The organism is Ruegeria sp. C6 (assembly GCF_056537625.1).
The window spans coordinates 113,374-225,768 of the sequence record NZ_JBQFRW010000003.1 but is presented as its reverse complement, the minus strand read 5'-3'; the positions used below and the strand labels follow the sequence as shown (position 1 = coordinate 225,768).

At 58.3% G+C, this 112,395-nt stretch carries 110 protein-coding genes and 3 tRNA genes (2 of these 113 cut by a window edge); 76 read left to right on the top strand and 37 right to left on the bottom strand.

The window, feature by feature from the left end:
- From ACR0MJ_RS12630 to ACR0MJ_RS12620, 3 genes are all read left to right on the top strand, one after another.
- A protein-coding gene (locus ACR0MJ_RS12630) for a helix-turn-helix domain-containing protein (RefSeq protein ID WP_170343628.1) crosses the window boundary here: on the top strand, positions 1-193 show its 3' portion. The gene continues 179 nt to the left of window position 1, outside the view; only the last 193 of its 372 coding nucleotides appear in the window; the start codon falls outside the window, past its left edge; its stop codon occupies positions 191-193.
- A gap of 44 nt (positions 194-237) precedes the next feature.
- Positions 238-1,029 carry a histidinol-phosphatase gene (gene hisN / locus ACR0MJ_RS12625; RefSeq protein ID WP_170392196.1) on the top strand — a complete coding sequence of 264 codons (792 nt, stop codon included), beginning with the start codon at positions 238-240 and terminating at the stop codon, positions 1,027-1,029.
- A gap of 114 nt (positions 1,030-1,143) precedes the next feature.
- Positions 1,144-2,478, top strand: a complete 1,335-nt coding sequence (locus ACR0MJ_RS12620; RefSeq protein WP_480761214.1) for an 8-oxoguanine deaminase — start codon at positions 1,144-1,146, stop codon at positions 2,476-2,478.
- Between the two features lie 62 nt (positions 2,479-2,540).
- Here the strand turns inward: ACR0MJ_RS12620 and guaD are convergent, their stop codons facing one another.
- Positions 2,541-3,833, bottom strand: coding sequence for a guanine deaminase (gene guaD / locus ACR0MJ_RS12615; protein WP_480761213.1), 1,293 nt, complete (start codon positions 3,831-3,833; stop codon positions 2,541-2,543).
- Between the two features lie 138 nt (positions 3,834-3,971).
- Between guaD and mgtE the strand changes: the two genes are divergently transcribed.
- The 5 genes from mgtE (at position 3,972) to ACR0MJ_RS12590 (ending at position 9,567) form a co-directional block, all read left to right on the top strand.
- Positions 3,972-5,366: a magnesium transporter gene (gene mgtE, locus ACR0MJ_RS12610; protein ID WP_170401569.1), complete on the top strand. Its 1,395-nt coding sequence runs from the start codon at positions 3,972-3,974 to the stop codon at positions 5,364-5,366.
- Complete coding sequence (locus ACR0MJ_RS12605; RefSeq protein ID WP_480761211.1) at positions 5,363-5,929, top strand: 5-formyltetrahydrofolate cyclo-ligase; 567 nt, start codon at positions 5,363-5,365, stop codon at positions 5,927-5,929. Before mgtE ends, ACR0MJ_RS12605 begins: the two co-directional genes overlap by 4 nt.
- Before the next feature lie 112 nt (positions 5,930-6,041).
- Positions 6,042-6,854: a TIGR00282 family metallophosphoesterase gene (locus ACR0MJ_RS12600; protein WP_480761209.1), complete on the top strand. Its 813-nt coding sequence runs from the start codon at positions 6,042-6,044 to the stop codon at positions 6,852-6,854.
- Between the two features lie 91 nt (positions 6,855-6,945).
- Positions 6,946-8,724, top strand: a complete 1,779-nt coding sequence (locus ACR0MJ_RS12595) for an SLC13 family permease (protein WP_480761208.1) — start codon at positions 6,946-6,948, stop codon at positions 8,722-8,724.
- 96 nt (positions 8,725-8,820) lie between these two features.
- Positions 8,821-9,567, top strand: coding sequence for a YbaY family lipoprotein (locus tag ACR0MJ_RS12590; RefSeq protein ID WP_480761207.1), 747 nt, complete (start codon positions 8,821-8,823; stop codon positions 9,565-9,567).
- On the opposite strand, the gene ACR0MJ_RS12585 is transcribed toward ACR0MJ_RS12590, so the two are convergent.
- The 4 genes from ACR0MJ_RS12585 to ACR0MJ_RS12570 all read right to left on the bottom strand — a co-directional run bounded on the left by ACR0MJ_RS12585 (position 9,568) and on the right by ACR0MJ_RS12570 (position 14,694).
- Entirely contained in the window at positions 9,568-11,229 is a 1,662-nt protein-coding gene (locus ACR0MJ_RS12585) for an FAD-binding dehydrogenase (RefSeq protein WP_480761205.1), read from the bottom strand.
- Positions 11,230-11,240: 11 nt separating this feature from the next.
- Positions 11,241-12,098 carry a bile acid:sodium symporter family protein gene (locus tag ACR0MJ_RS12580; protein WP_170512356.1) on the bottom strand — a complete coding sequence of 286 codons (858 nt, stop codon included), beginning with the start codon at positions 12,096-12,098 and terminating at the stop codon, positions 11,241-11,243.
- 72 nt (positions 12,099-12,170) lie between these two features.
- Positions 12,171-12,905, bottom strand: coding sequence for a glutamine amidotransferase (locus ACR0MJ_RS12575; RefSeq protein ID WP_170594678.1), 735 nt, complete (start codon positions 12,903-12,905; stop codon positions 12,171-12,173).
- A gap of 16 nt (positions 12,906-12,921) precedes the next feature.
- Positions 12,922-14,694: an SLC13 family permease gene (locus ACR0MJ_RS12570; RefSeq protein ID WP_170401548.1), complete on the bottom strand. Its 1,773-nt coding sequence runs from the start codon at positions 14,692-14,694 to the stop codon at positions 12,922-12,924.
- A gap of 110 nt (positions 14,695-14,804) precedes the next feature.
- Between ACR0MJ_RS12570 and ACR0MJ_RS12565 the strand changes: the two genes are divergently transcribed.
- Both ACR0MJ_RS12565 and ACR0MJ_RS12560 read left to right on the top strand, forming a co-directional pair.
- Positions 14,805-15,545: a YebC/PmpR family DNA-binding transcriptional regulator gene (locus tag ACR0MJ_RS12565; protein ID WP_170392173.1), complete on the top strand. Its 741-nt coding sequence runs from the start codon at positions 14,805-14,807 to the stop codon at positions 15,543-15,545.
- A gap of 172 nt (positions 15,546-15,717) precedes the next feature.
- Positions 15,718-16,992, top strand: coding sequence for an MFS transporter (locus tag ACR0MJ_RS12560; RefSeq protein ID WP_170420736.1), 1,275 nt, complete (start codon positions 15,718-15,720; stop codon positions 16,990-16,992).
- Here the strand turns inward: ACR0MJ_RS12560 and ACR0MJ_RS12555 are convergent.
- The gene (locus ACR0MJ_RS12555) at positions 16,989-17,882 is read right to left on the bottom strand and encodes a LysR family transcriptional regulator ArgP (protein WP_170392170.1); all 894 of its coding nucleotides are present in this window, start codon (positions 17,880-17,882) and stop codon (positions 16,989-16,991) included. The two genes, ACR0MJ_RS12560 and ACR0MJ_RS12555, sit on opposite strands and share 4 nt — an antisense overlap.
- Before the next feature lie 84 nt (positions 17,883-17,966).
- Between ACR0MJ_RS12555 and ACR0MJ_RS12550 the strand changes: the two genes are divergently transcribed.
- The 6 genes from ACR0MJ_RS12550 to ACR0MJ_RS12525 all read left to right on the top strand — a co-directional run bounded on the left by ACR0MJ_RS12550 (position 17,967) and on the right by ACR0MJ_RS12525 (position 23,793).
- The gene (locus ACR0MJ_RS12550) at positions 17,967-18,566 is read left to right on the top strand and encodes a LysE/ArgO family amino acid transporter (RefSeq protein WP_170512381.1); all 600 of its coding nucleotides are present in this window, start codon (positions 17,967-17,969) and stop codon (positions 18,564-18,566) included.
- Positions 18,567-18,606: 40 nt separating this feature from the next.
- Complete coding sequence (locus tag ACR0MJ_RS12545) at positions 18,607-19,539, top strand: DMT family transporter (protein WP_480761203.1); 933 nt, start codon at positions 18,607-18,609, stop codon at positions 19,537-19,539.
- A 57-nt stretch (positions 19,540-19,596) separates the two neighbouring features.
- Positions 19,597-20,169: a choline-binding transcriptional repressor BetI gene (gene betI, locus ACR0MJ_RS12540; RefSeq protein WP_170392164.1), complete on the top strand. Its 573-nt coding sequence runs from the start codon at positions 19,597-19,599 to the stop codon at positions 20,167-20,169.
- Positions 20,166-21,674 carry a choline-sulfatase gene (gene betC, locus ACR0MJ_RS12535; RefSeq protein WP_170594688.1) on the top strand — a complete coding sequence of 503 codons (1,509 nt, stop codon included), beginning with the start codon at positions 20,166-20,168 and terminating at the stop codon, positions 21,672-21,674. Before betI ends, betC begins: the two co-directional genes overlap by 4 nt.
- A gap of 87 nt (positions 21,675-21,761) precedes the next feature.
- The gene (betA, locus tag ACR0MJ_RS12530) at positions 21,762-23,420 is read left to right on the top strand and encodes a choline dehydrogenase (RefSeq protein ID WP_480761201.1); all 1,659 of its coding nucleotides are present in this window, start codon (positions 21,762-21,764) and stop codon (positions 23,418-23,420) included.
- Between the two features lie 133 nt (positions 23,421-23,553).
- On the top strand, positions 23,554-23,793 hold the full coding sequence (locus tag ACR0MJ_RS12525; protein ID WP_170392158.1) for an HP1242/YdcH family protein: 240 nt from the start codon (positions 23,554-23,556) through the stop codon (positions 23,791-23,793).
- A gap of 56 nt (positions 23,794-23,849) precedes the next feature.
- Here the strand turns inward: ACR0MJ_RS12525 and ACR0MJ_RS12520 are convergent, their stop codons facing one another.
- Positions 23,850-25,250, bottom strand: a complete 1,401-nt coding sequence (locus ACR0MJ_RS12520) for a helix-turn-helix domain-containing protein (RefSeq protein WP_480761199.1) — start codon at positions 25,248-25,250, stop codon at positions 23,850-23,852.
- A gap of 64 nt (positions 25,251-25,314) precedes the next feature.
- Positions 25,315-26,520, bottom strand: coding sequence for a multidrug effflux MFS transporter (locus ACR0MJ_RS12515; protein ID WP_170420747.1), 1,206 nt, complete (start codon positions 26,518-26,520; stop codon positions 25,315-25,317).
- A gap of 181 nt (positions 26,521-26,701) precedes the next feature.
- Between ACR0MJ_RS12515 and ACR0MJ_RS12510 the strand changes: the two genes are divergently transcribed.
- From ACR0MJ_RS12510 to ACR0MJ_RS12500, 3 genes are all read left to right on the top strand, one after another.
- Positions 26,702-28,234 carry an acyl-CoA carboxylase subunit beta gene (locus tag ACR0MJ_RS12510; RefSeq protein ID WP_170512335.1) on the top strand — a complete coding sequence of 511 codons (1,533 nt, stop codon included), beginning with the start codon at positions 26,702-26,704 and terminating at the stop codon, positions 28,232-28,234.
- Between the two features lie 28 nt (positions 28,235-28,262).
- On the top strand, positions 28,263-28,742 hold the full coding sequence (locus tag ACR0MJ_RS12505) for a DUF6497 family protein (RefSeq protein ID WP_480454171.1): 480 nt from the start codon (positions 28,263-28,265) through the stop codon (positions 28,740-28,742).
- 136 nt (positions 28,743-28,878) lie between these two features.
- Positions 28,879-29,232 carry a hypothetical protein gene (locus ACR0MJ_RS12500; RefSeq protein WP_170512369.1) on the top strand — a complete coding sequence of 118 codons (354 nt, stop codon included), beginning with the start codon at positions 28,879-28,881 and terminating at the stop codon, positions 29,230-29,232.
- 86 nt (positions 29,233-29,318) lie between these two features.
- On the opposite strand, the gene ACR0MJ_RS12495 is transcribed toward ACR0MJ_RS12500, so the two are convergent.
- Positions 29,319-30,470 carry a DcaP family trimeric outer membrane transporter gene (locus ACR0MJ_RS12495; RefSeq protein ID WP_170647965.1) on the bottom strand — a complete coding sequence of 384 codons (1,152 nt, stop codon included), beginning with the start codon at positions 30,468-30,470 and terminating at the stop codon, positions 29,319-29,321.
- A gap of 650 nt (positions 30,471-31,120) precedes the next feature.
- Here ACR0MJ_RS12495 and ACR0MJ_RS12490 point away from each other — a divergent pair.
- Positions 31,121-31,324 carry a hypothetical protein gene (locus ACR0MJ_RS12490; RefSeq protein ID WP_170392147.1) on the top strand — a complete coding sequence of 68 codons (204 nt, stop codon included), beginning with the start codon at positions 31,121-31,123 and terminating at the stop codon, positions 31,322-31,324.
- A gap of 117 nt (positions 31,325-31,441) precedes the next feature.
- Positions 31,442-33,487 carry an ATP-binding protein gene (locus ACR0MJ_RS12485; protein WP_480761195.1) on the top strand — a complete coding sequence of 682 codons (2,046 nt, stop codon included), beginning with the start codon at positions 31,442-31,444 and terminating at the stop codon, positions 33,485-33,487.
- Between the two features lie 76 nt (positions 33,488-33,563).
- On the opposite strand, the gene ACR0MJ_RS12480 is transcribed toward ACR0MJ_RS12485, so the two are convergent.
- Positions 33,564-34,010 (bottom strand): DUF4174 domain-containing protein, encoded by a 447-nt coding sequence (locus ACR0MJ_RS12480; RefSeq protein ID WP_170392143.1) that lies wholly within the window; start codon positions 34,008-34,010, stop codon positions 33,564-33,566.
- A 170-nt stretch (positions 34,011-34,180) separates the two neighbouring features.
- Here ACR0MJ_RS12480 and ACR0MJ_RS12475 point away from each other — a divergent pair, with 170 nt between their 5' ends.
- The 7 genes from ACR0MJ_RS12475 to ACR0MJ_RS12445 all read left to right on the top strand — a co-directional run bounded on the left by ACR0MJ_RS12475 (position 34,181) and on the right by ACR0MJ_RS12445 (position 40,447).
- Complete coding sequence (locus tag ACR0MJ_RS12475; protein WP_480761194.1) at positions 34,181-34,996, top strand: hypothetical protein; 816 nt, start codon at positions 34,181-34,183, stop codon at positions 34,994-34,996.
- Positions 34,993-37,119, top strand: a complete 2,127-nt coding sequence (scpA, locus tag ACR0MJ_RS12470; RefSeq protein WP_170661943.1) for a methylmalonyl-CoA mutase — start codon at positions 34,993-34,995, stop codon at positions 37,117-37,119. The genes ACR0MJ_RS12475 and scpA overlap by 4 nt, the downstream gene beginning before the upstream one ends.
- A 109-nt stretch (positions 37,120-37,228) precedes the next feature.
- Positions 37,229-37,831 carry a VOC family protein gene (locus ACR0MJ_RS12465; protein WP_170732941.1) on the top strand — a complete coding sequence of 201 codons (603 nt, stop codon included), beginning with the start codon at positions 37,229-37,231 and terminating at the stop codon, positions 37,829-37,831.
- Complete coding sequence (locus tag ACR0MJ_RS12460) at positions 37,828-38,352, top strand: GNAT family N-acetyltransferase (RefSeq protein ID WP_170512323.1); 525 nt, start codon at positions 37,828-37,830, stop codon at positions 38,350-38,352. The genes ACR0MJ_RS12465 and ACR0MJ_RS12460 overlap by 4 nt, the downstream gene beginning before the upstream one ends.
- A gap of 9 nt (positions 38,353-38,361) precedes the next feature.
- Positions 38,362-39,042: a molecular chaperone DjiA gene (locus ACR0MJ_RS12455; RefSeq protein ID WP_170392133.1), complete on the top strand. Its 681-nt coding sequence runs from the start codon at positions 38,362-38,364 to the stop codon at positions 39,040-39,042.
- A 3-nt stretch (positions 39,043-39,045) separates the two neighbouring features.
- Positions 39,046-40,038 carry an endonuclease/exonuclease/phosphatase family protein gene (locus tag ACR0MJ_RS12450; protein WP_170563874.1) on the top strand — a complete coding sequence of 331 codons (993 nt, stop codon included), beginning with the start codon at positions 39,046-39,048 and terminating at the stop codon, positions 40,036-40,038.
- Positions 40,039-40,087: 49 nt separating this feature from the next.
- Positions 40,088-40,447, top strand: coding sequence for a hypothetical protein (locus ACR0MJ_RS12445; protein WP_480436234.1), 360 nt, complete (start codon positions 40,088-40,090; stop codon positions 40,445-40,447).
- Here ACR0MJ_RS12445 and ACR0MJ_RS12440 read toward each other — a convergent pair whose 3' ends face one another.
- The 5 genes from ACR0MJ_RS12440 to ACR0MJ_RS12420 form a co-directional block, all read right to left on the bottom strand.
- The gene (locus tag ACR0MJ_RS12440) at positions 40,448-41,992 is read right to left on the bottom strand and encodes a Ppx/GppA family phosphatase (RefSeq protein ID WP_170401504.1); all 1,545 of its coding nucleotides are present in this window, start codon (positions 41,990-41,992) and stop codon (positions 40,448-40,450) included.
- 50 nt (positions 41,993-42,042) lie between these two features.
- On the bottom strand, positions 42,043-42,732 hold the full coding sequence (locus ACR0MJ_RS12435; protein ID WP_170392125.1) for an HdaA/DnaA family protein: 690 nt from the start codon (positions 42,730-42,732) through the stop codon (positions 42,043-42,045).
- On the bottom strand, positions 42,733-43,806 hold the full coding sequence (locus tag ACR0MJ_RS12430) for an AI-2E family transporter (RefSeq protein ID WP_170392915.1): 1,074 nt from the start codon (positions 43,804-43,806) through the stop codon (positions 42,733-42,735).
- 90 nt (positions 43,807-43,896) lie between these two features.
- Positions 43,897-44,871: an isopenicillin N synthase family dioxygenase gene (locus ACR0MJ_RS12425; RefSeq protein WP_480761190.1), complete on the bottom strand. Its 975-nt coding sequence runs from the start codon at positions 44,869-44,871 to the stop codon at positions 43,897-43,899.
- On the bottom strand, positions 44,871-46,268 hold the full coding sequence (locus ACR0MJ_RS12420) for an FAD-dependent oxidoreductase (protein WP_480761189.1): 1,398 nt from the start codon (positions 46,266-46,268) through the stop codon (positions 44,871-44,873). Before ACR0MJ_RS12420 ends, ACR0MJ_RS12425 begins: the two co-directional genes overlap by 1 nt.
- Before the next feature lie 132 nt (positions 46,269-46,400).
- On the opposite strand from ACR0MJ_RS12420, the gene proS reads away from it, so the two are divergent.
- Positions 46,401-47,741 (top strand): proline--tRNA ligase, encoded by a 1,341-nt coding sequence (gene proS / locus ACR0MJ_RS12415; RefSeq protein ID WP_170465087.1) that lies wholly within the window; start codon positions 46,401-46,403, stop codon positions 47,739-47,741.
- Positions 47,742-47,771: 30 nt separating this feature from the next.
- Here proS and ACR0MJ_RS12410 read toward each other — a convergent pair whose 3' ends face one another.
- Entirely contained in the window at positions 47,772-48,128 is a 357-nt protein-coding gene (locus tag ACR0MJ_RS12410) for a hypothetical protein (protein WP_170401488.1), read from the bottom strand.
- A gap of 392 nt (positions 48,129-48,520) precedes the next feature.
- Between ACR0MJ_RS12410 and ACR0MJ_RS12405 the strand changes: the two genes are divergently transcribed.
- Both ACR0MJ_RS12405 and ACR0MJ_RS12400 read left to right on the top strand, forming a co-directional pair.
- Positions 48,521-49,807 (top strand): lipoprotein-releasing ABC transporter permease subunit, encoded by a 1,287-nt coding sequence (locus ACR0MJ_RS12405; protein WP_480761188.1) that lies wholly within the window; start codon positions 48,521-48,523, stop codon positions 49,805-49,807.
- The gene (locus ACR0MJ_RS12400; RefSeq protein ID WP_480761187.1) at positions 49,800-50,486 is read left to right on the top strand and encodes an ABC transporter ATP-binding protein; all 687 of its coding nucleotides are present in this window, start codon (positions 49,800-49,802) and stop codon (positions 50,484-50,486) included. The genes ACR0MJ_RS12405 and ACR0MJ_RS12400 overlap by 8 nt, the downstream gene beginning before the upstream one ends.
- Here the strand turns inward: ACR0MJ_RS12400 and ACR0MJ_RS12395 are convergent.
- The gene (locus ACR0MJ_RS12395) at positions 50,470-50,907 is read right to left on the bottom strand and encodes a DMT family transporter (RefSeq protein ID WP_170647984.1); all 438 of its coding nucleotides are present in this window, start codon (positions 50,905-50,907) and stop codon (positions 50,470-50,472) included. The genes ACR0MJ_RS12400 and ACR0MJ_RS12395 overlap by 17 nt on opposite strands.
- 97 nt (positions 50,908-51,004) lie before the next feature.
- Here ACR0MJ_RS12395 and ACR0MJ_RS12390 point away from each other — a divergent pair, with 97 nt between their 5' ends.
- Positions 51,005-51,412, top strand: a complete 408-nt coding sequence (locus tag ACR0MJ_RS12390) for a c-type cytochrome (protein ID WP_480761186.1) — start codon at positions 51,005-51,007, stop codon at positions 51,410-51,412.
- 5 nt (positions 51,413-51,417) lie between these two features.
- On the opposite strand, the gene ACR0MJ_RS12385 is transcribed toward ACR0MJ_RS12390, so the two are convergent.
- Both ACR0MJ_RS12385 and ACR0MJ_RS12380 read right to left on the bottom strand, forming a co-directional pair.
- Positions 51,418-52,104, bottom strand: coding sequence for a hypothetical protein (locus ACR0MJ_RS12385; RefSeq protein ID WP_480761184.1), 687 nt, complete (start codon positions 52,102-52,104; stop codon positions 51,418-51,420).
- A gap of 41 nt (positions 52,105-52,145) precedes the next feature.
- Positions 52,146-52,808, bottom strand: coding sequence for a DNA-3-methyladenine glycosylase I (locus tag ACR0MJ_RS12380; protein ID WP_170732935.1), 663 nt, complete (start codon positions 52,806-52,808; stop codon positions 52,146-52,148).
- A 334-nt stretch (positions 52,809-53,142) separates the two neighbouring features.
- On the opposite strand from ACR0MJ_RS12380, the gene ACR0MJ_RS12375 reads away from it, so the two are divergent.
- The 6 genes from ACR0MJ_RS12375 to ACR0MJ_RS12350 all read left to right on the top strand — a co-directional run bounded on the left by ACR0MJ_RS12375 (position 53,143) and on the right by ACR0MJ_RS12350 (position 60,223).
- Entirely contained in the window at positions 53,143-54,093 is a 951-nt protein-coding gene (locus tag ACR0MJ_RS12375; protein WP_480761183.1) for an ABC transporter substrate-binding protein, read from the top strand.
- Between the two features lie 10 nt (positions 54,094-54,103).
- Positions 54,104-55,153, top strand: coding sequence for a betaine/proline/choline family ABC transporter ATP-binding protein (locus tag ACR0MJ_RS12370; RefSeq protein WP_170512340.1), 1,050 nt, complete (start codon positions 54,104-54,106; stop codon positions 55,151-55,153).
- A complete protein-coding gene (locus tag ACR0MJ_RS12365) occupies positions 55,150-57,213 on the top strand; it encodes an ABC transporter permease (RefSeq protein ID WP_480761182.1) in 2,064 nt (687 codons plus the stop codon). The genes ACR0MJ_RS12370 and ACR0MJ_RS12365 overlap by 4 nt, the downstream gene beginning before the upstream one ends.
- 105 nt (positions 57,214-57,318) lie before the next feature.
- Positions 57,319-57,984 carry an NnrU family protein gene (locus tag ACR0MJ_RS12360; RefSeq protein ID WP_480761181.1) on the top strand — a complete coding sequence of 222 codons (666 nt, stop codon included), beginning with the start codon at positions 57,319-57,321 and terminating at the stop codon, positions 57,982-57,984.
- Positions 57,985-58,055: 71 nt separating this feature from the next.
- On the top strand, positions 58,056-58,592 hold the full coding sequence (locus ACR0MJ_RS12355) for a DUF2478 domain-containing protein (protein ID WP_480706739.1): 537 nt from the start codon (positions 58,056-58,058) through the stop codon (positions 58,590-58,592).
- Between the two features lie 158 nt (positions 58,593-58,750).
- A complete protein-coding gene (locus ACR0MJ_RS12350) occupies positions 58,751-60,223 on the top strand; it encodes an ArnT family glycosyltransferase (RefSeq protein WP_480761179.1) in 1,473 nt (490 codons plus the stop codon).
- An 86-nt stretch (positions 60,224-60,309) separates the two neighbouring features.
- Here ACR0MJ_RS12350 and ACR0MJ_RS12345 read toward each other — a convergent pair.
- Positions 60,310-60,393: transfer RNA gene (locus tag ACR0MJ_RS12345), tRNA-Tyr, on the bottom strand.
- Between the two features lie 116 nt (positions 60,394-60,509).
- Between ACR0MJ_RS12345 and rlmB the strand changes: the two genes are divergently transcribed.
- The 5 genes from rlmB to ACR0MJ_RS12320 all read left to right on the top strand — a co-directional run bounded on the left by rlmB (position 60,510) and on the right by ACR0MJ_RS12320 (position 63,417).
- Positions 60,510-61,283: a 23S rRNA (guanosine(2251)-2'-O)-methyltransferase RlmB gene (gene rlmB, locus ACR0MJ_RS12340; RefSeq protein ID WP_170732930.1), complete on the top strand. Its 774-nt coding sequence runs from the start codon at positions 60,510-60,512 to the stop codon at positions 61,281-61,283.
- 12 nt (positions 61,284-61,295) lie between these two features.
- On the top strand, positions 61,296-61,571 hold the full coding sequence (locus ACR0MJ_RS12335) for a hypothetical protein (RefSeq protein WP_255612144.1): 276 nt from the start codon (positions 61,296-61,298) through the stop codon (positions 61,569-61,571).
- A 175-nt stretch (positions 61,572-61,746) separates the two neighbouring features.
- Positions 61,747-62,118 carry a YHS domain-containing (seleno)protein gene (locus ACR0MJ_RS12330; protein ID WP_255611718.1) on the top strand — a complete coding sequence of 124 codons (372 nt, stop codon included), beginning with the start codon at positions 61,747-61,749 and terminating at the stop codon, positions 62,116-62,118.
- 291 nt (positions 62,119-62,409) lie between these two features.
- A complete protein-coding gene (locus ACR0MJ_RS12325) occupies positions 62,410-62,880 on the top strand; it encodes a CoA-binding protein (protein WP_170401448.1) in 471 nt (156 codons plus the stop codon).
- A gap of 120 nt (positions 62,881-63,000) precedes the next feature.
- Positions 63,001-63,417 (top strand): VOC family protein, encoded by a 417-nt coding sequence (locus ACR0MJ_RS12320; RefSeq protein ID WP_480761176.1) that lies wholly within the window; start codon positions 63,001-63,003, stop codon positions 63,415-63,417.
- A gap of 53 nt (positions 63,418-63,470) precedes the next feature.
- Here the strand turns inward: ACR0MJ_RS12320 and ACR0MJ_RS12315 are convergent, their stop codons facing one another.
- The 3 genes from ACR0MJ_RS12315 to hisF all read right to left on the bottom strand — a co-directional run bounded on the left by ACR0MJ_RS12315 (position 63,471) and on the right by hisF (position 65,164).
- Positions 63,471-64,019, bottom strand: coding sequence for a hypothetical protein (locus ACR0MJ_RS12315; RefSeq protein ID WP_170401442.1), 549 nt, complete (start codon positions 64,017-64,019; stop codon positions 63,471-63,473).
- A gap of 69 nt (positions 64,020-64,088) precedes the next feature.
- On the bottom strand, positions 64,089-64,406 hold the full coding sequence (locus ACR0MJ_RS12310) for a phosphoribosyl-ATP diphosphatase (protein ID WP_170732926.1): 318 nt from the start codon (positions 64,404-64,406) through the stop codon (positions 64,089-64,091).
- A complete protein-coding gene (hisF, locus tag ACR0MJ_RS12305) occupies positions 64,403-65,164 on the bottom strand; it encodes an imidazole glycerol phosphate synthase subunit HisF (RefSeq protein ID WP_480761172.1) in 762 nt (253 codons plus the stop codon). Before hisF ends, ACR0MJ_RS12310 begins: the two co-directional genes overlap by 4 nt.
- Before the next feature lie 120 nt (positions 65,165-65,284).
- Between hisF and ACR0MJ_RS12300 the strand changes: the two genes are divergently transcribed.
- Positions 65,285-65,731 carry a DUF302 domain-containing protein gene (locus tag ACR0MJ_RS12300; protein WP_480439179.1) on the top strand — a complete coding sequence of 149 codons (447 nt, stop codon included), beginning with the start codon at positions 65,285-65,287 and terminating at the stop codon, positions 65,729-65,731.
- Between the two features lies 1 nt (position 65,732).
- On the opposite strand, the gene hisA is transcribed toward ACR0MJ_RS12300, so the two are convergent.
- A complete protein-coding gene (gene hisA, locus ACR0MJ_RS12295) occupies positions 65,733-66,452 on the bottom strand; it encodes a 1-(5-phosphoribosyl)-5-[(5-phosphoribosylamino)methylideneamino]imidazole-4-carboxamide isomerase (RefSeq protein ID WP_170401433.1) in 720 nt (239 codons plus the stop codon).
- 134 nt (positions 66,453-66,586) lie between these two features.
- Here hisA and ACR0MJ_RS12290 point away from each other — a divergent pair, with 134 nt between their 5' ends.
- Entirely contained in the window at positions 66,587-66,988 is a 402-nt protein-coding gene (locus ACR0MJ_RS12290) for a DUF2147 domain-containing protein (RefSeq protein ID WP_170392077.1), read from the top strand.
- Positions 66,989-66,991: 3 nt separating this feature from the next.
- On the opposite strand, the gene hisH is transcribed toward ACR0MJ_RS12290, so the two are convergent.
- Together hisH and hisB are read right to left on the bottom strand one after the other, a co-directional pair.
- A complete protein-coding gene (gene hisH / locus ACR0MJ_RS12285; RefSeq protein WP_480761169.1) occupies positions 66,992-67,630 on the bottom strand; it encodes an imidazole glycerol phosphate synthase subunit HisH in 639 nt (212 codons plus the stop codon).
- On the bottom strand, positions 67,631-68,218 hold the full coding sequence (hisB, locus tag ACR0MJ_RS12280) for an imidazoleglycerol-phosphate dehydratase HisB (RefSeq protein ID WP_170401424.1): 588 nt from the start codon (positions 68,216-68,218) through the stop codon (positions 67,631-67,633).
- Positions 68,219-68,372: 154 nt separating this feature from the next.
- Between hisB and ACR0MJ_RS12275 the strand changes: the two genes are divergently transcribed.
- On the top strand, positions 68,373-68,612 hold the full coding sequence (locus ACR0MJ_RS12275; RefSeq protein WP_170325761.1) for an Lrp/AsnC family transcriptional regulator: 240 nt from the start codon (positions 68,373-68,375) through the stop codon (positions 68,610-68,612).
- Here ACR0MJ_RS12275 and ACR0MJ_RS12270 read toward each other — a convergent pair.
- The 3 genes from ACR0MJ_RS12270 to ACR0MJ_RS12260 form a co-directional block, all read right to left on the bottom strand.
- Complete coding sequence (locus ACR0MJ_RS12270) at positions 68,609-69,475, bottom strand: GNAT family N-acetyltransferase (RefSeq protein ID WP_480761166.1); 867 nt, start codon at positions 69,473-69,475, stop codon at positions 68,609-68,611. The genes ACR0MJ_RS12275 and ACR0MJ_RS12270 overlap by 4 nt on opposite strands.
- Before the next feature lie 85 nt (positions 69,476-69,560).
- Positions 69,561-69,635: transfer RNA gene (locus tag ACR0MJ_RS12265), tRNA-Gly, on the bottom strand.
- 33 nt (positions 69,636-69,668) lie between these two features.
- Positions 69,669-69,743 (bottom strand) — tRNA-Gly (locus tag ACR0MJ_RS12260).
- 149 nt (positions 69,744-69,892) lie between these two features.
- Between ACR0MJ_RS12260 and ACR0MJ_RS12255 the strand changes: the two genes are divergently transcribed.
- Complete coding sequence (locus ACR0MJ_RS12255) at positions 69,893-70,045, top strand: hypothetical protein (RefSeq protein ID WP_170609401.1); 153 nt, start codon at positions 69,893-69,895, stop codon at positions 70,043-70,045.
- A 9-nt stretch (positions 70,046-70,054) separates the two neighbouring features.
- Here ACR0MJ_RS12255 and ACR0MJ_RS12250 read toward each other — a convergent pair whose 3' ends face one another.
- Positions 70,055-70,438, bottom strand: a complete 384-nt coding sequence (locus ACR0MJ_RS12250) for an MAPEG family protein (protein ID WP_170625277.1) — start codon at positions 70,436-70,438, stop codon at positions 70,055-70,057.
- Between the two features lie 71 nt (positions 70,439-70,509).
- The gene (locus tag ACR0MJ_RS12245) at positions 70,510-73,947 is read right to left on the bottom strand and encodes a pyruvate carboxylase (protein WP_170609399.1); all 3,438 of its coding nucleotides are present in this window, start codon (positions 73,945-73,947) and stop codon (positions 70,510-70,512) included.
- A 293-nt stretch (positions 73,948-74,240) separates the two neighbouring features.
- Here ACR0MJ_RS12245 and ACR0MJ_RS12240 point away from each other — a divergent pair, with 293 nt between their 5' ends.
- A complete protein-coding gene (locus ACR0MJ_RS12240; RefSeq protein WP_480761161.1) occupies positions 74,241-76,739 on the top strand; it encodes an ATP-dependent helicase in 2,499 nt (832 codons plus the stop codon).
- Between the two features lie 3 nt (positions 76,740-76,742).
- Here ACR0MJ_RS12240 and ACR0MJ_RS12235 read toward each other — a convergent pair whose 3' ends face one another.
- Positions 76,743-77,033 (bottom strand): DUF1330 domain-containing protein, encoded by a 291-nt coding sequence (locus ACR0MJ_RS12235; RefSeq protein WP_170512277.1) that lies wholly within the window; start codon positions 77,031-77,033, stop codon positions 76,743-76,745.
- Between the two features lie 374 nt (positions 77,034-77,407).
- A complete protein-coding gene (locus ACR0MJ_RS12230) occupies positions 77,408-77,632 on the bottom strand; it encodes a DUF1127 domain-containing protein (protein ID WP_170392061.1) in 225 nt (74 codons plus the stop codon).
- Positions 77,633-78,532: 900 nt separating this feature from the next.
- On the opposite strand from ACR0MJ_RS12230, the gene mraZ reads away from it, so the two are divergent.
- The 10 genes from mraZ (at position 78,533) to ACR0MJ_RS12180 (ending at position 88,605) form a co-directional block, all read left to right on the top strand.
- On the top strand, positions 78,533-79,036 hold the full coding sequence (gene mraZ, locus ACR0MJ_RS12225; RefSeq protein WP_170401403.1) for a division/cell wall cluster transcriptional repressor MraZ: 504 nt from the start codon (positions 78,533-78,535) through the stop codon (positions 79,034-79,036).
- Positions 79,037-79,040: 4 nt separating this feature from the next.
- Positions 79,041-80,033, top strand: a complete 993-nt coding sequence (rsmH, locus tag ACR0MJ_RS12220; RefSeq protein ID WP_480761348.1) for a 16S rRNA (cytosine(1402)-N(4))-methyltransferase RsmH — start codon at positions 79,041-79,043, stop codon at positions 80,031-80,033.
- Positions 80,030-80,398, top strand: coding sequence for a cell division protein FtsL (ftsL, locus tag ACR0MJ_RS12215; RefSeq protein ID WP_480761158.1), 369 nt, complete (start codon positions 80,030-80,032; stop codon positions 80,396-80,398). The genes rsmH and ftsL overlap by 4 nt, the downstream gene beginning before the upstream one ends.
- On the top strand, positions 80,395-82,182 hold the full coding sequence (locus ACR0MJ_RS12210) for a peptidoglycan D,D-transpeptidase FtsI family protein (protein ID WP_170392055.1): 1,788 nt from the start codon (positions 80,395-80,397) through the stop codon (positions 82,180-82,182). Before ftsL ends, ACR0MJ_RS12210 begins: the two co-directional genes overlap by 4 nt.
- Positions 82,183-82,204: 22 nt before the next feature.
- Complete coding sequence (locus ACR0MJ_RS12205) at positions 82,205-83,686, top strand: UDP-N-acetylmuramoyl-L-alanyl-D-glutamate--2,6-diaminopimelate ligase (RefSeq protein ID WP_480761156.1); 1,482 nt, start codon at positions 82,205-82,207, stop codon at positions 83,684-83,686.
- Positions 83,683-85,101 (top strand): UDP-N-acetylmuramoyl-tripeptide--D-alanyl-D-alanine ligase, encoded by a 1,419-nt coding sequence (locus tag ACR0MJ_RS12200; protein WP_480761154.1) that lies wholly within the window; start codon positions 83,683-83,685, stop codon positions 85,099-85,101. The genes ACR0MJ_RS12205 and ACR0MJ_RS12200 overlap by 4 nt, the downstream gene beginning before the upstream one ends.
- Positions 85,101-86,183, top strand: a complete 1,083-nt coding sequence (mraY, locus tag ACR0MJ_RS12195; protein WP_170392049.1) for a phospho-N-acetylmuramoyl-pentapeptide-transferase — start codon at positions 85,101-85,103, stop codon at positions 86,181-86,183. Before ACR0MJ_RS12200 ends, mraY begins: the two co-directional genes overlap by 1 nt.
- Entirely contained in the window at positions 86,180-86,710 is a 531-nt protein-coding gene (locus tag ACR0MJ_RS12190) for an AAA family ATPase (protein WP_480761152.1), read from the top strand. The genes mraY and ACR0MJ_RS12190 overlap by 4 nt, the downstream gene beginning before the upstream one ends.
- Positions 86,711-86,723: 13 nt before the next feature.
- A complete protein-coding gene (murD, locus tag ACR0MJ_RS12185; RefSeq protein ID WP_480706981.1) occupies positions 86,724-88,118 on the top strand; it encodes a UDP-N-acetylmuramoyl-L-alanine--D-glutamate ligase in 1,395 nt (464 codons plus the stop codon).
- A gap of 112 nt (positions 88,119-88,230) precedes the next feature.
- On the top strand, positions 88,231-88,605 hold the full coding sequence (locus ACR0MJ_RS12180) for a glycine zipper family protein (RefSeq protein WP_255611713.1): 375 nt from the start codon (positions 88,231-88,233) through the stop codon (positions 88,603-88,605).
- Here the strand turns inward: ACR0MJ_RS12180 and ACR0MJ_RS12175 are convergent.
- Positions 88,602-89,780, bottom strand: a complete 1,179-nt coding sequence (locus ACR0MJ_RS12175) for a BaiN/RdsA family NAD(P)/FAD-dependent oxidoreductase (RefSeq protein WP_480761149.1) — start codon at positions 89,778-89,780, stop codon at positions 88,602-88,604. The two genes, ACR0MJ_RS12180 and ACR0MJ_RS12175, sit on opposite strands and share 4 nt — an antisense overlap.
- A gap of 194 nt (positions 89,781-89,974) precedes the next feature.
- Here ACR0MJ_RS12175 and ACR0MJ_RS12170 point away from each other — a divergent pair, with 194 nt between their 5' ends.
- The 17 genes from ACR0MJ_RS12170 to ACR0MJ_RS12090 all read left to right on the top strand — a co-directional run bounded on the left by ACR0MJ_RS12170 (position 89,975) and on the right by ACR0MJ_RS12090 (position 107,268).
- A complete protein-coding gene (locus tag ACR0MJ_RS12170; protein WP_480761148.1) occupies positions 89,975-90,310 on the top strand; it encodes a cupin domain-containing protein in 336 nt (111 codons plus the stop codon).
- 232 nt (positions 90,311-90,542) lie between these two features.
- Positions 90,543-91,706 carry a putative lipid II flippase FtsW gene (gene ftsW / locus ACR0MJ_RS12165; RefSeq protein WP_480761147.1) on the top strand — a complete coding sequence of 388 codons (1,164 nt, stop codon included), beginning with the start codon at positions 90,543-90,545 and terminating at the stop codon, positions 91,704-91,706.
- Positions 91,706-92,803 (top strand): UDP-N-acetylglucosamine--N-acetylmuramyl-(pentapeptide) pyrophosphoryl-undecaprenol N-acetylglucosamine transferase, encoded by a 1,098-nt coding sequence (locus ACR0MJ_RS12160; protein ID WP_480761145.1) that lies wholly within the window; start codon positions 91,706-91,708, stop codon positions 92,801-92,803. Before ftsW ends, ACR0MJ_RS12160 begins: the two co-directional genes overlap by 1 nt.
- Positions 92,800-94,206 (top strand): UDP-N-acetylmuramate--L-alanine ligase, encoded by a 1,407-nt coding sequence (gene murC / locus ACR0MJ_RS12155; RefSeq protein ID WP_170512296.1) that lies wholly within the window; start codon positions 92,800-92,802, stop codon positions 94,204-94,206. The genes ACR0MJ_RS12160 and murC overlap by 4 nt, the downstream gene beginning before the upstream one ends.
- 4 nt (positions 94,207-94,210) lie before the next feature.
- Positions 94,211-94,459, top strand: a complete 249-nt coding sequence (locus tag ACR0MJ_RS12150) for a DUF2484 family protein (protein WP_170420832.1) — start codon at positions 94,211-94,213, stop codon at positions 94,457-94,459.
- Positions 94,456-94,722 carry a DUF2484 family protein gene (locus tag ACR0MJ_RS12145; RefSeq protein WP_170392032.1) on the top strand — a complete coding sequence of 89 codons (267 nt, stop codon included), beginning with the start codon at positions 94,456-94,458 and terminating at the stop codon, positions 94,720-94,722. The genes ACR0MJ_RS12150 and ACR0MJ_RS12145 overlap by 4 nt, the downstream gene beginning before the upstream one ends.
- Positions 94,723-94,745: 23 nt before the next feature.
- A complete protein-coding gene (locus tag ACR0MJ_RS12140) occupies positions 94,746-95,039 on the top strand; it encodes a hypothetical protein (RefSeq protein WP_170392030.1) in 294 nt (97 codons plus the stop codon).
- Positions 95,036-95,962 (top strand): UDP-N-acetylmuramate dehydrogenase, encoded by a 927-nt coding sequence (gene murB / locus ACR0MJ_RS12135; RefSeq protein ID WP_170420834.1) that lies wholly within the window; start codon positions 95,036-95,038, stop codon positions 95,960-95,962. The genes ACR0MJ_RS12140 and murB overlap by 4 nt, the downstream gene beginning before the upstream one ends.
- Positions 95,963-96,070: 108 nt before the next feature.
- A complete protein-coding gene (locus tag ACR0MJ_RS12130) occupies positions 96,071-96,988 on the top strand; it encodes a D-alanine--D-alanine ligase (protein ID WP_170392026.1) in 918 nt (305 codons plus the stop codon).
- A complete protein-coding gene (locus tag ACR0MJ_RS12125; RefSeq protein ID WP_170392025.1) occupies positions 96,976-97,980 on the top strand; it encodes a cell division protein FtsQ/DivIB in 1,005 nt (334 codons plus the stop codon). Before ACR0MJ_RS12130 ends, ACR0MJ_RS12125 begins: the two co-directional genes overlap by 13 nt.
- A gap of 8 nt (positions 97,981-97,988) precedes the next feature.
- Positions 97,989-99,323, top strand: coding sequence for a cell division protein FtsA (gene ftsA / locus ACR0MJ_RS12120; RefSeq protein WP_170392023.1), 1,335 nt, complete (start codon positions 97,989-97,991; stop codon positions 99,321-99,323).
- Positions 99,310-99,729 (top strand): hypothetical protein, encoded by a 420-nt coding sequence (locus tag ACR0MJ_RS12115; protein WP_480761144.1) that lies wholly within the window; start codon positions 99,310-99,312, stop codon positions 99,727-99,729. The genes ftsA and ACR0MJ_RS12115 overlap by 14 nt, the downstream gene beginning before the upstream one ends.
- A gap of 348 nt (positions 99,730-100,077) precedes the next feature.
- Positions 100,078-101,679 (top strand): cell division protein FtsZ, encoded by a 1,602-nt coding sequence (ftsZ, locus tag ACR0MJ_RS12110; protein ID WP_480761142.1) that lies wholly within the window; start codon positions 100,078-100,080, stop codon positions 101,677-101,679.
- Positions 101,680-101,893: 214 nt separating this feature from the next.
- Entirely contained in the window at positions 101,894-102,814 is a 921-nt protein-coding gene (gene lpxC / locus ACR0MJ_RS12105) for a UDP-3-O-acyl-N-acetylglucosamine deacetylase (protein ID WP_170401357.1), read from the top strand.
- Positions 102,815-102,940: 126 nt separating this feature from the next.
- Positions 102,941-103,804, top strand: a complete 864-nt coding sequence (locus ACR0MJ_RS12100) for an outer membrane protein assembly factor BamD (protein WP_480761140.1) — start codon at positions 102,941-102,943, stop codon at positions 103,802-103,804.
- Between the two features lie 36 nt (positions 103,805-103,840).
- Positions 103,841-105,490, top strand: a complete 1,650-nt coding sequence (gene recN, locus ACR0MJ_RS12095; protein ID WP_480761139.1) for a DNA repair protein RecN — start codon at positions 103,841-103,843, stop codon at positions 105,488-105,490.
- A 92-nt stretch (positions 105,491-105,582) separates the two neighbouring features.
- Positions 105,583-107,268, top strand: coding sequence for a chloride channel protein (locus ACR0MJ_RS12090; RefSeq protein ID WP_170392011.1), 1,686 nt, complete (start codon positions 105,583-105,585; stop codon positions 107,266-107,268).
- Here the strand turns inward: ACR0MJ_RS12090 and ACR0MJ_RS12085 are convergent, their stop codons facing one another.
- On the bottom strand, positions 107,269-108,639 hold the full coding sequence (locus ACR0MJ_RS12085; protein ID WP_480761138.1) for a DUF3179 domain-containing protein: 1,371 nt from the start codon (positions 108,637-108,639) through the stop codon (positions 107,269-107,271).
- Positions 108,640-108,829: 190 nt separating this feature from the next.
- Here ACR0MJ_RS12085 and speB point away from each other — a divergent pair, with 190 nt between their 5' ends.
- A complete protein-coding gene (gene speB, locus ACR0MJ_RS12080; RefSeq protein WP_170609383.1) occupies positions 108,830-109,801 on the top strand; it encodes an agmatinase in 972 nt (323 codons plus the stop codon).
- A gap of 30 nt (positions 109,802-109,831) precedes the next feature.
- On the opposite strand, the gene ACR0MJ_RS12075 is transcribed toward speB, so the two are convergent.
- The gene (locus ACR0MJ_RS12075) at positions 109,832-111,052 is read right to left on the bottom strand and encodes an aminopeptidase P family protein (protein WP_480761134.1); all 1,221 of its coding nucleotides are present in this window, start codon (positions 111,050-111,052) and stop codon (positions 109,832-109,834) included.
- 160 nt (positions 111,053-111,212) lie between these two features.
- Positions 111,213-112,395: the 3' portion of an ABC transporter permease gene (locus ACR0MJ_RS12070; protein WP_170392003.1), read on the bottom strand. 29 nt of this gene lie beyond the right edge of the window; only the last 1,183 of its 1,212 coding nucleotides appear in the window; its start codon lies beyond the right edge, outside the window; its stop codon occupies positions 111,213-111,215.

Sequence of the window (112,395 nt, the reverse complement as noted above, 5' to 3'; positions counted from 1 at the left end):
GGATGTTCCCGTCAGCTTTTTCTTCGAGGGTCTTGAAGAGGCTCAGAAGTCGGATGCAGACAAGAAATCGGTTCCTGCGGATTTGATGGGTGACAAAGAAGCGCTTGATCTTGTTCGCTCGTATTATGCGATCCCGGAAAACCAGCGTCGCCGCCTGTTTGAACTGGCACGCGTGCTGAGCGACGTCGCCTGATACAAGCGCTTGACTTCGCGGGGTGTGGGGCGCACGGGTAAGCAATGCAAAACACCCTACGAAGCGATCTAGAGATTGCCGAAGAAATGGCCGACGCTGCGCGGGCGGCCATTCTTCCGTTTTTCCGCCAATCTAACCTGAAGACAGACAACAAACTCGATGCCGGTTTTGATCCGGTGACAGCCGCTGATCGCGAAGCAGAAAAAGCAATGCGTAGGGTGCTGGCTGATCACCGGCCTGAGGACGGTATCCTGGGGGAAGAGTTCGGTCATTCCGAGGGAACTACCGGACGAGTTTGGGTGCTGGACCCAATTGATGGCACGCGCGGTTTCATAAGTGGTACGCCCACATGGGGTGTTCTGATCGCCCTAAGCGATGAGACTGGACCGAAGCTTGGTGTGATCGATCAGCCCTATATCGGCGAACGTTTTATCGGAGATAAAGAGCACGCCTTTGTCAAAGGCCCTTTGGGACGCACCGAACTGGGGACGCGTGACACTCGATCTCTGGACCAGGCGATCATCTTCACCACCTTCCCGGAGGTTGGCAGCGCGGTCGAGGCCGCCGCCTTCAAGGCGGTTTCTCAGAAAACGAAGCTGACACGCTATGGGATGGACTGTTATGCCTACGCGTTGCTCGCTGCAGGTCAAACCGATCTAGTGGTCGAGGCCGGATTGAATTCCTACGATATCCAGGCCCCAATCGCGGTGATCGAGGCCGCGGGTGGTATTGTGACGGATTGGCAGGGTAATCCGGCTCATAATGGTGGGCGTGCGCTCGCTGCAGCCAATACTGAGATTCATGCGGCAGCGCTAGAAATTCTGAAGCAATACTAAACGGGTTGCCGACCCTTCTTTGCGACTTTAAACTGATCACGGCTGGTTCTTATGCCCGTTTTCCACCAGCCCATCACTCCATGCATGAGACGGGCAGTATGCGGGAGTGCGAAAATGACAGAATTTCTGATCCGTAACGCCGATATGATCCTGACGATGGATGATGATCGGCAAGAGCTTGCAGGCGCTGATCTGCTGGTTCGGGATGGTAAGATTGCCCAGATTGGCCAGCGCCTTACGAGCGATGGCGAAATACATGATGCCACTGGGTGTGTTGTGACCCCCGGTCTGGTGAACACCCATCACCATCTCTACCAATCGCTAACCCGCGCGGTTCCCGGCGGGCAGGACGCATTGCTGTTTGGTTGGTTGCGAACGCTCTATCCCATCTGGTCCCGCTTTGGTCCTGACGAGATGTTTATATCTGCCCAGATCGGATTGGCCGAGATGGCACTGTCCGGCTGCTCGCTTAGCTCTGACCACCTTTACCTATATCCCAATGGCGCGCGGCTTGAACACACGATCCATGCAGCGTCAGAGCTGGGGCTGCGTTTTCATCCCACGCGTGGGGCTATGAGCATTGGCGAAAGTGATGGTGGACTGCCTCCTGATGCTCTGGTCGAATCCGAGCGGGCTATTCTGGAGGATATGATCCGCGTAGTAGATGCCTATCACGACCCATCTGAGGGTTCGATGTGTCGCGTTGGTTTGGCGCCATGTTCGCCGTTCTCGGTTAGCCGAGACTTGATGCGTGATGCCGCGCTGTTGGCGCGCGACAAAGGTGTGATGCTGCACACCCATCTGGCGGAGAACGATGAGGATATAGCCTATTCTCAAGATCAGTTCGGATGTAGACCCGGCCAATACGCCGAAGAATTAGGCTGGACCGGTTCGGATGTCTGGCACGCTCATTGTGTCAAGCTGGATGGCGCCGAGATTGACCTGTTCGCACGTAGCCGAACCGGCGTTGCGCACTGTCCATGTTCCAATTGTCGTCTTGGTTCAGGTATCGCGCCAGTCCGAAAAATGCGTGATCAAGGCGTGCCAGTCGGGTTGGGTGTGGATGGATCAGCCAGCAACGACAGCGGCAATCTGATGGCCGAGGCGCGCCAGTCCATGCTGCTGCAACGAGTCGCAAACGGCGCTGACGCCATGTCGGCCCGTGAGGCGCTTGAGATCGCCACCCGAGGCGGGGCGGATGTGTTGAATCGGCCCGATTGCGGCCGGCTTATGCCCGGTAAACGAGCTGATATTGCCATTTGGGACGCGCAAGGAATTGAAAGTGCAGGCAGTTGGGACCCCGCTGCGCTCCTTCTGGCCGGACCAACGCGTGTCAAACACCTCTTTGTCGAGGGACGCCAGATTGTTCGTAACAGTCAGATCGCTACGATCGACCTGCCAAGGGTCATAGAAACCCAGAATCGTCTGGCACGCGCGCTGGCAGAATAGCGGATCCGCTCTTCATCTGGCTAAAAATACCTCCGCCGGAGGCATGGGCCATAGGCCCATTCCTATCGACCAGAAACAGCTCGTCCGGCGATCCAGGTATCGGTTACGGCACGGTCATCACCCATCATAATGGTCGGGAACACCGCTTCCCAAAGATCATCAGCATGAGCTTCGCGCTGGGCGATAGCAGGCGTCGATGCGAGGTTCAGCACCGCCAGATCGGCCTCCATGCCCACGGCGATGTTGCCAATACGGTCATCCATCCGCAGGGTACGAGCCGATCCCACCGTTCCAAGCCAAAGCAATTGCGAGGGGTGCAAGGGATGGCCTCGCAATTGACCAATCTCATAGGCCGCAGCCATTGTGCGCAGCATTGAAAAACTTGAGCCGCCTCCGGTGTCGGTGGCCAAGCCCACGCGGTGCCCTGAGTGGATCAGACCATTCATGTCAAACAGGCCAGAGCCGATAAACGTGTTTGATGTGGGGCAGTGGATCAGAGCTGCATCTACCTCGCGCAGACGATCGCGCTCCCGCTCTTCCAGATGGATCACGTGCCCGTAAAGGCCATTTCCACCCAGCAGCCCAAACTGCTCATAGGTGTCCAGATAGTCGCGCGCGTCGGGGAACAGGGATCGGACCCATTCGATCTCATCGGTCTGTTCGCTCAGATGGGTTTGCATCAGGCAGTCGGGATGCTCGGCCCAAAGCGCGCCCATCGCCTCCAGCTGTTCTGGCGTCGATGTCGGCGAAAATCGTGGAGTGATGGCGTAAGATATGCGATCAACCCCATGCCACTTTTCAAGCAGAGCTTTGGACTGGTCGTATCCGGTTTGTGCAGTATCTCGCAGCCCCTCAGGCGCATTGCGATCCATGCAGGTTTTACCCGCGACGACCCGCTGCCCACGCGCCTGCGCGGCGGTAAAGAAGGCATCAACACTCTCTGGATGAATGGTGCAAAAGCTGCACATGGTTGTGGTGCCATGGGCTGCGGTTAGGTCTAGATATCTGTTTGCAATTTCAGCGGCATAGGCGGGGTCGTCAAACTTCATCTCTTCAGGGAACGTGTAGCTGTTCAGCCAATCGATCAGCCGCTTTCCCCAGCTCGCGATCATCGCCGTCTGCGGATAGTGGACATGAGAATCCACAAATCCCGCCATGATCAGCTGATCGCCATAATCCTTAATGTTGGCTTCGGGATGCGCGTCAGACAGGTCGGACGACTGGCCCAGTGCCGCGATGCGGCCATCTTCGATCAGGACGGCTTGGTGAATTTTGGTCGCATCGGTGGGCTCACCTTCGAACGGTGATCCGTTGAAGCTAAGCACACGTCCCTTCAGAAGCGTCTTTTGCGCCATTTGTTCTGTTCTCCGCCTGTTTTGGACCGCCAACCAGCATAGGGGCGCGAAAGATGCGGGTAAATTGGACCATTGTCATTGTTTTCCGGTAGCTGCTTCTTCTATCTAGGGGCAATCGACAAGATAGAGGGGCAGCGCATGACGACAGGCAACGACGAAGCCAGACCCGATCAGCCCCGTGACGAAGACGCCTATGCGCTGGACCCGCGAACCGTTGCAGCCATCCTGTATGCGGTTGATGTCGAAGATCGCGCCAAGCTGATTGAGCTGATGGAGCCGCTGCACGCGGCCGATATCGCTGACCTTCTGGAACAGATCAATCCTTACGACCGTGCGCGCCTGATCCGGCTGTATGACAAAGAGTTCGACGGCGATATCCTGTCGGAGCTCGACGAGTCAGTTCGGGAAGAAGTAATCAATGTCCTGAAACCGGACGTTCTGGCCGAAGCCGTTCGGGATATGGAAAGTGATGACGTTGTTGACCTTCTGGAAGATCTTGAAGAGCCGCAGCAAGAAACCATCCTGGGCGCGCTTGAAGACTCCGAACGCGTCGCGGCAGAGCAAGCCCTATCTTATCCAGAAAACTCTGCTGGCCGCCTTATGCAGCGCGAGGTGGTCATGGCGCCCGATCACTGGACCGTGGGGCAGGCCATCGATTTCATGCGTGCCACCGACGATTTGCCGGAACAGTTCTATCACGTCATACTTGTTGACCCGCGATTGAAACCGGTTGCTCAGGTCACGCTGGGCAAGTTGATGGCAACCCGGCGCGAGGTGCCGCTGCAGGACATTGCCGAAGATGAATTCCACACCATCCCCGTCGAACAGGATGAAGAGGACGTGGCCTATGCGTTCAATCAGTATCACCTGATTTCGGCTCCAGTCGTGGATGGCGACGGTCGTTTGGTCGGTGTCATCACCATCGACGATGCGATGGTGGTCCTGGACGAAGAATACGAAGAGGATATGCTGCGTCTTGCGGGCGTCTCGGATGAAAGCTCTCTGTCCGATAGTGTAGCGGCAACCAGTAGGCGCCGCTTGCCTTGGCTTGGTGTCAATCTGGTTACCGCGATTTGCGGATCGCTGGTGATTTCTCAGTTTGAGGCCGCGATTGATCAACTGGTGGCGCTCGCGATCCTGATGCCGATCGTCGCCTCGATGGGGGGCAATGCCGGGACCCAATCACTTACCGTTGCAGTGCGGGCGTTGGCAACACGCGACTTGACCGGCTCGAACGTAGGGCGCGTGATCCGGCGAGAACTACTGGTGGGAATGCTCAACGGGCTGTGTTTCGCTATCGTGTTGGGAACCGTCGGGATGATGTGGTTCGACTCCCCGCTGCTGGGTGTCGTGATCGGATCTGCGCTGGTCGTGAACATGATCATCGCGGGCTTTGCTGGTACGGTAGTACCGGTCGTGCTGGACCGTCTGGGTGTTGACCCGGCGCTGGCGTCAGGAACCTTTGTGACCACGACAACGGATGTCATGGGGTTCTTCATCTTTCTGGGGCTTGCCAGCGTGGTGCTACTGTGAACGAGACAACCGATCTGACCGAAATCAAGGCCACAGCGCGCAAGGCGGCATTCGTGCGACGCAAGGTAGCGTTTGATATGCGCATCCCTGGCGCGGCCGGGCGCTTGTCCGAGGTTCTGGCGGGTCATCGCGGTGTTCCCATGTCTGGCTATATGCCGATCCGCACCGAAATCGACCCGCTGCCTGCAATGGCCGAGGCTTCTGCATATGGCCCAGTGGGCGTGCCTGTCATTCAGGCCGCAGGGCAGGCCTTGCGCTTCTCTCGATGGACGCCTGAGGGCATGCTGAAAGATGGACCCTTCGGCGCGAAAGTGCCCGAGATCGATGACTATTTCGACCCGGAAATCCTGATCGTGCCACTGGTTGCGTTTGATGCGAAGGGTGGCCGCTTGGGCTATGGCGGCGGCTTCTATGATCGCACGCTTGAAGTGTTGCGCGCCAAGCGCCCGACGCTTGCCATAGGATTTGCCTTTGATGCGCAGGAAGCCGAACATCTGCCGCTGGAGCCGACCGATCAACCACTCGATATGGTGATTACTGAAAGCCGGGTGCTAACTTTCTAAGTTATCCCTCGCTATGCGCGATCGCGATTTCCTTTACATTGGCAGGCTTCAGGCTGAGTGATTGTTTGCTTCTGCCTTGTTATTGCCACTTCCAGCCCCTAGGACCGCAATCATGAGGATTTTGTTTCTTGGTGACGTCATGGGGCGCTCGGGTCGCGCCGCCATCCAGCAGCATCTGCCACGCCTGCGTGACGAATGGCGGCTGGATTTTGTCGTTGTCAACGGCGAGAACGCCTCGAACGGAATGGGGCTGAGCGGGGACCACGCCAAGCTGCTTTTGGACGCGGGGGCCGATTGTATCACCTTGGGCGATCATGCTTTCGACCAGAAAGACATGCTGCAGTTTATTGAGAAAGAACCTCGCATCGTGCGTCCGTTGAATTATGCCAAAGGGGCACCGGGGCGGGGGCATCGACTGTTCACCGCGCCGGGCGGTCGCAAGGTTCTGGTGGTGCAGGTGTTAGGGCAGGTCTTCATGAAACGCCCCTTTGACGATCCCTTTTCGGCCATTGAACCGATCCTGAAATCGCACCCACGCGGCGGCCAGGCGCAGGCGATCATCGTCGACATGCATTGCGAGGCAACGTCCGAGAAGATGGCGATGGGCCATTATTGCGACAAACGCGCGAGTCTTGTGGTTGGGACGCATACGCACGTTCCAACGGCAGATGCGCAGGTATTGCCGGGCGGTACAGGATATCTGACCGATGCCGGGATGTGCGGCGACTATGACTCGGTCATCGGAATGGACAAGCAGGAACCGATGCGCCGGTTCATAACCGGGATGCCCAAGGCGCGGTTTACGCCTGCGACCGGTGAGGCGACCTTGAGCGGAGTTTTTGTCGAAACCGATGACCGCGATGGAAGCGCAAAATCCGTGCAGATGATTCGTGTTGGCGGGCGGTTGCAGCAGTCTAGACCCTGAAAAGCACGTCAGACTTGCCCCGCCGCACGCAATACGTGAAACTACCTATTAGGCGCGTGTGCCAGATCAGGGTTCGGACAGAATACCAAGAATGCAATTCCTTCAACTGACAGAGATGGGCAGCGCAATTCTTGCGCTGATTATCGTAGCGGGCATGTTCATCATGTTTCTGCGCGAGGTCTATCCGACCGAAGTTGTCGCCATCGGCGGGGCGGCCCTGATGCTGGCAACCGGTATCCTGCCCTATCAAAGTGCGCTTGCAGTCCTTTCGAATCCCGCGCCGTGGACCATCGGCGCGATGTTCATCATCATGGGTGCCTTGGTGCGCACCGGAGCGCTTGATGCCTTCACCTCGCTCGCGCAGAAGCAGGCGCAGGTGAACCCTCGGTTTGCCATCGGGTTATTGATGGCGTTTGTCGTCGTCGCTTCGGCGGTGGTGTCGAACACACCGGTTGTCGTTGTAATGATCCCGGTCTTTATCCAGATCGCCCGCACGCTGAACGTTTCGGCGTCCAAATTGTTGATCCCGCTCAGCTATGCGGCGATCCTTGGGGGTACGCTGACGCTGATTGGCACCTCGACTAACCTGTTGGTCGATGGTGTGGCCCGCGCACAGGGTATGACGGCGTTTTCAATCTTCGAGGTTACCCCGCTGGGCATCGCGCTGGTGATCTACGGTATGGTGTACCTGCGCTTCATTGCGCCACGACTGCTACCCGAGCGTGACAGCATGGCTGAGATGCTCAGCGACCGGTCCAAGATGAAGTTCTTTACTGAGGCGGTTATCCCACCCGACAGCAATCTGATCGACCGCGAAGTGACCGGTGTTCAGCTGTTCAAGCGCCCCGGTGTGCGCCTGATCGACGTCATCCGAGGCGATGATTCACTGCGGCGGAACCTTAAGGGGGTGACGCTGAAAGTGGGCGACAGGGTAGTTTTGCGCACCGAGATGACCGAATTGCTGAGTCTTCAAAGCAACAAGGAACTCAAGCGCGTGGATCAGGTCTCAGCTGTTGAGACCAAGACGGTTGAGGTTCTGATCACGCCGGGCTGCCGTATGGTCGGTCGAACGCTTGGTGCGATGCGGTTACGTCGCCGATATGGTGTCTACGTCCTGGCGGTTCATCGCAGGAACCAGAATATCGGGCGTCAGTTGGATGCTTTGACCGTGCGCGTCGGGGATACGCTGCTGTTAGAGGGCTCGCCTGCGGATATCCAGAAGCTGGCCGCCGATATGGATATGGTCGATGTTACGCAACCTTCGGCACGAGCGTTTCGCCGCAGCCATGCGCCCATAGCCATCGGTGCGCTGGTCGGGATCGTCGCCCTGGCGGGGTTGGGCGTGGCACCGATTTTGCTGTTGTCGATCATCGCCGTTGCTGTGGTTTTGCTGACCCGATGTATCGACGCGGATGAGGCGTTCTCATTTGTCGAAGGCCGATTGCTGGCCCTGATCTTCTCCATGCTCGCAATTGGGGCTGCGCTCGATAAATCGGGCGCGGTTACACTGATTGTCGAAGCGGTCGCACCGGCGCTTGGCATGTTGCCACCTTTCTTGATCATATGGGCCGTATATCTGTTGACCTCGGTGCTAACCGAATTGGTTTCGAACAACGCCGTGGCGGTGGTGGTCACTCCGATCGCGATCTCTCTGGCTCAGGCTGTAGGAATTGATCCGCGCCCGCTGGTGGTCGCGGTGATGGTGGCGGCATCGGCATCCTTTGCGACGCCGATTGGCTATCAGACCAACATGATGGTGTATGGCCCGGGTGGGTACAGATTCACCGATTTTCTGAAAGTTGGTGTGCCGCTGAACCTGACTGTGGGTCTGCTGGCGTCGCTTCTTATTCCGCTCATCTGGCCGCTCTAACACTGGCACGGATTCGCCGACTTGGTGTTTCGGGCCTTGTAAATGTCGATATCGTCACAATCTTTTTGCCTAAGATGAATGTGAAAGGATGGGATCATGCCTTTTCCAAAACTCGGGCAGGCCATTGTGGCCGGAGCAATCGTATTGGCTTTGCTGGGCAGCCAAAGCTCGGCAGGAACAGTCACTGGCACGGCAACCTACCGTGAACGGATCGCCCTGCCACCGGATGCGACGCTATTTGTCGAATTGCAGGATATCTCTCGGGCCGATGCGGCAGCGGTCACGCTGGCGGCGCAACGCTATGCGTTGAACGGAGTGCCCTCGGAATTTGAACTGACTTTTGATGACGCGCTGATCCGCGAGGGGATGACCTATGCCGTACGCGGTTCGATCTATCGCGGGGGTGAGCTGTTGTTTACGACGGATACGGTCCATCCCGTGCTGACCAACGGCGAAGGCAATTCGGCTGATCTTGTGCTGGTGCAGGCCGGTGCTCAGAGCCCCGCGCCCCTGGAAGGGACTGAGTGGACAGCCATCGGTATCGGTGGAACCGTGCTCGACACAAAACGGCCGCCCCAGCTTTCCTTCGCTCAAGGTGGTGCGTTCGGTGGCACGGGCGGTTGCAACCGGTTTTCTGGGCAAGCCGAGATCACCGGCAACAGCCTTGAGTTTCCAGACAATATGGCCGCGACTTTAATGGCGTGCCCGCCAGAACTGGACGAGGTCGAGGATCAGTTCTTTGCTGCCCTGCAAAACGTGACGAACTATGCCGTTGCGGGCGACAGCATGGTTTTGCTCGATGCTGCAGGTGAGCCGATACTGAAATTCGTGCGCACCCAGTAATCAGGCCACTGCGCGGGACCTTCCTGCGTTGCGACCCGAGAAGATGCAACCGCCCAGAAACGTGCCCTCTAGCGCGTTGTACCCGTGATAGCCGCCACCGCCAAAGCCCGCGACCTCTCCGGCTGCAAACAAGCCGGGGACGATTTGTCCATTGGCGCCGATCATCTGACTGTCCAGATTGGTCTGCAGCCCACCCAGTGTCTTGCGGGTCAGTACGTGCAGCTTGACCGCGATTAGCGGGCCGTTTGATGGATCGAGGAACTTGTGCGGTTTGGCCGTCCGGATCAGCTTGTCGCCCCGATAATTGCGTGCGGCAAGGATGGCCATCATCTGGGCGTCTTTGGAAAACGGATTGTCGACCTGAGAATCCCGTGCCTCGATCTGGGTGCGCAAATGCGTCTCGTCTATCAGACCTCCGCCTAATTGGTTCATGCCGCTGACCAATTCAGTCAGCGTGTTGGCGACGACGAAATCCTCGCCCTTTTCCTTGAACGCCTCGACCGGGCCAGTCGCCTTGGTGCCAGACAGGATGCGCTGACGGATCACCTCTTTCCAGCTGCCCGAAGTGAAATCCGGGTTCTGCTCGGACCCCGATAGTGCAAATTCCTTTTTGATGATCTTCTGGGTCAGAACGAACCAGCTGTATTCATATCCGGTTTTCAGGATCTCTTTCAGCGTTCCCAGCGTATCGAACCCCGGTAGGCAAGGGGGTTGCAGGCGATTGCCGCGCGCATCGAACCACATCGAACTTGGGCCGGGTAGAATACGTATACCGTGCGCGGGCCAGATCGGATCCCAATTGCGCACACCTTCAGTGTAATGCCACATTCTGTCGCCGTTGATGACATGTCCGCCAGCTTTCTCGCTGATCGGGATCATGCGGCCATCGACATGAAACGGAACGCCAGCCACCATATCTTTGGGCGGTTCACCCAGCCGGTCGCGGGGCCAGTTCTGTCTCACCATCTCGAAATTCCCACCGATCCCACCAGAGGTGACAATAACCGAAGGGGCATAGACTTCGAATTCGCCTACTTCGTCCCGGTTGGTCTTGCCGCCTCTTTGAATGCCGTCATCGGCCAGAACTTCCCCTGATACGCCTTTGGCAGAACCATTTTGCATAATGATGTGGCTGACTTGGTGGCGGAACTTCAATTGGATCAACCCGACGTCGACATGCGCGCGGACGCGGCGAATAAAATGCTCAAGTACACCTGGGCCGGTTCCCCAAGTGATGTGAAAGCGCGGGACCGAGTTGCCATGGCCGTCCGCATAAGACCCTCCGCGTTCGGCCCAGCCCACGACGGGAAACCAGCGCAGCCCCATGTCATGCAGCCAGGGACGCATTTCACCTGCGGCGAACTCGACATAGGCTTCAGCCCATTTGCGGGGCCAGTTGTCTTCGTCGCGGTCAAACTGCGCGCTGCCCATCCAGTCGCGCAGCGCCAGATCGTGGCTGTCGCGGATGCCCATGCGGCGCTGCTCGAGGGTGTCGACCATGAACAGGCCGCCGAGGCTCCAAAACGCCTGTCCACCCAGAAAATGCTCGGGCTCCTGATCCAGCACGATCACCCGCTTGCCCCGGTCGCCCAATTCGGCCGCCGCCGAGAGGCCCGCAAGGCCGCCTCCGATCACGATCGCATCTGCGGTGTTATTGGTCATCGAATGTCCTGTCAGCGGCTGCGGAACCAAAGGATGAAGGGGGTTACGACCACATACATCGTGATACCATAAACGGCGGCAGGAACGGCAAGTGGGCTGAAGCCGGTCGTGGTGCCGGTGATCAAAGCTGCCAGCGTAATTCCCATCGCCGAATTCTGAATGCCAGTCTCGACCGAGATCGTTTTCGCCTCACTCCATGTCAGATTGGCGATGCGTGCCAGCCCCAGACCGATCAGCAACAGCGCAACGTTCAACGCGATCAGAGCTGCCCCAATCGAGCTGAGGTTTTGGATGAAGAACTGCCAGTTTCCGGCCAGTGCCGCCGCGACGATCAGCACGAACAGTATCGATGCGAGCGTCGAAAGCGGGCCGTCGACCCGAATGGCGAACCCCCTTGCAAAGTGACGTATGGCGACACCAATGGCGACTGGTAGGGTCGTGATCAGGAACAGCGCGGTGGCTAATGCGCTGATCGAAACTTTGGGTGCGGCCTCGCCCATGAAATGATCTATGGACCATGCGGCCAGAATGGGGACGGTCACGATGGACAGCAGGCTGATCACCGCTGTCAGGCTGACCGACAGCGCCACATCACCCTTGGCAAACTTTGCTAGGATGTTGCTGGTGACCCCACCGGGGCAAAAGCTTAAAAGCATGACACCCACGGCGATTTCAGCGGGCAGTCCGAACAGAGTGACCGTCGCGAAGGCAGCCAATGGTATCAGCACAACTTGACTGATGGCGCCAATGGCGAAGGGGTACCCCCGCGCCAAAACCCGGCGGAAATCGGCGGCTTCTAGCCCGATCCCCAGTGACAACATGATAATGGCCAGCGAAATGGGCAGGCCAACGTTGATAAGCAGGTCCAAGAACAACTCCTCCCAAAGTCATTCGGGCCAGCCTATGCGAGGGGTCGTAGATCAGGCAACAACGCCGTTGGGTCACCCGTAGCGTTGAGCAAACCGGCGCAGGATTTCACCCGGCTCCGTAACGTCTGCGGCATGGCACATATCGATCAAGCTTTGCGCATCCTCCGGCGGAAAATAGCCGTGGTCCTTGTAGATGTTGATCCGCTGTTCAAAATCTTTGGCGTCCGCTTCGGGGTGGAATTGGGTGGCATAGACATTCTGCCCCCAGCGGATCATCTGAAACGGGCAGGGGTCAGACGCTACCAGATGAACGCAGCCATCCGGCAGTAGCTGTACGGCTTCCTTATGTCCCACAAACGCTTCGAATTTCGGCTTTAGGCCTGCGGTCAAGGGGTCTTGAGCGCCATCTTCTGTCAGACGGCAGTCGGACGGTCCGACCGGTTCGCCAAATTGCCGTTTGCTGACATCTCCGCCCAAATGTACGGCGAGAATACCCAAGCCATAGCAGCAGCCCATGAACGGGTGATCTTTCGCAGTGATCTGGGGCATCAGTCTCATGATCGCGCCTTCGATCTTTGCATCCAGCGCGGATTTGGTGGTCGGATCGTCACTGACGCAGCCGGGACCCCCACCCACGATGACACCAGCGTAATCGACGACATCCAGCCCTTCGGGCAGGTCTTCGCAATCCAGCCGGATGCGATGAGTTTGCGCAGGGCTCAGCCCGGTTTTGTCCAGTATCGAGGCATATTCGGCATCCGATGCATCGGTTTCCGGGCGCAGTTGCAGGATCAGAAAGCGTTTCATAGGCAGCCTTTAGCCATCAAAGCGGCCAGAACACAAGGATCGCGGGGATCGAGACCGCGATGATCAGGATTTCCAGCGGCAACCCCATGCGCCAGTAATCGCCAAAGCGGTATCCTCCGGGACCAAGCACCAGAGTATTGTTCTTGTGTCCGATGGGTGTCAAAAACGCGGCAGACGCCGCAACGGCCACCGTCATCAGAAATGGATCGGGCGACACCTCAAGCGTGCGCGCCATCTGAATGCCAACAGGGGCCGCGACAATGGCGGTGGCTGTGTTGTTCAACACATCGGACAGGGTCATCGTCACGACCATCAGTACGGTCAGGATTGCCCAGGCGGGCAGGCCGTTGGTCAGCTGAATCAAGGCGTTGGCGATCAACTCGGTTCCGCCCGAGGTTTCAAGCGCGCTGCCCAGTGGGATCATTGACCCCAGCAATACAACCACCGGCCATTCGATGTGGTTGTAGATATCCGCAATCGGCATGATCTTAGTCAGAACATAGGCTACGACCACGAACCCCAGTGCGATCGGCAGATAGATCAGCCCGATACTGGCCGCCAACACGGCAGCCGCAAATAGGCCGATGGCAAGCCAGGCTTTCTCATTCGCGGTTACATTCAAGCCGCGCTCGGCCAAGGGCAGGCAGCCGAGCCACTCAGTGACATCGGGTGCTCGGTCGCGCGGGCACAGCAGCAATAAGATGTCGCCGGGCTCGACCTCGGTTTTGCGAACCTGGCTGGTGATCCGGCGCCCTTGGCGTGAAATGCCCATCAGGACTGTACTCTGTCGCCAGGCCAGTCCTAACGCCTGTGCAGTTCGCCCAGTGATGCGCGCGCTTTCGGGGACAACGACTTCAACCACTTCCAGCCCTTCGCCTTCGGCAGTCAAAACCTCCTGCCGACGGGCGTCCGAGAAATCCAGATTGAGCGCGGCGCGGAACTCATCCAGCGCTTCGGGGCGAGCTTCCAGAACAAGCGCATCGCCTTCATGCAGGGTTGCGTGGGTTGATCGACCATAGCGTCGCTTTCCGTCCCGGATCAGGCCGATGATAGCGACGTCAGATTTCTCGGCGGCCTCATAGAGCTCACTGACCCGTTTCCCGATATGGGGCGATTCAGGCGGGATCGTCAGTTCGGCGATGTATTCGGCCAAAACTTCCGAGGTTTCTTCCTGCGCGCCGCGATTGGGGATGAGGCGCCAGCCGATCAGCGCGACGAACGCCAGCCCTGCAATTGCAGCCAACCCGCCCACCGGTGCGAAATCGAACATATGAAACGGTTCGCCCAGCGTTTCAGCCCTGATCGAGGCGATGATGATATTTGGCGGCGTACCGATCAGCGTGGCCATCCCTCCCAGGATCGTCGCAAAGCTGAGCGGCATCAGGCTAAGGCCGACCGGGCGCCCCGCTTTGCGCGCGGTCTGGATATCGACCGGCATCAGCAGCGCCAGCGCCGCGACGTTGTTCATGAAGGCTGACAGGATCGCCCCGATGCCGCCCATTAGCGCGATATGCGCGCCCAATCCGCGCGATGCATCGACCAGCGTGCGCGTGATCATGAACACTGCACCCGAGCGCACCAGACCGGCAGAAACCACCAGCACCAACGCCACGATGATCGTGGCCGGGTGCCCGAACCCGGCAAAGGCATTGTCAACGGGCACCACACCCAGCGTGACCGCGATCATCAAGGCGGTAAATGCTACAAGGTCATAGCGGAAACGCCCCCAGAGCAGCATTCCGAAAACGGCGATGAAAAGGGAAAAAAGAATGATCTGATCTGTCGTCATACCGCCACCATAGTCACGGGCGAAGACAGGGCAAGCCGCTCTCTTGATCCTTTGCCCCGCAAACGTCTATATGAGCGCCAAACACGCAATCACGATGACGAGGACGCACCATGGCAGGCCACTCCAAATGGGCCAATATCCAACACCGCAAGGGACGTCAGGACGCCGCGCGGTCCAAACTGTTTTCCAAGCTGTCGAAAGAGATCACGGTCGCCGCCAAGATGGGCGACCCCGATCCCGACAAGAACCCGCGCCTGCGTCTGGCGGTGAAAGAGGCCAAGTCGAATTCGGTGCCCAAGGACGTGATCGACCGTGCGATCAAGAAGTCCGTAGCAGGCGAGGGCGATGAATACGAAGAAATCCGGTATGAGGGCTATGGTCCCAACGGTGTGGCCGTGATTGTTGAAACGATGACCGATAATCGGAACCGTACCGCCTCGACTGTTCGTTCGACCTTTTCGAAGAATGGTGGAAACTTGGGTGAAACCGGCTCGGTCGGGTTCATGTTCGACCGCAAGGGCGAAGTTGTGTATCAGGCAGACGCAGGCGATGCGGATACGATTTTCGAAGCCGCGATCGAGGCCGGGGCAGAGGATGTCGAAAGCTCGGATGACGGTCACATCATCTGGTGCGCAGATACGGATCTGAACGATGTGTCAAACGCGCTGGAAGAGGCGCTGGGCGAATCCGAATCCACCAAGCTGGTCTGGAAGCCGACAACGACGACCGAGTTGGGTCTGGAAGACATGCAAAAGCTGATGAAATTGGTGGATGCATTGGAAGACGACGACGACGTTCAGCGCGTGACCACTAACTTCGAAGCGACCGACGAGGTTATGGCGCAGCTCTGATGTATCGGACAAACGCCAGATGAACCAAACCCGGCCTAGCGGCCGGGTTTTTCTGTTGCAGTTGCGCGTCTTACACAAGCCTTGGTCCTGAAGCCTCTTGCGATTAAACTCAGATCATTGAGGCTGAAGGACCTGAAAGGCAACCGTAGGCACATCATGCAGAGCATCGCAAATGGCGAGTAAATCGACTGATCCGGCCCGACGAAATGTCCCGGTTCTGGCTAGCCAAAGTATCCTTTCCCAGGTGGCGTGGACTTTGGGCAGCCCGTCTATCGTATTGCCATTCCTTGCGGTCTCGCTGGAGTTACCGATGTTCCTTGCCGGTGCATTGGTGTCGATCCGCATGGTTGGCAGCATGATCTCGGACGTGTTTTTCGCCCGCTCCATTGCTGCGCAGGCGCGGAAGAAACGCGGGATTGCCCTGACCGAGATCGGAATTGGTGGTTGCCTTCTGATGGCTCTTTTGATCGCGGCCACCGGCAGTGTCTCATTGACGGCCATTGCCTTTGTGATCGCCTTTTTCATGATTGGGCTTATTGAAGAAAGCCAATCCCTGATGCTGTCTGACTTGTTGGGCGATCATCTGAAATCGAAATCCCGGATGGTTATCCGTTATCTCCAATTGGGCGCGGGAGGTCTTTGTGCCATCGGCTTGGTGTTGCTGATACACGAGATCACGAAAGAGTACCCGCCATTCTCGCGGCATTCCGCGGTGATTGCGGCCTCGGTCGTGTTTTTCTTGTTTTCAGCATTATGCATTCTCGGCATGGCCGAGATCGCCCCCGATGAGTCCGGTAATGGAAAACCTAAAGGTGCAGGACGTCAATCGCTGCAGAACATCATCTCCGGAATCGTAAGTATGTTCGAACAGCCATGGTTCCGGCGCTATATGGCTCTGCGGCTTCCTTTGGTTGTCGTGTCGCTGTCGGTTCCGTTTTTTGCGCTCATCGCTGCCGAGGCACATCACAACTCGGCCAAGGGTTTGACGGCCATGATCATCTCATCCGCGTCCGGCTATCTGGTCTCGGCGCCCTTGTGGCAACTGGTGAACATGAAATCACACCGTACCGTGATGGTCGCGGGCAACTTGTTGGTCGCAGTGACAGGGATCGTTTTGTTGGCGTTCCACTATGCCGGTATCGATCACGAAGTTCACTTGCACGCGATTGCCCTGTTTGTCGTCTCGGTGGCGACAACTGGAATTTCCAGTGCGCGCCAGCTGTATTTTTTAGATGTTGCGCCCAAGGAACAACGTATTCAGGGCGCAGCAGCCATCAAATCCATCTGCAGACTCGCTGCCGTTGCACTGTCTGCAATTTTGGCTGCGGTTGCACATATGCACGAGGTTGCCGCTGCCATCGTGTTTATCGTGCTGGCCAGCATCTGGGCGGCATTTAGCTGTTACCGCATCGCGAAACCGCAAAAGGCTTCAGAGTCGCAGGCCTAATGTGCTGCCGGTGCGATCAGTTGCTGCGTTGCCGCGCGGCGTACCGCTTGGGTCAAGGGTGCAAGGGCGGGGGCAAGGACGCGCCCGATCTGCCAGGTCAGTTCGATATCGAGCGGCGCATCGGGGATTACTTCACAAATCTGCCCGTTTGCGATCGCTCTTCTTACAAGGCTTTCGGGGTTCATACCCCATCCTAAACCGGCGATTGCCGCGTCAACAAAGGCGTTTGTGGACGGCAGAAAGTGAGACGGTGGCGAAAGACGGCTGCCTGTCTGGGCATATATCCAGGATTTCTGCAGATTATCCTTGCGGTTAAAGGTCAAGCAGGGGGCCTGTGCCAGGGATTTGGCGGAAACCCCATCAGAAAACCACCGTTGCATGAAGCCGGGGCTCGCGGTCGGCAAATAGCGCAAAGTGCCCAACGCAATGGCATCGCATCCGGTAATGTTTTGACCACCCACCGTTATCGCCGCACTTACGTCGCCACGCCGCAGCCAGTCAGCCGAATGGTCCTGATCGTCAATTACAAGGTCGAACAGTATGTCTTCGGCGCGCGCCATCGCGTCGATAAACCATGTGGCCAGACTGTCAGCCGGTAGCGCGACGCGAACCCGCACCGGACCTTCACGCTGATCCAAAGTCAGCTCTCGCGCCAGCTTTGCCTCCAACAGGCCGATATCTTCGGCATGACGGGCGATCCGCAGACCCGCCGGAGTGCCGATGCATGGGGTGCCGCGATGAATGAGAGCCGCACCAACACGATCCTCCAACGCCTTGATCCTCTGCGAAATAGCCGACGGGGTGACGGATAGCTCTGCGGCTGCGGCCTCAAAGCTGCCGTGTCGCAAAATCGCCGCCAATGCTGATAGCTGATGAGGATCGAGGAGCATTAGAGTTACTTAATCTGGGTAATCATCATTAATTTGATAGATTCACACCGGCCATGTAGTCAACGAGCATCGACAGGAGGCTGCATGTTCCCATCAATGATTGCCGGGTTTGCCCTGAGTTTTAGCCTTATATTGGCGATAGGCGCTCAGAACGCCTTTGTTCTGCGCCAAGGCCTGCGGCGCGAGCACGTCTTTGCACTGTGCCTGACCTGCGCAGTGTCTGACGCGATACTGATCGGGGCGGGTGTTGCAGGGTTCGGCACCCTGGCTCAGGCCGCGCCGTGGTTTGAAACGGTGATGCGCTATGGTGGGGCAGTGTTTCTGATTTGGTACGCCCTACGAAGTTTTTGGTCTGCCTGGCAAGGTGGGGCGGTGATGGATACCGCAACAGGGCAGCGCACCAGCCTGCGTGCGGCCATGCTGACCGTGCTGGCCTTCACTTGGCTCAACCCCCATGTATATCTGGATACGGTCGTATTGATCGGGTCGATATCGGCCCAATATTCAGATCGCATGGGGTTTGCGATAGGGGCGATGACTTCGAGTTTCGTTTTCTTCTTTTCGCTCGGCTACGGTGCCAGAGTGCTTTCACCGATTTTTGCACGCCCGCGCGCATGGCAGATTCTTGATTTTATCATCGGAATCGTGATGCTTATGATCGCGTTGAAACTTGTTATCATGTGAAGGGTTGTCCCGGATCAGAATTCGGTGTTCAACCGTTTGTATGACCTCACCTAATGATCAGCACCGCCCGCTTGTTGGCATGTTTTGGATGCTTGCGGCCGGGCTGTCCTTTGTGGGCATGAATGCGCTGGTGAAGGTGCTGGGAACCAGCATGAACCCCATTCAAGCGGCATTCTTGCGCTATGTCCTGGGTCTGGTGTTTCTTTTGCCCGCAATCCGGGCGATCCTCGGAACTCCATTGACCCCGCGCAATCTAACGCTGTTTGGACTACGCGGAATGGTCCACGCCATCGCCGTCATACTTTGGTTTTTTGCGATGACGCGCATCCCCCTCGCCGAGGTGACCGCGATGAATTACATGACACCTATCTACGTCACGGTGGGTGCGGCACTGTTCTTGGGTGAAAAGCTAGCTTTTCGTCGTATCGCCGCGATTGGTGTTGCTGTGATTGGAGTAGTGATCATCCTGCGCCCGGGCTTTCGCGAGATATTGCCCGGTCACATAGCGATGCTGGGGGCTGCACTAGCGCTTGGTGGTTCCTATCTGCTTGCCAAAGTCATGGTCCGTGATATCCGTCCCTCAGCCGTTGTTGCCCATCTTTCGATATGGGTCACCATCGCGCTTATCCCTTTCGCCGTTGCGGTTTGGGAGCCGCCCAGCCTGCGCGATCTTGGTATACTTTTCATCGTCGCCAGCTTTGCGACTGCGGGGCACTATTTCATGACGCTTGCATTGCAGGCTGCCCCGGTGGCCGTGACCCAGCCGGTGACGTTCCTGCAGCTGATCTGGGCCACTTTGCTCGGCGCTTTGGCCTTCCATGAACGCATCGACATCTGGGTAATTGCAGGAGGCACTCTGATCCTGGCTGCCGTCAGCTTCATCACCTGGCGTGAAGCCGTGCTGAGCCGTGGCGGCACACCGCCGCAAGGTTCTGAGACCCCACCGGCGAAACCAAGAACCGTTATTGATTGACGAGTCAATAAAAACCGCTTAGCCTTCCTTGCACTCAGGTATGGCGAAGAGGCGAAGATGCCAAAACTCGGAATGGAGCCGATCCGGCGGGACGCGATCGTCAAGGCGACGATCGCCGAGCTTGGCGCGCAAAAATCCCTTGATGTCACCGTTAGCCAGATCGCCAAACGCGCAGGTATGTCCAGTGCATTGGCGCATCATTACTTTGGGGGCAAAGAACAGATATTCCTAGCCGCGATGCGGCGTATCCTGACGGATTTTGGATCTGAAGCGCGCGCACAACTCAGCACGGCAGATCCGGAAGAGCGCGCACAGGCCATCATTCGCGCCTGTTTCGCGCCATCATGTTTCACACCGGATGTTATCGCAGCTTGGATGACTTTTTATGTTTTGGCGCAAACCAACGATGATGCGCTGAGGCTCTGGCAAATCTATCAGGCACGCATCCGCTCGAACCTGATCCATGCGTTGCGCCCACATATGAGTGACCCGAGCGAGGCTGCCGAAGGTATGATCGCGCTGATCGATGGTTTGTACATCCACTCTGCACTGAATTCCCCACAAGAGCCGCAGCGGGCAGTCACCCATGCGCTGCGGGTACTGAGAGTTTTCCTAGAGGCCGAAAAATGACAAAGCCGAATATTCTGATCCTGATGGTGGATCAGCTCAACGGGACCCTCTTCCCCGACGGTCCTGCAGAATGGTTGCATGCGCCGAACCTGAAGAAGCTGGCGGCAAGATCAACGCGTTTCGCAAATGCCTACACTGCCTCGCCGCTCTGTGCTCCGGGACGTGCGAGCTTTATGTCGGGTCAACTGCCATCGCGCACTGGCGTCTATGACAACGCCGCCGAGTTCAGCAGCGATATCCCGACCTATGCCCACCACCTTCGTCGTGCAGGATATTACACCTGCTTGTCCGGCAAGATGCACTTTGTTGGCCCAGACCAGTTGCACGGGTTCGAAGATCGTCTGACTACTGATATCTACCCGGCAGATTTCGGTTGGACGCCGGATTATCGTAAACCCGGTGAGCGCATCGACTGGTGGTATCACAATATGGGCTCGGTCACTGGGGCAGGCATTGCCGAGATTTCCAACCAGATGGAATATGATGACGAGGTCGCTTATAACGCCAAGGCCAAGCTATATGACCTTGCACGCGGCAAGGATGATCGCCCCTGGTGTGTGACCGTCAGCTTCACGCACCCACACGATCCTTACGTGGCGCGACGCAAGTACTGGGATCTGTATGAAGATTGTGAGCATCTTGAGCCACAGATCGCGGATCTGGGATATGACAATCAGGACCCGCATTCCAAACGTATTTTCGATGCCAATGACTGGCGCAGCTTCGACATAACGACCGAGGATATTCGCAAATCCCGTCGCGCCTATTTCGCCAATATCTCATATCTGGATGACAAGATCGGTGAGATACTGGAGGTTCTGGAAACGACGCGGCAAGAGGCGATCATACTGTTCGTGTCCGACCACGGCGACATGCTGGGTGAGCGCGGGTTGTGGTTCAAGATGACTTTCTTCGAAGGCTCTTCCCGCGTGCCGCTCATGATTTCGGCCCCCGATCTTCCAGTTGGTCGCATCGATACACCAGTTTCGACGATCGACGTGACACCGACGCTTGGTACGTTGGCGGGCGTCGATATGGCTGAAATCTCACCTTGGACGGATGGTGAGGATCTTGTGCCTTTGGCAAAGGGCACAGACCGAACCGCGCCGGTTGCAATGGAATATGCCGCCGAGGCCTCATACGCTCCTTTAGTCTCTTTGCGTTATGGCAAGTGGAAATACAATCGCTGTACATTGGACCCCGATCAACTGTTCGATCTCGAGGCTGATCCGCATGAGATGGAAAATCTCGCTGGCCTGCCCGAACATGCAGGCACCTTGCAAACACTGCGTGCTAAATCCGAGGCGCGATGGGATTTGGATCGCTTTGATGCCGATGTGAGGGCCAGCCAAGCCCGGCGCTGGGTGGTTTACGAGGCATTACGGCAGGGTGGCTATTATCCTTGGGATTACCAGCCTCTTCAGAAAGCGTCTGAACGGTACATGCGCAATCATATGGACCTGAACGATGTCGAGGATAGCCAGCGTTATCCGCGTGGCGAGTAATCCTTTACATTTTTGAAATTGCACCGTCGGAAGTGCGGAGATTTTTCGTCGAAAAATCTTGCCCCGAAGGTGAACGGAGACACGAATATGGAAGCAGATTTTGTCATTGTTGGCGCCGGTTCTGCTGGTTGCGCGATGGCTTACCGTCTGAGTGAGGCCGGAGCTTCGGTTCTGGTGATCGAGCATGGCGGCACTGACGCCGGACCCTTCATCCAGATGCCTGCCGCCCTAAGCTATCCGATGAATATGTCGCGATATGACTGGGGCTACAAATCCGAGCCCGAACCGCATCTGAACAATCGTCAACTTGCTTGCCCCAGAGGCAAGGTGATCGGAGGGTCGTCTTCGATCAATGGCATGGTCTATGTGCGCGGTCACGCTCGAGATTTTGACACCTGGGCCGAGATGGGTGCAGATGGATGGTCTTACGCAGATGTGCTGCCGTACTACAAACGCATGGAAACCTGGCATGATGGTGGCCATGGCGGTGATCACACTTGGAGAGGCACGGATGGACCTCTGCACGTGTCGCGAGGGCCTCGTGAAAATCCGCTGTTTGAGGCGTTCGTCGATGCAGGTCAGCAGGCTGGATATGAGGTCACTGGCGACTATAACGGTGAGAAACAAGAAGGTTTTGGGCCGATGGAGCAGACCGTCTGGAAAGGACGGCGCTGGTCGGCGGCGAATGCGTACCTTAGGCCAGCGCTCAAGCGGCAAAACTGCGAAATCATCCGGGGTCTTGCGGCGCGCGTGATTATTGAATCCGGGCGCGCATCCGGGGTCGAATTGATACGGGGTGGTAAACGGGAAGTGATCACAGCGCGGCGCGAGGTTGTATTGGCGGCTTCGTCGATCAATTCGCCTAAACTGCTGATGCTTTCGGGGGTTGGACCTGCGGCGCACCTGGCTGAGCACGGTATCAAAGTGGTCGCCGACCGCCCTGGCGTCGGCGCCAATCTGCAGGATCACCTAGAGCTTTATATTCAGCAGGCCTCGATCCAGCCGATCACGCTTTACAAGCATTGGAACCTGATCAGCAAAGGAATGATCGGAGCGCAATGGCTGTTTACCAAAACAGGCCTTGGTGCATCGAACCAGTTTGAAAGCGCCGCCTTTGTGCGTTCGAAACCGGGTGTGGAATATCCTGACATACAATATCATTTTCTGCCGATGGCGGTTCGCTATGATGGGCAGGCGGCAGCCGAAGGGCACGGATTCCAGGCGCATGTGGGGCCAATGCGGTCGCCCTCGCGCGGCGCTGTGACTCTGCGATCCGCCAAAGCCGAAGACGCGCCGGTGATCCGGTTCAACTACATGAGCCATGATTCGGATTGGGAAGACTTCAGAACCTGCATTCGCTTGACCCGAGAGATCTTTGGACAGCAGGCGTTCAAACCCTTTGCCGGTAAAGAGATCCAACCGGGGGCGGAAGTTCAGTCGGACGATGAGCTAGATGCCTTTATCGCCGAGCATGCCGAAAGCGCTTATCACCCTTGCGGGACTTGCCGTATGGGCCGTGCGGATGACAAGGATGCCGTTGTCGACCCGCAGGGGCGTGTGATTGGGGTGGATGGATTGCGCGTCGCCGATAGCTCGATTTTCCCGCAAATCACCAATGGCAATCTGAACGCACCGTCGATCATGGTGGGTGAAAAGATGTCGGACTATTTGCTGCAGAAAGACCCTTTGCCCAAAGCGAACGACCAACCCTGGATAAGTCCGAGATGGGCAACGGCACAGCGCTGACACATCCAAAACCCACGGCGTGCATTTATCCTGAAAGCTGGTTGATTGCGCTCAGAATTTGATCGGCGTCAAAGCGGAGTGCGACAGTCATGTTTAGCCTTGGGATGTAACGCTGAAACAAGGAGCCAACTGGATGTCTCATACCCCGCATGAACTGGCTGAAGAGTTCCCCGACAAGCTCGAAGTGATGAGCCAGCTCAAGCAAACGGATGCGCATTTTGCCCGACTTGCGGATGAGTATCATGAGGTCAACCGCACCGTGCATCGGGCTGAAACCAATGTTGAGCCGATGGAGGAATTGGCCGAGGTTGATTTGCGCAAGAAACGCGCGGCGCTCAAGGACGAGATCTGGGCGATCTTGTCAAAAAGCTAAGGATTAGGCGGGGGCTCTGCCCCCGGACCCGCAGGATATATATGGCCAGATGAAGATCAGGTGACCTCATAAGGCAGGGTGCCGCGGCTATGGGCGTCGATGGTCAGGCGGCGCTCTAACGGTGGGACCGATCTTTGGTGGCAGGTCTGGCGCTCGCAGATGCGGCAGGATATGCCGATGGGCTCGTAAGCGCTCGCGTTGTTTATGTCGAGATTATCGGCGTAGACCAATGCTTCGGCATGACGAACCTCACATCCCAAGGCGATGGCATAGCGGCGGACAGGAGCACCGAACGAGCCTCCGGATTTTGAAACATCACGAGCCAATGAGATATAGCGGACGCCATCCGGTGTCTCGGCTAGCTGTTGCAGGAAATGACCCGGGGTCTCGAATGCCCGGTGGACATTCCAGAGTGGGCAGGCACCGCCGAAACGGGCAAATTGCAAGCGCGTAGCTGAATGGCGTTTGGTGATCGTTCCGGCCTGATCGACACGGACAAAAAAGAACGGAATCCCCTTTGCGCCGGGGCGCTGTAGCGTGGACAGGCGGTGCGCCACCTGTTCAATCGATGCCCCGAACCGGTTGCTGAGCAGCTCCAAATCATGCCGATAGTCCTGCGCTGCGGATAGGAAAGCGCCGTAAGGCATCAGCGAAGCCCCGGCAAAATAGTTGGCGAGGCCAATCTTGGCGATGGCGCGGGCCTCATCGCTTTGGAAACGGGCGAAATCCAGCGTTGCTTCAAGCAGCTTATCCTGACTGATCAACGCCACCTGCAGCAATAGTTGGAAGACCTGCGTTTGTGGTGCGGCGCGCGAGGAAAGGCGCAGGGTTTTGTCACCAGCATTGTAGCTGCGTAAGGTTTCTGTGTCGGCGAAAGTGACGTGAATGCCGCGTTCTGACAGGCTGTTCAGGGCGACTTGCCGAATATCGCTGGTTTCATCGGCACGGCTGGCGAAGCGTTCGGCGGCGCGGTCAACGGCGTCAATATAATTGTCGCAGTAGTGAAAGAAATCGCGCACCTCTTCCCAAGGGCTGGCCTGAATACGGGCATCCTCGCGGCCCAATGCCTCGTCGAGCGAGGCGAGGCGTTCATGGGTCTGGCGATAGGCGCGGTGTAACTCGATGAACGCGCGTGCAAGCGCGGGCGCATTTGAAGCGGTGAGCCTGAGATCAGCCAGAGGGGGCGCCGTTTCGGCGAACACCGGATCGGCCAGTGCTTCGCGCATGTCCGAAACCAATCGTTCGCTATCCCCTGTGCTGAGTTCGGTCACATCCATACCAAACTCTTGCGCCAGTGCCAGAACAACGGTTGTCGAGATCGGCCGGTTGTTATTCTCCATCTGGTTCAAATAGGGCAGTGAAACGCCCAGTTTTGCGGCGAAATCCTTCTGCGTGAGGGTCAGGCGTGTGCGCATTTCGCGCAGCTTGGCGCCAGCGTATAGTTTCCGAGTGGCCATGGCGGTTCTTTGCAGCTTTACTGAATCTGCAGGCTAACTTTGCAAACCCTGTCGCGCAAGCCGTCTACAGACCCAATTGCCGTTCGCGCCAGATAACAACGCTGATCGCGCAGATTGCCAGGGCGGCGGTTGCCAGCATCAGCCAAAGCAGAGGCATCGCGCCTGTCTCATGCGTCAGCAATGCGCCTGCCAATGCGCTGAGTGCCGCGCCGCCGCCCAACATGATCGCACCGCTCAAACCAGAGGCAGTGGCCGCCAGATGCGGGCGGACCGAAAGCGATCCGGCGGTTGCATTTGGGATCGCCATGCCGTTACCCAACCCGACGAAGGTCATCAGGCCAAAGAAGCTGAGCGCCGTTCCCAAATCCACTAGGAACAACAAAGCTGATAGGGCCACGCCAATTGCATTCAGCCAGCATCCCCAGCGCACCATTCGGTTGACGCCGAAGCGAACCGAGAATCGACCGCTGATGAAGTTGCCGAAGAAATAGCCAATCGCAGGCGCACCAAAGTAGATGCCGACCTCGGCGGCTGTCATGCCGAACACTTCGGTCCCGATAAAGGGTGCGCCCCCGAGATAGGCAAAGAACGCACCTGAAGAGAACGCCGAGGACAGGGAATAGCCCCAGAAGCGGGGCGATTTCAGCAGTTCAGGGTATTCGCGAAATTGCTGCATCAGTGTTTTGCCGCTTGCGGCCGCGGTTTCGCCAAAGTCTTGGTAGGTCAGCACCAGCGCCAGCGCCGCAAGAGCGAAAGGCAGCCAGAAATTGGCTTTCCAGCCAAAAGTTTCTTCGAGAAGCCCGCCGACAGCAGGGCCGATCATCGGAACGACCGCCATCCCCATGGTGACATATCCGAGCATCGAAGCAGCCTGGTCCTGTTCGTACATGTCCCGCACAGCCGCACGACTTAAGACAATACCAACGACAATGACGGCCTGAAACATTCTGAAGGCCAGAAAGGTCTCGACATTTGGGGCGTATATACACCCCAGCGTTGCCAGCAAAAAAAGGGCGAGTCCCCACAGCAGTACAGGCCGACGTCCGGCCTTATCGGCGATGGGTCCTATTAAGATTTGCAGTGCCGCGTTGACCAGAAGATAAAGCGCGATCGAAAGCTGCATCACCTTGTAATCAGTCTGAAAATACGTCGCCATAAAGGGAAGGCTGGGCAGATACAGATTCATGCTCAGCGCCGACAATCCTGACAACAAAACGAGTGTTGCAAGCGTGGGGGGCGTGCGGCTGACAGAGGGTGAACTGAACTGCATGGTTTACCTTTAGACCCTGATCGCGCGAAACGCCATCGGCAGTTTGGCTTGTTGTGTTAATTAACAAATTTGCAGTTATCTCAAATAGTGTTGCCAAATATTTGCAAATTTGCCGAAAACTACTTTGGCCACTGCTCCCAAATCGTTATGGTCGCGCAAATTCTCTTGGGAGACTACCGACATGAAAGACATCCTTTCCGAGCTCGAAGGCCGTCGCAACAACGCGCGATTGGGTGGCGGGCAAAAACGCATCGACTCGCAACACGCCCGCGGAAAGCTGACGGCACGCGAACGGATCGAGTTGCTGGTAGACGAAGGCAGCTTTGAAGAGTTTGACATGTTTGTAAGCCATCGCTGCACTGATTTCGGGATGGAGAAACAAAAGCCTGCCGGTGATGGGGTGGTCACAGGCTGGGGTACGATCAATGGTCGAATGGTCTACGTCTTCAGCCAGGACTTCACCGTATTCGGCGGCTCGCTGTCAGAAACCCATGCGCAGAAGATTTGCAAGATCATGGACATGGCAGTTCAAAACGGAGCGCCGGTGATCGGGATCAACGACTCAGGCGGGGCGCGGATTCAGGAGGGCGTCGCTTCATTGGCCGGATATGCCGAGGTGTTCCAGCGGAATATCATGGCCTCAGGCGTTGTTCCGCAGATCAGCGTGATTATGGGGCCGTGCGCAGGTGGTGCGGTTTACAGTCCTGCAATGACCGACTTCATCTTCATGGTCAAAGACACCTCGTACATGTTCGTAACCGGCCCAGACGTTGTGAAGACCGTCACCAATGAGGTCGTGACGGCAGAGGAATTGGGCGGGGCTTCAACCCACACCAAAAAGTCTTCGGTCGCTGATGGTGCGTTTGAAAACGATGTGGAGGCCCTGGCCGAGGTGCGCCGTCTTGTCGACTTCCTTCCGCTCAACAATCGCGAGAAACCGCCAGTTCGTCCGTTTTTTGACAGCCCTGACAGGGTCGAGACATCGCTGGATACGCTGATCCCGGACAATCCGAACACGCCGTACGACATGAAGGAACTGATCACCAAAGTGGCGGATGAGGGTGATTTTTACGAGATTCAGGAAGACTACGCTAAGAACATCATCACCGGTTTTATCCGGCTTGAAGGGCAGACCGTGGGCGTCGTGGCCAACCAACCCATGGTATTGGCAGGATGTTTGGACATCGATAGTTCCCGAAAAGCGGCCCGGTTCGTGCGGTTCTGTGATTGCTTTGAAATCCCGATCCTGACGCTTGTTGATGTTCCGGGCTTTCTGCCGGGCACTTCGCAGGAGTATGGCGGCGTGATCAAGCACGGTGCGAAACTGCTATTTGCTTATGGCGAAGCGACCGTGCCAAAGGTCACCGTAATCACGCGTAAGGCCTACGGTGGCGCGTATGATGTTATGGCCTCCAAACACCTGCGCGGCGATTTCAACTATGCGTGGCCCACGGCTGAGATCGCGGTGATGGGTGCAAAGGGCGCGACCGAAATCATCCACCGCGCCGATCTCGGCGATTCCGATAAGATTGCGAAACACACTCAGGACTATGAGGACCGGTTCGCAAATCCCTTCGTCGCGGCCGAGCGCGGCTTTATCGACGAGGTGATCATGCCACAATCGACCCGCCGCCGTGTATCACGTGCATTTGCGAGCCTGCGCGGCAAGCAACTGAAGAACCCTTGGAAAAAGCACGACAATATCCCGCTGTAAATGCCCGCCGAGGAGGCCCGAGCCGTAAATGCCCCGATTGACCGGACATAAGACCGCGCAGGTTGCAACAGCTCTGCACGCTCCCCCGGAGGAAGGAAACCGCCGCTGGCGGATCCGGGGATGCGCCGGGGTTTTTACGTTGCTGGTCGGAGTAGGTTCGGCGCTGGCCTCAAACCTGCTGCCCGTGCCATCGGGTCAACCGGTCGAGCTTAGCGATGTGCTTCTGGACACCAATCCGGGTGAGCTTTGGGTGCGGTTTCGGTTCATTGCACCCAAGATCGGATCGACTGCAGGTCGTATCACATATGATGTCGCCGTAGTCGACATGGAGCATTTGTGTGAAACACTGGCGGTGCCTTATGTGGCCCAGCACGAATTGCAGCCTGCCCGGATTGTGATTTCGTTTTCGGACAGACCGGTAGCGTTCGGCACCTCCGAACCTGACGCAACGCAGTTCTTCGAAGCCTACCGGCTGGATCAATCCCGGTGTATCTGGGAGGGGCTCTGACCATGAACCAACAATGTCACGGTCTCAGAGTGTCCCGATACAGTGATGCAGCTCTGGAGGTTCGCATGATCACTTCAATCCCGCAGGCATGTCCGATGGCCTGCCATATCTGGAACTTGTCCGTTGAGGTTTCGCAATGCTGAAACATCGCGGTTTCCCCGGACGTTTGCCCGGAACAGACTTCCAGTTCACCATTCGGCGGGCCAATCCCAAGGGCGTTACGCCGCTGACCCAGCGAGAACGCTTTCGCGATCGCAAACCCGCCGACAAGCGCGCAGATGTCGCGTTTATCGAGGCGTTATGGGCGCATTTTGGTGATCAGCCCTTTGAGCGGGGCAATCTGGACGCGGGCCGTCTAAGTTGGCTGTTCGGGCGTGAGGTTGTCGCCGCCGAAGACCCGTTTGATCCTGCAAGCTATGATGCTCTGCTGGTGATCAATCTGGACGCCGCGCGCCAATCTTTCCCTGACGTGTTCGACGGAGCGCGCTGATTGTGACCGGGGCTGCCGCACATAACACTCAGATGATCAGTGACACTGGAACCCTGCCCGCTAATGGGCAGGGTAGGCTGTTTTCATCAGAAGTTGAGTTGCGCGGCCAACTGGACACGATTGCCGTCGAATGTGTCGCCGGAAATTGTGTCGTTCCGCTCTCCATAGATGTATTCGGCGCTGAGCGTCAGGTTGTCTGTCGCCTTGTAAAAGGCATTGACGTGGATCGTCTCAAGCTCGGTGAACGACAAAGTACCGGTCGATGTAGGCAGGTCGTAGTCTTCCTTGCCATAGGCGATGCCGACGTTCCATTTGGAACTCAGGTCCTGACGGAATTCGATGGTGTAGCCATCAACATCGTTGGCCTGACCCCCGACGACTGCATCGCCCAAGCCGATCAGGTAGGGGCCAAGTGCCTCGCCGTTGACATAGTTGACCTGAAACAACCCACCTTCCCACGGTCGGATCGAGCCCGACAAAGAGAAACCGGTCTGATCGACCTCGACGTCGCCGGATTGCGCCTTGCCGTAGAGCGCCGAGGCACGAGCGATGTATTTGCCATCGTTGTATTCGACCGAACCAGTCAGCACAGGATCATCCGAATCCGAGCCGCCGACGTTTTCTTCAACGGAAACCGCGAAGGTGGTATTCGATCCGATATTATTGGTGTAGCGCACCTGCGGTATGCGCGCGAAAGCGATCCCGACCGGCCCGTTAAATTCCACCGAGGTGGGGTAGGTGTCCAGTGGTTGGAAATTGGTCCAGTATTGTCCGATCAGCCATTGTTCTCCAATTCGGATATTGGCGTGACGAATTCGGAATTCGGCGGTTCCGTCCGAGCCGAAGGCATCGACTTCGATCTGGCCCTGAATGTCACCGATTCCCGAAGGCGTGCTGGTGCGCAGCCCGATACGAGACTGACGGACTGTGGCGCCAAACGTACCATCTGTCTCGGCCGAGGGTTCACCAATCACGTTTACGAATGCGGTGTCGCCCTGATCGTATTCGAAGTCATAGAAGAAGTCGGCTTTGACATAACCGTAGACGTCAAGAGTGGTGTTGCCGATCTGCAAATCCCCAGTGCCAGACCCGGGATTGGAGGATTCCAGCGCTTCGACCCGGGCGCGCAGCGCATCCAGTTCAGCCTGAGTTTGTGCATCTTGCGCCAAGGCTTGCATACCGGTCACGGAAAGCGCGCTGGCAGCAAGCAAGCTAGCAGTTTTACCCTTTGTTATCATATGGATAGTTCCTTGTGTGCGAGTGTGCAGGGGCACCGTTCCACGCAACTGAATTCTTGGGAAATCACCAAGTTGAGAGAAGATGCTCTCAATTTTTCAAGCAAAAGTGTCGGTAGGCATGTGACGTTTCACACTGCGGTGAAACCGGAATCTAAGTTACTGTCACCGGAAGGATTTTTGCGTGAGTTTGTAGTGATGTTGCGTGAGGTGCCTCGCGCACTGCCTCGCTACAAGTCTTCGATTTGTAACAGGAACGTGACGGATTTCAGACGTAGTCGTCGCTGTCCGGGCGACTACGACGTCGGCGCAAATCTGCGTGGTGCCGCGCTGGATGGGCAGGTTTCAGCCGGAATCTCAGATGGAAACAATAACTGGTTGGCGGCCAGAATTGTGCTGTGCACAGTGATTGGGCCGTGCGGCTCTACTTTGCCTGCGTCGCACAAGCACCTACTATTCCGTACCCCTTCCTTCCGCGGGCAGGCTTGTGTTCCCCACAGAGTTCTGTCCGCGGTTTTCTTTTTGTCAGGTTTGGACAAAAAACGGCAAAAACCTGCGCAATTCGCAAGTTTGTGGTCCGTGTTATTGCATAACAAGGCGCGAAATCGGCATCTGCTCTCAAAGACTGCAAAAAATCTAGAAGGGCAGAAACCATGCGAATCAAACGAATTTCTCTTGCGTTGGCAACCTGCGCGGGTTTGGCGGCCTGCGGTGGCTCGACCGGTGAACAGGCGATCCTTGGCGGCGGTGCGGGGGCTCTGGGGGCGGCGGTCCTCAGTGCAGATCCGCTGCTTGGGGCGGCAGTCGGGGCTGCGGGCAACGTGCTTTACTGCAAGACCCAGAACAACTGTAACTAAAGCTGAATTTAACGGGGCTGGAAAAGTCCCGTCCGTCATTGCGCATCACGCCGTCGTGGGGTCAACGCCCCGCGGCGGCGTTTTGCGTTTCCAGAACATCAAGCCAAAGGACGTTCCATGTTCAACAAGATCCTGATCGCAAACCGGGGCGAGATTGCCTGCCGGGTCATCAAGACCGCCCGCAAGATGGGCATTGGCACGGTTGCCATCTATTCAGATGCTGACAAGAACGCCCTGCATGTTTCAATGGCGGATGAGGCCGTGCATATCGGCCCGCCGCCCGCCAACCAGTCATACATCGTCATCGACAAGGTGATGGATGCCATCCGTAAAAGCGGCGCGCAGGCGGTCCACCCCGGTTATGGCTTTCTGTCCGAGAACTCCAAATTCGCCGAGGCGCTGGATGCCGAAGGCGTCGCCTTTGTCGGCCCCCCGGTCGGTGCGATCGAAAGCATGGGGGACAAGATCACCTCGAAGAAGATCGCGCAGGAGGCCGGGGTTTCGACGGTGCCCGGTTACATGGGCCTGATCGAAGACGCCGATGAGGCGGTGAAGATTTCGAACGACATTGGCTATCCGGTGATGATCAAGGCCAGCGCTGGCGGCGGTGGCAAGGGCATGCGGATTGCGTGGAATGACGAAGAGGCGCGGGAAGGTTTCCAGTCATCCAAGAACGAGGCCGCGAACTCCTTCGGCGACGACCGGATTTTCATTGAGAAATTCGTGACTCAGCCGCGCCACATCGAGATTCAGGTGCTCTGTGACAGCCACGGCAATGGCATCTATTTGGGCGAGCGCGAATGTTCGATCCAGCGCCGCAACCAGAAAGTTGTGGAAGAGGCGCCATCGCCGTTCCTTGACCCTGAAACCCGCAAGGCGATGGGTGAACAGGCGGTCGCGTTGGCCAAGGCTGTGAACTATGCCAGCGCCGGTACGGTCGAGTTCATCGTGGATGGCGAAAAGAACTTCTACTTCCTCGAAATGAACACCCGCCTGCAGGTGGAACACCCAGTGACTGAACTGATCACTGGTGTCGATCTTGTCGAACAGATGATCCGTGTGGCGGCTGGTGAAAAACTGTCGATCACGCAAGATGACGTCACCCTGACAGGCTGGGCGATTGAAAACCGTCTTTATGCAGAGGACCCGTATCGTGGCTTCTTGCCCTCGATTGGCCGCCTTACCCGTTATCGCCCGCCGCAGGAGGTCGCAGCCGGCCCGCTGCTTGTGAATGACAAATGGCAAGGTGATGCGCCTAAAGGGGATAGCGCTGTGCGTAACGATACCGGCGTCTATGAGGGCGGCGAGATCAGCATGTATTACGACCCGATGATCGCCAAGCTGTGTACCTGGGCACCGACCCGCGAACAGGCGATTGAAGCCATGCGCGTGGCGCTGGACAGTTTCGAAGTCGAAGGCATCGGTCACAACTTGCCATTCCTGTCAGCGGTCATGGATCACCCGAAATTTGTAAGTGGTGACATGACGACCGCTTTCATCGCCGAGGAGTATCCGGACGGGTTTGAAGGCGTCGACCTTCCCGAAGAAGATCTGCGTCGCATCGCAGCCTCCTGTGCTGCCATGCATCGGGTGGCCGAAATCCGTCGCACCCGTGTGTCGGGTCGGATGGACAACCACGAGCGGAAGGTCGGCAAACGTTGGAACGTTGCAGTGCAAGGGCAGGATTTCAGCGTCAAGGTTAAAGCTGACAAACAGGGCGCGACTGTCAAATTCAAAGACGGGTCAGCTCTGCGTGTGTCCTCTGACTGGACGCCGGGTGACCAACTTGCGGTGTTGGACGTGGATGGCAGCCCGTTGGTCTTGAAGGTTGGAAAGATATCGGGCGGGTTCCGTATCCGAAACCGAGGGGCTGACCTCAAGGTACATGTGCGCACCCTGCGTCAGGCCGAACTGGCCCGTCTGATGCCCGAGAAGCTGCCGCCTGATACATCGAAAATGCTGCTCTGCCCAATGCCGGGGTTGATCGTGAAGATTGATGTGGAAGTAGGTCAGGAGGTGCAGGAAGGTCAGGCACTTTGTACCGTTGAGGCGATGAAGATGGAGAACATCCTGCGCGCCGAGAAAAAGGGCGTTGTCTCCAAGATCAACGCGGGCCCCGGCGACAGTCTGGCCGTTGACGATGTGATCATCGAGTTCGAATGATGATGCGCGCACCTGCGACATATCTTTCAAGGTTCCCAGCGGCTTCCGCCGGGATCTTGAGGCATGTCGCGGGTGCTCAGCCGCCCTCACGTCGTTCGCGGATTTCGCGCTCGCGCAAAGGCGTCTTGTCAATGGACCGGCCAATCTCACGCACGCTCCATGGGCTGGGTTTGCGCAGTTTGACGACACCATCCTTGTCGACAAACACCATCTGGAAACCACGCGGTCGCAGTTTTGATCGGATCGATGATCGCGCCGCCGGATCAGTATCGGTCAAGACGATCACGTCGCGATCCCGCATTGCGTCCTCGCCTTCGAGTAACATGTCAATCTGTTGCTGGAATCTTGGGTCTGCCGGGGTATCGGCAAAAACGACGATCGGGCGATGCGTCCAGAGAAAATCGCTTAGATCGCTGTCAGCTACTGGACGAACAAAGCTGTCATCCGCAGGGGCAGTCGCGTCGGCGGCCAAGGCGGCCAACGGGAATAGTGCCGAGAAAACAAAGGCAAGCGTGCGTGTCATGAGGCCTCCTGTTGTCATGAATATAGCCTCTGCTGGGGCGAATGCGACTGACGAAATGCGTGTGATCACCAAAAATTTGCTTCGTGGACGCCGCACCTACCCATGCGTATTTATCAATTTGCCTGCAAAACGCGCCGTTCCCGCGGCCTTCGCGTTGGGAGAGTAGGCCGATGGAAGTGATCCTGCATTGTGGCGCACATCGATGTGCAAGCACCAGTTTCCAGAACTATCTGAGCCGGAACGTGCAGGTCCTTGCAGATCAAGGGCTGGCGTATTGGGGGCCGGAGCGAACACGTTCCAATGGCCTCAACAGCTTGAACAAATTGACGACTGAGGTCTGTGATGGATTACGCCGCGAGTTAGACGTATGTCAGCAAGACGGCGCGACGCAGCTATTGGTCAGCCAAGAGAATTTCGTGGGCTCGATGGAGCGCAATATCGCCTTTGCCTCGCTTTATCCCGGCATGCAGGAACGCGGGCAGCTTTTGGCAAAGGCCTTCGATGGCAGAGTCAGCAAAATTGCACTGAATATCCGCGCGTTGGATATGTATTGGTCTTCCGTGGCCGCCTATAAGTTCAAACGTGGCAGCGCCCCAATCGAGCCCACAAAGTGGACCCGCATCGCGCAAAGCAAGCGGAGCTGGCGCGACGTCATCACTGACATTAGCCTCGCCTTCCCGGGCGTCCCATTGCTCGTTTTGCCGTTTGAGGAATTTGCGGGTCATCAACAGGCGCAGCTTCAGGCGCTGACGGGTCGCACCGCGCCCGAATTCAGCGATGGCCTTGCGTTGAATGCTGCGCCCAAAGCCACGCCCCATGGTCTGACCGCTGAACAGGCGATGCAGCTTTGGGCTGATTATGCCGATGATCTGGAATGGCTTGCCTCGGGCGCCGATGGGAGGGCTGAACTGATCTGCCGGACAGATAGCAATGCACGCGGGGTCGCCCCCGCCGAAACCAGAATTGAACAGAGGAAATCGACATGACCGACACCAACGACTGGCAGGTGCTGGCTGAAAAAGAGCTGCGCGGCCGACCTTTGGGCGATCTGACCAAAGAGACGCTGGAAGGCATCGACGTCAAACCGCTTTATACTCAGGAAGACACGGCTGATCTGCCGCATATGGGCTCGCTTCCGGGCTTCGGGCCGTTTACGCGCGGCGTTAAAGCGACGATGTATGCAGGGCGTCCTTGGACGATCCGTCAATATGCAGGCTTCTCGACGGCTGAAGAATCGAATGCATTTTACCGCCGCAATCTGGCGGCCGGCCAGCAAGGTGTCTCGGTCGCCTTCGATCTGGCGACTCACCGGGGTTATGACAGTGACCATCCCCGCGTGGTGGGCGATGTCGGCAAAGCCGGTGTGGCCATCGACAGCGTTGAGGATATGAAAATCCTGTTCGACGGTATCCCGCTGGACAAGGTTTCGGTCTCAATGACGATGAACGGGGCGGTGATCCCGGTTCTGGCCAGCTTCATCGTTGCAGGTGAAGAGCAGGGGCATGACAAGGCCGTGCTCTCGGGCACCATTCAGAACGACATTCTGAAAGAGTTTATGGTGCGTAACACCTATATCTACCCGCCCGAGCCTTCGATGAAGATCATCTCGGACATCATCGATTACACTTCGAATGAGATGCCCAAGTTCAACTCGATCTCGATCTCGGGCTATCACATGCAAGAGGCCGGGGCGAACCTGGTGCAGGAACTGGCTTATACGCTGGCCGACGGGCGCGAATATGTGCGCGCAGCGACGGAATCAGGCATGGACGTGGACAAGTTCGCGGGTCGTCTGTCGTTCTTCTTTGCCATCGGCATGAATTTCTTCATGGAGATCGCCAAACTACGCGCTGCGCGCACCCTTTGGCATCGGGTAATGACCGAGTTCGGGGCGAAATCCGAACGGTCGAAAATGCTGCGAACTCATTGCCAGACCTCGGGCGTGTCGCTGCAGGAACAGGACCCCTATAACAACGTGGTCCGCACTGCCTATGAGGCCATGAGCGCGGTTCTGGGCGGCACACAGTCACTGCATACCAACGCACTGGACGAGGCGATCGCGCTGCCAACCGATTTCTCAGCACGTATCGCGCGAAACACGCAGCTGGTGTTGCAAGAGGAAACCGGCGTGACCGATGTGGTCGATCCGCTGGCGGGCTCTTACTACGTCGAAAGCCTGACCAACGAGTTGGTCGAAAAAGCCTGGGCTCTTATGGAAGAGGTCGAGGAAATGGGCGGTATGACCAAGGCCGTTGCCAGTGGCATGCCCAAGCTGCGGATCGAGGAAAGCGCTGCTCGCCGTCAGGCCATGATCGACCGGGGCGAAGAGGTCATCGTTGGTGTCAACAAGTATCGCAAAGAGCAAGAAGACCCGATCGATATTCTGGACGTCGATAACGTGGCCGTGCGTGAAGCTCAGGTCGCGCGGCTGGAGCGTATCCGTGCAACGCGCGACGAGGCGGCTTGCCAACAGGCGCTGGACGCCCTGACAACAACCGCCCGCGAGGGAGGCAACCTGCTGGCCGCCGCCGTCGAGGCCGCCCGAGCCCGCGCATCCGTAGGAGAGATCAGCATGGCAATGGAGAAAGAGTTCGGTCGCCACCGTGCCGAAGTGAAGACCCTGGCCGGTGTTTACGGTGCGGCCTACGAGGGTGACGAAGGTTTTGCCGCGATTCAGAATTCCATAGAAGAATTCGCCAAGGCCGAGGGGCGTCGCCCGCGTCTGCTGGTGGTCAAGATGGGGCAAGACGGCCACGATCGAGGGGCCAAGGTGATCGCCACTGCTTTTGCTGATATCGGGTTTGACGTAGATGTCGGCCCTCTGTTTCAGACACCTGCAGAAGCCGCACAGGACGCGGTGGACAATGATGTGCATGTGATCGGGATCTCTTCGCAGGCTGCGGGGCATAAGACATTGGCGCCTCAGTTGGTTGAGGAACTGAAAAAGGCAGGGGCTGAAGACATCATAGTCATCTGCGGTGGGGTCATTCCGCAACAGGATTACCAGTTCCTTTACGATCACGGTGTGAAGGCGATCTTTGGTCCGGGAACGAACATCCCTGAAGCGGCCCAAGACATCTTGCGTTTGATCGGCGAAGCCAAAACCTAACGCCGGCGCCAAGATTTTTCGTACGAAAAATCTTGTGATTTCGCCCCTTTGCGGAAAACATGCGACCAGACCCAAATGGTCTGGTCGTTTGTCATCAGGAGGCGTCTTCATGTTACTGGATCATCTGGCTGTTGCGGGCGAAACGCTTGAAGAAGCTTCTGACCATATCGAACAGGCGCTGGGCGTACGGCTTCAGGACGGCGGCAAGCACGAAAAATTCGGAACGTATAATCGACTTCTGGGCTTGCGGGATGGGCTCTATCTGGAGGCGATTGCGATCGACCCCGAAGCCTCCAAACCGCAAAGGACGCGCTGGTTCGATCTGGACCGGTTCACCGGATCACCCCGCCTGACCAACTGGATTTGCCGGGTTCCGGATATCGAAGCGTCACTGACCGTTTTCCCCGACGGCGTCGGACAACCTATCGATCTGAACCGAGGCGCGCTGCGCTGGCGTATGGCAGTCCCCCCAAATGGACGTCTGCCATTTGACAACCTCTTTCCGGCGCTTATTGAGTGGCAGGGTGATCTGCATCCGGCGCAAATGCTTCAGGACAGTGGCTGCCGGTTACGCCGCCTTATAGTGTGCCATCCGGATGCAATCGACTTAGCCAAAGGTTTGGGGGCGTTGGAGTATGTCGCGTTTGACAGCGGCCCGGCTGCATTGCGCGCTGAAATCGAAACACCGCACGGGTTGCGCGTGCTGGAATGAACATCCGGCAGGCCAGAGCCCAAGATGCATCCGCGATTGCGGCGATAGCAAACGTGATTATCCGTGATACGCTGGTCACTTTCACCACCGATGAACGCAGCGTCGAAAGCGTGGTGGCAGAGATCGAAACCAGAGGTCCCGCCTTCTTGGTCGCCGAGCGCAGTGGTGCCGTCGAGGGGTTTGCGACCTATGGCACCTTCCGCTCGGGACCGGGATATGCGCAGTGCCGCGAACATTCGATACAGTTGGCACCCGAAGCCAGAGGCCAGAATGTTGGCCGTTCGTTGATGGAGGCTCTTGAAGCCATCGCGCGGGAGGATAACGTGCATGTCTTGGTGGCGGGCATTTCATCGGCCAACCCCGCAGCCATCGCCTTCCATAAGGCAATTGGCTTCAAGCAGGTGGGACGCATGCCTGAAGTGGGGTTCAAATGGGGGCAGCGGCTGGATCTTGTCCTGATGCAGAAAATACTCGGCCCGCAGTCATCTGTCGCACCTGACAGTCGTGACAAGGCACGCTAGGGTGCGCCCATGTCGATCTGGTCCAGAATAGCCGACGCGCTGAACGCGCTTGCCCAGGGCGAAAGCCTGACTGCGGTGTTTGAGAAACTGCGCACGCCGCCAGAACGTTCGGTGGCCTTTGCGATTGCTGTCGTGGCGCTTGGCGCCAAGATGGCCAAGGCCGACGGTCAGGTGACGCGGGATGAGGTGACGGCTTTCCGTGAAGTGTTCCAGATCGCGCCCGAAGATGAAGACGGGGCGGCCAAGGTCTTTGACATGGCACGGACAGACGTTGCTGGATATCAGGACTACGCCCGCCGGATTGCCCGCATGTTCGCCGAAGATAGCACCACCCTGTGCGATTTGATGGAAGGGCTGTTTCACATTGCCATGGCGGACGGGTTCTACCATCCGAACGAAAACGAGTTTTTGGAAGAAGTCAGCCGCATTTTCGGCCAGACCGACGCTCAGTTCATGGCCCTGCGCGCGCGTTTCGTACCGGATGCGCCGAAAGACCCCTATACGGTTCTGGGCGTTCCCCGCGACGCTCCTCTGACCGAAATTCGCAAGGTTTGGCGGCAACTGGTGCGAGAAACTCACCCCGATGCGATGCTGGCACGCGGCGTTCCGGAAGAGGCGGTGCGGCTGGCCGAGAAAAAGATGATCGACATCAACCGCGCCTGGGATGAAATCAATGGCGCTCGGGTCTGATCCGTGCGGTTGGCGACCTACAATATCGAATGGTTCGCCAACCTGTTTGATCGCAATGACAGCCTGATTGTCGATGACAGCTGGTCAGGGCGTCACGATGTGACCAAGGCCCGGCAGGTTGAGGCGATCGCAAAGGTGCTGACGGCGATTGATGCCGATGCGATGCTGATCGTCGAAGCCCCCAACACAGGCAAGTCTCAGAATACGGTCCGTGCCTTGCAGCGATTTGCCGAGGCGTTCGGTCTGCGTACAAGCCATGCAATCATGGGATTTCCCAATGATACACATCAGGAATTGGCCCTGCTTTATGATCCCGAAATTCTTACAGCCAAACACGACGCAAGGGAGGCTGAGAACGCGCCGCGTTTCGATGCCGAGTTCCGGATCGACCTGGATGTGGATGCAACCGAGGATCTTGTTCGGTTTTCAAAGCCTCCGATGGAATTGGCGATCCAAACAACCTCAGGGCAGGAGTTTCGACTGATCGGGGCGCATCTGAAGTCCAAAGCGCCCCATGGCGCTGCGTCGCGGGATGAGATGATACGAATTTCGATTGCCAATCGCCGTAAGCAGTTGGCGCAGGCGGTATGGCTGGGTCGACGGGTCCGACATCATTTGACGGAGCGAGAGCCGGTGATTTTGCTGGGCGATCTCAATGACGGACCCGGGCTGGACGAGTTCGAACACCTCTTCGGTCGATCGTCGGTCGAGATATTGTTGCAGGCGGGGCTCTATGATCCTCATGCAGCAAGGGCATTGGAACTGCGCCCCGGTTCTGTCCCAGCAACTGCACGATTTGCGCGGCCTAATGAGGGACGGTATCTTGAGGCGTTGTTGGACTACATAATGATTAGCGAGGATTTGCGCGCCCACCACCCGAACTGGCGCATCTGGCATCCGTTTCGCGATGCCGCCTGCTGGGGCAACCCCGAGCTGAGGGATGCCTTGCTAACCGCATCCGACCACTTCCCTGTGACGTTGGATATCGACCTCTGACCTTTCAACACTCGGCACGCTCGCTTATATTCAAGCTATGCTACGTCTCATGCTGATCAGCGCTATTTGTACTGCCTTGGCCCTGCCTGCCCAAGCACAGGACGATTCGGGTAAGTCGCTGATGGAGCGGGGTGCCGAGTTGTTTCTGGAAGGCTTGCGGCAAGAGATGGAGCCCACGATCGAAGACCTGCGTGGATTTGCGGACCAATTTGGTCCGGCTTTGCAGTCTTTCATGCGGGAAATGGGTCCGGCGCTGGCTGAGTTGGCTGCTCAGGTGCAGGATTGGAGCGCGTATGAATCGCCCGAGATGTTACCAAACGGCGACATTATCATCCGCAAGAAGCCCAAAGATCAGCCCGAAGAAGTTGTGCCGGAAGAAGAGACTTCTAACGGTTATACCGATATCTGATTATCCGCGAATGATCACTTTGGGTTCTGATTTCAGCGCGCCGGCCAACGAGTTAAAACGGGCCTCGGCGACTTCGTTGAACAATGCGCCCGCCGATTTGGGCAGACGCAGTTCGAGCTTTTGTTTTTTGGGATAGTAACGCATCTTGCCCATGGCTGCGTCGTGCTGCATCCAAAGCATCGCTCCGAACCGTAGTGCTTTGCCCAGGATTTCGGCCTGTTCCTGACCGCGTTCGTCGAGCAGTTCGTAAAGCTCGGTAAAGCGGCTCCCTTCGCGTTTGTTGCGATATCGGTGTTGCAAAGCGAGCCCGATAAAGATCCGCTCGGAGTGTTTGATCCCGCTCATGTTGGCGCGGGTGACATATTCGAAACAGGCCTCGGCCCGGTAATCTGGATGCGCACGCCAACTGACGTCATGCAGCAGACAAGCTGCCTTGATCAGGCGCAGCATCGGTTCCGGCGCCGAACGGAACAAGGGCATGACAAAATCGAACAGGTGTTTGCCGAAACCGGGCAAGCGCGCGTCTTTCGCTTCGGCAAACCGGCAGGCTTCGATCAAAGGATCCCGGTCGCGCAGGCGTTGCGGCATCTGTTCATACAGCAATCCTTCGCGGATGCCGTAGCTTGAAATCGCGATGTCCTTTGGTTTGAACGTGCGGATCAGGCGTGAAAGCACATCCATTGCATAGGGGATCAATGCCATACGCGAGCCCGACACACCGGCCAATGCGCGCAATTCATCAGGATCATTCTGTTCGATGAACTTGATGGTCTCGCGTACCTGACTTTGTGTCATGCGGTATTCGTGCAGCACGTTCAGCGGATAGCCTCGGCGCAGCATGTCCAGACGTGCGAAGGCGCGCCAGCTGCCGCCGACCAGAAACAGCCGATCACGTTGAGGGCCCATCCGGTCGCGCATCTCTTCCAGCGTCTTCTTGATATGCTCCTTACGCGCCCGGCGACCGCCTTTGATATCGCGCAGCTTGAGCGGCCCCAGGGGCGAAGTCATGCGACGTCCGACCTTGCCGCCTCCGATCTCAGCGAGTTCGACGGACGAGCCACCGATGTCGCAGATCAGCCCATAAGCTCCGGGCCAACCCAGCAGCACGCCCTGAGCTGAGAGCCGTGCTTCTTCCTCGCCATCGACAACGTTGATGATCAGGCCGGTTTCGGCTTTTGCCTGCGCGCAGAAATCCGGTCCATCGCTGGCCTCGCGCACCGCAGCGGTGGCGACCGCGTGCAGGGCGGGCAGGCCGAGGTCTCTGGCAAGATGCTGAAACCTGTGCAAGGCAGCCAGCGCCCGTTTGCGACCTTCAGGGTTCAGTCGGCCGGTCTCTGACAGGCCGGCGCCCAGTTCGCACATCACCTTTTCATTGTAGAAATAGGCCGGTGAGCGCGCCGCGCCGTCAAAGATCACCATCCGGACCGAGTTCGATCCGATATCGACAACCCCGACCCGGGAAAGTGCACGGGCGCCCGGATCTTCGAACAGCGGCCTTCCGAACAGCCCGTGATCCGGGAAATCAGTCTCGGCAATCTTGGTCATGGTGTCCCCAGGTCTTTTGCGCGACAGGATGCGAGATCACCCTTGTCCGGTCAATTGCAGGCATCCGATTGTTCGGCTTCTGTGTTCAATAGACGCACCGCCAGCGCACGGGTGATGTCGCGTTTTTCGGTCAGCGCAATTTCGTCCAGCTGTTCGACGACGCGGGCGGCGGTTTCAAAGCTGCGATTCATGTGCTTGACCAGATAGGCTATGACATCAGGCCCCGGATTGAGCTGCCGGTCGGTGAATAGCTTCGCCAGCACTGCGCCCAGCAACGCATCGTCCGGTCCTTCAAGCGACACATGATGCGCACCTTCGGCCCGGCTTTGCAGATCGGCCAGCGGCAGATGCCACAGTTTCGGCGTCGTGCGCCCGGTCATCAGCAAGGCGTGGCCCTCGGCCAGAACCAGATTGTGCAAATGGAACAGAGTTTTCTGCTGCTCGACGTCCGCCGCGATTACTGGCACATCTTCGACCGCCACCGGACCGCGCGCCAGGTCCGGCACGTCGTCATATCGAAGCGCGGCGGCTTGTACGATTCGACCGCCGGTCTCGCCGGCCCAGACATGCGCCAGATGGGTCTTGCCCGATCCTGCAGGGCCGCTCAGCACCAGTTTGTTGCCAGGCCATGAGGTGGCAGAGATCATCGCAACAGCTAGCGCATTAGCAGGCGAGACGAAAAAGTCTTCGCGGCCCAAGGCAGTCTTGGACGGCAGATCAAAGCTGAGCTGCATGGCCATTTATTCGTCTTCCTGATTGAGCCCTTCAAGCCCGGTATATAGGCGGCTGTGCAGATACTGCTCGGTCGCAAACCGTGCCAGCACGCCCAAGGCAGCCGCTACAGGTACTGCGATCAGCATTCCAACAAAGCCGAACAGCGCGCCGAAGACCGACAAGGCCAGCAGCAGCCAGACCGGGTGCAGGCCCACCGAACTACCGACGAGTTTGGGCGTCAGGAAGTTGCCCTCGGTCACCTGTCCGATAGCAAAAATACCGGCGACCAAACCGATATGTGCCCAATCCCCCCAGAACTGAAACAGGGCCAGGCCTATGGCCAGGGTGCCTCCGATCAGGGCGCCCAAATAGGGGATGAAGGTTACCAGTCCTGCAATGAAGCCGACGATCAGGCCGAATTGCAGACCGACCAGCATCAATGCGACAGCATAGTAGGTGCCGAGGATCAGGCAGACGGTACCCATTCCACGCACGAATGAGGCAAGAACGGCGTCGATTTCACCAGCAAGTCGTTTGATCGTGGGGGCGTGATCACGCGGCAAGAGCTCTCCGATCCGGGTGATCATGCGATCCCAATCCATCAGCAGATAAACCGCGACAACCGGTACGATAACCAGCAGGACGACGACATTTATTGCTGAACCCAATGAGGCCAGAACGGTTTGCAGCACATCGCCGGTTTTTGATTTCAGCGTCTCGCCAAATGACACCAGCATCTGGTGGGTATTTGATTCGCGATCGAGCAAAGCCGGGAATTGTTTCTCAATAAAGGCGCGCAGTTCTTTAAAAAGGCTTGGCAAAACATCAATCAGATCCAGTAGCTGTGTGATCAACGCGGGCACAACCATAAGAATCATCAAAACAAAACCAAACACGCCGACAACGGTAATGATCCCGGTCGCAGCCATGCGCGAAAGGCCGAGTGTTTCCAGGCGGTCCGCAACGGGATCAAGGAAATATGCAATCGCACCACCGATCACAAAGGGCAGCAAGACATCGCCCAACAGGTACAAAAGCAGCACGAAAACAGCGGCGGCAATGCCCCAGTATCTAAGCTGATCCTTCACCGGCAAGGCCATGGCGCAATCCCTCGTTTGCACAGCATTGCCGTGTTCTTGGCCCATGACGCCCGGCGATGCAAGCGGTTCATGGCGCGCGGTTTTTATACCCTAGTCTGTCAGAGTACCCAGTTCCGGTGTCTCACCTGTGGCCATTTCATCAGGCCAGTTGGTGCGCCAGATTTCCGCCGACCAGTGTCCGCAATGTACCTTCGGGCGATCAAAGCCGGGCAGGGCAGGCAGCAGTGGCGCAACCACCACATCGTGGCGCGGAACGGCGAAATAAGGGAAGGAATAGCGTTCACGCCCGGATCGATTAACCACGCGATGCGGGGTCGATTTCAACCGCCCGCCCGACCACAGTTCCAGCATGTCGCCGATATTGACCACGAAGCCGCCGGGCGGGCAGTCCGGTGTGATCCAGCCGCCGGTGCGGGTCTGCACCTCAAGTCCTCCGACCGGATCGGGAGCGATTATTGTCAGCGCGTCGGTGTCCTTATGCGGATGAATTCCATAGCCAAGCTCATCCGGGGATTGTGGCGGATAGTGTAGCAGGGTCATGTTGGTCATCGGGTCGCGGAAGGCGTCGCGTAGTGTGTTGGGCGGGATTTTTAACCCCACTTCCAATGCACCCAGCAAAAGATCTGTCACGCCATCAAGCTGTAGCCAGTAATCCAGTATTACCGCGCGGGCCTGGGGCACTTCTCGGGGCCAGATATTCGGGCCGTAAAGTGCGCATTCAACCCGGATCGGCGCATCTTCGGCTGCTTCGAAATGCAGCTTGTACCCTTCGTACTTATCCGCCGCGCCCGAGCCGTCATTGGGCGTGAAGAACCCCATCGGAATGTACCCACGATAGTTTTCGCGGGTGATGGCCTGATCCCATTTTCGGGCCTCGTCGATATCAAAGATCGCACTGACACACTCGCGCACCTGCTCGATGTGCTCAGGCGCGATGCCTGTCCCTGTGATCGATAGAAACCCGATGCTGGTGCAGGCATCCATGATCTGCGCGACCGTTGCTTGATACAGCGGACCAGAAGGATCAGTCAGCGGGCTGATATCTATGGTTGGAATATGCTCCATTAGGTAATTCTCACGCCTTGCCGTTCCAGTTCCTGATGCACAGGAGCAAGGTTCATACTGTCGAGCTCCTGATTGCTTTTCAGCGATAAGGCCGCCGCGATCCCTGCGCCCTGACCCATCACCGCGCAGCAGGACATGTTGCGCGTCGCGGCGTGAGCGACCCGATCCGCGCCATGGGACCGTCCCGCAACCAACAGGCCCTTGATCCCTTTGGGCAGCATCGAGCGATACGGAATCTGCATATATCGCCCCGTGGTCGGCAAGATCAGAATGCCGTAGCCATCGATGAATTCAGGGTAGATACCGATGGAATCTTCGAACCGGCCCTGATGTCGGGCATCGGTTTCGGTCATGTTGTAGACGGCATCGATCTTGCGCGTATCCCGAATGCCGATGGTCATTCCGAAATTGCGTAGACGTGCGTTTTCGCAACCCGGCATGAAACGGCGGAGGGCATCAATGGCCAGCATCGCCTGTCGGCGGCCTTCGATTTCACCAAAGGTCAGGCTTTCGGGGTCGGTTCCATCGATCTGGTCCATATGAATCAGGTTCATATAGGTCAGTTCTCCGGTATCGTGCATCGCCCCCCAGGTCCCCGCGATCGTGTTCAAATGAGCCGGTATCAGGCCCTCATCAATCGCCTGCTGGAAGGGTTTCTTGACGAAGGGCGAGAACATGTCGTCCTCTTTGCCCGAGGTTTCGATATTCCATTCGCCTCCGCCACCCCAGTCTTTGTAGGTCTGCGGGTCGGCTTTGACACCTTCAATAAAGGCCCGTTTGTCGACACCGGCCAGATGGAACATCACTGAGGCCGCCATCATGTCCTCGCGTGGCGTCTTGTGCGTCGGGGCGCCCGCGCGATGCGCTACATCTGCATCCCCTGTGGCGTCGATGACAACCTTGGCCAAGATCGCCTCACGCCCCGCTTTGGATTCGGTAATCACCCCAGTGATGCGATCCCCCTCCATGATCGGGGCGACGAATTGCCGGTGCAACATCGGATGGACGCCAGCCTCTTCAACCAGCTTGTCGGCCACCAGCTTGAAGCCCTCGCTGTCCAGTTCGTAGCTGAGCGATTGGCTTTCAGGCACTGCTGCACCCATCTCTTTGGCGCGGGTTTCGAACTCCATGCCGATGCCTCCGGCCTCGACAGTTTGTTCGTGGCGATACCAGGCAAAGCCTTCGACGCCGACTGCCGTAATATTCCCACCCATGCAACCGAATCTATCCATCAAGGAAACTTCGGCCCCAGCGCGTGCGGCAGCCAGCGCTGCTGACAATCCAGCGGGGCCCGAGCCGACAACCAATACGTCGGTCTGGTGAACAACGGGGATCTGGCGGGCGGGTTCGGTGATTGTTTGCATTGCTGCCTCGCGGTTGAACGTTTGCGCCAACATTGAAAACCCCGGCGTTGCGGTCAATCAAAAAACCGACTGCGCATGGGTCGCAAAACACCGATGTGCGATTGCCCCCGGCTAGGCTTTGGAATAATCACCTTGCAGCGAAATTCTCACCCGTAAGGTTACGTTATGCGCCTCAGCCGTTACTTTCTGCCCGTTCTCAAGGAAAACCCCTCGGAGGCTCAGATCGTCAGCCACCGGCTGATGCTGCGTGCCGGGATGATCAAACAGGCCGCCGCCGGGATTTATTCTTGGTTGCCATTGGGCTTCAAAGTTCTGCGCAAGCTGGAGAACATTGTGCATGAAGAGCAGGCGAGGGCTGGACACATCGCGATCCAGATGCCGATTCTGCAATCAGCCGACCTTTGGCGCGAATCCGGTCGTTATGACGATTATGGCCAGGAAATGCTGCGCATGCAGGACCGCCACGGTCGCGATATGCTGTACACGCCGACTGCCGAGGAACTGGTGACCGACATCTTCCGCGGCCACGTGAGCAGCTACAAAGACCTGCCGCTGACGCTCTATCAGATTCAGTGGAAGTTCCGCGATGAAATCCGCCCACGTTTCGGCGTGATGCGGGGGCGCGAGTTCTACATGAAGGACGGATACAATTTCGATCTGACCAAAGAAGACGCGCTGCACGCCTATAACCGCCACTTGGTCAGCTATCTGCGTACTTATGAGCGGATGGGTCTGCAAGCCATCCCGATGCGCGCTGATTCTGGACCTATCGGCGGTGACTACACGCATGAGTTCCTCGTACTGGCCGATACTGGCGAATCCGAGGTCTTTTATGACAGCGCGGTCACCGATCTGACCTTCGGCGATCGTGAGATCGACTATGATAACCGCGAACAGTGTCAGGCGATCCTCGAAGAGTTCACTTCTAAATACGCCCGCACGGACGAAACCCACGACGAAGCCCTGTTTGACCAAATCCCCGAAAACCGCCGCCGCGTGGCGCGTGGTATCGAAGTGGGGCAGATCTTTTATTTTGGCACCCAGTATTCCGAAGCTCTTGGAGCGACTGTGCAAGGCCCCGATGGCAAGCCGGTTCCGGTGCATATGGGCAGCCACGGCATCGGCGTTAGCCGCCTGATCGGTGCGATCATCGAAGCCAGCCATGACGATAAGGGCATCATTTGGCCCGAAGGCGTGACTCCATTCCATTGCGGCATTGTGAACTTGAAGCAAGGTGATGAAGAGGCGGACGCGGCGTGCGATAAACTCTACAGCGCGTTGACTGCGTTGGGGCTTGAGCCGCTTTATGATGATCGGAATGAACGGGCAGGGGGCAAGTTTGCCACCATGGATCTGATCGGTCTGCCGTGGCGCATCACAGTGGGCCCGCGTGGTCTGAAGAACGGTGTGGTCGAACTCACCAGCCGCCGTACCGGCGAAAGTGAGGAACTCAGCCCCGAAGCGGCCGTCACCAAGATCGCAGAAATCTATGAGGGCATCGCCTGAACAAGGCGGTGCAACCTTCGGCGGTTTGGCTCAGGAAGCTGAGGTCGGACGTGCGGTCAGGAAATCGCCGTCCGCTTCGCTGCCGCGTGCGACCACGATCGGGCGACCAAAGCGGCGTACAAGTTCCGCCAGTTCGAAGCCCAGAAACCGCAATCCACAGACGCGTTCGTCAGTGGCGCGATCCGTGATGCACAGCCGCCCCTGCCGGAAAGCAAGGCGATAGCCTTTGTCCCGCAGTATGTCGGCCAAACCGGCCCAGCTTGCTGCGCTTGTGAAAACTGGCCTGATCGCTGCCCGCAACAATGCGGCGCTTTCGCAATCCAGTTCTGTTGCTGCTGAACGGGCAGTAATCGGGCCCGTGCCTTCCATATGTTCTTGAATACCCATGAGCGTGCCTCCGCCCTTAAACTCTTAAAATGTGTCCCCCACACAAGTAGGGTGACAAAGTTTCTCACACTAATCAATTTGTGAAACAATATTTCGCACCTGAATGTTGCGATTGTGACTCAGTCGGGTGCTGATATCTCACATTGACTTCATAACTGAAACAATAAGCCCTTGTCTGTGAAGGGGTTCACAACCATTGGTATAATTTGCGGCCAGTGATTTCTCGCGTTGCCGGTGATGATTTGGCGCTTGGGGCAAATGATTCGTTTCAAACTGTTCTTTTCGCCCCTTTATCGGGCGCAGTAACGCCGAACCGGTGTCCGCACGATAACTGGCTTGACCATCCGGCGAAATGTCGAAAGGGTCGCGAAAAATCTGAACCCGAGGCAGAAATGGCCAAATCTCCCCCGCCCTTTGCCCCTTTCGAATGGAAAATCGCCTGGCGATACCTCCGTGCCCGTAGGGCCGAAGGGGGCGTTAGCGTGATGACCTGGATCTCGCTGATCGGGATTACGCTCGCTGTGTTCGCTCTGATCGCGACGCTGGCTGTTCGGTCCGGATTCCGGTCAGAATTCGTGGGCACTATTCTTGGGGCCAACGCACATGTCACGGTGTATTCCGCCGGAGAAATCGATGCGCAGGGGCGGCTAGACCGCACCATCACGGAATTCGATGAAATGGCCGAGCGGATCGCGCAGGTGCCGGGGGTCGAACGGGCAGCACCGCTTATCAAAGGGCAGGTGCTGATCACCAATGCGGACCGCAGTTCAGGCGTGCAGGTCTTTGGCATTCGTCCCGACGATCTGGCCGAGTTGCCCGGTATTGCAGAAAGCGAAGAGGCCTATGGTGACCTGTCCCGGTTCCCGGACGGCATCGCCATCGGCTCGGGCGTGGCGCGGGCCATCGGGGCGACGGTGGGGGATCGGGTCAAACTGACCTCGCCCAACGGTGTCAAAACCGCATTTGGCACATCTCCCCGCGTGAACGCTTATGAGGTGGTCTATGTCTTTTCTGCCGGGCGCTATGACATCGACCGCACGCGCGTCTACATGCCGTTTGCCGAGGCGCAAAGCTTCTTCAACCGTGAAGGCGTGGCGGACGAGATCGAAGTGATGGTCGAGCGCCCCGAAGAGCTGACCCCGATCCTGATTCCGATACTTGAGGCCGCAGGTGAGCGCAGCCAGATATGGACTTGGCAGGATGCCTCTGGAGGATTCCTGCGGGCGCTGGAGGTCGAAGACAATGTGATGTTCATCATCCTGTCGATCCTCGTGCTGATCGCAGCAATGAACATCGTGTCGGGACTGATCATGCTGGTGAAGAACAAAGGGCGCGATATCGGTATTCTGCGGACCATCGGGCTCAGCGAAGGATCAGTGCTGCGGGTGTTTTTCATTTGCGGGGCTTTTACGGGCATCATCGGAACTGCCATGGGAGTCATTCTGGGCTGCCTCTTCGCCATCTATATCGACCCGATTTTTTCATTCGTGAACTACGTCATGGGCGGCGGCGTCTGGGACCCGTCCATCCGCGGTATCTACGCCTTGCCTGCCGAGCTGCACCTGTCTGACGTCTTGAAAGCGGTGGGTCTGTCACTTGGCCTGTCTTTCCTTGTCACCTATTTCCCGGCCCGTCGCGCGGCGCGGCTGAACCCGGTTGAGGCGCTGCGCTATGAATGATGTGACGTTAAGGCTCAGCGGTCTGACCAAGACCTATCTGAAAGGCACCCCCGGTGAGGTGCAGGTGCTGCGCGGTGCCGATCTGGAGCTGAGCGCGGGTGAAGCCGTGGCACTAGTTGCGCCATCCGGGGCGGGCAAGTCGACTCTGCTGCATATCGCGGGCCTGCTGGATACGCCGGATACCGGCGAGGTCGAGGTCGCAGGGCAGGGCGCGACGGGCAAAGGGGATCGCACGCGCACAGCGATCCGTCGGCGCGATGTGGGCTTTGTCTATCAGTTCCACCACTTGCTGCCCGAGTTCACAGCGCTGGAGAATATCGTGTTGCCGCAACTGGCAAACGGTGCTTCCGAGAAAGCAGCGCAGGCCCGAGCAATGCAGTTGCTTGACCGCGTTGGCGTCGCTCCGCGCGCAGATCACCGGCCAGCAGCCTTGTCGGGCGGAGAGCAACAGCGCGTGGCCTTCTGCCGGGCGCTGGCAAATCAGCCACGTGTGCTGCTGGCGGATGAGCCGACCGGCAATCTGGACCCCGATACCTCGGATCAGGTGTTCGCGGCCCTTATGGCGCTGGTGCGGGATGAGGGGCTTTCGGCGCTGATCGCGACGCATAACCTTGATCTGGCGGCGCGGATGGACCGGATGTTGCGGCTGGAGGGGGGCGTGCTCAGGCCAGCTGAGTGATGGCGACCCCGATTGCCATTACTGCAATGCCTCCTGCCCGCATGAATGTCAGCGGCGTAACCTGAGCGCCGAACAGACCGAAATGGTCAATCGCAGCTGTGCTGATCAACTGGCCCAGCAGGACGAAGAACACCGCATTGCCCACGCCAAAATGTGGGGCCACATGGGTGATTGAAAGCACATAGAAGGCGATTAATACGCCGCCCAGCAGCAGATGTTTGGGGGCTTGGGTGAGTTTGGCAAAGGCATCGGATCCACCGAGTACCAACAGCGCCAGCGCCGAGGCAACAAAGGCGATCGCAAACAGAATGACGGCGGCCGCATTGGGTGAGCCGATCAACCTGCCCAAGGCTGCATTCAGAGCGGCGAGGATGGGAACGCCGATTCCGGCGGCCAGCATGATGGCTGCGTATTGTGTCATTGCCTTTTGTCCCTGCGCCTATTTCGTTGATCTGGATCATTGCGTCAGCGTGAACTCCCGGCAAGTCTCGATTTGCCAGGCAGGAGGGAGAAAAGTGATGATCCGATCAATACTTGGCGCGGGCGCGCTGACTGTACTTACCATGATATCACAGGCCTCTTCAGCTCAGGACGTGGAGACCGGGGCCGAGCTGTATCAGCACTATTGCGCTACCTGTCATGGGCTGGATGCAACGGGGCATGGGCCAATGGCCGGGGTGCTGGTGATCCAGCCAACAAACCTGAGAACGCTGGCCGATGCAAATGGTGTATTTCCGACAGCGCGCGTCGTGGCGCGGATTGACGGGCGCGAACCGTTGGTCAGCCATGGCAGCCCGATGCCGGTTTATGGCCCCTATTTCGAAGGTAACGACACCGCGATCAAATCGCCGGAAGGGCAGCCAATCCTGACCAGCAAGCCAATCGTGGATCTAGTGGCTTACCTGAAGACCCTGCAAGTGAACTAAAAAGCTCAGCGACAGATGCCATTAATCTCTGCGCCCGCCCAGGGTATCAGGACGGAGCTTTCGCGCCTGTTACCGGGCAATTTCGAGACTTCGAATTGGGCGCTTAGCATATCGTGCAGACGCTTGGTTCGAGGTGCGTCGGGGTCGAGCGCCCGGCAGCAAACATATTCCTCGACGATGGCGCCCTGCTGTTCGTAACCATAGGCCAGAAAATCGGGCGAAGTATCAAGGTCGAACAGGTAAGGATCGTCCTTCCGGCCATGCTCTGCCGCAGCGCGGAACGGGTGATAACCAGTTGTCTTGCGATTTTGCCACTGCCAGACATGGGTTAATTCATGCGCAAGCAACATTGCCCCGATCAGGTTCACCTGATCGGGGTACTGGCTCATGTAGTCGTCCAGATACCAGTCTTTCGTGAAGTATACATGGTTGAACAACGCAACGCCCGCGGGTTTGCCGGTCACGGTTTCCTCTTTGACAGGTGGTAAGATCCGTTCGCGGCAGGCAACCCGAGGGCGGGCTTTGCGGTTAAATGTAACCGCTGCGACGGGGGCACCCTCTACCAATCGCACACGATCCAGATTCAATGTGTCTCCGTGGATTTTACTGACAAATGCGCGCTCGTGATCGGTTAGAGGTCGACCACAGGCTACACATAGAAACAGCAATGAAATCAACAGGGGGCGGATCATGGCATTAAGCCTAATGCGGCAGCTCGGCGCTGCAAGTCGTTTCAAAGGCTCATCGCCAGAACCCGGCTGATTTCCGTCAGCGATCGCCCGGATTGTTCCATCCATATATTGAACGCGGCCTGCACAGCGGCCATTGCTTTTTTGGAGGTTGCAGGTTTGTCGATAACACCCTCAGCGATCAGACGGGCTGTTACATCTTGGGACAGAATAAAGCTGTCCCGACCGGCAAATCGCATAGCATACTGCGCCGAAGCACCGCCAAGCCGCGATCCGCGCTTGGCGAGCATCTGTAGCAAGCCGACATAATCCTGTGATGGCCACCCGCCCAGAATTTGCCCGACGCCACCTTCCGCGCGGAGTTCCAGCAGAAACGCGGCATTGTCGCGCACTGTGGCAATCTTAGTTCCGTTGCGGACAATGCGGGTGTCCTGCAGCAGTGCGTCGAATTTCTCGTCATCCATGAATGCGCAGCGTCCAATGTCGAAGCCGTCAAATGCCGTTTCGAATCCGTCCCACTTCGATTCGATCACTTTCCAGTTAAACCCTGCCTGGAACACGGTTTTCGTAATAAGCGATAACCAGCGATCATCTGACATCGCCACCAATTCGGCGATTGGTTTAGGCTTGCTTAGCTTGCTTTCCAGTTCGGCGGGGCCGCCGTGGCGATCAGCCGATATCTGGTAGATCTTTTCAAAGTGACGCATCTCCCAGACCCTCCCTTATCCTGATGCTGCCTTATTAAGAAGATTTGACAAGGCAAATCAGATCTTGAGATGAAGCGCGTGTTTTATATTGACTAGTCAATCAATATCTTTGACGGTTCCGAACTGACGGTGTTAAGTGTGTGTATTGCCGAGTGGAGCAGCAGGGACGGGTCGTGGTTTAACGCTAGATGAAGCGCGTCGGACCCGGAACAACTGTTCCCTTTCCTTTTTCGGCTAAACTTGTGCATGTTGCGAAATGTGCTGTGACCACAAATGATCCTGGGCGGGCTCGATATCGCCATGGGGCAAACGTAAAAAACAGGGAGTTGTTGTTATGAAAAAGCTAAGCGTAAGCTTTTTGGCTATCGCAGTGGCCGGGGTGGCCCATGCCGCAGATATGGGCGCGGTCGATGAACCGATCAAGCTGGCGATCAACGAATGGACCGGTCAACATGTGACCACCCATGTGGCAGGTGAGATGCTGAAGGCCGCCGGTTATAACGTAGAATACGTGACCGCCGGGATGATGAATCAGTTCCAGGCGTTGGCCGATGGGGACATTGACGCGACATTGGAAATCTGGTCGTCCAACGTGTCCGACGAATATGCCAAGAAGATCGACGAAGGCACCGTTGTTGAAATCGGCGATCTGGGGCTTGATGCCAAGGAAGGCATTGCCTACCCGGCACATGTGGCGGAGCTGTGCCCGGGCCTGCCTGCGTGGGAAGCGCTGAAAGAGTGTGCGCAAGTTTTTGCTACGGCTGAAACTCTGCCCGGTGGCCGTCTGGTCGATTACCCAGCGGATTGGGGTACGCCCGGCGCGGATCGTATGACCGGTCTTGAATTGCCGTTCAAAGCGGTCCCCGCGGGTTCCGAGGGCGCTTTGATCGCCGAATTGCGCGCCTCGACCGAGCGCAAGTCGCCGTTGCTGATCACCTTCTGGCAGCCACATTGGGCGATGTCGGCCTATGACGTACAGTTTGTCGAACTGCCTGCAGGCGAAGAGGCGTGCTTTAACGATCCGTCTTGGGGCCCGAACCCCAACGCAGTGAATGATTGCGATTTCTCGCCGTCACGTATCTTCAAGGCCGGTTGGAGCGGCATGGCAGACAAGTGGCCCGCTGCCTATGAAATCCTGACTAACTATCAGCTTTCGGTCGAAGACCAGCAGCCGATGATGGGGGCGATCGACGTAGATGGTGGCGCGGTCGAAGAAGTCGTCGCGGCATGGATGGCCGAGAATGAAGACAAATGGCGCCCCGTCGTTGACGCGGCAACGCAGTGAGTCCGCTTAAGTGACTGAAGCGAATACGCCAGCCATCGCCTGCCAGAATCTCTGGCAGGTGTTTGGCCAAGGTGCCGACAAAGCTCTGACCGACGCGCTGTCTCGGTCAGGGAGTGACGCTGACAAAGCCGCCGCCGATTTGCGCGAACTGGGGTTTATCCCTGCTGTTCAGGATGCCAATTTCGAGGTCAAAGAAGGCGAGCTTTTTGTCATCATGGGTTTGTCCGGCTCGGGCAAATCGACGCTGATTCGTTGCATTTCGCAACTTCTGCCCGGTACGGGCGGCGAGATCCGTGTGGATGGCGAGAATGTCATCGGTGCATCGAAGAAGACCCTGACTGAACTAAGGCGCAAGAAGCTGGGCATGGTTTTCCAGCATTTTGGCCTGTTCCCTCATATGACTGTGGCTGAAAACGTGGCTTATCCGCTGCGTGTGCAAGGCGTCGGTAAAAAGGAACGTTTGGCACGTGCGCAGGAAGTAATCTCGCTGGTCGGCCTGGAAGGGCGCGAAGATAGCTTTCCCCGGCAGCTTTCAGGCGGCCAACGCCAACGCGTAGGGATCGCGCGCAGCCTTGCGGTGAATCCCGATATCTGGTTTCTGGACGAGCCGTTCTCGGCCCTTGATCCTTTGATCCGTCGCCAACTGCAAGATGAATTCCTACGCATCCAGGCGACGTTGAAGAAATCCATCGTCTTTATCACTCACGACATTCAAGAGGCGCTGAAACTGGCCGACCGCATCGCCATCATGCGCGATGGCAAGATCGTTCAGATCGGCACGCCGACGGATATCGTGCTGCGTCCGGTAGACGACTACGTGCGCGAATTTTCTAAGGACGTGGCCAAAGGCCAGCATGCCAAGGTTGCTTCGGTGATGCGTGATGATGCTGATCGTGGGCCGGATGATCCGGGCTTGACCACATCCATGACGCTCGACGCGGCGCTCGCACATTGCATGGAGCTGTATGAACCCGTTCCTGTCCGCGATGCAGACGGCAATATTGTCGGTACGGTTCATCCGTCCGATCTCGCCGCAGCCCTGCAGGTGGATGAAGCATGACCGCTGTGACGGATATCCCCGCGCGGCAGGCCCGCCTGACGGCTGGGACGCAGGCCGCGCTGATTACCCTTGTCGTTGGCGCGGTTTGCCTTGCGCTGGAAGGCGTCGCCCCATGGCTGGTCACATGGCCCAAAGAATGGGAACTGCCTGCAACGCAATGGGTTGGTGCGTTTCTCGACTGGTTTCTGAATGGCATTAAACCGGCGATGCGGTTGTTTTCGGACCTGATGACTTATCCGATGAATGCTGCAAACTACGTGCTTGGCAGCACGCCTTGGCCGATCTTGATTGGGGTCGTCACTGCGCTGGGTTGGTATCTGGGCGGTCTGCCGATGGCGGCGCTGGGGTTCTTTGGCCTCAGCTTCGTTCTGGCTTCAGGCTATTGGGCCGAGAGCATGAATACGCTGGCCCTTGTCGCCGTATCTGTCCCCGTGGCGCTGATTATGGGCGGGGCTATCGGTATTCTTGCCAATGAAGTGCCACGTGTGAAGGCCTTTGTTCAGGCAGTACTGGACATCATGCAAACGGTGCCGACCTTTGCCTATCTGACGCCGCTGCTGCTTCTGTTTGGCTTCGGTCCGGTGGTCGGCCTGATCGCTTCGGCCATCTACGCCGCGCCACCTATGGCTCGCAACGTTATGCTGGGGCTGGAACGGGTAGAGCCCGAAATCAAAGAAGCTGCGATCATGTCCGGCGGGACGCGCTGGCAGCAGCTCTTTCAGGTCGAAATTCCTGCTGCCACGACTCAGATCATGGTTGGTGTGAACCAATGCCTGATGGCCGCCCTGTCGATGGTGATCATCGCCGCGGTCATCGGCGGCTTCAACGACATCGGCTGGGAAGTCCTTTTGACCATGCGCAAGGCGCAGTTCGGTGAATCCCTCATGGCCGGTCTGGTCATCGTTGTCTTCGCAGTGATCATCGACAGGATGAGCGGCACTTTGGCGACCGAGCGCAAGCGATATGACAGCCGCGTTGTCTGGGCGATGCTGGGCTTTGCAGTGCTATTTACCGCTACCTTCTGGTCCCGGTTGCCGAACCCGTCTGACCTTACAGTTCTGGACCCGATGGCCGAGGCGATTGATACCGGCCTGACCTCATTTACGCAGGCTAACGGGCCTTGGCTGGACGCACTCAAGAACAACTCTCTGTTCTATGTGTTGTTGCCCTTGCGGATCGGTCTGGACCAGGCTGTACTACCGTTCACCTGGGGGTTCCAGTGGACCCCGAGCATGAGCTGGGGTCTGTTCGCCGCTGGTGCGGCTATCGCTCTGCTGATGGCATGGCGCGGGCATCTGACCGGTGGACTGATCGTTCTTATCCTGATCGGAATGCTGGAAACCGGCATATCAAACCTGCCTTGGCCGTTTGTCCTGACGGGCGCGGCTGCGCTGGGTTGGGTCGCGGGTGGCTGGCGTCTTGCGGCGCTGTCGGTTGGGCTGCTGTGTACCATCCTCGTTTCAGGCCTGTGGGAGCGGGCACTCCTGTCGCTCTACCTCAGCGGTGCCGCAGTGTTTTCCTGCGCAGTAGTCGGAGGGCTGATCGGTCTTGCCAGCGCAGTTTGGGGGCCGGTCTGGAAAGTGGTTCGCCCGATCTGTGATATGCTGCAGACGATCCCACTGTTTGTGTTCCTGATCCCGGTTCTGATGGTGTTTCAGATCGGTGAGTTCTCGGCCTTCCTGGCGATCTGCGCCTACGCCATCGTCCCGATGATCCGCTACACGCGACACGGGCTGGTCAACACACCCGAGGAAATGATGGAAGCCGCAATCTCCAGCGGCGCGACCGAGTGGCAGATCATGCGCGACGTCCGCGCGCCCTATGCCGCACCGACCATCCTACTGGGGCTGAACCAGACCATCCTCTATGCCTTCGCCATGCTGGTGATTGCGGCACTGATCGGAACAACCGGTCTGGGCCAGTCGATTTATCTGGCGCTGGGGCAGGCGGATGTGGGGCTTGGCATCTCGGCCGGTGCCGCCATGGCAATTTTAGCACTGATCGCTGATCGTATGGTGCAGGGTTTTGCCGAGGAACGCCGAAAGGCACTGGGCCTATAAAACAGGACAGGGGCGGGTAACCGCCCCTTTGCCCTCACTTGATTTCGGACAAAGACCAGCGCGCTGTCACGGCCTAAACCGGGCGCAACACGTTCGGAGATTACAATGACTGGTTGGGGCCTCTTCCTCGCAGCACTTGCCACATTCCTTCTTAGCCACATGATTCCAGCGCGCCCCGCAGTGCGCGGCTGGCTGATCGGTACGATGGGAAAGCGCGCATATTTCGCCAGCTATTCAATGATTTCGCTAGCAGTTTTGGCCTGGTTGATCATCGCCGCCGCAAATGCACCCTATGTCGAAGTGATCCCGCCGCTTCCAATCTTTCGCTGGGTGCCTTTGCTGGTCATGCCTATAGTCTGCTGGTTGGCCATTGCGGGCCTGTCGATCCGGAACCCGTTCTCATTCGGAGGGCTGGGGCACCGTCCGTTCGATCCCGAAAACCCTGGAATCCTGCGCACGACGCGTCATCCGATACTTGTGGCGTTGATGCTATGGGCTTTGGCACATCTGTTGGCCAATGGAAGCCTGTCTCATGTCATCTTGTTCGGCTTGTTTGCTGGCTTTGCGGTGATGGGCATGGCGCTCATTGATCACCGCACCGCGCGCAATTTGGGGACGGAATGGGTACGCTTTTCCCGCAATACCGCGCGCCTGTCAATCCGCGCGCCTCGCCCTTGGCCCAGCCTTTGGGTCTGGTTGACTGCTTTGGCTTCTTACGCGGTTCTCCTCCACCTGCACGCATCGGTGATCGGGCTTTCTCCACTGCCTTGATGGATGAAGGTGGTCGGACAAGCCGACGCGTGCTATCTGAAACGTCACCAATTGAACTTTGAGGTCCAAAAATGCATCTGGCCTATGTTACGACAACCGATCGCGGCGCAACCGATCGCCTGCTTAGCGAATTTGCGGATGGTCTTGTGCAGGCCGGAACACCGATTGCCGGGGTTGTGCAGACCAACACCGAATGTGCCGACGGATATAAATGCGATATGGATCTGAAAGTCATGCCGACCGGGGAAACCATTCGCATCTCACAATCTCTTGGCAAGAACGCTCGGGGTTGCCGTCTGGATCCGGCTGAATTGGAACGGGCCGTCGGCCTCGTGACGCGGTCGCTTGAGGATGGCCCTCAATTGCTGATCATCAACAAGTTCGGAAAGCACGAGGCGGACGGGCGGGGCTTTCGCCCTATTGTCGCCGACGCACTAGAGCGTGAAATTCCCGTCTTGGTGGGCGTCAATCAGTTGAATATTGAAAAGTTTCAGGAATTCGCCGGCGGCATAGCCGAGGCGCTTGGCCCCGATGTCAGCAGCCTGACTGAGTGGTTTGACAAAATATCCCAAACTGACGTTCAACCCGCCGCGGCATCTGGCGGCTGAAGCCCAGGCATCCATCTGCTGAGCTGCGCGCATTGTTTCACGCGCCCAACTGCCGCAAAAATGGTGGACTTGAGCCCACACATCGGGTCTAGCTTCGGTCAAAGTTGCAATCCGGCGGCCAGATATCCTGGGCGAGTGCCGACGAAATGGGCTTATCCATGATCGAAGATCAGTGCGTCTCAGATGAGCGATCTCTGGAAGCCGCTTGCGGGGTCGATGACCCGGCAGCGAAGCAATCCCGTCTCGATGGGTTGATGTCGACAGATCGCTTCTGGTTAAGCATAGTCACGGCTTACTTTCTGCTTCATGTCGTATTGCGAGTTGCAACCGGCGGCGCGCTTGGTCTGGATGAGGCTGAGATACTTCTTGATGCGCGCCGCCTGGAATGGGGCTACGGCCCGCAACTGCCACTTTATGCCTGGCTGCAATGGGGCATCTTTCAGATAACCGGTCCCGGCATATTAGGGCTGTCACTGCTGAAGAACGGGATGCTGCTGGCGACGGTTGTCGCGCTGTACCTGACCATACGAACCCGTCATGCGCCACTGTGGGCAGGGCTGTCGGTCCTGTCACTTCTGATGCTCTATCAGTTTAGTTGGGAGGCGCAACGCGCGCTGACGCATACCGTTCTGGCCAATCTCTGCTCGGTTCTGACCTTCGCGGTGATTTGGGGGCTAATTCGCAAACCGACGACTTGGGGATTCGTCTTGCTGGGCGTAGTCGTGGCAATGGGAAGTTTGTCAAAATACAACTATGCGATCGCACTGCTGGCCATGTTGCTGGCGGCTTTCAGTGCATCTGAGACGCGCAAGCCTCTCTGGTCGCCTCGACTGCTGCTTTCGTTGGGTGTCGCCGCATTGCTTGTCACACCACCGATGCTATGGGTTCTGAACAATCCCGAACACGCATTTGCAAGCGCGCGCAAGTTGGACATGAGCAGCGATGGCCCAACCACATTGATCGCGCTGCAAGGCTTGGTTGAGTTGGCCTTGGCGTCGGCTGGGTTTGTATCGCTCTTGCTAATCGTCCTGGGTGTTCTCTGGTTGGTCTACCTCAGACAAGGGGTGGCCGCCAAAGGCGATGATCTGAGGCGATTGATGACGCGTACTCTGGTCTGGGCGTTGTTACTTATGGCGGCTGTTGTGCTTGTGAGCGGAAGCACCAACGTAAAGGATCGCTGGCTGCAACCGATATTGATTTATGCCGGCCCCGTGCTGTGTTTGTGGTTGTTACCGAGTGCAGGTCGTAAAGGCGTAAGGCGATTTGCCCAGGTCAGCGCCGTTCTGGCGGTGTTTATTGGACTGGCGATGCTGCATCACAATCTGGCAGGGGATGCCAAACGCGCGGCCCCTTTCGCTACTTTGACCTCTGAGATAATTGCGCAAACAGCGCCCGAAAATGCAATTGTTGCTGACAATTGGATTTCCGGAAACATGGCCTATTTTGCGCCCGATCATCCTGTTTACAGCGATCGGGACCCGCGCGCGCCAAATGCTGCTCTTCGGGTTTGGGAATCGGCTCGAAATGCCCCGAAGGACGTCGACCCAGCACAGGTGAAAACCTTGGTTGCGCCATACCGCTTTGACAACAACGAAGAGATGTCGCTGTCATTTGGACCTGTATCGCAATAGCGCCGGGACCATGGAAGTTGACATCGAACGTTGCTATCACCCAGATATCGGCCCGAACGAATGGCTCAATTTTTTCGGTGAGTAAGTGGTGGGCGACCCTGGAATCGAACCAGGCGTGCGTCTCCGCGAGGGAGTTACAGTCCCCTGCCACACCTTGCGGCCTGTCGCCCACTGTCAGGCGTTGCACCTGACGTGGAGGCGTGATTACTAGCGCGTCTAAAGGGCGTCAACAGGAAAATACCGCTTTGACGCAGGAAACCGAATTCCCGGCCCGGAGGCCCGTATCATGAAGAAACCAAAGTGGGTCGTTGTGAAGGAACAGGCGCGCAAAGCGGCTGCGGCAGAAACCGTCTGGCTGTTCGGTCTACACGCCGTGCGCGACGCGCTGATGAACCCGAAACGGCAGAAGCTGCGCCTGATTGTGACGCGCAATGCCCGCGACAAACTGCTGGAAGCTATTGAATTTGCGGAGATTGTACCCGAGATGGTTGATCCGCGAAAATTCACCGCACCGATTGATCCGGGATCGGTTCATCAGGGCGCGGCACTTGAGGTCAAGCCGCTGGAATGGGGTGGGCTTGCCGAGAATTGTATTGGGCAGGAAAACCCACGTGTGCTGCTGCTGGACCGGGTGACAGACCCACACAACGTTGGGGCGATTCTACGCTCGGCAGAAGTGCTGGGCGCCAGCGCCGTCATTGGCACCCGCCACCATTCAGCGCCCGAGACCGGCGCTTTGGCAAAAACTGCCAGCGGCGCGTTGGAACGACAACCCTATCTACGCGTGCGCAATTTGGCCGATACGATCATCGAGCTGCAGAACATGGGGTATTTAGTCCTGGGTCTGGATGGTGAGGCCGAACAGACGATAGAAGCCACGCTGGGCGACAAGCGTGATCGCCCGGTGGCGCTGGTGCTGGGGGCTGAGGGGCCCGGGTTGCGTCAGAAAACCAAGGAAACCGTCGATCATTTGGTAAAAATTGACGCGGCGGGGGGATTTGGTTCTCTAAACGTCTCAAATGCCGCGGCTATCGCACTATATGCATCCAAACCCAGATGACAGGAGGCCCCCATATCCACTCCACATAAAATTGCCACCTGCTGCTATTGCGGAACCCGTGCCGCATTGGTTCTTCGGGGAAAGCAACAGCACGAGCTGAGTTGCGCAAGCTGCGGCGCACCCCTGCATAATCTCAAGATGGTGCCGAAAGCCAAACTGGCAGATCGGCCGATCAAAAGTTACCAGCCGGCACAGAAGCACAAAAAATACAAAAAGAAGAAAAAGCGGGGCCTGTTCTCAAAGGTGTTGGACGAAGCCTGGGACGTGATCGAAGACGTTTTCGATTAACAACCGCACGCCAGTTCACATCGGCGTCATGGGGGTTTCAGATACGGTTTGAAATATGCATCTTGAAGCCCTCTAACCGCAATCCAGTGAATCACCTATGTTGTCTCGACGTTCCTTCTTGATCAGTCTCTTTTGTACCCCGTTTGCCTCTGTCGTCGGTGCGCAGGAAATGCCGATGTTCTACGTGGACGATGGGATGGCGGTCTCAGGCTATGATGCGGTTTCTTATTTCAAGGCTGGAGCACCAGAGTTGGGTCAGCCCGACATAGCGCTGATGTGGAAGGGTGCGATTTGGCGGTTTGCGTCAGAGGAAAATCGCGATCGATTTGAACGCAATCCGCGCGCCTATGCCCCGCAGTTTGGTGGTTACTGCGCCTATGCGATGGCGAAAGGTCTGCTAAGCAGTACCGATCCCATGGCATGGCAGATTGTGGATGGGCGGTTATATCTGACCCACTCGGAAGCGATCGAACGTATCTGGGAACGCGATGTCACCAATTACATCCGCGAGGCCGAGGGGCATTGGCCTGCGGTTCTTTACCAATAAAGCCTATTGCTCTTGGCTTAAGATCGGCGCGCGGCTTATGTAACGAGCCGTTCTGACCATGATCGCCGAAGGAAATGCGCACGGTTTCATTCGGCGGCATTCCGCCTTTTGTGATGTGTCATCACAAAAATGCGCGCGACCTCTTTTTTTTAGAAAACTCATGCTTAAATGTCACAGTGACCGCGGAATGGAACTGCCGCGGGTCATTTCACTGTCCCTCGTTCCAACAACTGGCGCTCAGGAGTTTCCTGGGCGCTTTTTTCTTTGCATGCGCTTGCTTATGGTGTGCTCATGAATGACTACTCCGACGATGTTCTGACCCAAATCCTTAGGCGCACCAAAGTGGTTGCGGTGGTTGGGGTTTCTATGAACCCGGTGCGGCCCAGCTATTACGTGGCGCGTTATCTGTCGCTCAAGGGATATCGGGTGATACCGGTCAATCCGGGCCATGCAGGCAAGATGCTGTTTGGCCAGACGGTGCAGGCTTCGCTGTCCGACATTCCCGAGCCCGTCGATATGGTTGACATCTTTCGCCGCTCCGACGCTGTGCCGCCCATTGTCGACGAGGCGCTGGATGCGTTTCCCGACTTGCGCACCATCTGGATGCAGATCGGAGTTGAACATGCCGAGGCCGCTGCTAAGGCGCAGGCCCGCGATATCGACGTAGTCATGAACCGCTGCCCCAAGATCGAATATCAGCGCCTGTTTGGCGAACTGCGTATGGGTGGGTTTGCGACTGGAGTGATTTCGTCCAAGCTGTGACGGCCCTGACGTTTGTGTCTACGTCCCGGCCTGAATTGAACAGAAATGGTGCATTTGTTGAGGGGGAGGTCCAATTGGCCTATACCCATTCAGCAAACCAATAAGACAGGACCATGCGGAATGATTGCTTATGTGACCGTTGGTGTTGACGATATCACGCGTGCTGAGCGGTTTTATTCGGCGTTCCTGCCCGCCCTTGGTTATGCGTTGGAGCGGTATCACGGAGACTTGAGCTATGTGCTGCCAGTGCCGCCGGGGCAATCCCCGGTTCAGCCCGAGTTCTATGTAAAATCACCCTTTGATGGAGGCGCGGCTTCGGCTGGCAACGGGGCCATGGTGGCGTTTGAGGCGCGCACCCAACAGCAGGTTCGCGACCTTCACGCCGCTGCGCTTGCCGCAGGCGGGTCTGACGAAGGCCAGCCGGGCTTTCGCGCCTCGTATGGTCCGAATTTCTATGTCGGCTATCTGCGCGATCCTCAGGGCAACAAAATCGCGCTATTTTCCAGCAATCCAAACGAGCCGGGGCGCGACGGGTAACGCTTTCGTCGGGTCGCTATGGCGCTTCGATCACTGCCCGCAGAAGCTCAGCCTCACGGGCTGGATGCTTGTTCCTGTCGCCGCTTTTCCAGAACCACTTCGCGTGGAACCCACTCGTAACGGGTGTCCTCAACCAGGGGCGACCAGAATAGCACTCCGCCATAGCGCCAGGGATCCAAGACAACGCCTTCGTACATGCTCTCTCCCTTGCGGCTGATAATGGCAGTGCTGTGGTCGATGCGGAACGGGTTATCCGCGTTGGCGATGGCGCGGTGCATTTCCAGAGTGCGGAACTGCTCCTGATCCAGTCGCCGCTCAATATCTTCAGCCCAGTGCCAGCACAGACCACGCGGACGCAGACCCTTGTTGACCTTGGCGTTGTGGATAAGCGGAGGGTCGGTGATCTCGTATTCCTGCGCCAGTTGCGCGGTATAGGCATAGGCGATGCGGGCGGCGCGGGTGGCCTCTTCCGGGTCGATATCGGGGCCGAGGCTTTGGATTTCAGCCGCCAGCCGCTGGACCTCATCTCCGGAAGACGGGGGAGGGGTGGCACAGGCGGCGAGGGTGGCAAGCGCTGCCGCGAACACCAAAGCTCTGATCATCTGCGCGTCCTTTGCCTCAATGCACCCGAAGCCGCAGTATAGCGGGCCGGGTCATCGCACGAAACCCGCTTAGTCTTTTGGTCGGGATGCCTTTTCCGTGATGCCGCTGGTGCCCTGTCGACGGGCCAGTTCGCCCAGCACATCATCCAGCGCAACATCGCGCGCGGCCAGCATCACTAGCAGGTGATAAAGCACATCAGCCGCCTCGGAGGTCAGTTTTCCCCTGTCCCCTTTGGCGGCTTCGATGATTGCTTCAATGGCTTCTTCGCCGAATTTCTCGGCACATTTCTCGGGACCTTTGGCCAACAGCTTGGCGGTCCAGCTGCTGTCAGGATCAGTACCCTTGCGCGCCTCAATCGTGGCGGCAAGATCGTGCAGAATGCTCATGTCAGCCTCATCGGAATGCCAGCGGCGGCCATATGCTCCTTGGCCTCGTGGATGGTGTATTCGCCGAAATGGAAGATCGAGGCGGCAAGTACCGCGCTGGCGCCACCTTTGGTCACACCTTCGACCAGATGATCCAGATTGCCCACGCCGCCGCTCGCGATGACCGGCACTTCCACCGCGTCACTGATCGTTCGGGTCAGGGGCAGGTTGAACCCGGCCTTGGTACCATCACGGTCCATTGAGGTCAGCAGGATTTCCCCCGCGCCCTTGGCAACAACGGTTTTAGCAAATTCAACCGCGTCAATGCCTGTTGGTTTGCGCCCGCCATGAGTAAATATCTCCCACTTGCCGGGGCTGACGGTCTTGGCGTCAATGGCGCAGACAATGCACTGGCTGCCGAACTGGTCCGCAGCCTCGGCAATCACATCCGGATTCGCGACGGCGGCCGAGTTAAAGCTGACCTTATCAGCCCCCGCCAGCAACAGGGCCCGCACGTCATCTTTGGTGCGCACGCCACCACCTACAGTCAGAGGCACAAAGCACTGCTCTGCCGTGCGTTGGACCACATCGAACATCGTGCCGCGGTTCTCATGCGTCGCATGGATGTCCAGAAAGCAGATCTCATCCGCTCCGGCGGCGTCGTATGCCTTGGCCGATTCCACGGGGTCACCAGCATCGCGCAGGCCAACGAAATTCACACCTTTGACCACACGGCCATCGGCGACATCCAAACAGGGAATGATGCGGGTTTTCAGCATGGGCTTTCCTTTGCTTGGGGCACCTGTACCGGCAAAGCCCCGCCGATGCCAGACTTGTGATTGTGATCTGTCGCGAAGCCATGGAAATTAGGGGTGAAATTTATGAAAAGGATTACGCAGATGCGACAACTTCTTTTGGCTTCAATTCTCACATTCGGAGGCGCCCTGTCCGCCATGGCTGACGACATCATCAAAGTGGAAACCAACAAATCCGTGGCCGAGGCGCTGGACGCGCTGGAAGCCGCCGTGGGTAATGCGGGCGCCACCGTGTTTGCCCGCGTGGATCACGCGGCGGGGGCGGAAAAGGTCGGAACGCCGATCCCGGCCAATCAGGTGCTGATTTTCGGCAACCCGGCTCTGGGCACTCCCGCCATGCAGATCGACCCGCGCGCGGGGCTGTTCTTGCCGCTTAAGGTGCAGGCCTACGAAGACGCAAATGGACAGGTCTGGCTGGCTTATGAAGATCCGAAAGAGACGATGGACGAGCTCGACGAAGTAGAGAAATCCCCCGTCATCGAAAAGATGCGCGGCGCTTTGGCGAAACTGACCGCCGCCGCTGCTCAATAACTCAGTTCAGGGCGCGAATGGCCTCTTTCAGGTCAATCGCGCCATCATATAGCGCGCGGCCAGAGATCGCGCCGTTCAACTCGACGCCACAATCGCGCAGGGCGATCAGGTCGTCCAGTGAGCTGACGCCGCCCGAGGCAATCACCGGAATCGAAACCGCCTGCGCGAGCGCCGCCGTGGCTTCGATATTCGGACCCTGCATCGCACCGTCGCGGTTAATGTCTGTATAGATGATCGCTGCCACGCCCGCGTCCTCGAAACTGTGCGCCAGATCGGTGACCTGTACGTCGGTCTCTTCGGCCCAGCCCTTGGTGGCAACCATGCCGTTTCGGGCATCTATACCGACGGCTACCTTGCCCGGGAAGGCTTTGGCAGCTTCGCGCACCAGATCTGGGTTTTCGACTGCAACGGTGCCCAGAATCACCCGCGCCAGACCTTTTTCGATCCAGGTCTCGATTGTGGCCATGTCCCGGATACCACCACCCAGCTGAGCGGGCACATCACAGGCTTTCAGAATTGCCTCAACGGGTGCCGCATTAACAGGCTCCCCGGCAAAAGCACCATTCAGATCAACCAGATGCAGCCACTCGCAACCAGCCTCGACAAAGGCGCGGGCCTGCGCAGCAGGGTCTTCGTTAAAGACCGTCGCCTTATCCATTTCACCACGCAGCAGGCGCACGGCGTTGCCGTCTTTCAGATCGATGGCGGGGTAGAGGATCATGTCGGGCGGCCCTATATCACTGTTACACGCGCGGGATATCGCACAGGCAGGGCAGGGGCGCAACGCGACGCTAAGTCATTCTTGCCCGGTGCCGAACGGCAGGTCAGACTGACCGGAAAGACAGGGAGATAACCATGAAGACATATTCTCTTGCAGCGGTCTTCGCTGCGATGGCCACCACCGCCTTTGCTGCCGATCCGGTAGACGGGCTGTGGAAGACCGCTCCGGGCGATACGGGCGGCTATTTGCATGTGTCGATTTCGGAATGTGGCAGCGCCATCTGCGGAACTATCGACAGCGCATTTGATGCCCAAGGCAACCAACAGCTGGAGTACGAAAACCTTGGCAAGCAAATCATCTGGGACATGATCCCCGAGGGTGACGGCAGCTATGACGACGGCAAAATCTGGGCCCCGGATCGCGACAAAACCTATAGTTCGAAAATGACACTGGACAGCCAGAACAAGCTGACCGTCAAGGGGTGTGCCGTGGGTGGTCTGGTCTGCCGGGGGCAGGTCTGGACGCGGGTGCAGTAAACCTCAGGGCTTCCAGGTCAGGAAATTGCCGATCATACGCAGGCCGACGTCCTGGCTTTTCTCAGGGTGGAACTGCATCCCAACCATCGTGTCGCGGCCAATCACGGCCGTGACCTCTTGCCCGTAGTCCACATAGGCCAGCCGTTGCGCCGGATCCATCACCCGGAAGTGGTAGGAGTGCACAAAATAGGCGTGATCGCCTGATTTTATCCCGTCAAAGAGCGGATGGTCGCTTTCCAGAATCAGATCGTTCCAGCCCATATGTGGCACCTTGAGCGCGCTGTCCGAGGGCTCGATCTTCACAACATCACCTGCGACCCAGCCCAGACCGTCGGTCTCAGCATATTCATGGCCCTTGGTCGCCATCAGCTGCATTCCGACGCAGATGCCCAGAAACGGGCGGCCTTTCTGCTCGACGGCTTCTACCATAGCGTCATAGATGCCTTTGTGGCCGCGCAACTCGGCGGCGCATGCCGGGAAAGCGCCATCACCGGGCAGAACCAATCGATCAGCCCGCGCGACAACATCTGCATCCGATGTCACGAAGACCTCGCCCGCATCCAGTTCGCGGGCCATCCGTTGAAACGCCTTCTCCGCCGAGTGCAGGTTACCGCTCTCGTAGTCAATGATGGCTGTCAGCATCTACAGCGCGCCCTTAGTCGAGGGAATCGCATCCGCCTTGCGTGGGTCGGTTTCGACCGCATCGCGCAAAGCACGGGCAACGGCCTTGAAGGCGGCCTCGGCAATGTGGTGGCTGTTGAAGCCATGCAACTGATCAATATGCAGGGTGATCCCGCCATGGGTGCTGAGCGCCTGAAAGAACTCGCGCACCAGCTCGGTGTCGAACGTGCCGATCTTTTGCGTCGGCAGGTCCACATTCCAGATCAGGAACGGACGAGCCGACAAGTCCAGCGCACAGCGTACTTGTGCGTCATCCATGGGCAGATGGCACTCGCCATAGCGGCGAATACCCTTCTTGTCCCCTAGCGCCTGCGTCAGTGCCTGACCCAGCGCAATCCCGGTGTCTTCGACCGTGTGGTGGTCGTCGATGTGGTAATCACCCTTGGCACGGATCGTCATGTTGATCAGCGAATGCCGCGCCAATTGATCCAGCATGTGGTCAAAGAACCCGACGCCGGTCTGGTTGTCATACTGGCCGGTGCCGTCCAGATTGACCTCGACCGAAATCTCGGTTTCGGCGGTCTGACGGCTGATCTTAGCGCTGCGCATGGGCGAATTCCTTTTGCTACAGGCGCGCTTATAGACCCGGATGAACGGCCTATCCAGACCGCTTTAAGCCTTCGTCGCAAACTGTTGCAGGGGATTGCACCCGGACGCGGCCCGTGCCAGCCTGCGGGCAACACGAACCAACAAGGCCCGGCCCATGTCCACCTGCGTTTTCATTCAGATCCGTTGCAAACCCGGTACCACTTACAAAGTCGCCGAAGAGATCGCGCTGCGTGAAATCCATTCCGAACTGTATTCCACAAGCGGCGAATACGACCTGCTGCTGAAGCTCTACATCCCCGAAACCGAGGATGTGGGCCATTTCATCAACGAAAACCTGCTGGTGATTCCCAATATCGAACGCTCGCTGACCACGATGACGTTCAAGGCGTTCTAACCCAGTTCAAACGTCGTGATGCCATATATCCGGTCAAGGTCGATGTCCGGCGCGTGACTTGAATACATGCGCCCCGTTTCAAATACCTTGGTCAGCCCCAACTGTTTGGCCAATTCCATGGCTTGTGCGTTTGGATTAGGCTTGTCGATGAACACCTCGGCCTTTGCCTGATCGGCGGGGAGCGTCGTCAGAAGGGAAACCAAAAGCGCCTGCGCGATTTGTGGATTGTTGGCAAACAGAGGCCCGACCTTGTACCCGCTCAGGCAGCGCCGCAACGTTGCATAGCCTTTGATCCGCCCATTTTCCTCAAACACCCGCGAAACGTGGCTGGGTGCCTCCAACCAGCCGCGCAAGAACGTGTCGCGCGCGGCGGGGAACAGGCCTCGGTCATACGACTTTAGATCATCGGTTAATGCGTTGATTGGACGAACCCGAGTGTCCTCCACGCGACCCAGGGCATCCAGGATGCCGCTGACGGTGCCCGCGAATCGATAATTGTCATACGCCAGTTCAAAACCGAATTTCCGATAGTTGTCCTGCTGTTCGACCACACCATCCATGCCCATGTTACGATCCTGGCAATGTGCCTTGACCGCTTCGGCGACCTGCAATCCGTATCCCGAGCCGCGAAACTCGGGACGCACGATGTAGAAGCCAAGAAATGCGTAGGCATCATCGTAGTTCACGGCGGATGCGGACGCGATCATCTGGCCGTCCAGGAAACCGCCCTTGAATCCTTCGGGGTCCGAACTGCGAAAACAGACCGCGTCGTGCAGCCCGGGGTTCCAGCCTTCCTGTCCCGCCCAATCTACAGCGGTTTGAAGTTCGTCTGCTGTTAAGGCGCGAATGACGTAATCGGGCATATCCGCATCTCCGTCGGAATTTCATGTACATCAAAGATGCCGCAGCAATCGCGAAAGGACCAGCATGTTCGGAGAGTTTGGTATCTGGAGCGGGCGAGGCGATTCGAACGCCCGACCCTAACCTTGGCAAGGTTATGCTCTACCCCTGAGCTACGCCCGCATCAGATACTTATATGGTCCGTAGACCTCTCAATGGAGCGGGCGAGGCGATTCGAACGCCCGACCCTAACCTTGGCAAGGTTATGCTCTACCCCTGAGCTACGCCCGCGCCGTTGAGTGAGGAGGGATGTATAAATTCCCACACGAGGCTGCAAGCGGAAAAACACAAAAAACAGCAAAAAATCTTTCGACGGAAATTCGGGGCTGCGGTGTTCAAGAGATATAGCAGTGAACGAAATAAGGGATTGGGCAGAGGAAATGAAAGATATTGCAGATATTAAGATGGCGGCATTGGCGGCGCTGATTGTTCTTACCACCGTGATCTACAGTCAGAGCGATGAAACACTGGCAGAGGCGCAGCCTAGCCTCCCGCATGCTCCTTTGATCGAAACGCAGGTTTTGACGGGCTAAATCGCGCGCTCAAACAGCCAATGCGAGGTTCGCGATCGCGGCAATCAGAATTGCAGTGAAGGTCAGACCCATTCCGATCTGGCGCAGGATGATGACCTGTGGGGTCTTGCCAAAACCATAAGCGTGCAGAAGCCTGCCCGCCAAAAGTAACATCCCCAGCAGGTTCACAAGCCAGTCGCCAGCATCTTGCAGTTCGACCATGGCGATAAGCAGCAAAGCAAAGGGAGCGTATTCGGCGCAGTTCGCATGCGTTCGCATTGCCTTGATCATGGCCTTGTCGCCATGATCCCCGACCGATATTTTGCCCACCCGGCGTTGCCGAATGACATTCACGCTGAGTGCGACGTACAGAAATGCGATCAACGCGGCGTAGATCGGGGTGATGGTCAGCATGCGGCCTCCTGATGTTGCAAGGGCCGCCCGGTTCCCCGAACGGCCCTTATTAGCGTAGAAGGCTAAACCGGTTATTCCAGTTCGACCAGCAGATCCTTGGCGTCGATTTGACCTCCAGGCTGGACGTGAACAGCCTTGACCACCGCGTCGCGCTCGGCGTGGATACCTGTTTCCATCTTCATCGCTTCGATGGTCAGCAGCAGATCGCCTTCTTTGACTTCTTGACCTGTGACAGCGGCAACAGTTGCAACGACACCCGGCATTGGCGCGCCGATATGGTTGGGGTTACCAACTTCGGCCTTTGGCCGCTGAGCGGTTGATGCTTTCACCAAACGGTTCGGCACGCGGATCACGCGGGGCTGACCGTTGAGTTCGAAGAACACGCGAACCTCGCCATTCTCGTCCGTCTCGCCGATGGCCTGACAGCGAATCTCCAGCGTCTTGCCGGGATCGATCTCGGCGGTGATCTCCTCGCCCGGCTCCATGCCGTAAAAGAAGGTACGCGTGGGGAGGGTACGGACCGGGCCATAAGTGCGGTGACGGCCCATATAGTCGAGGAACACCTTGGGATACATCAGATATCCGTTCAGGTCCTCGTCATCGATCTCTTTGCCCTCAAGCTGTTTGGACAAATCTGCTCGCGTGGCCTCGAGATCGACCGCTTCGACATGCTTGCCGGGGCGTTCGGTGTTGGGGGCCTCGTCCTTCAGGACCTTCTGGATGATTGTATCGGGGAACCCGCCCGGAGGCTGACCCAGATTGCCGCGCATCATGTCCACCACCGAGTCGGGGAAGGCGACATCAGTGTTCGGGTCTTCGACCTGCGCACGGGTCATGTTCTGGCTGACCATCATCAGCGCCATGTCACCGACCACCTTGGACGACGGCGTCACCTTGACGATATCGCCGAACATCTGGTTCACGTCCGCATACATCTGAGCGACCTCGTGCCAGCGCTCTTCCAGCCCAAGCGAACGCGCCTGTGCCTTGAGGTTGGTAAACTGACCACCAGGCATTTCGTGCAGATATACCTCGGAGGCCGGGGCCTGCAGGCTGGACTCGAAGGCCGCGTATTGGCCACGCACTGCCTCGAAATAGTCGCTGATCTCACGGATGGCCTTGATGTCCAGCCCGGTGTCTCGCTCGGTATGGCGCAACGCCTCGACCACGGTGCCGAGCGTTGCCTGAGAGGTGTTGCCGCTGAAACTGTCCATCGCGCAATCCACCGCGTCCACACCGGCCTCGGAGGCGGCCAGAATGGTGGCGCTTGCAATGCCTGCGGTGTCATGGGTGTGGAAGTGGATCGGCAGCCCGACCTCTTCCTTCAGCGCCCGGATCAGGATCTTGGCGGAGGCCGGTTTCAGCAGTCCGGCCATATCCTTCAGGCCCAGCACATGTGCGCCAGCGTCACGCAGTTCCTTGGCCATTCCGACATAGTATTTGAGGTCATACTTAGCACGGTCCGGGTCCAGAATATCGCCGGTATAGCAAACGGTGCCTTCACAGATCTTGTTGTTTTCGATCACCGCGTCCATGGCGACGCGCATGTTCTCGACCCAGTTCAGCGAGTCGAACACGCGGAACACGTCGACACCCTTGGCCGCCTGACGCACAAACTCCTGCACCACGTTATCGGGATAGTTGGTATAGCCAACCCCGTTCGCCCCGCGCAGCAGCATCTGGGTCATCAGGTTTGGCATCGCCTCACGCAGATCACGCAGGCGCTGCCAAGGGCATTCCTGCAGGAAGCGATAGGCGACATCGAAGGTTGCACCGCCCCAGCATTCGACGCTGAATAGCTGCGGCAAGTTCGCAGCATAGCTAGGTGCTACTTTGATCATATCGATCGAGCGCATCCGGGTTGCCAGCAGCGACTGGTGCCCGTCGCGCATGGTGGTGTCGGTGATCAGCAGCTGACGCTGCGCCTTCATCCAGTCAGCCACCGCCTGCGGGCCTTTTTGCTCCAGCAGGTTGCGGGTGCCCATCTGCGGTTCGGCCTTGGGCGCGGGGGGCCTGGCCTCTTTCAGGTCGGGGCGCGGCATCGGGCGATCCTTGGTTTCGGGATGCCCGTTCACAGTGATGTCGGCGATATAGTTCAGAACCTTGGTGCCCCGGTCGCGGCGTTTCTTGAACTGGAACAGGTCCGGTGTCTCATCGATGAATTTGGTGGTGTATTCATTCGACAGGAAAGTCGGGTGCTTTAGCAGGTTTTCGACAAATGCGATGTTGGTGGAAACACCGCGCACACGGAATTCCCGCAGCGCACGGTCCATCCGCGCAATCGCCTTTTCTGGCGTTGGGGCCCAAGCGGTCACCTTGGTCAGCAGCGAATCGTAATACCGCGTGATCACACCGCCTGCATAAGCGGTGCCGCCATCCAGACGGATGCCCATGCCGGTGGCCGAGCGATAGGCGGTGATGCGGCCATAATCGGGGATGAAGTTGTTCAGCGGGTCCTCGGTTGTCACGCGGGTCTGCAACGCGTGGCCGTTCAGGCGGATATCGTCCTGGCTGGCTTTGCCGGTGGCCTCGGCCAGCGTCTTGCCCTCGGCAATCAGGATCTGAGCCTGCACGATGTCGATGCCGGTGACTTCCTCGGTGACGGTGTGTTCCACCTGCACGCGCGGGTTCACTTCGATGAAATAGAACTTGCCGGTGTTCATATCCATCAGGAACTCGACTGTGCCCGCGCATTCATAGTTCACATGGGCGCAGATACGGCGGCCCAGCTCGCAGATTTCGGCGCGCTGTTCTTCGGTCAGGTACGGGGCAGGCGCGCGTTCCACGACCTTCTGGTTGCGGCGCTGGACCGAACAATCGCGTTCATAGAGGTGGTATATCTCACCGTGCTTATCACCGAGAATCTGCACCTCAACATGGCGGGCACGGGTGATCATCTTTTCCAGATAGCCCTCACCGTTGCCAAAGGCGGCCTCGGCTTCGCGGCGGCCTTCCAGCACTTTCTCTTCCAGCTCATCCTCGGACAGGATCGGGCGCATCCCGCGTCCGCCACCGCCCCAAGACGCTTTCAGCATCAGCGGATAGCCGATCTCGGCTGCCTCGGCCTTGATGGCTGCCATGTCGTCGCCCAACACCTCGGTCGCCGGGATAACCGGAACGTCGGCGGCAATCGCCACTTTCCGGGCGCTAGCCTTGTCGCCAAGCGCGCGCATGGTCTCGGCCTTGGGGCCGATGAAGGTGATGCCGTTTTGAACGCAGGCATCCACGAAATCCGGGTTTTCGGACAGCAAACCGTAACCAGGGTGGATCGCATCTGCGCCGCTTTCTTTGGCCACCCGGATGATCTCGTCAATCGACAGATACGCCGCAACCGGTCCCAGATCTGCGCCAATGCGATAGGCCTCATCCGCCTTGAACCGGTGCAGGCCCAACTTGTCCTCCTCGGCGAAGACCGCGACGGTGCGCTTGCCCATCTCGTTGGCTGCCCGCATCACACGGATGGCAATCTCGCCGCGATTGGCAATCAGGATTTTCTTGAAGTCTGTCATTTCAGGTCCCGGTCTTAATGGCTGTGGCCTTGTGCATAGGCGGACAATACGGCCACGTACATATGTAGTTCTGGGTAGAACCGGCATGTTAACGCTCGCAAACGCCGCCCTTTTGCGCAAACTTATTGCACATGCTGCATTGCGGCATCAATCCCCCGTGGGAAAGAGCAAATAATGCCCGTTTCTCCGAATATCCTCGCTGCGCCCTTTGGAGGGATGATTCTATTTGATTTGAGCGAACAAGCCGTGAACAAACCCTTTCCCTCCGCGCCCATCCGGCGTAGTTTACCGGCATGAGCAGTTTTGACGAAATGGACGCCTTCGAAGGCGCATCGCTGTCGGCGCGGGCTATGGCTATGCCGTCGTTTGGGGACTACTTGAAGGTTCTCAACCCTAGCCAACTAGAGGCGGTAGAGCAATTGGACGGACCAGTGCTGATGCTGGCTGGTGCCGGAACCGGTAAAACTAGAGCGCTGATGTCGCGCTTGACTCATCTTGTGGCGAAGCGAAAAGCCAGTGCTGATCAAATTCTTGCAGTTACTTTCACCAACAAGGCGGCTCGCGAGATGCAGGATCGATTGCGTGATGATCCCTATCTATTGAAAGATCCGGTAAAGTGGATGGGAACCTTTCACTCAATCAGTGCCAAGCTGCTGCGGCGCCATGCGGAACTGGTGGGGTTGAAGTCTAACTTCACCATTCTGGATACCGATGATCAGAAACGCCTGCTGAAACAGGCTATGGAGTTGGCTAGTGTTGATGAGAAACGTCATCCGCCGCGATGGTTTGCTGGGGTCGTGGACGGTTGGAAAAACCAAGCATGGACTCCAGACAAGGTTCCAGCATCTGCGGACGTTGAACTATGGTGCGAACGCTTGTTTACCGAGGAGCAGGTAGCATCAGCGGATAAGACATACGAGTTCAAGCATCGAAATCCTGAAAGTGGAGCGATAGCTCGCCATGTCATTTCCGGCTCAGAGCTCTACCACAGATACCAGACTCGCCTACGCGAGCTGAATGCGGTGGATTTCGGCGACCTGTTGCTGCACATGGTCACGATTTTCCAAACCCACCCGGACGTGCTGGAGCAATACCAGCGTTGGTTCCGTTACATCCTTGTGGACGAGTATCAGGATACCAACGTCGCCCAATATCTCTGGCTTCGTCTGCTTGCAGGGGGCCACAAGAACATCTGTTGCGTCGGCGATGACGATCAGTCGATCTATGGCTGGCGCGGGGCCGAGGTGGGCAACATTCTGCGGTTCGAAAAGGACTTCCCTGGCGCCTTCGTGGTCCGGCTGGAACAGAACTACCGCTCGACCCCGCATATTCTGGCCGCTGCGTCCAACGTCATTCGTGGCAATGAAAGCCGCTTGGGCAAAGAGCTTTGGACCGACCGCGAAGAGGGTGAAAAGGTCCGTCTGATCGGCCATTGGGATGGCGAGGAAGAAGCGCGTTGGATCGGGGAAGAGATCGACGCGATGCAAGGTGGCACGCGCGGTGTGCGGCCGATGAACCTTGATGAGATCGCGATCCTCGTACGCGCTTCGCACCAGATGCGGGCGTTTGAGGATCGGTTTTTGACCATTGGTCTGCCCTACAAAGTGATCGGAGGGCCGCGATTCTACGAGCGGATGGAGATCCGTGATGCCATGGCCTATTTCCGGCTGGTGGTCAGCCCCGAGGATGATCTGGCCTTCGAGCGGATCGTGAACACACCCAAACGCGGCCTCGGCGACAAGGCGCAGCAGACGATTCAGGTGGTGGCGCGCGAGAACGGAGTGTCTCTGGTCGAAGGCGCGCGGATTGCGGTCGATAACGGCCTGATCAAGGGCAAGGGCGGCAAGGCGCTGCGTGAATTGATCGACGGTCTGGCGCGGTGGAATGCAATGACACGTGGGCCTCGGATCGAGGTGGACGATGATACGGTGATTGATGACGGTGTTTCACCGATCCGATACGGCGCGCCCGAGCATACGCATATCGAGCTGGCGCAGATCGTCTTGGACGAATCCGGCTATACCGCGCATTGGCAGAACGAAAAGACGCCCGAGGCGCCGGGGCGGCTGGAAAACCTAAAAGAACTGGTCAATCAGCTGGACAATTTCGAAAACCTGCAAGGGTTTCTGGAGCATGTCAGTCTGGTGATGGATAACGAGCAGGACAGCGACGGGGCCAAAGTCTCGATCATGACGCTGCACGCGGCCAAGGGGCTGGAGTTTCCCGCGGTTTTCCTTCCGGGGTGGGAGGATGGATTGTTCCCCTCTCAGCGTTCGATGGACGAATCCGGTCTCAAAGGCCTCGAAGAAGAACGAAGGCTGGCCTATGTCGGTATTACCCGTGCAGAAGAAGTCTGTACGATTTCCTTTGCAGCCAACCGACGGGTGTTCGGACAATGGCAGAATTCGATGCCGTCCCGGTTCATTGATGAGTTGCCCGAAGATCACGTGGAAGTGCTGACACCTCCGGGGCTCTATGGGGGTGGTCAGCAGGCAGCCGGGATCGAAACCCGCGCAGCCGAGGCGAATGTCTATAACTCTCCGGGCTGGAAGCGGATGCAGGCGCGGCAGGGGCAATATGGCATGTCACAGCCAAAAGAAAGCCGGAATACTGTGATTGATGCGACCGCCGTGGCCAGCTTTACGCTGGGCGAGCGAGTGTTTCACCAGAAATTCGGCTATGGCGCAGTGATCGGCATCGAAGGTGATAAAGTCGAGGTCGATTTCGACAAGGCAGGGGTGAAGAAAGTGGTCTCGCGCTTTCTGACCAACAAGGATGACGTGCCGTTCTGAAGCTTACAACCCTTCGACCAGCACAAGATTCGCCGTCGCCGTTTTTTGCCTGATCTTGGCCAATTCGACATAGTCCGGATCGTCCTTCCACGCGTTTGCGGCAGCCATATCCGGAAACTCCATCAGGACGATCCCATCTTCTTCCCAACTGCCTTCGATCACTTCAACAGGTTTTGAGGATACGGTCAGAAGCCTTCCGCCATGTCGGTCAAAGATCGGCATGAATCCTTCGAGGTATTTCTGGTACCCAACCGGGTCATGAATGGAAATCTGGGCGATGAAATAAGCGGCCATGGGAGACTCCTGACAAAGCGTTCACGACCCCAGCCTACATCTTGTGCGCAAAAAACGAAAAACGGCGGTTCCCAGGGAGGAGGAGGGGAACCGCCGTTCTTTTCTACATCAGGGCAGGGAGGAGGAAGCCCCGATGTATCCGAACCCGGGTTTGATCCCGGTATGAGGAAGACGCGGCGACGTCAGGGAGGAGGAAGACGTCGCCGCGCGCTTTCAACATCGAGGCAGGGAGGAGGAGAGCCCCGATGTATCAGGTTCCGGCGGTCAGGGCCGGTATTAGGTGCGGCAACGTCAGGGAGGAGGAGAGACGCTGCCGCTGAAATACAGGTCCGAAAGGGAGGAGGACGGACCTGATCTCGGTGTTCTTGTTGCGCTTACCGCGCGATCTGCTCTTCGGTGGCCTGTTGGGCCAGCCGGCGGATCATCGAGCGGTGCAAGCCCAGATCAGCCAATTCCCGATCTGACAGTCCCGACAATTCGTTGACTGTCTGACGGTACAGGCGATAACGAGCAACCCGGGTTTTCACGGTCTCAACCAGCGTTGAGATTCCATTTGCCGGTGTGCCTTTCAGAGCTGTTTGTGTGCTTGCGACTGCCATCTTCATGATCCGTTCATTCTTACTGTTGCCGGCATCGTCCGGCGTTTGCTTGAGACTGAAGATAGGCAAATGCTGCGATTGCACAATAGTTCGCGTCGTCAATGCTGCTATGCAGCAAATGCATGGATTGGCAGGATAATCCGGTACGCCCCAATAATTGCCTTTAAAATACTGGTTTTCACGTGTGGTTGACGTTTCGTGTGTCCAGACCCTGTGATGGTGACCGCTTATCTATTGAGCGGAATTGGTGTTTGTTTGGGCATGTTGTGTCAACTCAAGAGGGGCAAATCTTCTCACCGCAGGTCCGGCGCCTGGGGTGATGGTGCTATGGGAAAACATGGGTCGCCTATGGGAATGGCCTGTAAAGGGACCGTGATTCGTCCTCTTCGGCTGCCATGAATGGGTGTCTGCGCCAAATAATATGTAATTCTTAAAATTATTGGGAATTCATGGGAGGAATAATTTAGGCGTCAATTCTTACATATTTAGTGTTGGTAAGCATCAGGAGCACAATTTGTGGCATATTTGATCCAAGTTTCGATTGCATTAGTCTTGATCTGAAGCCTGCATCAGGTCTCTCTGCGCAAATTTCCTATTGATTTCCATAAATTCCCATGGCATCCCTTGTGTACCCGATGAGGGCGAGGACAGTTAAGGGGCACCAAACGACCCCGAACCAAAAAATACAAAAACAGGTTTCATACAGGCATCTCGCTTTCATCACTTAACAGATCCGGCGCGCGGGCGAGCAGACATCCCCCCAGGTGGCGCGCGCAGCTGGACATCCCGCAAAGCGGGTCAATGCGGCGGGTTGATCAGTGGCAGCAGATCAACCCGCCGTTTTACTTCCGGGGGGAACGTGAATTTTGAGGTGGGGCGCAAGCGAAAGGGACAGTCGTCTTGGCGCGCAGGTTTAGAGGCGAAAGCCAGCATAAGGTGGATACGAAGGGCAGGGTCTCAATCCCGGCCTCGTTTCGTCGTGTGCTTGAGGCCTCGGACCCCAGCTGGCAACCCGGTGACAATCCTGAACTCGTGATTGTCTATGGCGACCACCGCCGCAAATACCTTGAATGTTACACCATGGAAGCGATCGACGAGGTGGATGCCAAGATCGATGCGCTGCCACGTGGCTCGATGCAGCGTCGGATGCTTCAGCGGATGTTCCATGGTCAGTCCTTCCCGACCAATGTGGACGAAACGGGTCGTTTGGTGCTGCCCGCAAAGCTGCGCAACAAGATCGACCTTGAGAACGAGGCGTTCTTTATCGCTGCCGGTGATACCTTCCAGATCTGGAAGCCCGAGACATACGAGGCCGAGGAACTGGCCACGACCGAGGAATGGCTTGACGATCTGCCGGATGATTTCGATCCGATGCAGTATCTCGATGGCATCGGGGATGGGTGACGGCATGGCCGGCGCTCAGACCTCATCGGACAAACCTCATATCCCCGTACTGCTGCGCCCGTTTCTGGCCGCTGTGGCGCCGGTATCCGGTGCCTGGCTGGACGGCACATTCGGCGCAGGCGGCTATACTCGTGCGTTGCTGGAGGCCGGGGCCGAGAAAGTCATTGGCGTCGATCGCGACCCACTGGCATTTGAAATGGCCGCTAACTGGGCTGGGGAATACGGTGATCGGTTGGTGATGCAGCAGGGCGTGTTCTCTCGTATGGATGAATATGCACAGGATTTGGACGGCGTGGTGCTGGATCTTGGTGTCTCATCCATGCAGTTGGATCAGGCTGAACGCGGTTTTTCCTTCATGAAAGACGGTCCGTTGGACATGCGGATGAGCCAAGATGGTGAAAGCGCAGCTGATCTGGTGAATGCGGCAACCGAGACGCAATTGGCCGACATCCTGTTCCATTTCGGGGAGGAACGCGCCAGTCGTCGTATAGCAAAGGCCATCGTCAAGGCGCGGGCCGAAGAACCGATCAAAACAACTCTGCGGCTGGTCGAGATTATCGAATCCTGCCTGCCGCGCCCCAAACCGGGCCAATCGCACCCGGCGACGCGCAGCTTTCAGGGGCTACGGATCGCGGTGAACGCAGAATACGAAGAACTGTTTCAGGGGCTTATGGCCGCCGAGCGCGCTTTGAAGCCGGGGGGGCAACTGGCCGTTGTGACTTTCCATTCCATAGAAGACCGGATGGTGAAGCGGTTCTTCCAATCGCGCGCGGGCAAAACCGGACGCGCCAACCGTTATGCGCCTGAGATGGAGCAGGAGAAGCCGCAATTCACACTCAAGACCCGCAAGGCCGTTGGGCCGGATGAGCAGGAACTTGAAGAAAACCCACGTGCACGCTCCGCAAAATTGCGTGTCGCGATAAGAACGGATGCCCCGGCAGGGGAAATTGAGGCCCGGGCCATCGGCATGCCGCAATTGGGGGGAAGGGCAAGATGAAGAGTATTCTGTATGTGTTGACTGCACTATCCGTGTTCGGGCTGGCGCTTTGGGCTTATCGAGAGAACTACCGCACGCAGCAGGTGCTGAAGGAAACGCAGTCGCTGCAAGGCCAGATCGGTATGGCGCAGGCGCGACTCGCCGTGCTGAATGCTGAATGGGCCTATCTAAACCGGCCTGATCGTTTGCGTGAGCTGGCGGACTTGAATTTCGAACGTCTCAGCTTGCTGCCTCTGCGGGCTGAGCAGTTTGGTCGCGCCGATCAGATTTCCTATGGCGAGGACCCGGATCTGCCCATCGTCGACCCGCTTGAAATACAGGACGTCACTGACATTCAGGCACTGATCGAGGTGCAGGTCCCATGACCCGTACACCACTTCGCCCTCTGGCCCGAATCCTCGACGCCCGTGCAAAGGGTGAAAACCCCAAGGCGATTGAGCGAGAGAACATCCGCAAACGCCACGAAGACATGAAAGACCGCGCCCGCGCGCGCGCCGAGGGCCGCCTGTTGGTGTTGGGTCTTTTCTTCTTTTGCGCCTTTTCGGTCGTAGGCTTTCGTATGGGCGTTCTGGCGACATCCGAGGCGCAAGAACCATTGGCAAGTGCGCCGGGGGCCTCCATCGCCATGCAGCGCGCCAATATCGTGGATCGCGAAGGCCGTATTCTGGCAACCAATCTGGACACCTATTCTGTCTATGCGCAGCCACCGCTGATGATTGACCCGATCGCCGCAGCCGAGCAACTGGTCGCTATTTTCCCTGATCTGGAAAAAGAGCGTTTGGTCAAAGACTTCACCGGTAAGCGAAAATTCCTGTGGATCAAGAAGCGCATCTCGCCCGAGCAGAAGCAGGCGGTGCATGACATCGGTGATCCCGGCATCCTGTTCGGCCCGCGCGAAATGCGGCTATATCCCAATGGCAGACTCGCGGCGCATATTCTGGGCGGCTCGGGCTTTGGCCGCGAAGGTGTCAGCGCAGCCGAGGTGATCGGCGTAGCTGGCGTCGAAAAACAGTTCGACGGCTATCTGCGCGACCCGGCCAACGGCAACAAGCCGCTGCAACTGTCGCTGGATCTGACCGTTCAAGCGGCGGTGGAACAGGTGCTTTATGGCGGCATGAAGATCATGAACGCCAAAGGAGCCTCGGCGGTTCTGATGAACGCCCATACGGGCGAGGTCGTCTCGGCCGCGTCGTTGCCGTCTTTTGACCCCAATGACCGTCCGCGCCCACCGACCTCGGGCTTCGATCCCTCGGACAGCCCGCTGTTCAATCGCTATGTACAGGGTGTCTATGAGCTGGGTTCGGTGTTCAAAATCTTCACCGCCGCGCAGGCGGTGCAGCTAGGTCTGGTGAACTCCAACACCATCATTGACACTTCCGGCCCAATGAAAATCGGGCGCTTCCCGATTGGCGAGTTTAACGGCAAGAATTATGGTGAGATCAGTGTCTCGGATGTAATCAAGTACAGCTCGAACCGAGGCACCGGGCGGCTGGCCTTGCAAATCGGGGCCGACCGGCAACAGGATTTTCTGAACGCGCTGGGCATGTTCGACCCAACCCCATTCGAGATTGTCGAGGCTAAGGGCGGGCAACCGCTCAAGCCCAAGAAATGGGGCGAGTTGAGCACCGTGACGATTTCTTATGGCCACGGCCTTTCGACCAGCCCCATGCATCTGGCCGCTGGTTACGCAGCGATTGCCAATGGCGGGTACTATGTCAGCCCCACGATCTTGCGCCGCAATGGCCCGCAATACGGCCCTCGCGTGATGTCCGAAAACACCGCCAAGCAGGCGCAAAATATGCTACGCAAAGTGGTCACGGATGGCACCGCCAGCTTTGGTGATGTCAAAGGGTACGACGTGGCGGGAAAAACCGGTACTGCCGATAAACCCAAGCCGCGTGGCGGGTACTATGAGGACAAGGTGATTGCCACCTTCGCCACCATCTTCCCGGCTTATGATCCGAAATATGTGCTAATCGTCACGCTGGATGAACCGTCCATCGTAGCCTATGGCGAAAAGCGCCGCACGGCGGGTTGGACTGCCGTTCCCGTTGCTGCCGAACTGATTGGACGGGTGGCGCCGCTATTGGGTCTCAGACCCCGGCTTGAGCCTGAGGCGCGCGCTGCTATAACGCTGACCTCAAATTAGGCTGTCCAGCGAAAGGTGGGTCATGGGCAATCGGTCAAAGAAACTCAGCGAACTGGCCCTGACCGCACGGGGAGGGGCCAATCCCGAAATCACCGGTCTGGCTGTTGACAGCCGCGAGGTCAAAGACGGTTTCCTCTTTGCAGCCCTTCCCGGCACCCGAGTCCATGGTGGAGACTTCATCCAATACGCCTTGCGCATTGGGGCCGCCGCGATCCTGACGGACGCGAAAGGGGCCGAGATCGCCACCGACGAACTGGCCGCATCCGATGCTGCGCTGATCGTCACGGAAGACCCCCGTCAGGCACTGGCAGGGGCCGCCGCCCTTTGGTTTGGCGCGCAACCGCAGACTATCGTGGCGGTCACCGGCACCAATGGAAAAACCTCGGTCGCCAGTTTCGTCCGCCAGATCTGGACCGAGCTTGGACTTGCCGCCGTCAACCTGGGCACCACCGGTGTCGAGGGCGCATGGACTGCGCCGCTGGCTCATACCACACCCGAGCCGATCACTCTGCACCGCTGTCTTGCCGAGGCTGCCGAAAATGGCGTGACCCATGCGGCGATGGAGGCCTCCTCGCACGGGCTTGAACAGCGTCGCTTGGACGGGGTGCATCTGACCGCTGCCGGGTTCTCGAATTTCACGCAGGATCATCTGGACTATCACGACACGTTCGAGGCCTATTTCGCAGCCAAGGCGGGTCTGTTTGATCGTGTGCTGCCCGAAGACGGGGTCGCTGTGGTCAACCTTGGTGATCCCAAGGGTGCCGAGATGCGCAAGATCGCCGAGGCACGCGGCCAGAATATCATCACCGTAGGCCCTGAGGGTTCTGATCTTTGTCTTCTTAATCAACGCTTTGACGCGACCGGGCAGGATTTGCGCTTTTCATGGAAAGGCAAGGCCTATCAAACCCGCCTGAATCTGATCGGCGGCTTTCAGGCCGAGAACGTTTTGCTGGCTTGCGGATTGGTCATCGCGGCGGGCGAGGACCCCGACCGCGTGTTCGAAACCTTGCCGCACCTGATCACCGTGCGCGGACGGATGCAGCTGGCTGCCACCCGCGACAACGGCGCGGCGGTGTTTGTCGATTACGCGCATACGCCGGATGCCGTGGCCACTGCACTGAAGGCGATGCGCCCGCATGTCATGGGACGTCTGATCGCCATTGTTGGTGCAGGCGGTGACCGAGACGCCACTAAACGCCCATTGATGGGGCGGGCCGCTGCTGAAAACGCCGATGTGGTCTTTGTTACCGATGACAACCCACGCAGCGAAGACCCGGCCACCATCCGCGGCGCTGTCATGTTGGGCGCACCCGAAGCCACGGAAGTCGGCGACCGGGCCGAGGCCATCCTGCGCGGCATCGACGCGCTGCAACCGGGCGACGCTCTGCTGATTGCGGGCAAGGGACACGAAACCGGCCAGATCGTCGGAGATCAGGTCCTGCCCTTTGACGATGTGGAACAGGCCAGTATCAGCGTTGCCGCGCTGGACGGGAGGGTCGCATGACGCTCTGGACCGCAGCCGAGGCCGCAGAAGCCACCAACGGGCGCGCCACCACCGATTGGCAGGTGAACGGCGTCTCCATCGACACGCGCACCCTGCAGCCGGGTGACCTGTTCGTTGCGTTGAAGGCTGCCCGCGACGGCCATGAATTCGTCGCCCAAGCGCTTGAAAAAGGCGCAGGCGCAGCGCTTGTGTCGCATATTCCCGAAGGCGTGCCCGAAGATGCACCGCTGTTGATCGTCGACGATGTGCAGACGGGTCTAGAGGCGTTGGGGCAGGCGGCCCGAGCCCGGACAGGTGCGCGCGTGGTGGGGGTGACTGGCAGCGTGGGTAAAACCTCGACCAAGGAAATGCTGGCCAGCATTCTGGAGACGCAAGGCAAAACTCATGCCAGCGTCGCCAGCTACAATAACCATTGGGGCGTGCCTTTGACGCTGGCGCGAATGCCGCGCGACACCGAGTTCGCGGTGATCGAGATCGGCATGAATCATCCGGGCGAAATCGCTCCGCTGGCGCGTCAGGCGCAACCGCATGTGGGGCTGGTGACCACAGTAGCCGCCGTCCACCTCGAAGCCTTCGACTCGGTTGCGGGTATTGCTTTTGAAAAGGCTGCGATCTTCGACGGGCTGGCCGAGGGCGGCACCGCTATCGTCAACGCCGATATCGAACACGCGGGCATCTTGCGCGACTGCGCCGCTGCGCATGGTGCAAGGATCGTCGAATTTGGCCACAAGGCGCGGGACTATGCCCTGACCAACGTGCTCCAAGGCCCTGACTCGGTGCGGGGACACGGTATTGTCGGCGGCGCAGACATCACATTCGATGTCCAATCCGCGGGAACTCACTTTGCTATGAATGCGCTGGGCGCTCTGGCGGCCTGTGTCGCGCTGGGGGTCGATCTGGATCAGGCGATTGCCGGTCTGAGCGGCTGGTCTCCGGTCAAAGGGCGCGGTGTGCGCGAGGTGATCGCGCTGCCAGATGGCGGGCAGATTGAACTGCTCGATGACAGCTACAACGCCAATCCAACCTCGATGGAGGCCGCTCTCGACGTGCTGTCTGCGTCGGCGGGCAAACGCAAGATCGCGTTTCTGGGCGACATGAAAGAGCTTGGTGCGCAAGAGCAGGCGATGCACGCCGCCATGGCCGAGGTGCCTGCGATGGCGCATGTTGATCAGGTTCATTGCATCGGCCCGTTGATGCAAGCGCTGCATCAGGCTCTGCCCGAGGGCAAGCGCGGGTTGTGGACGGAAACCAGCGATGAGATGGCCGCCCATCTGCCGGAATTGATCCGTAGCGGCGATGTAGTGATGGCCAAGGGCTCTCTCAGCATGGCTCTGGCGCAGATCGTTGACGGTCTGCGGCAAATGGGGCATGGCAGCGCGCCAGAGAGCCGCCGTATTGTGAGAAAGGTTTTGTAATGCTCTATTGGTTAACCGCCCTGTCGGACGGAGGGGATTTCTGGAACCTCTTCCGCTATATCACCTTCCGGGCAGGGGGCGCCTTTCTGACTGCGCTGATCTTTGGGTTTTTGTTCGGAAAACCCTTGATCAACGTATTGCGCAAACGGCAAGGCAAAGGTCAACCGATCCGCGATGACGGCCCCGAGGCGCATCTGTCCAAGGCCGGGACCCCTACCATGGGCGGGCTGCTGATCGTGGGTGCGCTGGTCACCTCGACCCTGATCTGGGCGCGCTGGGACAATCCATATGTCTGGATGGTACTGTTCGTGACGCTGGCCTATGCGGCCATCGGCTTTGCGGACGATTATGCCAAGGTCTCAAAGCAGAACACCAAGGGCGTTTCCGGTAAGATGCGGTTGGCGCTGGGGATCATCATCGCCGTGCTGGCGTCACTCTGGGCGACGCTGCACCATCCCAGCGATTTGCAAAACCAGCTGGCTCTGCCGGTGTTCAAGGATACGCTGATCAATCTTGGCCTTTTCTATATCCCCTTTGCGGTGATCGTAATTGTGGGTGCGGCCAACGCGGTGAACCTGACAGATGGTCTGGACGGGCTGGCGATCATGCCCGCGATGATCGCGGCCTCGACCCTTGGTGTAATTGCCTATGCGGTTGGGCGGGTCGACTTTACCGAGTATCTTGATGTTCACTATGTACCTGGGACCGGTGAAATCTTCATCTTCACTTCAGCGCTGTTTGGCGCGGGGCTGGGATTCCTGTGGTACAACGCCCCTCCGGCGGCGGTTTTCATGGGTGATACCGGATCACTGGCTCTGGGTGGTGCGCTGGGCGCGATTGCCGTGGCTACCAAACACGAGTTGGTATTGGCAGTCGTGGGCGGGCTGTTCGTGGTTGAAGCTTTAAGTGTGATCATCCAGGTTCTTTATTTCAAACGGACCGGAAAGCGGGTGTTCCTGATGGCGCCGATCCATCACCATTATGAGAAAAAGGGCTGGGCTGAACCCACCATCGTGATCCGGTTCTGGATTATTTCACTGATCTTAGCGATGATCGGGCTGGCGACGCTGAAAGTCAGATGAGCCCGCGTTGCGTCGTGCTTTCTGGATGCTCCGGTGGTGGCAAATCAACACTGCTGGAGGAGATGGACCGACGCGGATATTCAACAGTTTCCGAGCCGGGTCGTCGTGTCATTGCCGAGGAAAGACAAGGTGGTGGTCGCGCTCTGCCTTGGGTCAACTCCGAGGTATTCTGCCGCCGGATCATTGAACTTGCGATATCAGACTTCAACAATGCCAAAGATGATCTTGTGCTATTTGATCGTTCGGCATTGGACGCGCTGATTTGGTTTGATCGAACCGTTACACCGTTGGAGACCAAAGTGCGTGAACAGATACTGCACTTGGGCTACGACCCATGCGTGTTTCTCTTTCCTCCTTGGCCTGAGATATTCGAACAGGATGATGACCGGCGGCACAACTTGGCCGCAGCTATTGCGGAATACGATGCTTTGTGCGACCGGTTACCAGACTATGGGTTCGTAATAGAAAACATTCCAAAAGGGCCGGTCTCTTGGCGGGCGGACTGGCTGGAAGAGCGGCTCGGATAGAAGGTGTATGGCAATGATCCCGGTCAAAGGGTTTTCAGGGCAGAAAGTAGCGGTTCTGGGGCTAGGTCGGTCGGGTCTGACCACCGCACGAGCGCTGCGCGCTGGCAGGGCTGAGCCGATCTGCTGGGATGACAACCCCGCCGCGCGTGAAGCGGCAGAGGTCGAGGGATTCTCGTGTGTCGATCTGCGCCGCCACGGGGCGTTTGACGATATTGCCGCACTAATTGTCTCGCCCGGCATCCCTCATCTCTACCCCGCGCCGAACCCGGTTGTGGCCGCTGCGTTGGAAGCCGGAGTTCCGGTCGACAATGATATAGGTCTGTTCTTTCGCTCTTTCGCAGGCCCTGAATGGAACAACTACGACATCCCACCGCGCGTCATCGCGGTGACGGGATCGAATGGCAAATCAACCACCGCTGCGTTGATCCAACATATCCTGACCGAGGCCGGGCGCGACTCGCAACTGGCGGGTAACATTGGGCGCGGCGTGCTGGACATCGACCCAGGTGGCGATGGATCGGTCGTGGTACTGGAGCTATCGAGCTACCAGACCGAACTGGCCCGCGCACTGACGCCGGATGTGGCGGTTTTCACCAATCTTTCACCTGATCACTTGGATCGACATGGTGGAATGGGTGGTTACTTTGCCGCCAAACGTCGCCTGTTCGCCGAAGGAGGTCCAGACCGCGCCGTGATCGGGATAGATGAGGCCGAGGGCGCGTTTCTAGCCGGGCAACTGGCCGAGGGGCCGTCGGATGACCGGGTGATCCGCGTCTCGGTGGCGCGCAAGCTGACCGGGTCGGGTTGGCAGGTCTTTGCCCGCAAGGGTTTCCTGTCGGAATACCGCAAGGGCCGTCAGGCCGGATCGATCGACCTGCGTGAGATCAAGGGCCTGCCCGGTGCGCATAATCACCAGAACGCCTGCGCCGCCTATGCCGCCTGCCGTTCGCTGGGCCTTGCTCCGCGCGTGATCGAAGACGCGCTGCACAGCTTCCCGGGTCTGCCGCACCGCAGTCAGATCATCGCCGAGGCGGACGGCGTGACCTATGTGAATGACTCGAAAGCCACCAACGTAGATAGCGCCCTCAAAGCCTTGAGCGCGTTCAAGAAGATACGTTGGATCTGTGGCGGGCTTGAGAAAGAAGGCGGGCTTGAGGCGCTGAACGGGGCAGGGGACCACGTAATCAAGGCCTACGTCATCGGGCGTGAGGCGGCGAGCTTTGCAATGCAGTTGCAGGCCGATGCGCAAGTCTGCACCACTATGGAAGCGGCGGTTATGCAGGCCATGGCCGATGCGCAGCCCGGTGAAACCGTTCTATTGGCACCTGCTGCGGCCAGTTTCGACCAGTATGACAACTTCGAACAACGTGGCGATGACTTCGTGGATCAGGTTAAAAAACGCCTCTGAAAGCAATGCGTTTGCAATAGATCGCCGGTTCGGCGAAGCTGTGGGCCTATCTGCTTGACGCACTGCCTGCATTGGTTTTTGCCTTCAGGAAATTCAACACGAGGTCATGAATATGCCAAACCGTAAACTTCTTCTGGTCGTTCCAGCGCTGCTGGCTGCTGCGGCTTGCACCAATACCGGGGCCAACTATCAGCCCGTGATCGATGGCCCTGTAGGCCCGAACTACAACTCGGACCTGTATCAGTGCCAGCAACTTGCAGCCTCGCAGGCCAGCGTTGACGGATCGACCGCAGGTAATGCCGCAATCGGCGCTGCAGGTGCTGCAGCCGTCACCGGCATCGTTCAGGACAGCAGCGACAACCTGGGTCGCGCCGCCGTTGCCGGTGCGTTGGTTGGTGCAGGTGCTGACGTGATCAACAAGAACCAGAACAAGGAAGTCATTGTGCGCAACTGTATGCGCGGACGGGGTTACAACGTCGTAGGCTAACGGCTTGCGATGGCACTTCCGGCGGCGTGGCCCGAGGACCACGCCCATTGGAAGTTGTAACCGCCAAGCCAGCCGGTGACATCCACCGCTTCACCAATGACATAGAGGCCGGGGACATCCCTGGCCTCCATCGTTTTAGACGACAGCCCGTCAGTGTCGATCCCGCCCAGAGTGACCTCGGCGGTGCGATAGCCCTCGGTGCCCGACGGCGTAAGCCGCCAGTTGGACAATGCGGCGATCAGTTCCGACAGCGCCGTGTCTGACTGATCCGCAAGATTGCCCTTCATCGGGATATGGTGTGCGAGGTATTCCACCAGACGCGTGGGCAGGTGGCGTGCCAATTCGGTGGTCAGCGCCTTGCGCCCAACAGCCTGCCGCTGATCGCGAAGCAGATCGTATAAAGGCAAATCGGGGATCAGGTTGACCCATATTGCCTCACCCTCGCGCCAGTACGAAGACAATTGCAGCACCGAAGGACCGCTCAACCCGCGATGGGTGAACAACAAAGCCTCGTCGAAACTGCTGCGCTCGTTTGATAGTCGAGCGGGCAGAGAAACGCCTGACAAGTCTTTGAACCGCCCGTCCGAAAACGTAAACGGCACCAGAGCCGCCCGCGTCTCGGTTATCTGCAGCCCGAATTGCTGCGCGATGTCATAGGCCAACCCCGTCGCGCCCATTTTGGGGATCGATTTGCCACCCGTGGCCAGAACCAGATTACGACAGGTCAGAGGGATGTGCTTGCCATCGCGTTCGACATCCAAAGCGAAACCGCTTTCGGTTTTGCGCAAGTTGCGCAGCGACGTCTGCACCCAGAGCTCGGCCTCGGCCTTGACCATTTCATTCAGCAGCATCTGGACGATCTGTTTCGAAGACCCGTCGCAGAATAATTGCCCAAGCGTTTTTTCATGCCATGCAATGCCATGGCGATCGACCAGTTCGATGAAGTCCCACTGTGTATATCGCGCCAGCGCTGATTTGCTGAAATGCGGATTCTGAGACAAGAAATTGCCCGGTCCCGCATACATATTGGTGAAATTGCATCGTCCACCACCCGAGATGCGGATCTTTTCTCCGGGAGCTTTTGCATGGTCGATCACCAGCGCCTGGCCACCGCAATGGGCTGCGCACATCATGCCAGCCGCACCGGCACCAAGGATGATCGTGTCGAAATCCATGTGCTGCGCATGGCGTGGATTGTGAGCGAAGGCAAGAGCGCAAACCAAAACGGTGCGTGTGTGGATCTTTTAAGTTCCTGGGTGGCACCTGGGCTTGTGTCATCTGATATGCGGAATTTCAGTGGCATTGCGCACTGACGTGCTAAGCTCGGTGCCAATGCTCACCCGTTAGATATTGTTTAAAGGATAAAACTATGCGGTTTCCAAACTTCATTACGGACTTTCCAGGACTGGACGTACCATTTTCCGAAGATGTCGTGCAGACAGCAGTCATTCGATCTGATGCTGGTTTGGTCGCCTTTTTTACTTTTCTAAAAGATATGGAACTCCCACTGCATTCGCATGGAGCCCAGTGGGGTACGGTGGTGGAAGGCGAAATTGAGCTTACAATTGGCGGAGACACGAAAGTTTATCTGCCCGGTGACAGTTACTCGATTCCGGCCGGAGTGGAGCATGGCGGACGCATCAAGGCGGGTTCCCGGGTGATCGACGTGTTTGAAGAACCTGACAGATACCCTATTAAAGACTGACGTTTTGCTGTTTGAACAATGACGTGGGGTGCGGTTGATAATAACCGCGCCTCTGTGCACCTCGGATCAGAACGTGCATCTTGATTGCAGCCGCGTTTGACGCCGTCCAGGTCATTGCCCGGGAATTCCGGTTCTGCCTGTCATTCTGCTAGCCCAAATGTAAAAATCCCTGTAGACTCTCAATCAGATCCCGAAAACGGGACGTTAACGAGGCAGATAGTGGCGGTATCTCATGACTGAGATGGTGTATGGCGCGGTCCAGGACCAGCGCGGAGAACCGATTCTTCCGAAGTGGTGGCGAACGATTGATCGCTGGACGATGTCCTGCGTCCTGATCCTGTTTGTCATCGGGCTTTTGCTGGGGCTAGCCTCGTCGCCGCCACTAGCGGGGCGTAACGGGTTCGATCCTTTTCACTATGTAGAACGTCAGGCGATCTTTGGCGGGCTGGCGCTGGTCGCGATGCTGCTGACCTCAATGATGTCGCCGACACTGGTGCGGCGGCTGGCGATTCTGGGCTTTCTGGCCTCGTTCGTGGCGCTGGCCTTCCTGCCGATCTTTGGCACCGATTTTGGCAAAGGCGCGGTTCGCTGGTATTCGCTGGGTTTTGCCTCGCTGCAGCCTTCGGAATTCCTCAAGCCCGGTTTTGTCGTGGTGGCCGCATGGCTGCTGGCCGCGTCGCAGGAAATCAACGGCCCGCCGGGTCGGTTGTGGTCCTTTGCACTGTGCATGGCCATCGTGGCGATGCTGGTGATGCAGCCTGACTTCGGGCAGGCCTGCCTGATCCTCTTTGGTTGGGGCGTAATGTATTTTGTCGCCGGAGCCCCGATGCTGCTGCTGGTCGGCATGGCCGGGCCGGTCGTTCTAGGTGGGATGCTGGCCTATTCCAACTCGGAACACTTTGCCCGCCGCATCGACGGTTTTCTCAATCAGGAGCTCGATCCGACCACCCAACTTGGATACGCAACCAACGCCATCCGCGAGGGTGGCTTGTTCGGCGTCGGCGTGGGTGAAGGCCAGGTGAAATGGTCTCTGCCCGATGCGCATACGGATTTCATCATCGCCGTAGCGGCCGAGGAATACGGGCTGATCCTGGTGCTGATTATCATCGCGCTCTATTCGCTGATCGTCGTGCGCTCGCTGCTGCGGCTGATGCGCGAACGCGACATGTTCATCCGTCTGGCTGGCACTGGTCTGGCCTGCATGTTTGGCGTGCAGGCTATGATCAACATGGGCGTCGCCGTGCGTCTTCTGCCCGCCAAGGGCATGACGCTGCCGTTTGTCAGTTATGGCGGATCCTCCCTGATTGCAGGCGGCATCGCGGTTGGCATGTTGCTGGCCTTCACCCGAACCCGCCCGCAGGGCGAGCTAGGCGACATTCTGCGCGGACGAGGCTGATGGGCAAACCTTATCTACTAATAGCAGCAGGTGGCACCGGGGGCCACATGTTCCCTGCGCAGGCGTTGGCCGAGGCGATGCTGCAGAAAGGCTGGCGTGTGCGCCTGTCCACCGACCCGCGCGGAGCGCGCTATACCGGCGCGTTCCCCGCAGACGTCGAGATTGTCGAGGCATCCTCGGCCACCTTCGCCCGAGGCGGATTAGCGGCCAAGATGTTGGTTGGACCCAAGATTGCTGCTGGAGTCACTAGCATGGCTGCGCAGATGATCCGTGACAAGCCGGATGTGGTGGTGGGCTTTGGCGGCTATCCGTCGATACCGGCGCTGGGCGCGGCCATCCTGCTGAAGCTGCCGCGTATGATCCATGAACAAAATGGCGTTCTGGGCCGGGTAAACCAACTGTTTGCCACGCGTGTGGCTCAAGTGGCCTGTGGTGTCTGGCCCACCGATCTGCCTGAAGGGTCCAAGGGCATACACACTGGTAACCCGGTTCGCGCCTCCGTTCTTGAACGCGCTGCTGCCCCCTATATCCCGCCTGGGGAGTACCCGATGTCCGTCCTGGTGATGGGCGGCTCTCAGGGCGCACGTATCCTCAGTGACGTGGTGCCGGGTGCCATCGCTGCGCTGCCTGAAGATCTGCGCGGGTATATCCGCGTCTCGCATCAGGCCCGCGATGAGGATGGTGAACGGGTCAAGGCCTTTTACGCCGATCACGGCATACGCGCCGATGTACAGCCTTTCTTTGACGACGTACCTCGCCGTATGTCCGACGCGCAGCTGGTTGTCAGCCGGTCAGGTGCCTCCAGTATCGCCGACATTTCCGTGATTGGCCGCCCGTCGATTTTGATCCCGCTTGCCACGGCTGCCGGAGATCATCAAACAGCCAATGCGCGTGGATTGGTTCAGGCAGGCGGTGCGATCATGATCCCCGAAAACGCCCTTGACGTTCCCGCGCTGACACAGCAAATGACCACGGTTCTCACCAACCCCGAAGCCGCACAGCAAATGGCCCATGCCGCGCTATCGGTCGGGGCACCGGACGCCACCGAGCGTCTGGTCGCCCTTGTCGAGCAACTGGCGCAGAAGGAGACCTCATGAATCCAGCAACCAAACTGCCGCAGGACGTCGGACCGATCCACTTCGTGGGCATCGGTGGGATCGGGATGTCGGGTATCGCAGAGGTGCTTTTGAACCTTGGCTACCGTGTACAAGGTTCGGACTTGAAAACCTCGAAGATTACTGACCGGCTGGCTGGGCTGGGTGCTGAGATTTTCGAAGGCCAGCGTGCCGAGAACTTGCAGAACGCCGCCGTGGTCGTGGTCTCAACTGCGATCAAACCGGGGAACCCGGAACTGGACGAGGCACGCGCGCAGGGCCTGCCCGTCGTCCGTCGCGCCGACATGCTGGCGGAACTCATGCGCCTGCGCTCGAACATTGCCATCGCCGGAACTCACGGTAAGACCACAACAACCACTATGATGGCGGAACTGATGGTCGCCGGCGATTTCGATCCCACCGTCATCAATGGCGGCATCATCCACGCCTATGGGAGCAACGCCCGCATGGGGCAGGGCGAATGGATGGTGGTTGAAGCGGATGAGAGCGACGGCTCATTCAATCGCCTGCCTGCAACCATCGCCATCGTCACCAATATCGACCCCGAGCATATGGAGCACTGGGGCGATTTCGACCAACTGCGCGACGGGTTTTACGAGTTCGTCTCGAACCTGCCGTTTTATGGCTTGGCCGTCTGCTGCACAGATCATGCCGAGGTGCAGGCGCTTGTTGGCCGCATCTCCGACCGCCGCGTGCGCACCTATGGTTTCAACGCACAGGCCGATGTGCGGGCCGAAAACCTGACCTATAAGGGTGGCGTCGCCCATTTCGACATCCACCTACGCCATGAAGACAAGGTGATCGAAGGTTGCACCTTGCCAATGCCCGGCGACCACAATGTCTCTAATGCGCTGAGCGCCGTGGCCGTGGCCCGTCATCTGGGCATGAAGGCCAGTGAAATCCGCGATGCGCTGGCCGATTTCGGCGGCGTCAACCGCCGCTTTACCAAGGTCGGGGAAATTAACGGCGTCACCATCATCGACGATTACGGCCACCACCCGGTCGAAATCGCCGCTGTTCTCAAGGCCGCACGTCAGGCCACCGAGGGCCGCGTCATCGCAGTCCACCAGCCGCACCGCTACTCCCGCCTGTCCGACCTGTTCGACGATTTCTGCACCTGCTTCAACGACGCCGACGTAGTCGCTATTGCGGAGGTCTTTGCTGCAGGCGAAGATCCGATCGAAGGTGCCAGCCGTGACGATCTTGTGCAGGGCCTGATCCGCCACGGCCACCGCCACGCGCGCGCGATCTTGAACGAAGAAGACCTGGCCCGCCTTGTCCGTGAACAGGCCCGCCCGGGCGATATGGTCGTCTGCCTCGGCGCAGGTACGATCAGCACCTGGGCCAACGGTTTGCCTGACCGGTTAATCGCCAAAGCGAGCTAACCTCGTGGCGCTATCGCTCATACTCGCCTGCGTCTGGGTCTTCGCTTCCACCATTGTGGCGATGCTGCCGATGCGCCTGCAATTCCCACCGGGTGTTGTACTGTTTGCCAGCGCGCCTGCTCTGATTCTGTGGCTGAGTTTAGACTATGGCTGGTTCGTCGGAATCCTGGCTGCTGGCGGTTTTGTTTCGATGTACCGCAACCCGATCCGCTACTACTGGCGCAAGTGGACGGGTAAAGAGGTGTCGGAATGAACTGGTCGATTGCGCTTGCCGGTCTGTGGGGTGTTGTCGCCAACGTGTTGGCGATGTTGCCCAGCAAGGACAACCATTGGCGGCGCGCCTATTTCCTGATCGCCGTTGGCGTCCCTATCCTAGGCTATGTCACCTATGAAAATGGTCCATGGATCGGGCTGCTGGTTCTGGCTGCAGGTATGTCAGTTCTGCGTTGGCCGGTGATTTACCTCACCCGTTGGACAAAGGCGAAAATGCAGGGCATGAAGGCGGCGAACAAGTAACTGGCCATTTTCAGGAGGCCCCCATGGTCGACATCGCCACTTTCGCCTATTTGCCGCTGATTACCCTGATCCTCGGGACGCTTGCGGGTTTTGTCGCCGCGCGCTGGATCGGCCTCAAGGCACTGCTGTGGCTGATCGGGCTGACCTCGGCCCTTGGTCTGGTACTGATCATAATGCTGGCCAGTGTCGGCACCGGGGAAGAGGAACAGGCGTTCGGCCCCTTCGTCTGGCTGACCGGTGCGGTCCTGCCCTTCCTGTTTGCGGTGATCATGGGTGGAGTAGGCGGGCGCAGCCTTGCATCCCGGGAAGGCGCATGAGCGAGCTGCCCGACGTCCGTGGCCGCCTGTCCGCGGCGCGTTCTCTTTCCGAACTCACCTGGCTGCGAGTCGGCGGACCAGCGGATTATCTGTTTCAACCCGCCGATACCGAAGACCTTCAGTCGTTTCTGCGTGATCTGCCTGCGGATGTTCCCATCTTTCCTATGGGTGTCGGATCCAATCTGATCGTCCGTGATGGTGGTCTGCGGGCGGTGGTGATCCGATTGGGGCGCGGGTTCAATGGTATCTCGGTCGACGGCAATACCGTCAGCGCGGGTGCCGCCGCGCTGGATGCGCATGTGGCGCGTAAAGCAGCGGATGGAGGTGTGGACCTGACTTTCCTGCGCACGATACCCGGGTCGATCGGCGGGGCCGTGCGCATGAACGCGGGCTGTTACGGCAGCTATACTGCGGATGTGCTGCAAAAGGCTACCGTAGTCACCCGCGCCGGAGAGATCGTGGACCTGACCCCGCAAGACTTCAGCTTCCGCTATCGCCAGTCCGACCTGCCCGAAGGCGCGGTGCTGATCTCGGCGACGTTTCAAGGCCCCTCGGGCGATCCAGCTGAGCTGCACGCTCGCATGGAGGCGCAGCTAAAAAAGCGCGACGAAACTCAACCCACCAAGGACCGCAGCGCCGGGTCGACCTTCCGTAATCCAGCCGGGTTCTCGTCGACTGGGCGCGCGGACGATGTGCATGACCTCAAGGCGTGGAAAGTGATCGATGACGCGGGTATGCGCGGGGCCACCAAAGGTGGTGCGCAGATGAGCCCCAAGCACTCGAATTTCTTGATCAACACGGGCGATGCGACCGCCGCGGACCTGGAAGGTCTGGGTGAAGAGGTGCGAAAAAAGGTTTACGAAACAAGCGGCATCACGCTAGAGTGGGAAATCATGCGGGTCGGTGATCCGCTGAAAGAATAAAGCCCCGACCGTCAGACCATAACAGGCAAATTAGGACGACGGATCAAAGGCATAAACGCAGTACGGACCACCACATAAGGTCCGGGGACATTGAGGCGCACATTGGGTATGTCGAGCAGGACAAACCCCAAAGTGGCGGTGTTGATGGGCGGCCCCTCGGCGGAACGCGAGGTGTCTCTCAGCTCTGGGCGCGAATGCGCAGCCGCTCTTGTGGGTGAAGGCTTTGAAGTGGTCGAACTGGACGCAGGTCCGGACCTTGCTGCTCGCCTTACCGATATCCAACCCGATGTGGTGTTCAACGCCCTGCATGGACGCTGGGGCGAGGATGGCTGTGTGCAGGGGCTACTGGAATGGATGCGCATTCCTTACACGCATTCCGGCGTGCTGGCTTCGGCCCTTGCGATGGACAAGCAACGCAGCAAAGAGGTCTACGCCGCCCAAGGATTACCTATCGTACCCAGCCTGATCGTTCCCAAGGTCGAGGTGGTCGAGGTCCATGTGATGGAGCCGCCCTATGTGGCTAAGCCCAACAACGAAGGTTCCAGCGTCGGCATCTATATCGTGCATGAAAATGCCAACGGCCCGCCGCAACTGGACGAGGCGATGCCTGATCAGGTGATGGTCGAGAAATACGTCGCGGGCCGTGAACTGACCGTGACCGTGATGGGCGATCGCGCCCTGACGGTGACCGAGATCATGACCGATGGCGGTTGGTACGATTATGATGCCAAGTACAAGCCCGGCGGCTCGTGGCATGTGCTGCCCGCCGAGATCCCGCAGGATATCTTTGACCGCTGCATGGACTATGCGGTTAAGGCGCATAATGCGCTGGGGTGTCGCGGCGTGTCCCGCACCGATTTCCGCTGGGATGACAGCAAGGGTGCCGACGGGCTGTTCCTGCTGGAAACCAACACCCAGCCCGGCATGACGCCGACTTCGCTGGTGCCCGAACAGGCCGAGCATCTTGGCATCAGTTTCGGCCAGCTCTGCGCCTGGATGGTGGAGGACGCCTCATGCGACCGCTGACCGCCACCCGCGCGCCGGTGATTCACCGGACCAAACCGTTGGCGGGGCCGGATGCCGATTTCACCGCCGCGCCAAGGCCCGAGCCCAAAACCGAACCTAAGCTGCATTTGCGCGGGGCGCGTCTTTTTGGCCGCGCGCGCAACGCGGACCCCGCGCCCTCGCGCCTCAGCTACCGCTTTCAGCGCTGGATGCTCACCCCCGGCATCCGGCGCGGGCTAAAAATTGGCCTGCCGGTTCTGATCGTCGTTGGTTTGGTGGGTGGCTTCTTTGCCGCCGAAGAACGTCGTGAGGCGGTCAGCACCTATATCGCCGACATCAAGACCTCGATCCAGGAGCGCCCCGAATTCATGGTCAACCTGATGGCCATCGACGGGGCAGGAACCGCACTGTCTGAGGATATCCGCGAGATCGTGCCGCTCGATTTCCCGCTCAGCTCGTGGGATCTGGATGTGGAGTTGATCCGCGACACCATCACCGGGCTTGACCCGGTGAAATCGGCAACCGTACGCATTCGCGCCGGCGGGATTCTTCAGGTTGATGTGGTCGAACGCCAGCCGGTCATCGTCTGGCGCACCCGAGACGGGATCGAGCTATTGGATGAAACCGGAGCCCATGTTGACCGTGTTTCAGCACGCGCCGATCACGCAGCCCTGCCACTGATCGCAGGGAAGGGCGCGAACAAACATGTCCCCGAGGCGCTGCAAATCCTGACCACTGCCCGCAGCTTGGGCGACCGCGTTCGCGGTTTGGTGCGCGTTGGCGAACGGCGCTGGGATCTGGTGCTGGATCGCAACCAGCGCATCATGTTGCCGACCGAACGTCCGGCGCGCGCGCTGGAACGCGTGTTGGCGGTGAACGAGGTGCAGGACCTTTTAGAACGTGACGTGGCCGTGGTCGACATGCGACTGGGGCAGCGACCGACCATCCGAATGAACAAAACGGCCAGCGAAGACTGGTGGAACACAAAAGTAGATGTGAGTAGCGGGCAGTAACGACCATGATGACCGATCTTTATCAGTCCCAAAGGGCTATGCGGCAGATGCGCCGACAGGCAATGCAACGCGGTGTAGTTGCTATCCTGGATGTCGGCAGCTCCAAAATCGCTTGCCTTGTATTGCGCTTCGACGGGACGGGGCGGTTGTCCGAGGATAACTCGATCGGCTCCATGGCCGGTCAGACCGGGTTCCGCGTCATCGGCGCTGCGACTACCCGCTCGCGCGGGGTGCAGTTCGGCGAAGTCACAGCGATGCAGGAGACCGAACGCGCCATCCGCACCGCACTGCAGGCAGCGCAGAAGATGGCCGATATTCGCGTCGATCACGTCATCGCGTCGTTCTCGGGGGCGAACCCGCGCTCGTACGGGCTGGATGCGCAGGTTGATCTGGAAGGGCAGCTGGTTACCGAAGCCGAGGTCGGTCGTGTCCTGAACGCCTGCGACGTGCCCGATTACGGCGAAGGGCGCGAGGTATTGCATGCGCAACCGGTGAATTTCGCGCTCGACAACCGCTCGGGACTAATCGATCCGCGCGGTCAGCTGGGGCAAAGCCTCGCTGTGGATATGCATATGCTCACCGTCGATGCGGTGGCGATCCAGAACATCGTCCGCTGCATCAAACGCTGCGATCTGGAGCTGGCAGGGATTGCGAACTCAGCCTATGTCTCGGGCATTTCCGCATTGGTCGAGGACGAACAGGAGTTGGGCGCGGCCTGTATCGATTTGGGCGGCGGCACCACCAGCATCTCGATCTTCATGAAGAAACACATGATCTATGCCGATTGCGTGCGCATGGGCGGGGATCACGTGACCAGCGACATTTCGATGGGCCTCGGCGTGCCCGCAGCGGTGGCCGAACGGATCAAGACCTTTAACGGTGGCGTTCACGCGACCGGAGCCGATGATCGCGACCTGATCGACATCGGTGGCGATACTGGCGATTGGGAGCATGACCGCCGTACCGTCAGCCGTGCCGAGTTGATCGGCATCATGCGCCCCCGCGTCGAGGAGATTCTCGAAGAGGTGCGTACTCGTCTGGACGCTGCCGGTTTCGACCACCTGCCAAGCCAGCAGATCGTTCTGACTGGTGGTGGCAGCCAGATCATGGGGCTAGACGGGCTTGCCAGCCGGATTCTGGGTCAGCGTGTTCGTTTGGGCCGCCCGCTGCGCGTTCATGGCCTGCCGCAATCCGCGACCGGGCCCGGTTTTTCTTCGGCAGTGGGGCTTAGCCTGTTTGCGGCGCATCCTCAGGACGAATGGTGGGATTTTGAGATCCCGGTCGACACCTATGCCGCGCGCCCGTTCAAGCGCGCCGTGCGCTGGTTCCGTGACAATTGGTAATGCCCTGCGTGGTGCAGCCGTTGGCGCGGCCCTTGGGCCCGCTGCGGCCCCGGCTCAAACCCTGATTACGCCAGGGGCGTTTCTGAGCCCCGTCGTTGGCAAAACGATCACCTTCCATGAAATCCGAAGCGGTATGTTGGTCGGAACTGAGGAATTTCTCAGCCCGACTCTCGCGGTCTGGCTGATGGAGGGGCGGGGCTGTGTCTATGGCCAGATCACCACGCCAAATGGCCAGATCTGTTTTCTGTACGATGATGCGCCCAATGGCCTGCCAGTCTGCTGGTGGCCCTACCTGTACAATGACCGGCTGATGGTGCGGCTGGCGCGCTTCGTCGGCAGCGAAACGCAAGAGGTCCGTAGCATCTCTGAAGATGGCCTGAATTGCCCAAGTGCCCCGGTAGGCTAAAGAAATCAGTTGCGGCAACTGCCAAATTGCCGCAAAATAAGACACAAGGCCCGGCAGAGGCCCAGCGGCAGGACATTGAGCAGTTTTCCGCGACCAAACGAGTGACTAAAAGTTTTCGCACCCCCTCAAGGCGGGTGGGGTCTTTCCGTGTGTAGTAGCGCATGAGTCTTTCGCCGCAACATGTCGCGGTAACAGCGAAATGCCGCTGTTTGCTGCCTTATTTCCTCCATATTTTGTGGATTCCTGCGATTTTTCTGGTGACGTTTCCGAAATGACACAGTAAAATCGACTGTGGATAGGTCAGAAAAACCGCATTTTGCGGCAACATAAAAAACAGGCGGACAGAGCATGACATTAAATCTTTCGATGCCCGGGCACGACGAACTCAAGCCTCGGATTACCGTATTTGGCGTTGGCGGCGCTGGGGGCAATGCTGTCGACAACATGATTGAAAAACAGTTGGACGGCGTAGAATTTGTCGTCGCCAACACAGACGCACAGGCGCTGCAGCAAAGCCGGTCGTCGGCGCGGGTGCAGCTGGGCGTCAAAGTCACCGAAGGGTTAGGTGCAGGTGCGCGTCCGACCGTGGGTGCTGCAGCAGCTGAAGAAAGCATCGAACAGATCGTCGATCACCTAGCGGGCGCACATATGTGCTTTATTACCGCCGGCATGGGTGGCGGCACAGGCACCGGCGCGGCCCCGATCATCGCGCAGGCAGCGCGGGAGCTGGGTGTCCTGACCGTTGGGGTTGTCACCAAACCCTTCCAGTTCGAAGGCGCCAAGCGTATGCGTCAGGCCGAAGACGGCGTTGATGCGCTGCAGAAAGTCGTTGACACGCTGATCATCATTCCGAACCAGAACCTGTTCCGTCTGGCCAACGAAAAGACCACGTTTACCGAGGCGTTTTCGATGGCCGACGATGTCCTGTATCAGGGCGTCAAAGGCGTAACCGACCTGATGGTGCGTCCGGGTCTGATCAACCTCGACTTCGCCGACGTTCGAGCCGTGATGGACGAGATGGGCAAGGCGATGATGGGCACAGGCGAAGCGACCGGTGAAGATCGCGCCATTCAGGCAGCCGAGAAGGCCATTGCCAACCCGCTGTTGGACGAAATCAGCCTCAAGGGTGCCAAGGGTGTGCTAATCAACATCACCGGTGCGCACGACCTGACCCTGTTCGAACTGGACGAGGCTGCCAACCGCATCCGCGAGGAAGTGGACCCGGAGGCCAATATCATTGTCGGTTCGACCCTCGACACCGAGATGGAAGGCGGAATGCGCGTTTCAGTCGTTGCCACCGGTATCGATGCCAGCGAGAAAAGCGAAGATGTACCGGTCGCCCGCCGTTCGATGTCGGCTCCGCTGACACGCACGGTTTCGGCAGAAGACTCCACGCCTGAACAAATCGCTGCAGATGAGGCCCCGGCTGAGGACAACATTGCGCCCACGCTCTTCGAGTCCATCGAAGATGTCGAGTTCAATGAAGGCTGGCAAGACGAAAAACCCGCTGCCGAGCAGGACGATGACGGGCTGCCTCCGCCCGCCTATCAGCCTCAGGTTGCGCAGTTCGAACCGCAACCCGAAGTCGAAGAGACAGTCGACTCCTACGACGCACCGCGTGCCCAGACCCCCGGCACACCGTCTCCGGAAGCGATGCAGCGGTTGCAGGCCGCAGTTCAGAAAGTACCTTCGAACCGGCTGCGTCCGACGCCTGAGGCGCCTCGCGAACCGGCCCCTCAGCCGCAGCAAGCGACCGAGGATCGCCCGCGTTTTGGCTTCAACCGATTGATTGACCGGATGACCGGCCATGCGGCCGATACGCCCGCTCAACCGGTACGCCAACAGCCTGCGATGCGGTCGGTTGACGCAACGGCACCTGTTCAGGATGAAGCCGATCCTGATCAGGAGCGCATCGAAATTCCCGCCTTCCTACGGCGTCAGGCCAACTGATCGCGGTAACAAAATCATCCCGAAGGGCCGCCATCGCGCGGCCCTTTTTTGTGGAAACACAAAGTGTTGAGCTGGTGTAAGCAGGGATTTGCCGATGTGTCACATTCATGTTTCATTCGGTTGCAAAAGGTGAGTTGAGCCTTAACGCCCCCTTCCTTAGTTGAGGGTGCAACACAGCCCCTGATAGGCTGGACACAACTCACCGAGGCTCACATTGCAACATACGCTCAAATCTTCAGTCACGTTTGTGGGCACTGGGCTGCATAGCGGCAAGCCTGCGACGATGGTTCTGAAGCCTGCAGCGGCAGGTCATGGAATCTGGTTCAAGCGGACTGATATCGAGCTGGGCAATGCGTTGATCCCCGCTATCTATGATGTTGTTGAGCGGACGCCTCTTTGCACACGATTGGTTAACGATGCGAATGTGTCGGTATCGACTGTGGAACACATCATGGCGGCACTTGCCGGATGTGGTGTGCATAATGCACTGATTGAAATCGACGGTCCCGAAGTCCCGATCATGGATGGCTCGTCCGTGGCCTTTGTTCAGGGCATCATGGCCAAAGGCGTTCGTCGTCAGGCCAGTCCGGTATTGGCTTATGAGGTGCTTAAACCCGTCTCTGTTGAACGCGAGGGCGCAAAGGCATCTATCGCGCCTGCGGAAGGTCTGGAGATCGAGTTCCACATTGATTTCGAAGATGACGCCATTGGAAGCCAGACAAAAGTTTTGGACATGCGCAATGGTTCGTTTGCGCGTGAACTCTGCGACAGTCGCACGTTTTGCCGCCGCACAGATGTCGAAGCGATGCGCGAAAACGGATTGGCCTTGGGCGGCACATTGGACAATGCCGTAGTCGTACAGGGCGACGAAGTCCTGACCCCGGGTGGCTTCCGTCACACGGATGAAGCGGTGCGCCACAAAATGCTGGACGCTCTGGGTGATCTCTATCTTGCAGGCGGTCCGATTCTGGGGCGCTTTGTCGGCGAGAAGTCGGGGCATTCGATGACCAACACATTGCTGCGCAAACTGTTCGAAACACCGGGCGCTGTGCGTCCGATCCTTTGTACCCCTGAACAAGCCGCGCGTCTGCCCGGCCAGGGCCTTGTGCGAAGCGAAATCCCGCAGGTTGCGTGATCTGATCAACTCTGACGACATTTGCGCCATGAGGGTGGATAAGGCGTTTTGCACTGGAATTTTATGTGCTAGACCGAGGCCCGATCAGGGGTAATTCCCGCTAAGTAGACGACAAGGATGGGCGGAATGGTTGGCAGCAAAGCGGCAGTCAGAATCGCAGGTGTGCTTCTTCTGGCAGCAACTTTGACGGCATGTGGCAATGCCGGAGGTCTGTTTGGTAACCGTGGGGCAGACCGCAGCCAAAACCTCGAAGGTTTCACGCCTGAACAGATTTACACCCGCGGTGAATACGAGCTGTCGCAGAATCGCTCGGACGACGCGGCTTGGTATTTCTCTGAAGTAGAGCGGCTTTATCCTTATTCCGATTGGGCGAAACGTGCGCTGATCATGCAGGCGTTCTCATTCCATTCGGACCAGAACTATGAAGAAAGCCGCGCCGCCGCGCAGCGATATATCGATTTCTATCCCACTGACGAAGACGCCGCCTATGCCCAGTATCTTCTGGCGCTCAGCTACTATGATCAGATCGACGAAGTGGGTCGTGATCAGGGGCTGACCTTTCAGGCACTGCAGGCGCTGCGCACGGTGATCGAAGTCTACCCAGACAGTGAGTATGCCACATCTGCCGTACTGAAATTCGACCTTGCCTTTGACCATCTGGCTGGCAAAGAGATGGAGATCGGGCGCTATTATCTGCGTCAGGATCACTTCACTGCGGCGATCAACCGATTCCGCGTGGTGGTCGAAGATTTTCAGACCACATCTCATACCGCCGAGGCGCTCTATCGCCTGATCGAGGCGTATCTGGCGCTGGGACTGGTGGACGAGGCGCAGACCGCGGGTGCGATTCTGGGTTACAACTATCAGTCCTCGGAATGGTACGACGCGGGGTACACGTTGCTGACGTCGCGTGGTCTCGATCTAAAGAGCCGAGGTAACAATTGGCTCAGCACGATCTATCGCCAGACCGTCAAGGGTGAGTGGTTGTAACGGCCATGGCTAAAGGCTTGGGACGCTAAAGACCCGATGCTGCGCGCCCTTGATATCCGCGACATGCTGATCATCGACCGGCTGGAGCTGACGTTTCAGCCGGGCTTGAATGCTTTGACCGGTGAAACCGGCGCGGGCAAGTCGATCTTGCTGGATTCGCTGGGCTTTGTGCTGGGCTGGCGCGGGCGCGCCGAGCTGGTTCGTCAGGGGGCCGCACAGGGCGAAGTTGTGGCTGAGTTTGAACTGCCTGACGATCACCCTGCCCATTCGGTTCTGGCCGAGGCGGGTCTGCCCGGTGGCGAGGAACTGATCCTGCGCCGCGTCAACACGGCCGAGGGACGTAAGACTGCATGGGTCAATGACCGCCGTTGTTCGGGCGAAGTGTTACGGGCGCTGTCGGAAACTCTGATCGAACTGCACGGCCAACATGATGACCGAGGCCTGCTGAACCCACGCGGGCATCGCGCAATGCTGGATGCCTATGCCGGGGCAGGGGATCAGTTGGCCGCCGTGCGTGCCGCGTGGGGCCAGATGTCCATCGCCCGCAAAGCTCTGGCGCAGACTGAGGCAGCGCTGGAGGCTATGCGTGCCGAAGAAGAGTTCCTGCGTCATTCCGTTGCCGAGTTGGATCAGCTTGACCCGCAGCCGGGCGAGGATGCAGAACTCGACGCCCGCCGCCGCATGATGCAAGGGGCCGAGCGGATTCGCGATGACGTGGCCCGTGCCTTTGCCTTGCTGGGCGGTGACGGGGCCGAGGGCGCGATGGCCGATGCCGTGCGCTGGCTGGAAGGCGTGTCGGACAATGCGGGTGGCCAGTTGGAAGGCCCCATTGCAGCGCTGGGTCGCGCCCTGATCGAACTGGGCGAGGCGCAGGATGGGGTCAACGCCTGTCTGCAAGCGCTCGATTTTAACCCAGCGGAACTGGAACAGGCCGAGGAACGCCTCTTTGCCATTCGCGCGCTGGCACGGAAACACGATGTGGCCCCCGATGATCTGGGCACCTTCGCCGATACCTTGCGCGACCGCTTGAACCGGCTGGATGCGGGTGACGCCGACCTCAGCAACAAACGCGCTGCTGTGGACGCGGCACAGGCTGCGTATGACAACGCGGCCACCGCGCTTGGCGAAATGCGCCGTAAGGCCGCCAGTGCGTTGGACACCGCAGTAATGGCTGAACTCGCGCCCTTGAAAATGGAACGCGCTGTGTTCCGGACCGAGATCACCGCGACCGACGCAGGCCCCGAAGGCATCGACGCGGTGGCCTTCACCGTCGCCACCAACCCGGGGGCGCCGTCAGGGCCGCTCAACAAAATCGCCTCGGGCGGCGAACTCAGCCGCTTTCTGCTGGCGCTTAAGGTCTGCCTAACGGGCGAAGACAGTGCCCGCACGATGATCTTTGACGAGATTGACCGTGGTGTCGGCGGTGCTACGGCGGACGCGGTGGGCCGCCGTCTGGCCGCACTCGCGCAGGGCGGGCAGGTGCTGGTCGTCACCCACTCGCCGCAAGTGGCCGCACGGGCGGCGCATCACTGGCGGGTGCAGAAACAGGTCACCGGCGATCAGACCCTGTCCACCGTGATCCCGCTGGCCGACCCCGACCGCGTCGACGAAATCGCCCGGATGGTCGCAGGCGACACCATTACGGATGAGGCACGTGCCGCTGCCCGTGCCCTGTTGGATGCATGACGCGCATTCTGTGAGCATCTTGTCGTGAACCGACTTTTCTAAGGCGCGCGCGTGGCTTACTAAGGGTCAGGCGACCACCCCAACGAGGGCCAATGACCCAATCGACCCGCACCGTGCTGCGCAATCAGCTCAATCAAGCCCTCTCGGCGCTGCGGGATGCATGGCGGGTAATGCTTCATCGTGGCCCCAGCCAGATTCAGTTCTGGTTTATTGCTCTGGTCATCGGGATCGCTGCAGGCTTCATGGCGCTGGGATTCCGGATGGCGATCTCGTCGTTGCAGGCTTATCTCTACAACACCGAAGATATCCTGTTCCTGCACAGCCATGCTGAGAAGCTGCATTGGCTCTGGATTTTCCTTACACCTGTGGTCGGCGGGTTGGTCGTCGGGATCATCCTGAACAGGTACACCGATGATGGCCGTGTGCGTTCGGTAGCTGATGTGATCGAGGGTGCGGCCATCACTGATGGACGGGTCGAAAAGAAGGCCGGTATCGCATCTTTTTTCGCTTCGCTGATCACGCTCAGCTCAGGCGGATCCACGGGGCGGGAAGGACCTGTTGTGCATATGGCCGGGGTCATCTCGACTTGGGTCAGCGACCGAATCCACGCCGACGGCATCACCGGGCGCGACCTATTGGGTTGCGCTGTGGCCGCTGCTGTTTCGGCCAGTTTCAACGCCCCCATCGCCGGGGCCTTGTTTGCGCTTGAGGTTGTTCTGCGCCACTTCGCCGTTCATGCCTTTGCGCCCATTGTCATCGCCTCGGTCGCGGGGACCGTGATCAACCGGCTGGCTTATGGTGACGTGACCGAATTCACGCTGGATACGCCCGGGTCGTTGCAATTCTATGTCGAGCTGCCCGCCTTCCTGATCCTAGGCCTGATTTGCGGTCTGGTCTCGCTGCTGCTGATGCGATCGATCTTTTTCGCCGAGGATATCGGCACGCATATCCAAAACCGCTTGTCTCTGCCGCGCTGGCTGCGCCCCGGTGTTTCGGGCGCGATGCTCGGCCTGTTGGCGGTCTGGTTTCCGCACATCATCGGCGTGGGATACGAAACCACGATCCGTGCCTTGACCGGGGACCTCGTGCTGACGACCGCGATCCTGTTCGCGGTCATCAAGACCGTCGCAGTGGCGATTACCATGGGCGGTCGCATGGGTGGTGGTGTGTTTTCCCCTTCATTGATGATCGGAGCGCTGACCGGGTTGGCCTTCGGCCTGATCGCCACCGGATTGCTGCCAGATGTGTCAGGCACCCATACGCTCTATGCCTTTGCCGGGATGGGCGCGGTGGCGGCGGCGGTGCTGGGCGCGCCGATCTCGACCACGCTCATCGTGTTTGAATTGACCGGAGACTGGCAGATCGGCCTCGCCGTGATGGTTTCGGTCTCGATGTCCACTGCGCTGGCCTCGCGCCTTGTGGACCGGTCCTTCTTCCTGACCCAGCTGGAACGACGCAATGTGCACCTTGCCGCCGGGCCGCAGGCCTACTTGCTGGCAATGCTGCGCGCAGGCGCGGTGATGCGCCCGCTGGGGGACGCGCGTTCGATCTCCAAGGAAGACGCGCAGGCATTGATCGAACAAGGCCTATGCGTCAAGGCCAGCGCCACGCTTGAGGCCGCGATGCCATATTTCGACCGCGATGACATCCCTTGCATCCCGGTGGTGATCATCGACAAGGACGGCTGTGAAAACCCCGTTGGCGCGCTCTATCACATCGACGCGCTGAAAGCTTACAACCGCGCGCTCGCCGCCACAGCGGCCGAGGAACATTCTTGATCAGCGTCCGTAAACGCTGGCTGCGTCGCCCAGATAATTGTCCCAGGCAAACCAATACGAGATATGTCCCGCGACGCGCGGCAACTCTGCGCCATCCGGGCCAATCAGTGCCTCTTCGGTGACGCGCCACTTGTTGCCCGTTTCGTCCAGCAGCCCGCCATCGGTGGTCGCGCGGAACTGGCGCGATCCACGCTCGTAGGCGCGCACGCTGCGCTTGTCCGGGTCGCCCATCAGCATCAGTGCCCGCCCGCCAATCGCATCGTTGATCACCGGCTTGCCCTTGAACGCGTCCAACGGCCACGCCCGCGCCGCGCCGAACTGGCGCACGGCGAACACGTAGTCCTTCTGGCGATGCCGACTTTGATCGACCAAGGCCGGGAACATCAGATCGGGTGAGGCAAAGTAATCGCGATACACAACGCCCGAGCCATAGTTGCGCCGATGACCGGTGCTGAGCGACAGCACCTGCGTATCCGGATGCGACGCCTTCCAGCTGTCCCAGCGGGTGATCACCACAGGACGCTGCTTCAGCTCGATCCCACTGTTGACCAGCGGTCCGACCACGGGCTTACCTGTGTACTGGTTCCATAACGAATGCGTCTCACGGTCGAACATCAATTTGTTCGACCGATACAGGAACCCGGACGAGCCAAATACAAACGGCTTCCGCCGCCCCTCGACCTGCGTTTCAAACAAAATCCCCGATCCGCACAGCGTACAATAGGCCAGTGCTACCGAAACGCCTCCGATCACCTCGTTGAACATCTCGTGCCAGCCCATGATGCGCAGCGGATAAGCGCGTACATCGCCGTTGATCGAGACGCCAAAGACCAGATCGTCGTCTTTCATGTAGTCCGCCCGCGCCGCAGGGATCAGCTTGGGATTGTCCAGCGAAGGGATACCGTCCTTGAGCACACCACCCCAACTGATCTCTTCCAGCCGAATCTTCATGTTGTCGCGTTGCAAATATTCGGGTTTCAGGAACACATCGAAGTTCTGATCGATGCCCAAAAGAACTTCGCGTTTGAACGGTATCAAAGATGGATGAGGTACAATCTGAGCGTTCCGTTCTTGCCATAGCATCCATTCGAACCAGTCTGTGCCGTGGCGCGCGCCGCTCAACGCTTCCATGACTTTGGCAATGTCTCGCTCTCGCCTTCTGCCATAGCGCATCGCCGTCAAAAGCGCGGGCACAACGTCCGGGTTGCCGCGCTCGGTCAGGAACGCCATCCCGGCTTCGAAATCGGTCCGACTGCCATACAAAGTTGAACGTACGGCATCGTAAACAGGGTCATCCTGCGCCCAAAGAGCGCGAGGTGCTACAGCGCTTGCCCCCAACAGGCCGACAAAGCTGCGACGTGGAATCGACATGGCATCCTCCGATCGGGTTCATATTCGATCTTGCCTGCAAAGCAGATCACATACACGCAACACTCGCGTGAGTGGCTCGAAATACTGAAGCTGCACGCCGGGCATCTCGACATTGGTCCATCCTGAGCACAAGATGCTGCTGCGATTGATGTCATCGAACGTGACAGTGGCAATGAAAAAGGAAATACCCATGCAAGACCATGGTTATAAGGCGGGGCGACTAAACCTGCCTTTTGTCGGCATCTCAACCTTCGCCAAATCTCCATATGTTGAGAATTGGGATGAGATAGAGGCGGATATCGCCGTTCTCGGCGCGCCCTTCGATTTCGGGACCCAATGGCGACCGGGGGCGCGGTTTGGACCTCGGGCCGTGCGCGAAGCCTCGACCCTGTTCAGTTTCGGCCACGCCGGGGCTTATGATCACGAAGATGACGCAACCTATCTGGATGGCTCGGTGCGGATCGTTGATCTGGGGGATGCGGATATTATCCATACCAAGACCGACGAGAGCCATGCGAATATCGCCTTGGGGGTGGGCAAGATCCTGAAAGCAGGGGCCTTGCCGGTGATAATTGGCGGGGACCATTCGATCAACATCCCCTGTATCAATGCCTTCGCCGAGGATTGCGCGCAGAACGGCCCGATCCATGTGGTGCAGATCGACGCGCATCTGGATTTTGTCGATGAACGCCACGGAGTGACCGCCGGACATGGCAACCCGATGCGGCGGGCGATTGAGAAAGACTATGTCTCGGGCATGACGCAGTTGGGCATCCGCAATGTCTCATCCACTGCGAAAGAGGGCTACGAGGACGCCCGCGCGCGGGGCTCGGATATCCTGTCGGTGCGGCAGGTGCGCAAACTGGGGGCCGAGGCAGTGCTGGCGCGTATCCCGCAGGGGGCACGGTATTACGTAACGATAGATATCGACGCTTTTTGCCCTTCAATCGCGGCGGGCACAGGTACGCCCAGCCATGGCGGGTTTCTCTACTACGATGTACTGGAAATTCTACAGGGTCTGGCCAAACGCGGGGATGTTGTGGGCATCGATCTGGTCGAAGTCGCGCCTGCTTACGACCCGACGGAAAGTACCCAAATTCTGGCGGCGCAGCTATTGCTGAACTTTCTGGGCTTCATCTTTCACGAACGCGCCCAGCGATAGAAGGTGGGGCATGTCGCCCCACCCGTTTTTTCATGGATCGATGATGTTGTGGCCGGGACCATAGGGGAAGCCGGTGATGTTCTCGGCCCCGTCTTCACCAACCACAAGGATATCGTGTTCACGATAGCCGCCCGCGCCGGGCTGGCCTTCGGGGATCCAAAGCATCGGCTCGATCGAGACGACCATTCCGGGTTCCAGCACCGTGTCAATATCTTCGCGCAGCTCCAGACCGGCCTCGCGCCCGTAATAGTGGCTGAGGATGCCGAAGGAATGGCCATACCCGAACGAGCGGTATTGCAGCAGGCCCTCATCCGCGAAGAAGCGGTTGATCTCAGCCGTGATGCCCGAACAGGTCGCGCCGGGTTTGATCAGGCTTAGGCCCAGCTCATGCGCGGCAACGTTGGCCTTCCACAGGCGCAGGCTGTCTGCGTCGGGCTCGCCCAGGAACAGGGTGCGTTCCAGCGCGGTGTAATAGCCCGAGATCATCGGGAAGGTGTTCAGCGACAGGATATCGCCCTTTTGCAGCGCGCGTTTAGTCACCGGGTTATGGGCGCCGTCGGTGTTAAGCGCCGACTGGAACCAGACCCATGTGTCGCGGTATTCGGCATCCGGGTAGGCGCGGGCGATTTCCTCTTCCATCGCGTCGCGTCCAGCCATGGCGATCTCGATCTCGGTGGCGCCTTCACGGATAGCTGCGTGAATGGCGGCCCCACCCACGTCAGCGGTGCGCGCGCCGCCTTTGATCAGCTCGATCTCTTCTGCGGATTTCACCATGCGGGCAAACATCGTGTCAGGTGCGATATCGATCAGTTCCGGTCCGCCCAGCATGTCCAGCGCCGTGTTGCGCGCCGCCAATGTCATGTGGTCGCCTTCGATCCCGATCCGTTTGGCCCCGCCGATCAGGCTGGCCACTGCGCGCCAGTAATTGTCGCGCTTCCAGTCGGTGTAGATGACGTTGTCCTCAACCGAGCGCCGCCACGGTTGGCCCGCGTCGATGTTTGCCGAGACAGTGGTGCAAGCGTCCTGTGTTACCACGCAGCCGTAGGGGCGGCCGAAAGAGCAGTACAGAAAGCCGGAATAATAGGCGATGTTCTGCATCGAGGTCAGCAGGACGGCGGGGATGTCATGCTTGGCCATGATTGCGCGCAGGGCGCCAAGGCGGCGGTCGTATTCGCCCTTGCTGAACGGCAGGGGCGCTTTGTCGCCATTGTGGCAAATGAAGAATTCGGGGCGTTTTGTTGTATCTGTCATGACTTGGTCTCTCATCATTGCCGGGCGGCAAACCCGGCCACTTGTCCCGGCGTTCAGGACAGGCGGTCTCGGGGTCCGAGAGCCGATCATCCCAGTGCGTCCGCGACGCCATCGCGGCTGGGATGAACAGGTGAATCGTTAGATCAGACCTAGGCCTGCGTCAAGCGGGGGAAAGGCCTCGCAGGCGCTCGGACCGGCGGCGCAGCAGCTCGACCGTAGTCAGCAGCGCAATCGAGATCACCACGAGGATCGTGGCCACCGCCAGAATGGTCGGGCTGATCTGTTCGCGCAGGCCGGTGAACATCTGCCATGGCAGCGTTTTTTGGCTAGCCGAGCCGACAAACAGTACCACGACCACCTCGTCGAATGAGGTGATGAAGGCAAACAAGCCGCCTGAGATCACACCCGGCAGGATCAAGGGCATCTGGATCTTGAAGAATGTCCGCACTGGACCCGCGCCCATATTCGCAGCCGCCCGCGTCAGCGAGCGGTCAAAGCCCACTAGCGTTGCGGTCACGGTGATGATGACGAATGGAATACCCAGAACGGCGTGAGCGAGGATCACTTTCACATAGCCCACAAAGTTCTTGTTCATGCCCAGTGTTCCCTCCATGAAGCGGCCGATATCGCTGTAGAAGAAGAACATGCCTGTGGCTGAAATGATCAGCGGCACGATCATTGGCGAGATTAGGATGCCCATGATGGCGCGGCGGCCTGGAACGTGGCTCTGGCTGAGGCCAATGGCCGCCAGCGTGCCCAGCGAGACCGAGATGATCGTCGCAATCGGCGCAATGATGAGCGAGTTCTTGAAGCTGCGCTGCCATTCATTGTTGGTGAAGAAATCGCGGTAGTGCTTGAGCGAGTACCCTTCCGGGTCCAGACGCAGCATTTCTGGCGTGAAGGTAAAGAAGTCCTGCGCGTTGAACGAGAGCGGCAAAACCACGAGGATCGGGGTGATCAGGAACACGAAGATCGCGCCGCAGATCACCCGGAACAAGTAGTGATAGAACACTTGTTTCGCGGTCAGATAGGGCAACAGTTTTTGGCGATATCGACCTTCGTACAGCCAAAAGATAAACCAGACGAAGAACCATCCACCCAACAGGCCCAGAACGCCGCCCATTGGGCCAGAGAACAGAAAACCGACGATGCCAAAGCCAAGGATATTGATCCATCGGGCCAGTTTTTCGTTCTTGAGTATCGTGATGTAAACCCAGGCCACAGCGGCGATCAAGGCTGCCCCGCCAATGATGCCGAGGAAGACCGAGCCATTGCCCGCGCCGACAAAGATACCGGCGAAGGCGCCTGCCAGCGCAACGCTTGGCAAAACCATGGACAAAGGT

Bases quoted from the DNA above. Each gene is read 5' to 3' on its own strand.
- ACR0MJ_RS12575 (WP_170594678.1), bottom strand. From the start codon at position 12,905: ATGAAACGCTTTCTGATCCTGCAACTGCGCCCGGAAACCGATGCATCG.
- ACR0MJ_RS12240 (WP_480761161.1), top strand. From the start codon at position 74,241: ATGAGCAGTTTTGACGAAATGGACGCCTTCGAAGGCGCATCGCTGTCG.
- ACR0MJ_RS12290 (WP_170392077.1), top strand. From the start codon at position 66,587: ATGAAGACATATTCTCTTGCAGCGGTCTTCGCTGCGATGGCCACCACC.
- ACR0MJ_RS12160 (WP_480761145.1), top strand. From the start codon at position 91,706: ATGGGCAAACCTTATCTACTAATAGCAGCAGGTGGCACCGGGGGCCAC.
- ACR0MJ_RS12130 (WP_170392026.1), top strand. From the start codon at position 96,071: ATGTCGAGCAGGACAAACCCCAAAGTGGCGGTGTTGATGGGCGGCCCC.
- ACR0MJ_RS12520 (WP_480761199.1), bottom strand. From the start codon at position 25,250: ATGGCCACTCGGAAACTATACGCTGGCGCCAAGCTGCGCGAAATGCGC.
- ACR0MJ_RS12600 (WP_480761209.1), top strand. From the start codon at position 6,042: ATGAGGATTTTGTTTCTTGGTGACGTCATGGGGCGCTCGGGTCGCGCC.
- ACR0MJ_RS12125 (WP_170392025.1), top strand. From the start codon at position 96,976: ATGCGACCGCTGACCGCCACCCGCGCGCCGGTGATTCACCGGACCAAA.
- hisN (WP_170392196.1), top strand. From the start codon at position 238: ATGCAAAACACCCTACGAAGCGATCTAGAGATTGCCGAAGAAATGGCC.
- rsmH (WP_480761348.1), top strand. From the start codon at position 79,041: ATGGCCGGCGCTCAGACCTCATCGGACAAACCTCATATCCCCGTACTG.
- guaD (WP_480761213.1), bottom strand. From the start codon at position 3,833: ATGGCGCAAAAGACGCTTCTGAAGGGACGTGTGCTTAGCTTCAACGGA.
- hisB (WP_170401424.1), bottom strand. From the start codon at position 68,218: ATGCGCAGCGCTAAGATCAGCCGTCAGACCGCCGAAACCGAGATTTCG.
- ACR0MJ_RS12100 (WP_480761140.1), top strand. From the start codon at position 102,941: ATGGTTGGCAGCAAAGCGGCAGTCAGAATCGCAGGTGTGCTTCTTCTG.
- ACR0MJ_RS12075 (WP_480761134.1), bottom strand. From the start codon at position 111,052: ATGACAGATACAACAAAACGCCCCGAATTCTTCATTTGCCACAATGGC.
- scpA (WP_170661943.1), top strand. From the start codon at position 34,993: ATGACCGACACCAACGACTGGCAGGTGCTGGCTGAAAAAGAGCTGCGC.
- hisH (WP_480761169.1), bottom strand. From the start codon at position 67,630: ATGCTGACAGCCATCATTGACTACGAGAGCGGTAACCTGCACTCGGCG.
- ACR0MJ_RS12560 (WP_170420736.1), top strand. From the start codon at position 15,718: ATGGCGAGTAAATCGACTGATCCGGCCCGACGAAATGTCCCGGTTCTG.
- ACR0MJ_RS12170 (WP_480761148.1), top strand. From the start codon at position 89,975: ATGCGGTTTCCAAACTTCATTACGGACTTTCCAGGACTGGACGTACCA.
- ACR0MJ_RS12090 (WP_170392011.1), top strand. From the start codon at position 105,583: ATGACCCAATCGACCCGCACCGTGCTGCGCAATCAGCTCAATCAAGCC.
- ftsZ (WP_480761142.1), top strand. From the start codon at position 100,078: ATGACATTAAATCTTTCGATGCCCGGGCACGACGAACTCAAGCCTCGG.
- murD (WP_480706981.1), top strand. From the start codon at position 86,724: ATGATCCCGGTCAAAGGGTTTTCAGGGCAGAAAGTAGCGGTTCTGGGG.
- ACR0MJ_RS12380 (WP_170732935.1), bottom strand. From the start codon at position 52,808: ATGCGTCACTTTGAAAAGATCTACCAGATATCGGCTGATCGCCACGGC.
- ACR0MJ_RS12460 (WP_170512323.1), top strand. From the start codon at position 37,828: ATGAACATCCGGCAGGCCAGAGCCCAAGATGCATCCGCGATTGCGGCG.
- ACR0MJ_RS12375 (WP_480761183.1), top strand. From the start codon at position 53,143: ATGAAAAAGCTAAGCGTAAGCTTTTTGGCTATCGCAGTGGCCGGGGTG.
- ftsL (WP_480761158.1), top strand. From the start codon at position 80,030: ATGAAGAGTATTCTGTATGTGTTGACTGCACTATCCGTGTTCGGGCTG.
- ACR0MJ_RS12495 (WP_170647965.1), bottom strand. From the start codon at position 30,470: ATGATAACAAAGGGTAAAACTGCTAGCTTGCTTGCTGCCAGCGCGCTT.
- ACR0MJ_RS12140 (WP_170392030.1), top strand. From the start codon at position 94,746: ATGGTCGACATCGCCACTTTCGCCTATTTGCCGCTGATTACCCTGATC.
- ACR0MJ_RS12570 (WP_170401548.1), bottom strand. From the start codon at position 14,694: ATGACGACAGATCAGATCATTCTTTTTTCCCTTTTCATCGCCGTTTTC.
- ACR0MJ_RS12525 (WP_170392158.1), top strand. From the start codon at position 23,554: ATGTCTCATACCCCGCATGAACTGGCTGAAGAGTTCCCCGACAAGCTC.
- ACR0MJ_RS12485 (WP_480761195.1), top strand. From the start codon at position 31,442: ATGTTCAACAAGATCCTGATCGCAAACCGGGGCGAGATTGCCTGCCGG.
- ACR0MJ_RS12545 (WP_480761203.1), top strand. From the start codon at position 18,607: ATGACCTCACCTAATGATCAGCACCGCCCGCTTGTTGGCATGTTTTGG.
- ACR0MJ_RS12500 (WP_170512369.1), top strand. From the start codon at position 28,879: ATGCTGAAACATCGCGGTTTCCCCGGACGTTTGCCCGGAACAGACTTC.
- ftsW (WP_480761147.1), top strand. From the start codon at position 90,543: ATGACTGAGATGGTGTATGGCGCGGTCCAGGACCAGCGCGGAGAACCG.
- proS (WP_170465087.1), top strand. From the start codon at position 46,401: ATGCGCCTCAGCCGTTACTTTCTGCCCGTTCTCAAGGAAAACCCCTCG.
- ACR0MJ_RS12275 (WP_170325761.1), top strand. From the start codon at position 68,373: ATGTCCACCTGCGTTTTCATTCAGATCCGTTGCAAACCCGGTACCACT.
- ACR0MJ_RS12350 (WP_480761179.1), top strand. From the start codon at position 58,751: ATGATCGAAGATCAGTGCGTCTCAGATGAGCGATCTCTGGAAGCCGCT.
- betC (WP_170594688.1), top strand. From the start codon at position 20,166: ATGACAAAGCCGAATATTCTGATCCTGATGGTGGATCAGCTCAACGGG.
- ACR0MJ_RS12360 (WP_480761181.1), top strand. From the start codon at position 57,319: ATGACTGGTTGGGGCCTCTTCCTCGCAGCACTTGCCACATTCCTTCTT.
- ACR0MJ_RS12190 (WP_480761152.1), top strand. From the start codon at position 86,180: ATGAGCCCGCGTTGCGTCGTGCTTTCTGGATGCTCCGGTGGTGGCAAA.
- ACR0MJ_RS12490 (WP_170392147.1), top strand. From the start codon at position 31,121: ATGCGAATCAAACGAATTTCTCTTGCGTTGGCAACCTGCGCGGGTTTG.
- ACR0MJ_RS12410 (WP_170401488.1), bottom strand. From the start codon at position 48,128: ATGGGTATTCAAGAACATATGGAAGGCACGGGCCCGATTACTGCCCGT.
- ACR0MJ_RS12595 (WP_480761208.1), top strand. From the start codon at position 6,946: ATGCAATTCCTTCAACTGACAGAGATGGGCAGCGCAATTCTTGCGCTG.
- ACR0MJ_RS12320 (WP_480761176.1), top strand. From the start codon at position 63,001: ATGATTGCTTATGTGACCGTTGGTGTTGACGATATCACGCGTGCTGAG.
- ACR0MJ_RS12425 (WP_480761190.1), bottom strand. From the start codon at position 44,871: ATGGAGCATATTCCAACCATAGATATCAGCCCGCTGACTGATCCTTCT.
- ACR0MJ_RS12395 (WP_170647984.1), bottom strand. From the start codon at position 50,907: ATGACACAATACGCAGCCATCATGCTGGCCGCCGGAATCGGCGTTCCC.
- ACR0MJ_RS12435 (WP_170392125.1), bottom strand. From the start codon at position 42,732: ATGGCCATGCAGCTCAGCTTTGATCTGCCGTCCAAGACTGCCTTGGGC.
- ACR0MJ_RS12585 (WP_480761205.1), bottom strand. From the start codon at position 11,229: ATGACCAATAACACCGCAGATGCGATCGTGATCGGAGGCGGCCTTGCG.
- mgtE (WP_170401569.1), top strand. From the start codon at position 3,972: ATGACGACAGGCAACGACGAAGCCAGACCCGATCAGCCCCGTGACGAA.
- ACR0MJ_RS12565 (WP_170392173.1), top strand. From the start codon at position 14,805: ATGGCAGGCCACTCCAAATGGGCCAATATCCAACACCGCAAGGGACGT.
- ACR0MJ_RS12440 (WP_170401504.1), bottom strand. From the start codon at position 41,992: ATGACCAAGATTGCCGAGACTGATTTCCCGGATCACGGGCTGTTCGGA.
- ACR0MJ_RS12480 (WP_170392143.1), bottom strand. From the start codon at position 34,010: ATGACACGCACGCTTGCCTTTGTTTTCTCGGCACTATTCCCGTTGGCC.
- ACR0MJ_RS12175 (WP_480761149.1), bottom strand. From the start codon at position 89,780: ATGGATTTCGACACGATCATCCTTGGTGCCGGTGCGGCTGGCATGATG.
- ACR0MJ_RS12245 (WP_170609399.1), bottom strand. From the start codon at position 73,947: ATGACAGACTTCAAGAAAATCCTGATTGCCAATCGCGGCGAGATTGCC.
- ACR0MJ_RS12620 (WP_480761214.1), top strand. From the start codon at position 1,144: ATGACAGAATTTCTGATCCGTAACGCCGATATGATCCTGACGATGGAT.
- ACR0MJ_RS12390 (WP_480761186.1), top strand. From the start codon at position 51,005: ATGATCCGATCAATACTTGGCGCGGGCGCGCTGACTGTACTTACCATG.
- rlmB (WP_170732930.1), top strand. From the start codon at position 60,510: ATGAAGAAACCAAAGTGGGTCGTTGTGAAGGAACAGGCGCGCAAAGCG.
- ACR0MJ_RS12325 (WP_170401448.1), top strand. From the start codon at position 62,410: ATGAATGACTACTCCGACGATGTTCTGACCCAAATCCTTAGGCGCACC.
- ACR0MJ_RS12445 (WP_480436234.1), top strand. From the start codon at position 40,088: ATGCTGATCAGCGCTATTTGTACTGCCTTGGCCCTGCCTGCCCAAGCA.
- ACR0MJ_RS12400 (WP_480761187.1), top strand. From the start codon at position 49,800: ATGAATGATGTGACGTTAAGGCTCAGCGGTCTGACCAAGACCTATCTG.
- ACR0MJ_RS12235 (WP_170512277.1), bottom strand. From the start codon at position 77,033: ATGGCCGCTTATTTCATCGCCCAGATTTCCATTCATGACCCGGTTGGG.
- ACR0MJ_RS12270 (WP_480761166.1), bottom strand. From the start codon at position 69,475: ATGCCCGATTACGTCATTCGCGCCTTAACAGCAGACGAACTTCAAACC.
- murB (WP_170420834.1), top strand. From the start codon at position 95,036: ATGAGCGAGCTGCCCGACGTCCGTGGCCGCCTGTCCGCGGCGCGTTCT.
- ACR0MJ_RS12085 (WP_480761138.1), bottom strand. From the start codon at position 108,639: ATGTCGATTCCACGTCGCAGCTTTGTCGGCCTGTTGGGGGCAAGCGCT.
- ACR0MJ_RS12230 (WP_170392061.1), bottom strand. From the start codon at position 77,632: ATGGCAGTCGCAAGCACACAAACAGCTCTGAAAGGCACACCGGCAAAT.
- ACR0MJ_RS12555 (WP_170392170.1), bottom strand. From the start codon at position 17,882: ATGCTCCTCGATCCTCATCAGCTATCAGCATTGGCGGCGATTTTGCGA.
- ACR0MJ_RS12180 (WP_255611713.1), top strand. From the start codon at position 88,231: ATGCCAAACCGTAAACTTCTTCTGGTCGTTCCAGCGCTGCTGGCTGCT.
- ACR0MJ_RS12300 (WP_480439179.1), top strand. From the start codon at position 65,285: ATGCGACAACTTCTTTTGGCTTCAATTCTCACATTCGGAGGCGCCCTG.
- mraY (WP_170392049.1), top strand. From the start codon at position 85,101: ATGCTCTATTGGTTAACCGCCCTGTCGGACGGAGGGGATTTCTGGAAC.
- ACR0MJ_RS12510 (WP_170512335.1), top strand. From the start codon at position 26,702: ATGAAAGACATCCTTTCCGAGCTCGAAGGCCGTCGCAACAACGCGCGA.
- hisA (WP_170401433.1), bottom strand. From the start codon at position 66,452: ATGATCCTCTACCCCGCCATCGATCTGAAAGACGGCAACGCCGTGCGC.
- ACR0MJ_RS12550 (WP_170512381.1), top strand. From the start codon at position 17,967: ATGTTCCCATCAATGATTGCCGGGTTTGCCCTGAGTTTTAGCCTTATA.
- ftsA (WP_170392023.1), top strand. From the start codon at position 97,989: ATGACCGATCTTTATCAGTCCCAAAGGGCTATGCGGCAGATGCGCCGA.
- ACR0MJ_RS12330 (WP_255611718.1), top strand. From the start codon at position 61,747: ATGTTCTACGTGGACGATGGGATGGCGGTCTCAGGCTATGATGCGGTT.
- ACR0MJ_RS12590 (WP_480761207.1), top strand. From the start codon at position 8,821: ATGCCTTTTCCAAAACTCGGGCAGGCCATTGTGGCCGGAGCAATCGTA.
- ACR0MJ_RS12315 (WP_170401442.1), bottom strand. From the start codon at position 64,019: ATGATCAGAGCTTTGGTGTTCGCGGCAGCGCTTGCCACCCTCGCCGCC.
- ACR0MJ_RS12385 (WP_480761184.1), bottom strand. From the start codon at position 52,104: ATGATCCGCCCCCTGTTGATTTCATTGCTGTTTCTATGTGTAGCCTGT.
- ACR0MJ_RS12405 (WP_480761188.1), top strand. From the start codon at position 48,521: ATGGCCAAATCTCCCCCGCCCTTTGCCCCTTTCGAATGGAAAATCGCC.
- ACR0MJ_RS12210 (WP_170392055.1), top strand. From the start codon at position 80,395: ATGACCCGTACACCACTTCGCCCTCTGGCCCGAATCCTCGACGCCCGT.
- ACR0MJ_RS12200 (WP_480761154.1), top strand. From the start codon at position 83,683: ATGACGCTCTGGACCGCAGCCGAGGCCGCAGAAGCCACCAACGGGCGC.
- ACR0MJ_RS12145 (WP_170392032.1), top strand. From the start codon at position 94,456: ATGAACTGGTCGATTGCGCTTGCCGGTCTGTGGGGTGTTGTCGCCAAC.
- ACR0MJ_RS12505 (WP_480454171.1), top strand. From the start codon at position 28,263: ATGCCCCGATTGACCGGACATAAGACCGCGCAGGTTGCAACAGCTCTG.
- ACR0MJ_RS12250 (WP_170625277.1), bottom strand. From the start codon at position 70,438: ATGCTGACCATCACCCCGATCTACGCCGCGTTGATCGCATTTCTGTAC.
- ACR0MJ_RS12355 (WP_480706739.1), top strand. From the start codon at position 58,056: ATGCATCTGGCCTATGTTACGACAACCGATCGCGGCGCAACCGATCGC.
- ACR0MJ_RS12255 (WP_170609401.1), top strand. From the start codon at position 69,893: ATGAAAGATATTGCAGATATTAAGATGGCGGCATTGGCGGCGCTGATT.
- hisF (WP_480761172.1), bottom strand. From the start codon at position 65,164: ATGCTGAAAACCCGCATCATTCCCTGTTTGGATGTCGCCGATGGCCGT.
- ACR0MJ_RS12310 (WP_170732926.1), bottom strand. From the start codon at position 64,406: ATGAGCATTCTGCACGATCTTGCCGCCACGATTGAGGCGCGCAAGGGT.
- ACR0MJ_RS12365 (WP_480761182.1), top strand. From the start codon at position 55,150: ATGACCGCTGTGACGGATATCCCCGCGCGGCAGGCCCGCCTGACGGCT.
- speB (WP_170609383.1), top strand. From the start codon at position 108,830: ATGCAAGACCATGGTTATAAGGCGGGGCGACTAAACCTGCCTTTTGTC.
- ACR0MJ_RS12465 (WP_170732941.1), top strand. From the start codon at position 37,229: ATGTTACTGGATCATCTGGCTGTTGCGGGCGAAACGCTTGAAGAAGCT.
- murC (WP_170512296.1), top strand. From the start codon at position 92,800: ATGAATCCAGCAACCAAACTGCCGCAGGACGTCGGACCGATCCACTTC.
- betI (WP_170392164.1), top strand. From the start codon at position 19,597: ATGCCAAAACTCGGAATGGAGCCGATCCGGCGGGACGCGATCGTCAAG.
- ACR0MJ_RS12455 (WP_170392133.1), top strand. From the start codon at position 38,362: ATGTCGATCTGGTCCAGAATAGCCGACGCGCTGAACGCGCTTGCCCAG.
- ACR0MJ_RS12430 (WP_170392915.1), bottom strand. From the start codon at position 43,806: ATGGCCTTGCCGGTGAAGGATCAGCTTAGATACTGGGGCATTGCCGCC.
- ACR0MJ_RS12515 (WP_170420747.1), bottom strand. From the start codon at position 26,520: ATGCAGTTCAGTTCACCCTCTGTCAGCCGCACGCCCCCCACGCTTGCA.
- ACR0MJ_RS12475 (WP_480761194.1), top strand. From the start codon at position 34,181: ATGGAAGTGATCCTGCATTGTGGCGCACATCGATGTGCAAGCACCAGT.
- ACR0MJ_RS12205 (WP_480761156.1), top strand. From the start codon at position 82,205: ATGGGCAATCGGTCAAAGAAACTCAGCGAACTGGCCCTGACCGCACGG.
- ACR0MJ_RS12420 (WP_480761189.1), bottom strand. From the start codon at position 46,268: ATGTTGGCGCAAACGTTCAACCGCGAGGCAGCAATGCAAACAATCACC.
- betA (WP_480761201.1), top strand. From the start codon at position 21,762: ATGGAAGCAGATTTTGTCATTGTTGGCGCCGGTTCTGCTGGTTGCGCG.
- recN (WP_480761139.1), top strand. From the start codon at position 103,841: ATGCTGCGCGCCCTTGATATCCGCGACATGCTGATCATCGACCGGCTG.